The sequence below is a fragment of the Arcobacter sp. L genome (assembly GCF_000284235.1).
GTDB lineage: Bacteria > Campylobacterota > Campylobacteria > Campylobacterales > Arcobacteraceae > Aliarcobacter > Aliarcobacter defluvii.
In genome coordinates this window covers 173,015-288,357 of sequence record NC_017192.1, presented here as the reverse complement: position 1 = coordinate 288,357, position 115,343 = coordinate 173,015, and the positions used below count along the sequence as shown (strand labels likewise).

The following is a 115,343-nucleotide window of genomic DNA, read 5'->3' as shown; positions in this document are numbered from 1 at the left end:
TTATTTCTACAGTTGCTGTTGCACTTCCTTGAGGTGGATAATTTTCATCTAGTTGAATATCAAATGTAACTTTTCCTCCTTCTGTTACTATATCAGTTACATCTGTATCTACTACTTCTTTATATACAATTTTGTTAATTAAATAATCATCATCATAATTTGGAGCAGTAAATTCAACTTTATCAAATGCCACTAAATCTCCATTTGAATCAGGTAATTCAAATGTATAAGATAAGTCAACTCTATCTGTTCCACCTTGTGCTTCTACTGATTTTATCAATTCACCATCTGGAGTATAATAATTTACTTTTGCTTTTGTATTATTTCCTCCACCTGTAACTTCTGCATATCCTACAACTTGATTATCATTTATAAATGTTACTCTAGCTGTTTCTGTATTATTTCTCCAAGCAAATGCAATATCTAAAGAATTAACATCTTTTTCAAAATTAATAACAATTTTTTCACTCTCTCCATTTCCAAGGTTTCCTAATTCAGCACTATTAGCACCTCCAGTAGTTTTTCCATACACACCAAATCCATCATGGTCTGTACCTTTTATAACTGCAATATTTTTATCATTACCATTAGTATCTATTGCAGAGATTGAAATGCCTGTTAAATCATTAAACTCAGTATCTACATCAATAATTTTAGGTGCAATTGCTGTTGCAGTAATTGTTATATTAATTGGGTCAACATCATCATTGATTATAATTTCTGTTTTTTTATCAGTTATATCTATTTCTGTATTTGATATTTCTGATATTGATACTTCAAATGTTGTTGTATCTTGTTTATAATAGTCATCTACTCTATCTGTTTCAACATAAATTGTTTCTCTAGGTGTATATTCTCCAGCATAAATAGTAACTTCTTGTCCATTACTTAAAGTTATTTTTAAATCTTCTTGCAATAAATTATCAATACTAATACTAACTGTACCGATTACTTTATCCCCTGTTGCTATGCCACTTTCTTCTTCTGATACTGTACTTCCAACTATTGTAATTACAGGAATAGTATCATTATCTGTAATACTTGTTACTACTGCTGTTTTATCTACTGTTACATTCTCAAATTGTTCTTGATTTGAAACTGTATTTATTGCAATTGTAAACTCTTCTGTCCCTTCTGCGTATACATCATCGATTGTTGCTACATTTACTGGTGCTTCACTTGAACCTGCTTTTATTATTACACTTGATGTTTCAGTAATATCATCACCTGAAGCTGTTGTATATGTATATGTAAATGTTACTTCCATATCTTCTGTTGCAACTACTGGGTTCCCTGCATCATCTGTTAATGTTACTTTATATGTTGCATTTTCCCCTTCTGTTACTGCTGTATCTACTCCAACTAATTTTACATTTACATTATCTTTTTCATTTGGTTGATCTGGATCTGTTGGTGTATATGGGTCTGTCTCATCTGTAATACTTGTTACTACTGCTGTTTTATCTACTGTTACATTCTCAAATTGTTCTTGATTTGAAACTGTATTTATTGCAATTGTAAACTCTTCTGTCCCTTCTGCGTATACATCATCGATTGTTGCTACATTTACTGGTGCTTCACTTGAACCTGCTTTTATTATTACACTTGATGTTTCAGTAATATCATCACCTGAAGCTGTTGTATATGTATATGTAAATGTTACTTCCATATCTTCTGTTGCAACTACTGGGTTCCCTGCATCATCTGTTAATGTTACTTTATATGTTGCATTTTCCCCTTCTGTTACTGCTGTATCTACTCCAACTAATTTTACATTTACATTATCTTTTTCATTTGGTTGATCTGGATCTGTTGGTGTATATGGGTCTGTCTCATCTGTAATACTTGTTACTACTGCTGTTTTATCTACTGTTACATTCTCAAATTGTTCTTGATTTGAAACTGTATTTATTGCAATTGTAAACTCTTCTGTCCCTTCTGCGTATACATCATCGATTGTTGCTACATTTACTGGTGCTTCACTTGAACCTGCTTTTATTATTACACTTGATGTTTCAGTAATATCATCACCTGAAGCTGTTGTATATGTATATGTAAATGTTACTTCCATATCTTCTGTTGCAACTACTGGGTTCCCTGCATCATCTGTTAATGTTACTTTATATGTTGCATTTTCCCCTTCTGTTACTGCTGTATCTACTCCAACTAATTTTACATTTACATTATCTTTTTCATTTGGTTGATCTGGATCTGTTGGTGTATATGGGTCTGTCTCATCTGTAATACTTGTTACTACTGCTGTTTTATCTACTGTTACATTCTCAAATTGTTCTTGATTTGAAACTGTATTTATTGCAATTGTAAACTCTTCTGTCCCTTCTGCGTATACATCATCGATTGTTGCTACATTTACTGGTGCTTCACTTGAACCTGCTTTTATTATTACACTTGATGTTTCAGTAATATCATCACCTGAAGCTGTTGTATATGTATATGTAAATGTTACTTCCATATCTTCTGTTGCAACTACTGGGTTCCCTGCATCATCTGTTAATGTTACTTTATATGTTGCATTTTCCCCTTCTGTTACTGCTGTATCTACTCCAACTAATTTTACATTTACATTAGTTAAATCTGTAGTTGGAGTAATGGCTACCGTATTACCTGTTTCTACAGGAATATTAGAAATAGATTCAGTTAAATTTTCCCATATAGCACTATCTGCTATACCATTTAAAGAATCATCTATTGAAGAAAAGATTGAATTAAATGTAGAACCATTAGATGTTGCTCCTCCTTGTTCTCCACCAGCTGCAGCGGCATCAAGTGTTTCAACTAATGATTGAAAATCAGAAATTATTGCTAATTTATCATTCCCATTTCCTGATCCTAATTCAACTGGTTTAGATAATAAAGCTTCTAATCTATCTATTATTTCACTGCCATTAAATGCATCATTATCAACTATATTATCAACATCTTTTTCATTAACTGTTTTATTAATTATTACTAAAGTAGGATTTTCCATACCTTCAACATTTTCTTGAAGAAGAGGAACTATTCCTTTTAAGTCAACTTTAATAGTTTTACCATCAATTTTAAACGTTAATTCTACTGATTGCTGATTATCTTTAAAATTTAAAACATAACTACTAAAACCATTAGAAAATATATATTGTTCACCTTTATTAACATTAAACTGTAAATCTTTATTTAAATCTACAACTTTATCTTGACCTTCAGACTTTATAGTTAACTTCATTTGATTACTCCATTTATATTTTAAATAATTTTTTATGCACTACTCTATTGAATAATCTTACAAAAATAAAGTCTCTAAAAAGTTTTTTAATTTATTATTTAATGAAGAAAAAGATAATTGTACTCAATTATCTTTCATGTAAGGATTCTTGTTTAACTTTAAGTATAGGTTTCAAAATAAAATCTAAAATTGTCTTTTTCCCTGTAACAATATCTACTGTAGCTATCATTCCTGGAATAATTGGTAGTTTTTTACCTTTTCTTTCTAAATAATTTTTATCAGTTTTTACTAATACACGATAATAACTTTTTCCTTCTTTTGAATCTTTATCAACAATTGTATCAGCTGAAATTTCTACAATTTTCCCTTCTAATCCACCATAAATTGAAAAATCGTATGCTGTAATTTTAATAATTGCTTTTTGACTTGGATTAATAAAAGCTATATCTTTAGGATCAATTTTTGCTTCAACAACTAAAGCATCACTCAAGGGAACTATTTCTATTAAATCCATTCCTGATTGAACAACTCCACCTATTGTATTGAAATTCAATTGTTTTATAATTCCATCAACTGGAGATGTAATTGTAGTTTTAGCTACTTTATCCCTATCACCTATCAATTTGGCTTCAAATCTATTTATTTGACTTACCGTTTTTTGTAACTCAGTTGAAGCTTCCGATTTAAAAGTATTTATTTTTTCTTGTATTCTATTTTGTGCCTCTGAAATTGCATAATTTGATCTAGAAATTGAAAGCTTAGCAGTTTGTAGATCACCCTTTGTCTGATTGTACTCTTTTTCTATATCAAGTAAATCATAATTAGATTTAATTCCTCTTTCAACCAATTTTCTAATAGTTTTTCTTTGCTGTTCTATAAAACCTAAACTATCCGTTAATTTTTTTATTGTACTTTCTATTTCTTTTAACTCTTGTATTTTTTGACTTTCTTGATTTTGAAGTACATTTATAGAAGATTTTAATTCTCTAAATCTATTTTCTAATAACAATTTTTCATTAATATCATATCGAGAGGAATCACCTAAAACTTTTTCATCAAATTTTAATTCTGGTAAATCCTTTTCTATATTTATTGTTGATTCTATTTCTAATCTTGCTTTTAGAGCTAATAAAGATAAATATTCTTGTCTACTTTCTTCTAAAGTTGCTTGAAATCTTGTTGTATCTATTTTCATCAAAGGATCATCAAACTTTACAATATCTCCTTCTTTAACAAAAATTTCAGAAATAATTCCACCATCTAAAGATTGTACAGTCTGAATTTTATCCGTTGGAATTACTTTACCATTTCCTCTTGCTAATTCATCTATTTCAGCTAAACTTGCCCAAAGTAAGAAAATCAAAAATATTCCAGTAATAAGCATAAAAATTACTCTACTTACTGAGCTTGGTTTTTCATTTGAGTTTGAATAAGAAGTATAAATAAACTCTAAGTCTTCTTCTTTTTTGTCTCCTAAACCATATAAATTTTTAAAATCATTTAATATTTTTGAAAAAAAACCTTTTTGTTTTTTGATCTTTTTTTCTACTTTTTTATTATCTTCATTAACTTTTAACGTTTCTCCTGACATCTGTAAATGTTCAGCATTTTTCATTGGAATATCTTTTTTGTCAATAGTATTCATAATTTAACCTACTTTTGTAGTAAATACTTCATCTTTTGGTCCATCAACAATGATTTTACCATTTTCAACTATTATAATTCTATCAACTAATTGAAGTAAAGATGTTTTGTGAGTTACAACTATCAAAGTTTTTTCACTTACAATATTTTGTAATCTATTAATAAAAGATTTTTCAGATTGTCTATCCATTGAGTTTGTTGGTTCATCTAACATTATAATATTTGGGTCAGAAATTAAAGCACGAGCTAATGTTACAGATTGTCGTTCTCCTCCTGAAAGCCCATCACCTCGTTCTCCCACTAATAAATCATATCCAGCTTCATGTTTACCTAAAAATTCATCTAAACCTGCAACTTTTGAAACCCTTAATAACTCTTCATCCGAAACATACTGTTCACCAATAGTTAAATTGTCTTTTATTGTACCCATAAATAAAAATGGCTCTTGAGGAACACTTCCAATAGAATGCCTTAAATCTGTAGGATCTATTTGTCTTGTGTCTAATCCATCAATTAAAACTGAACCTTTTGTTGGTTCATACAAATTCATAATAAGTTTTAATAATGTTGATTTACCTGAACCAATTTTTCCAAGAATTGCAACTTTTTCACCTTGTTTTATTTTTAAATTAATATCTTTTAATGTTTGGTGATTTTGATCTTTATATGAAAATTGAACATCTTTTAACTCAATATCTCCTCTTAAATTAGGACGACTTATATATGACTTATTCTCTTTCTCAACAGGCATTCTCATTACTTCATCAAGATTATTTAAAGAAAGCATTGTTCTATCAAATTTTATAATCATACCAACAAGTTGGGAAATTGGTGCAATTACTCTACCATTTAATATCATTGCAGCAATTATTGCTCCCATCGTGATTTCACCATCTTGCGCTAAATAAACTCCTGCAGCTACTATTGCAATATTTGAAAATTGTGAAATAAAGGCTGTAAAATAACTAATTGTTTGAGATAAAAAGTGACCTTTATCAGCAAAATATACTGTTTTATTTATTGAGTTATCCCAATGTGTTTTCATTCTATTTTGAGCTTTTACACTTTTTATAATTTCTAATCCAGAAACAGTTTCAATAAGTGTAGTTTGTTTTATTTGTTCTTCTTTTACAGATTTTTCAATTATTGTTTTTAATGGTCTTTGTAAATACCAAGATAACAATAAAGATATAATAACAGTCGTAATTGTAATATATGCTAAGGGTCCCGCAATAAAAAATATAACTAAAATAAAAATTAAAACAAAAGGTAAATCAACAATTGCTGCAATTGTTGCACTTGTAAAAAATTCTCTTACACTTTCAAAAGATTGTAACCTACTCACAAATTGACCTGTTGATGCAGGTTTTGACTCAAGTTTAATATTTAATAAATGATTAAATATTTTATTTGCCATAATTGTATCTGCTCGCTTACTTGCAAGTCCTAAAAAATAAGAACGTAATACCTTTAATAATAAATCAAAAATCATAACAAGAGAAATTCCTATAAATAAAGCCCACAATGTTTCTATTGCATTATTTGGAAGAACTCTATCATATACATTCATCGTAAATAAAGGAGTTGCTAATATAAAAATATTAATAAATAATGATACAGCAACTACTTGTTGATATATTCCTTTATTTCTCTTTAAAGTACCCCAAAACCAATTTTTAGGATTATCTACAACAACTTCTTTTTCAATTCTATTATTAAAATTATATTCAGGTTTAATAATTATTACTTCACCAGTATATTCACTTTCAATTTTTTGAATAGTCATTTGAGTTTCACCTGCGATTAATCCAGGTAAAATAACTTGAGCTACACCTTCTTTCAAATTATAATCAACTAAAACACAAGCTCTATTTTTATCTAAGATTAAAACAGAAGGCAATGCAAGTTTAGTAATATCTTTTACTTTTTCTCTTTTTACTGTTTTAGTAACTAAGCCTATTCGAGAAGCTGCTTGATGGAACATAGAAATGTTCATTGATTTTTTATGTATTGGTAAACCGAAAGTTAGAGATTCAGCAGATGTTTCTCTGTTGTGATATTTAGATAAAAAAAGTAGACAACCTAACAAGTCATCTACTTTTCTTCTATCTTTTAAATTTCCTAATGTTTCATTTTCTATTAAATTAGAGTCATTATTTTCCAATATTTACCTTTTTATTAGAAATCCTAATTATTATATTTTGAATATAATTTTTGATGTTTTGAGATATTATCAATATATGGTTTATTTACTCTTATAGAAGTAGGTAAATTTTCCATTGCAATATTAGCATCTTTTACTGATTTAAATATACCATAAATAACCTTAGCACTCTTCATTTCTGGACCAAAAGGATAAGTATACGAACTATTTTTATCTAAGCCATTTGCACTAACATACTCTTTTGCATTTTCTAATCCTTCAGTCGTTGTAATATTTATCGTATAGTACTCTGCTGGAGCTTCTAAAAAAGTTGCATATTCAGATTTATTTTCAATTGGCATTTTTGTAGGAGCAACTAATGGTTCAGCTTTTTTTATTTCTGTAGGTTCATCACCTAATAGTGCTTTTAAATCACTTGATTCATTATTATTTTGTGCAGCTAGCTTTTGTTCTGAAACGATATTATTTAAAGCTTTTTCATCAGAACAAACATCATTTTTTGGATCTAGAACAGTATCAGTTACCATAGATAAAGAGAACAAAATATCATAATAATTTTTATATAATTCGTATTCTCTATTTACTAAACTTTTTTTAGCTTCATAAAGAACTGTTTGAGCATCTAAAATATCAACAAATGTTCTAGTTCCTGATTCAAATTCACTTTTATATACTTCAACTATATTTTCATTTGCAACAACATAATCTTTAAGCACAGATATTCTATCTTTATTTTTTAAAAATCTTTGATAATTAACTTTTAACGATTCAACTACTTTATTTGTAACTGCATCAAGTCTCTCTTTCTGTTCCGCTAAAAATAGTTCTTCTTGTTTAGATACGGCATGATCTCCACCACCATTGTATAAATTCCAAGCCAAATTTATTCGACCATATACTTGGTTTTCAATTCCTTCTTCATTTAATGATAAATCATTATCTGTTAATGCTTTTAATTCTAAACTAAAATTTGGTAAAAATTTTGCATCTGCTTGTGCAATTTTTTCTCTTTGAGCTTTTACTCTTTCTATTTGTTCTAGAATTTCATTATTCCTTAAAACAGCTAGTTCAACTATTTGTTGTAAACTATTTGGAATCTTTGATAAATCCATTTTAGGTCTACATTCATTTCCTGTTGGGTCAATTCCTACATATCTTTTAAATGTACTAATTCTTGAACTTTTTAAATCATTCTCTTCTAAATATTTTTCTTTCACAAAACTTAGTTTTGAATCAACTTCGTATGTTTCTAAAATTTCACCACTAATTGCTTCTTTTTCTTTTGCAATTTGAAGATTCTCTTCATTTGTTGTGATCATATCTTTAGTTAATCCTAACATTTCGTCATATTGAACTAAACCTGTGTAAGCTGTAATTGTTTCATAAACAACATTTTCTATATTATTATCACTTCTGTATTTATTTGCTAAATCATTATGTTTTGCTTCTCTTACTTGGCTAGGAGTTAAATCACCATCATAAAGCATTTGATTTAATGCTATTCCAACATTATATCCATCTTCTTGATCTGAACCATTTACATAATTATTTGAATTTGGTTGATCATATCTTTTGTCAGAATTACTTTTTTCTAATCTTCCATCTATATCGATTCTTGGTAAATAATTAGCTTTTCTTTCATCAATATATTTTTTAAAAGCTTCTTGATTATTTCTTTCAGCTATTACCTCAGGATTTGTTGAAAGAACTCTTTCTACACTCTCTTTTAAACTTGCAGCGTGTAAAAAAGAACTTGCAAAAAATGAAATACAAGCAAATTTTAATATTTTTGTTTTAAACATTTTAACTCCAATTATGTATTTTTAAGAGATTTCTTAAATAATTTTTTATGTTACTTTACTAGGTTAAAACTTAATTTAATATTAATCAAATATTAACAAATGTAATTCTAAAATTATTAATTACTTCTAAGTTTTAATATTATAACATAAACAATTATAAACAGAGAGCTTAAAAATGACTATCAGTAATCACTACAATAAAATTCTAAAAACCTTAAATATTCTCTATATTGAGGATGAAGAGACTATTAAAGAAAATGTAAAAAAAACTTTACAATTATTTTGTGAAAATGTACTTGATGCACAGAACATAAAAGAAGCAAAAGAATTATTACAAAATAGTAGAATTGATATTATTATTTCTGATATAAATTTACCTGATATTTCAGGTATAGATTTTATAAAAGAACTAAGAAAAATTGATAAAACTATTCCAATTATTATATTAAGTGCATATACAGATAAAAAATATTTATTAGAAGCTACAAAATTAAAACTTATTGACTATCTTACAAAACCTGTAGATTTCAAAAGTTTAAATACTGCTTTATATAATTGTGTAGATGAGATTTTAGATAATTCAAGATACATTATCTCATTTAAGAATAACATAACATATAATGTTTTGCATAAAAAATTAATTAATAATATAAATAATGAAGAAATCTCACTTACATCTAAAGAACTAAATTTATTAGATTTATTAATACAAAATAGTAATAGAGTTATTTCAACAGATGAATTAAAAGCTCATATATGGGAAGATGAATATGAAGCTACAGATTCGGCTTTAAAAAATCTATTAAATAAACTTCGGAAAAAAGTAGGTAAAGAATCTATAATAAACTTATCAGGTGTTGGATACAGATTGAATTACTGATGAAATTTTATATTTTTAACAATAGTTTGTTATAATCTTCTTCAATATATTATTAAATATATCTATACTTCATTTATTCTAGGTAAAAATGAAAATACTAGTAATAATTTTTTTATTATTTTTAAATATTTATTCAAAAGATGTAGATTTTAAAATTTCTTATGACCCAAACTATGCTCCATTTTCATATAATCAAGATGGTAAAGAAGCTGGTTTATATATAGATATTTGGAAATTATGGGCAAAATATAATAATTATACAATAGAATTTGTTGATGGGAATTTATGGGAAAATGCAATAAATTTAGTAAAAGAAGGAAAAGTTGATTTTTTTATAGGTACAAATTCATTTGAAGATTGGATGGTTTCTTCAGATTTTTTCTATGAAACAAAAAGTACATTTTTTACTTTAACAAAAAATAATTTTCTTATAGAAATGAAAGAACATTTAAAAATAGGATTAATTGGAAATGATTATAAAGATATTATTTTAAATAAATTTCCAGATTCAAATATTATAATTTATAATGACTATGTAGAATCAATCAATGCTTTAAGAAATAACCAAATTGATTTAATTTATGATGATAAATTAGCAATAGAATATTTCTCTGTTCAAAATAATTTATTCCATTTGATAAAACCTTTAGATAATTTAATAACAAAAGTTAAAACTCAAGCAATAACAACAAATAAAGAAAAAGCAGAAATTTTCAATAAAGGTTTTATAAAAATTCCAACTATAGAACTATTAAATTTAGAAAAAAAATGGATTCTAAATGAAAATGAGCAATATTATCAAAACTTTAAACAACCACTTAAACTAACAGATGAAGAGTTAAACTTTATAAAAAATAATATTATAAAAGTTTCTATTTCTAATTCTTGGGAACCTTTCACTTTCAAATCGAAAAATAGTGACCCAATTGGTATCTCTTCAGAATATTGGAAATTAATTTTAAATAAACTTAATTTAAAAACAAAAAATGAATTTTATGAAACATTTTCTCAACAATTAAATAGCATAAAAGATAAAAAGAGTGATTTGATTTTCAGTGTGGGAGAAACTCCTCAAAGAAAAGAATATGCAACTTTTTCAAAAGAATATGCAAGTTTTCCAATATCCATTGTTACAAAAAAAGATGAAAACTTTATTGAAAATATTTCTATAATAAAAAACAAAAAAATTGCAATTGGAAATAATTTCACGGCACATAATATATTAAAAAATAAATTTCCAAATATGAACTTTATACTTGTAAATAGTATAAAAGAAGGATTGACTTTAGTTTCTAAGGGTAAAGCTTATGCTTTTATAGATATTCAACCTGTACTTTTTTATAATATTGCAAAATACAATTTTGACAATTTAAAGATTTCTGGTAATACAGGCTTAAATTTTAGTTTAAAATTTATGATTAGAGATGATTATCCCATTCTAGAATCCATTTTAAATAAAGCCATATCTTCAATTTCTATAAATGAATTAAATTCAATTATAAATAAATGGCACAATGTACAGTTTCAAACAAGTTTTAACTATGATATTTTTTGGAAGATGGTACTAGTTATTTTATTGATTTCATTGGCTTTTATTTACAGAAATTTAACTCTTAAAAATATAAATAGAACTTTAAAAACAAAAGTTGAAGAAAAAACAAAACAATTAAATGAAATAAATAAAAATCTAGAATTGCTTGTAGAGAAAAAAAGTAGAGAATTAATACAAAAAGAGAATATTTTAAATCATCAATCAAAAATGGCTGCTATGGGAGAAATGATAGAAAATATTGCTCATCAGTGGAGACAACCTCTTTCAGTAATTTCTACTGTCGCAACTGCTGCTAAATTGAAAAAAGATTTAAAAATGCTTGATGATAAAGAATTTTATGAAACAATGGATATTATAAATAACTCTTCACAGCACCTTTCAAATACTATTGATGATTTTAGAAACTTTTTTAGTAATGATAAAGAGGTTTCTTCTTTTAATATTAACACTCCAATAGATAAAGTTATTTATCTTATTAATAGTAAATTAAAAAATAGAAATATTCAAGTTATAAAAAGTAGCTTAGAAATTAATATTTTAGGACTTGAAAATGAATTTATACAAGTAATTCTAAATATTATAAATAATTCAATTGATGCTTTTGAAGATAAAAATGATATAGAAAAATATATTTTTATTAATATCTATAAAGAAAATTCAAATGTTATTTTAACAATCAAAGACAATGCAGGTGGAATAAAAGAAGAAATTATTGATAGAATATTTGAACCATACTTTACGACAAAACATCGAAGTCAGGGAACAGGAATTGGACTTTATATGTCTATTGAAATTATAAAAAAACATATGAATGGTGAAATTTTTGTTTCTAATAAAGAATATATATATAACAATATAAAATGCAAAGGAGCAGAATTTAAAATAAAACTTCCAATTAATGAATAGTTTTATTTATGATGATGATCTTCTTTTTTCCATTTTCTTTTTAGATTATGTATATATACTATCAATATAAAAAATGCACAAGATGTAAATCCTAAAGCAATTAATAAATCAGTTTCACTAGGAATTGTTTCTAATAAAATTAACTTTCTAATAATTACAACGAAAGCAATTTCTAAAAAGGTTAAAGCGTAATCAAAACCATTTTTTATAAATAATGTTTTTACAATTGCAATAACAATTAAAGTAAATAAACCATCTGTCAAAATATTTTTACTTGATGCAAAATCTAAAGCACCTTGAGCAAGAGTAAAAGAGACAATTTTATGAGATAAACTCATAATACAAATTGCTAAATACAAAATCATCGCTAAAATAAAAAAATATTTAAGCATATTTATCATTTTCAATAAAATAACATCAACTCTATTTTCTAGAACTTTATCAATTTTATTTACTTTTATAAAAACTTTTTCAATAAGACTCTTTTTCTCTTCTTCTTTCATTATTTTACAACTTATGATTTATTTTTCGCAATGGTATCAAAGTTTCATAAAAAGAAGATAAATTATTAACCTATTTTTGTAAACTCTTCTAATAGCTTATTTGAAAGTGGAATTTCAAGTTTTAATTCTAAATTTATTGGTTTATTATCCCAATATTTTATGCTATTTGCAATTCCAAGATATATAAAATCTTGTGTTTTTTTATCAACTTGCGCAAATTTTCGCACAAATATATGAAGCTTTACACTAAACTTTTTATTTTCACACAATCTTTCACCATCACCTTTATCAGAAGAATGACTTGGTTTACTTTGATAAGTAAAAATATTTTTTGATAAAAAAGTATTATGATAATTTGCAGATTTTGAGAATTTCTCTTTTTCTAGATTTATAAATAAAAAGAAATCATTTTCATATTTCAAAAATCCACTTCCTCTAAATGAACTATGAATTTTTGGGAAATTACAAAGTTTTGCAATATTTAACATATTGTATTTAGAATAAAGTTTTAGAAATGGTTTTCCAAAATCAGTTGAGCTAAACTCCTCTTCATAATTATAAATTCCAAAATTCAAACTATCTTCAAAGATTTTTTTATAATTCTCATTTTTCAAAAGTTCTTCAAACTCTTTTGTTTTTTTTGCAACTTTTCCATCAAATTTCAAAAGTTTTAGATATCTACCAACTTGAGCTGAATCTAAAAAGTCTTGATTTAAATATAAGAAACTATGAATTATCGTTTGATCATCAACTCTATCTAAATACTTATTCAAAATTTTAAAAGCAATGTTAATATCACAATAATCATTGTTTAAAAGATATTTTAAAATCACAAATTCATAAATTCTTTTTATAGGAAATTCATTTTCTATAAATCTTATAGCTTTTGTAAAGTTTTCATTTAAAACTAACGCTTTTAACTTTTTATCATCTTCAACTTTTGCTAAAAATTCAATGTAAGATTTACTTTCATTTATAAATTTTAAAGGATTTATCACATCTTCAAATTGTAAAAAATCTACCAATGATGGAATTTTCCCTAAGATATTTTTAAACTCAAAATATTGCTCTTTTAGATATTTTAATTGATTGAAATTTTCTTTGTTTATTTGTTCAAGGATTCTATTTTTTGAAATTTCATCCATACTTATAAAAGCATTTTTAAAATCTGCAAAATTATTTTGAAGTGAGAGCTTAATACTCTCTTTATCAATCATTTTATTTCCAACCAAAGCAAATGCGATTAAATAAGCTTTTTTATGATTTCCAATAAAGTCAAGAACCGTTAAAAACTCTTTATTTTCATATTTTCTAAGACCTCTTCCTAATTGTTGAATAAAAACTATCGGTGAATTAGTTGGACGTAAAAACAAAACCATATTTATTGATGGAATATCAATACCTTCATTGAAAATATCAACTGTGAAAATTACTTCTAAACTGTCATTTTCATTTTCAAGTCTTTTGATACTCTCTTCTCTTTTAGAAATGGAATCTTCACTTGTTAAAGTTATAGAATTTATACCTTTTTTATTAAATTCATTTGCCATAAAATTACAATGTTCTTTTGAAACACAAAAACCTAGAATTTTTCTTTTATTTCCGCTATTTGAGTAAAAATTTATTTTTTCAACAATAAAATCGACCCTTTTATTCACACTTAAAAGTTTTGCTAAAACATCAATCTTTGTTAAATCCACATTTTCATAATCTATACTTTTTATATCTGTAATTCCATAATAATGAAAAGGAACTATTAAATCATGCTCTAGTGCGTCATTTAGCCTTAAATCAAGTGCTATATTTTCGTCAAAAACTTCATAAATTGAATTTCCATCCATTCGATTTGATGTAGCAGTAAGTCCTAATAAGAACTTTGGTTTAAAATAATCTAAGATTTTTTTATAACTAGAACTTGTTACATGATGAGCTTCATCAATAATTATATATTCAAAAAAATCTTGTGAAAACTCTAAAAAATTTAAACTCATAGTTTGAATAGTTGAAAATAGATAGTTTTTATTTTGCTCTTTTTTATTTCCTGTATATAACCCAAATGAATTGATTTCTGGCAAAATATTTTCAAAATTCTCTTTTGCTTTTATTAAAATATTTTCCCTATGAACTAAAAAAAGCATTGTTTTTGCTTTGAATTTTTTCACATCAAAGGCGCTTAGATAAGTTTTGCCTGATCCAGTTGCAGCAATAATTAAAGCTTTATTTTCACCTTTAGTTCGTAAATTTTGTAATTTTTGTAAAGCTTTTTCTTGCATAAAATTTGTTTTTATTTGATTTAAACTAAAAGATTGAAACTCTTTATTTTGAGAATTTAGAAAGTTAGAATATGAAGTTAAAAATTTGTCATTTACTTCAATTGAACTTTTCCAAAGAGATTCAAACTCATTTAAAACATCTCTTAAAAAAACATCATCTTTTTTTGTTATTGTTTTTACATTCCACTCAATATTTGATTTAAAAGCGCTTGCAGTTATATTTGAAGAACCAATTAAAATTTTATATTCATCTTTAAATTCAAATATATAAGATTTACTATGAAAACCTATATTTGAACTATTACAATCATAGATTTTTAACTCTATATTTTCAAACTCTTTAATTTTTTCTAATGCTTTTATTTGCGTAAAATTTAGATATGTCGAAGTTAATATTTTACCTTTTATATTTTTTTCTTCTAACTCTTTAAAACTATCTAAAAGTAGTTGTATTCCTGAAAAATTTATAAATGCTACATTAAAATAAAAACTATCACACTCTTGTAGTAATTCTGTGATATTATTATAAAAATTTGTTATTTGATTATTGGTTATTAAACTATTCAAAAAAAACCTTAAAATTAAAAATTGATTATAATCAAAGCAAACGTAAAAGATTATAAATCACAATTCATTCACACTTGTACTTTATAATTTTAAAAATAACCAAAAGGATAAATTATGAAAAAATTGATTTTAATTTCACTTTTAAGTATATCACCCGCACTTTTTTCAGCTGATATAGGTGTGAGAATCCAAACTCCAATAGGTAATAATGCCATATTAGATATTGGTTTTAGATCAGATGATCATAGATATGATAACAGATATAGAAGTTTTGATTATAACAGATATGGTTACTACGATAATTTTGGTTACTATTTTGGATACTTTGATAGAACTGGTTATTTTTATAACAATATTTTCTTCCTTTATGATAGTAGATATAGTTATTATGATAGATTACATAGAAGAGGTAATTTCAGACCTTCTCATCCGCATTATAGAAAATATGTTTACCATAAAAATAATGATTGGAATAGAACTCATCAGTTTAGAGATAATAGACAGCCAATATATGGACCTTACTATGACAAAGAGTATAGTAAACAAAATCACAATATGAAAAAGCATTATAATAATGATAAGCCATATTATAAAGAACATAAACAATATAACAATAATAAACAATATAAAGAACAAAGACAATTTAAAGATGATAGAGGACCTCATAGATAAATTGTAAAGTTTTATATTGAATAAAAAAAATATAATTTATTTAATTTCTCAAGAAGAATTAAATAATAAAGATATCTTATTTAATTTTATATATTCGAATGAAAAGTCTAATTACTATTTAAGTGAAGACTTTTCAAAGGATTTTTATATAGAATTAGCTTCATTTGGTTTTATAACTACTTCTATAACATTAAATGATAAATTTTATCTTCTTCCTGAAATACAATTTGATTATGCAATACTTGATTTTGAAAATTTACATATTAGTAAAAAAGTAAAATCTCTTTTAAATAAAGATAGCTATGAATTTCATATCAACAAAAATATCAATTTAGTTTTAGAAAAATTGGAAATTTATCATAAAACAAATTGGTTACGAGATAAATATAAAAACTTAATTTTATCTTTAATCAATTATAAACATTCAAATATAAATTTTGAAATAATGAGCATAGAACTCTATGATAAAAACTCGCAAGAGTTAATCGCAGGAGAAATTGGTTATAAAATAAATTCAATTTATACTTCACTTACAGGATTTTCTTCAAGTGATAAAAAATACAATAATTGGGGAAAACTTCAATTAGTTTTATTAGCAAATTATTTAAAAGAAGAAAAGTTTTCTTTTTGGAATTTAGGTCATCCTTATATGCAATATAAATTTGATTTAGGAGCGGTAAGCTACTCAAGAAAAGAATTTCTAAAAAGATGGTTACCGCTAATTTCTAATTAATCTTTTTTATTTATCTCACTTTTTTGTTTTATTGTTTCATATTTTTCTTTATAAATATCATTACCTTTAAAAATATAAAATAATGCAATTAATCCTAATATAAACCAAAAAATAAAATCATACTTTTTCAAAATAATTCCTACTTATAACCCACTTGCTAAATTAATCCCTAAGTATGTATTATAGGCTATATAACAAGCAACTAAAATTAACCCTTCAACTCTAGTAATCACACCTTCTTTATTTTTGAAACTATATGCCATAACTAAAAGAATGATTGTTAATAAAAACATTATTATCCAATCTCTTTGTAATACTTCAATTGGAATATTATTCATAGGAGATATAACCGTTGCTATACCAATTACAGCCAATAAATTAAACATATTTGATCCAACAACATTACCAATTGCAATATCATGTTCACCTTTTCTTGCAGCAACTACAGATGCTGCAAGTTCTGGAAGTGAAGTTCCAAGTGCAACTATTGTTAATCCAATAATTAAATCACTAACACCAAATTCTTGAGCAACACCAACAGCTCCCCAAACTAATAGTCTTGAGCTTGCAATTAGTAAAACTATTCCTACAATAAGCCAAATAATTCCAGCTTTTAAACTTAATTCATTTTCTATTAATTCCGCATCCATTTCTGCTCCAAAAGTATCGCCTCTACTTTTTAAAGCTGTATAAATAGACCAAATAATTAAACTAAAAAATCCAGCTAAAAGGATTACTCCTTCAAAAAATGTTAATGAATTATCTAATAATAAATATCCAGTTATTAAAACAATAACTAACAATAGAGGTATTTCTTTTTTGATAATTTTTGAGTTTACAACTATTGGAGTAACTAAAGCTGTAATTCCTAAAATAAGTGCTACATTCACTATATTTGAACCAATTGCATTTCCAAGAGCAAGACCAGGATTACCTTCCATTGCAGCGATTGCTGATACAACCATTTCAGGTGCACTTGTACCAAATCCAACTATTAAAATACCAATTAATAAACTTGGCATTCCAAGATGTTTTGCTGTACTTGCAGCCCCTTCAACAAACTTGTCTGCACTCCAAACTAAAATTACAAAGCCAACAACAATTGAGAGTAAATAGAAAATCATTTTTTACCTTTTTTTATAAAAAAATTTGCGCAATTATAGTTAAATATTATTAATCAAAAGTTTATCGATACATAAAAGCTTAATTCAAACTCATCATGTTCATCAAAAAAATCTAATTTATTATAAACAGCATAAGAAGGCTTTGTAGTCGTTTCATATTCACTTTTTGGTAACCACTCATGATATACCCAGTGAATAAATGGAAGTACATCTCCTGTTTTTCCTTTTAAATCAAATTTCGCATATACACCTTCTGCTATTTTAAATTTTGGCAATCTATCACTTTTTACATCATCTTTGTCATTAACTACTATACAACCAATATATTGGCACTCATTTAAAGGAGTAATGGTTGGATTATCATGAAAAAGAGCAATTCTTTTATAGGAATTAATATTATTTGTTAATACCCAAGTTTGAAGCTTCTGCCATGTCTCTTTAATATTTACATTATATCCCTTATTTCTAATATAAAAACTCTCAATTGCTGGCATTTTTACAATAGAAGGAACTATATTTCTAAAATCTGCTGTAGATTGCATAGCTTTTTGAGATTGCTGAAGTATCTTTTTTGAATACTCTTTATATCCTCCATTTTTCCACTCTTTTGGACTCATTTCAAATCTATCTTTAAAGATTTTTATAAATGATGATTGGGAAGAGTATCCACACTGATTTACTATATTAGAAATTGTCGAATATTTATTTGTTAAAAGTAGATTTGATGCTTTTTGAAGTCTAATTGATTTGATGCTTTCATAAATATTTTTTCCAAATGCCTCTTTGAAAATTCTATGCATATGAAATTTACTCACGCCTAAATCAATACTTAATTCTTCTATGTCTATATTTGTTTCTATATGAGTATAAATATAGTACATTATGTCATTTGCTATTTTTGTTCTTTTTTGTAACGTTTCTTTTTTCATAGTATCATTATAACACATAATAACTATAAAATAAGCACTAAAAAACAATTTATTTAGCACTTAAAAAGAAGAACATTTTGTTAAATTTCCCTAAAATTACACCCGTTTAAATCATTTATTGATTAATCAGAACTAAAGGATTTCCTTATGGAAGAAGTAAACTTAATCGCAGAATCAGTAAAGTTTATGTTTTTAGGGATGGGAGTAGTATTTGCATTCCTAATAATCATGATATTAGTACTAAAAGCACAAGGGATAATATTAACAAGATTTTTTCCACAAGAAGAGAAGAAAGTTGTAAATACAACACCAATAAAAAATAGTACAAATACAGAGACTGCAAAAATAGCTGCAATAGTAGCAGCTGTACAACATCATAAAAATCTAAAGGGTTAAAATATATGTCTAAAAAATATATAGATATCATGGATACAACTTTTAGAGATGGATTTCAATCTGTCTTTGGAGGAAGAGTCCTAATGAATGATTTCTTTCCAGCTGTAGAAGCTGCAAAAGAAGCAGGTATAACTCACTTTGAGTTTGGTGGAGGAGCAAGATTCCAATCATTATTCTTCTATCTACAAGAAAACGCATTTGAAATGATGGATAAATTTAGAGAAATCGTTGGACCAGATGCAAACTTACAAACTTTAGCAAGAGGTATCAACACAGTAATGCTAGATACTGGTTCTAGAGAATTAATCGACTTACATGCAAAAATGTTCGCAAAACATGGAACAACAACAATCAGAAACTTTGATGCATTAAATGATGTTCAAAACCTTGAATATAGTGCTGAATGTATTAAAAAATATGGATTAAATCATGAAGTAGTTGTTACACTTATGGATTTACCTCCAGGTTGTACTGGTGCTCATGATGTAGCTTTTTATGAAAAAACTTTAAGACAAATTCTAGATAGTGGCTTGCCATTTGATTCTTTATGCTTTAAAGATGCATCAGGGACAAGCTCACCTCAAAAAATTTATGAAACAATCCAAATGGCAAGAAGATTAGTGGGTAATGATACTCATATTAGACTTCATACTCATGAAACAGCTGGTGTTTCAGTTGCCTGTTATCTTGCTGCACTTGAAGCTGGGGCTGATGGTATTGATTTAGCTGCAAGTCCAGTAAGTGGGGGAACAAGTCAACCTGATATTCTTACAATGCTTCATGCAGTAAAAGGCAAGAATTATGATTTAGGTGGTTTAGAAATTGATAAAATTCTAAAATACCAAGATGTATTGGCTAATTGCTTAAAAGACTACTTTATTCCTCCTGAAGCTACTCAAGTTTCTCCTTTAATCCCATTTTCTCCAATGCCAGGTGGTGCATTAACTGCAAATACTCAAATGATGAGAGATAATGGTACTTTAGATAAATTCCCAGAAGTTATTAAAGCTATGAGAGAAGTTGTTGAAAAAGGTGGATATGGTACATCTGTAACTCCTGTTTCTCAGTTTTATTGGCAACAAGCATACGCAAATGTAATGTTTGGTCCATGGAAACAAATTGCTCCTGGATATGGAAAAATGGTTTTAGGTTACTTTGGTAAAACACCAGTTGAGCCAGATGCAGAAGTTGTAAAACTTGCAGCTGAAAAACTAAAACTTGAACCAACAAAAGAAAATCCTTTAGATATAGCAGATAGAGATGAAAAGAAAAAAATCTCTGTTTGGAAACAAAGATTAGAAATTGAAGGAATTGAAGCAACTGAAGAAAATATCTTTATTGCTGCTGCTTGTGATGAAAAAGGAATTGCATTCTTAAAAGGTGAATCGCCTTTAAATGTAAGAAAAATTGATACAGTTTGTGAAGATAATAAAGATTGTAAATTAGGAGAGAATAAAATGGCAAATGCAAATGGAAACTATACAGTTGTAGTTGATGGTCAAAAGTTTAATGTAACAATTGCTGAAGGTAATGCAGATATTCAAGTAACTCCTGTTTCAAATGCAGTAAGTTCAGCACCTGCTGCTTCTGCACCTGTTTCTTCAAATGGCGGAACAGAAGTACCAGCCGCAGTAAATGGAGCAGTATGGAAAATTTTAGTAAAAGAAGGTGATAGAGTTGAAAAAGATCAACAAATCATGATTCTTGAAGCTATGAAAATGGAAATAGATATAACTGCACCAGTTTCTGGAGTTATTACTAAAATTTTAGTTGAAAATACGCAAGCTGTTGATGAAGGTCAAACATTAGCCATTATTGGTTAATGAGGAATAATTTGATGAGAAAAAATATACTTATAGCTTTTTTTCTTCTGTTTAGTGCATTTGCACTAAATAGTTTTGCTTCAACACCTAGTGTTGAAACACCAACTGAAGAGAAACAACCTTATCATTCAAAAACGATGAGTGAATTAGTTGATTCATTTTATGCAACAACTGGTATTAAAGCTTTGTTTGAACCGCAAGCTGGTGTACTAGATTCACATGGAAAAGAGATGACATTCTTTGCTCAAGGGTATGGAAGAATCATCATGATTTTCATCTGTTTCTTATTGTTCTATTTAGCAATTAAAAAAGGGTTTGAACCATTACTATTAATTCCAATTGGATTTGGTGGATTATTAGCAAATATACCAATTGCAAATATGGCAGGACATGATGGAATGCTAGGAATTATTTATAGTATGGGTATTACAAATCAATTTTTCCCATTATTAATCTTTATGGGTGTTGGAGCTATGACAGACTTTGGTCCATTATTAGCTAATCCAAAAACTGCCCTTCTAGGTGGTGCTGCACAATTTGGAATCTTTGGATCACTTGTTGGTGCAGTTTTATTATCTCAATTTGTTCCAGGGATTAACTTTTCATTAGAACAAGCTGCTGCTATTTCAATCATTGGTGGAGCTGATGGACCAACATCTATTTTCGTTGCTTCAAAACTAGCACCTGAATTACTTGGAGCTATCGCAGTTGCAGCATATTCATATATGGCATTAGTACCACTAATTCAGCCACCAATTATGAGAGCATTAACTACAGAAAAAGAGAGAAAAATAAAAATGTCTACACTTAGAAAAGTTTCTAAGTTAGAGAAAATTGTTTTTCCATTAGTAGTATTATCTTTAACATTATTAATTCTTCCAGATGCTGCACCATTAATTGGAGCATTATGCTTTGGTAACTTTGCAAGAGAATCAGGAGTTGTTGATAGACTTTCTGATACAATGCAAAACGCATTAATTAATATTGTAACAATATTTTTAGGATTAGGTGTTGGTTCAAAACTAGCATCAGAGCAATTCTTAGTAGCAGAGACTTTAGGAATTATGGCAATAGGTCTTTTAGCATTTTCTGCAGGGACTGCGATGGGTGTAATAATGGCTAAAATAATGAATTTAGTAAGTTCAAAAGAGAGTCAGATAAATCCTTTAATTGGAGCAGCTGGAGTATCTGCTGTGCCAATGGCAGCAAGGGTTGTTAGTAAAGAAGGTCAACTTTATGACAAATCGAACATTTTATTAATGCATGCGATGGGTCCTAATGTAGCTGGTGTTATTGGTTCAGCAGTTGCTGCTGGTGTCCTTTTATCGATATTTAAATAGTTTATTCTAAATATCTTATATTAAGCCCTTGTAGGATTACTACAAGGGCTTTTTTTATATCCAAAATTAACTATAGATTTATAAAAAACCTAAGTTCAAATCATAAATGCATAATTTCTGAAGAAAAGGTGTAAGTGGGGTTAACAAATATTTTGTTATCCTTATTTCGCCAAAAACAGGAAAAATATTTATGCGAAAATTCACACAGTTAACCCTAAAAGTAAGATATCAAATATCTGCTTACACTAAAGTTGGATACACTCAAATTCAAATAGCAAATACTTTAGGTATTTCACAATCCACTGTTAGTAGAGAGATAAAGAGAAATAGTTCTGAAGGTATTTATAAACCAGAACTTGCTGAACAGTTTAGTTTCTATAGACACAAATATAAATCAAAGCATTTAAAGCTTACTAGAAAAGTAATGAATTACATCAAAGATAAATTAAAATTAGATTGGTCTCCTGAACAAATATCAGGAGTAATGAAATTACAAAAGCTTTCTTATGTATCACATGAAACTATTTATCAATATATCTACAAAAATAAATGCCATGGTGGAAAGTTATATTTAATGCTACGTCATAAAAACAAAAAGTATCACAAGAGAGGAAATGACTATAACTCTAGAGGAATTATTAAAAATAGAGTATCAATTGAGAAAAGACCAAAAGTTGTTGAATACAAAAAAAGAGTTGGTGATTTTGAAATTGATACAGTCATTGGTAAAAACCATATTGGAGCATTAGTTACAATAGTTGATAGAGCAACAAAGTTTACTCTCATCAAAAAAGTTGATTCTAAGAAAGCTGATGTGGTTACACAAGCTTTAATTGATATGCTTTATCCAATAAAAGCAATTACTCATACAATTACTTCTGATAATGGTAAAGAGTTTGCTTATCATGAAGAAGTATCAAAAGCTTTAGATACAAAGTTTTACTTTGCAAATCCATATCATTCATGGGAAAGAGGATTAAATGAACATACAAATGGTTTAATACGTCAGTATTTACCAAAACAAACAGATTTCACTAAAGTCAAAAGAAGAGAAATTAGAGAAATACAAAACAGGTTAAATAACAGACCTAGAAAATCTCTTGGTTACAAAACTCCATCTGAGGTTTTTTATGCTAAAGTTGCAAAAGTTTTAACAGCTTAGTTTGGTGAATTTATGCATTTATCTCTTGAATTGGCGAAAGTAAAAGAATTATTAGGTATATATAAATAAAAAAAGGCTTTATATAAAAAGTATAACTTCTTATATAAAGCCTCTTAAATGGAGCGGGAGACGAGACTCGAACTCGCGACAGTCTGCTTGGAAGGCAGAAGCTCTAGCCAACTGAGCTACTCCCGCTTAAAAGTGGTACTCCCAGTACGATTCGAACGTACGGCCTACGCCTTAGAAGGGCGTTGCTCTATCCAGCTGAGCTATGGAAGCATTAAAAAATAAGGTTAAAAAAAGCCTTACACAAAAAGTTAATTTACTTCTTATATAAGGCTTTTAAATGGAGCGGGAGACGAGACTCGAACTCGCGACAGTCTGCTTGGAAGGCAGAAGCTCTAGCCAACTGAGCTACTCCCGCTTCATATAGTGGTGCGGATGAGAAGACTCGAACTTCCACACCGTGAGGCACCAGATCCTAAGTCTGGCGTGTCTACCAATTTCACCACATCCGCATAATTTTTCAAAAAAAGATTTAGATGGTAAACCTAAACCAAAAAGTGGTACTCCCAGTACGATTCGAACGTACGGCCTACGCCTTAGAAGGGCGTTGCTCTATCCAGCTGAGCTATGGAAGCAATAAAAAATAAATGGGGTAGGTAATGGGGCTCGAACCCACGACCCTCGGAACCACAACCCGATGCTCTAACCGACTGAGCTATACCTACCACAAGATTTAAATTAATTAAATGGTCGGGGCGAGAGGATTCGAACCTCCGGCCCCCTGGTCCCAAACCAGGTGCGCTAACCAGACTGCGCTACGCCCCGACAAAATATTTTTGAAGTTTCACAAAAAGTGGACGGAATTATATTAAGTTTTTTAATATTTGTCAAGGCTTTTTTATAAAAATCGCAAAAGTTTTCGAAATTCTTTATTTTAGCAATCTCGTACAATATTTAAAATAGGATAATTGATATAATATTACCTATGAGTAACACATCAAATTTAATACATAATGTAAAATTTACAAAACCTAATAAGGAAAAAGAAATTTTTCTTTATGAGGGTGATTATAATAACTTCTCTTTTGAAAAACACATTCATGAAGAATATACTATTACTTTGATAGAAAGAGGTAATATGGGTGCATTTTTAAGAGGCTTTAATCATAAATTTGACAAATCATCTATTATTACTATAAATCCAGATGAAATACACTCTTGTGGTATATTATCAAATGAAGGTTTTAAACACCATTCCTTGTACATTTCCACTGATATAATGAATAATATATTAAAAGAAAATTTTAATAGTAATCTACTCTCATTTAAAAATTTTCAATTTTCAAATGAAATTATTTATCAAAAACTATACCCATTAATGAAATGTGACTCTTCTATGTTCTCAAAATTATCTTGGGAATGTGAACTAATTGATGCAATAAGTTCTCTTTTAAAAATAAACACAAAAGTTTCAAATGAAATTGTATTGCCCTCACACTATAAATTAATAAATTATGCAAAAGAATTTATTAATGACAACTACAATCAAAACTTTACTTTAGATGACTTTGCAAAAGAATTTGACATATCAAAATACCATTTTCTCAGACTATTTAAAAAACATACCTTTGTCTCTCCTCATACATATTTGATGATTAGAAGAGTTGAAAAGGCAAAACAGTTTTTAAGAAAAAATATTAACATAAGTGAAATTGCATATTTATGTGGCTTTACAGATCAAAGTCATTTAAATAAAAAATTTAAACTTTTAACTGGAACAACTCCAGGAGAATATAAAAACTTTTTTCTCTAGCAACCTCGTACTATACACAACTTTTATTTTTTTATAAAATTCAAAAATGAAAAATAATATGAAAAACGGATTTTTAGCAAATTTACCAATTAGTTTAAGTGTATTTGCATATGGTGTTGTATTAGGAAGTATTTGTAATACAAAAAATATAGATTACTTACAATTAATGTTAATGAATATTTTTATATTTGCAGGCTCTTCTCAGTTTGTAATTGTAAATATGCTTTCAAACAATTTAAGTTTAACCGCAATTATAGGTAGTGCAATTCTTATAAATATGAGATATTTTTTTAAAGGAACAACTTTAGATAAACTCTTTTTAAATAGTTCTATAAAACAAAAACTTTTAATCATGCATTTTGTTACGGATGAGTCATGGGCAATAACTATGAAAAATATGAAAGAAAAAGATATTACTATTTATTTTTTATTAGGTGGTAGTTTATGTATTTTTTTATCATGGATTTTAGGAACATCTATTGGATATTTTTTTGCACAACTAATAATTGAGCCCAAAAATTATGGTTTAGATTTTACCTTTTATGCAATGTTTATTGCTATTTTAACAACAATGTATAAATCAAAAAATGATTTTTTAACTTTTTTTGTCACAGCACTTATTGCGATAATTCTTGAAAAATTATTAGGCAATAGTATATATATTTTAATATCGGCAATGTTCGGTTCTTCTTTCTCTTTAATTATTAATAAAGGCAAAAAAAATGAGTAATTCAGATATATTGATAATTATCTTTTCCGTAGCTCTTGGAACTTATTTACTAAGGGTTTCTGGGCTTTTGTTATCAACAAAACTAAAGAAGTTTAAATATGTAGATTCTTTTTTAGAATCAATTCCTGCAACACTATTTATTGCTCTTATTATTCCACCGATTATTAAAGAAGGAACCGTAGGGATAATTGCTAGTTTATTTGTAATTATAGTAATGCTAAAAACAAAAAATATCTTTTTATCTATGAGTATTGGAGTTTTTATAATCTATTTAAGTAGAAGTAACCTCCTTTTTTAGGAGGTCACATTTTAAAATTGAATTAATCCATCAACTGGAGAACTAGCAGTTGCATAAGGCTTTTTAGGGATTCTTCCTGCTTTATAACCAAGTCTTCCTGCAATTACTGCATATTTCATTGCTTCTGCCATAGCAATTGGATTTTGGGCACAAGCTATCGCTGTGTTAGTTAAAACAGCTTCCGCACCTAATTCCATTGCGATTGTAGCATCTGAAGCACACCCAACACCAGCATCAACAATAACAGGAACTTTTACAGCTTCTCTAATAAAGGCAATATTATATCTATTTTGGATTCCAAGTCCTGAACCAATTGGTGCAGCTAATGGCATAATAGCATCTGCACCTGCATCTTCTAATCTTTTTGCAATAATTGGATCATCACTTGTATAAGCCATAATTGTAAAGCCATCTTTTTTTAAGATTTCACAAGCTTTGATTGTTTCAATTACATCTGGATACAAAGTTTTTTGAGCATCACCAATAACTTCAAGTTTAATAATATCTATTCCTGTTGCTTCTCTCATCAGCCTAAAAGTTGTAATTGCTTCTTCAGCAGTAAAACACCCTGCACTATTTGGTAATAATTTTACATTTGTATCTTTAAAATAATCTAGTAAATTCTCTTCATTTGGATTAGTTATATTTACTCTTCTAATTGCAACTGTTATTAATTCAGAACCTGAAGCTAATGTTGCATCTTTAGTTGTTTGAAAATCTTTATATTTACCACTTCCAACGATTAATCTACTATTAAATTCATATTTACCTATTTTTAAAATATCACTCATATTGTATTTTCTCCTATAAATTTTAAATATTCTTCACTTGCATTTGCAATATCGAGTTGAATAATTTCAGGCAAATCATAACTATGTAATTCTAATATTTTGCTTTTAATTTTGTCAAAATTATCTTTTCTTGTTTTTATATTTAAAAGTGTTTCATTATCACTACAGAATTTTTCTTGCCAATTATAAAACGATTCTATTTGGCTTAGTTGCACACAAGCTGCAAGTTTTTCTTCTATCAATACTTTTGCTATCTTTGTTGCTTCATCTTTTGTTGAGCAAGTTGTTTGAACTATTATTGCTTTCATAATTTTTTAATCTCTTCAATTAAATCAGAAGGTATTAAAGAGTAATTGTTTTTTTTATAATTTCTAGCACCCAAAGCATGTGCTAAACTTGCACTTATTGCTGCTTCAAGTGGTTTATAACCTTGAGCTAATAAAGAGCCTATAAGACCACTTAAAACATCACCACTTCCACCTTTACTTAAAACTGCACTTCCAAAACTATTTACATAAAGTTTTTCACTTTGAGCAATAATTACATTTGCACCTTTTAATAGTAAAACCACATTTGGATATTTTTTACAAAACTTTTCAACATATAAAAATCTATTATTTTGTAACTCTTGTACAGATATATCAGCTATTTCACAAAGTTTTAATAAAGATATAAACTCTTTGGGATGAGGAGTTAAAACTATTTCTTGGTCTAAAACTTCACAAATTAATTTATCATAAAATAGATCAGCATCAATTATTTTTGATACATCTTTATTTAAAATTTTTCTTATTTCATCTGTTTCATATTTTCCTAAACCCATTCCAATGGCAATTGCTGTACAATTTTCACTAATAAAATGAGTTTGCATAATATGATAAGGTAAATCAAGATTTTCATGACAAACAATACTTACAAGTCCTGCTCCAAATCCAAAAGCTGCTTTTGCTGCAATTATTCCAGCACCTTTTTTACAACCTGCAACTACATTTAAATGTCCATATGAACCTTTATGAGAATTTTTTTTATTTCTAAAAGGCAAGTTCATATCACTTTCATCTAATAAAAATTTATTAGTTTGTGTTTCGTAAATCTCTCTTTGAACACCAAGATTTGACACGATTATTTCACCAATGTAATCTTTTGCAAAATCACTAAAAAGCGAAGTTTTTAGTGCTCCCATAGTAATAGTAACATCTGCTTCAAAAGTTGAATTGTTTATTTGTCCAAAATGATTTATTCCACTTGGAATATCACAAGCTATTTTAAAAGAGTTATAAGAATTTAAAGTATCAATTAGATTTAAATATTTCTCACTAAGTGGTTTGTTTAAACCTGTTCCAAACAAACAATCTACTACAATATCAGCTTCAAATAGTTCATTTACTTCTTTTATATTTAAAGTTTTAACTCTTTTGTATTGAAGTTTTGCCATAGAAGATTTTGGTTCACTTGCAAGATATAAACTTACATCAAATTTTTTATGTAAAAGTCTAGCAAGAGCTAAACCATCAGCTCCATTATTTCCACTTCCACAAGCAATCAATACTGATTTATTTTCTTCAAAGATATCTTCTATGTAAGAGTACATACTAAAAGCTGCATGCTCCATTAAAATATCTTCATTCAAGAAAAACCCTTCGTAGCATCTTTTATCTAAAGAATTTACCTCATCAAATATTTTTTGCATAACAGCTCCTTAAATGATTTAGTTTTTAAATTTCCAGTTCTCTTTTATTAATATCTCTTTGATTTTATCTTTAAAATCACCCTGAATTTCAAGCCATTCATTATTTATCGCTCCACCACAAGCAAGCTTTTTCTTTAGAAGTTTTAAAACCTCTTTTTTCTCACTCTCTTCAATATAAAATCTTCCAATTAAAGTTACAGGTTTTCCATTTCTTTTTTCAAAAGTAAAAACTAATTGATGCTGATTTTTAGGAATAATTTCATTTGAAGATTTTTTGGGATTTTTTTTATCCTCTTTTACTGTATCGTGACTGTTTCCTTCAAGTTTTGAACCTAATCCTTTTGATAACATATCTGCTAAACTCATCAAAACTCCTTTATTCTTGTTTGTATATCAATTTCTTCTATACTTATAAAATCTTTTACTTTGTACTGTTCAACTGCAACTCGTCCAATCATTGCTGCATTATCACTACAATATTTAAGTTCACTAAGATATAGATTCATATTATACTTTTTGCAAAGTTCATCTATTTGTGCTCTTAAATAAATATTTGCACTAGCGCCTCCAACAATTGCAAAGTTTTTTGGAACTTTTTGTTTAAATTGTTTTTTTAGTTTTTGCATAATATGGTCAACTGCTGTTTTTTGAAAACTTGCGCAGATATCATGTTTATCTTGTTCGATAATTCCAAATTCTCTATTTTCAAGTTTTTCAATATGAAGTCTAACTGCATTTTTAAGTCCACTATAACTAAACTCTATTTTTGGACTTTGACTAAGTGGAATTGGTAACTCAAATCTATTTGCATCACCTTTTAAAGAATACTCTTGAACAACGGGACCACCAGGATAACCAAGTCCTAACATCTTAGCAACTTTATCAAAACTCTCACCAAAACTATCATCAATCGTAGTTGCAATAACTTTCATATCAGTTAAACTATTTGCTTCAATAATTTGTGTATGTCCCCCTGAAACTAATAAAACAGTAATAGGAAGAACAGCTTCTTTTTCTATAAAAAGTGAATAAATATGACCTTTTAAATGATTTACAGCAATTAAAGGAAGATTTAAAGAAATACTTAAAGCTTTTGCCATTGTTACACCTTCCATAAGTGTAACAGAAAGACCAGGAGCATTTGTAACAGCTATTGCTTTAAGTTTAGGAAAATACTCTTTACACTCTTCTAGTATTTTAGGAAGTGCTTCAATATGAAGCCTAGCTGCAAGCTCTGGAACTACTCCTCCATAAACGCTATGCTGTAATTCTTGAGATATTTTTTTATGATAGATTAATTCATTTGTTTCTATTTTTGTAATTGAAATAGAACTATCATCACAACTACTTTCTATACTTAAAATCATTTTTGCTCTTTATTAATTTCACATTCATCAACTCGTTTTATCCAATCAAGTGCACAATCAAGTTTACCAAATCCAGAAGCAGCATTTATATGTCCTGCATTTTCCATAATCTTCATACCGATATTTAGTTTTGATTGAAGTTCAATTGCTTCTTCTAAACTCATATAAGGATCATTTGTTGATGATGCCATTATAATTTCACAAGCTTTTAAATCTTTTACTATTGGATATGGAAAAAATGTTTTTGCATCTTCTAAAACTTCATTTCGAACAGGTGCAACAAGCATCAATTTATCAAGTTTTATATCAAACTCATCACATGTATGAAACCATAATATATTTGCCAAAGAGTGACAAACTACAATATCAGGTTTAAAATGTTTTATTTCATTTTTTAAGAACTCTTTCCATTCTTCTAACTTTGGGTTATTTCTACTTGGAAATATAGGAAATGAAACTACATAATTTTCTTTAATTAAATCCATTGCAAGTTGTGATTGCCAATGAGGATAATCACTTCCTCCAAGTCCATGAAGTATTAATACTCTTTTACTCAAATTCTATCCTTTAATAATCTCTTACACATCTAACATATTTTTTCTTAATACGATTATCATAATACGGTGTCCCACTTATAAAATGCATATAATCAGCATAATACCAAAGTGTTCTCCAATGAGCTTTTGCTGCCCAATAACCGTCAGGAACATTATATTTAAATGCTCTATTTATATATGTCTTTGTATTAGTTTTATCAACTATTAACTCATACTCTTCAACTTTTGGCAATCGCCAATTATTAAATCCTAAATGTGTTATTTCTTTACAATATTTTGCTGCATTTTCATGATTTTTTAAAGTTTTAATAACTGAAATATTATCAAGCCACATAAGTTTTGCAACATCATCAATAACCACTTCTTTTTGACTATCTCTATTAATTTTTGCATCTAAAAATGAAAAAATTATCAAAATTACAAATAGATATTTCATTATCTATCCTTTATATTTAGTTATCTCAAATTTTCCTCTATTTAATTGTGACTCCACATTTTCATCTAAAAACTCAATTGTTATTTTATAGTCTTTTTTGAAAACAAAACCAACTAATTCTTTTTGTGAAGTTTTATTATCTTCTATTGTACTATGTTTTTTCCACTCTTCAAATTTTTTCTCATATAAATTTGTAATATTCTTTTCAAAATTATTTCTTGTATAAATCAAATAAATAACTAAAATAAGCAAAATACCAAAAGGTATAATCAAATCATAATTCACAATATTTTCTCACTTCTTTATCTATTTGAAAAATTTCATCTATTGAAGTTGGATTAACATTATTAAATTTTTTTATTGCATTCATTGTAATTTTTGAGATATCTAAAAATCCTATTTGAGAATTTAAAAATTTTGATACTGCAACTTCGTTAGCAGCATTTAAAACTACACCCAAATCAAGATTATTTAATATTTCATCTTTTATTTCCCAAATTGGATATCTTGAAACTTCTATTTTTTTAAACTCAAGATTTCCAATATCAATTAAATTTACAGGTTTTAATATCTGTTCATCACAACGACCAAGTATTGCATAAGCTATTGGAAGTTGCATTGATGTATTAGCAATATGTGCAGTTGTACTTCCATCAACAAAATTTATAAAAGCATGAATGAGTGATTTTGTTTCTATTATTGCATCTAGTTTTCTAATGTCAAAAAGCCAAGCAGCTTCCATTAATTCAAACATTTTATTTGTCATAGTTGCACTATCAATTGTAATTTTATTTCCCATTGACCAATTAGGATGGGCAAGAGCTTCTTTAATTGAAACATTTGAAAGCTTATCAAGTGGATAATCCCTAAAAGATCCACCACTTGCAGTTATCATCATCGAATCAATTTTTTTATCTTGAAGTAAATACCAAAGCCCAAAATGTTCACTATCTATTGGACTTAAATTTTTTTGGTCTATAAATTTTCCAGCAACAACAAGTGATTCTTTATTTGCTAAAGCAATTTTTTTACCACATTCTATAGCTTTTAATGTTGGTTTTAATCCTAAAAATCCAACCAGTGCATTTACAACTGTTTTAGAACTACTATTTTCAATTGCTTCTAAAATAGCAGTTTCTCCAAAAGAAACATTATCATGACAAACTAAAGATATATCTTCTTTTCTATCAATAACAACTTTTTTAGGTTTAAACTCTCTTATTTGTTCATTTAGCAGTTTTATATTTCTTCCTGCAACTAAAACTTCAACATTCAAATCAAATTTTCGTGCAATATTTAAAGTATTTACGCCTATTGAACCTGTACTTCCAAGAAGTATCAAATGATTATCCTTAAAATTACAAGCATCGCAATTGCACCAAATAAATAGCCATCTGTTCTATCTAAAATTCCACCATGACCTGGTAAAATAGAACCACTATCTTTTAATCCTGCTTCTCTTTTTAAGTAACTTTCAAATAAATCACCAAATACTGAAGCAAAAGATACAATAGCTGAAACAATTATTGCGCCAATGATACTTATTTCATTAATAGAAGATAATGTTCCTAAAACAACAGCAAATGCAATTCCACCAATTACACCTTCAACTGTTTTATTTGGACTTGTTTCACAAAATTTTGTTTTTCCAAATGTTCTACCAACAAAATAAGCTCCAATATCAGTACTTGCAACAATTACCAATAACCATAAAAGAGTCATTACTCCATACTCACTATAAAGCGTCAATAAAAATAAAAATGATGCTGTTGGATACAAAAGAGGCAAAAATAGTTTTTGATTCAATGTTCTTTTATAAGCTAATTGTGAAGCATAACCAATTGCTACAATAAAAATCAAATCAATAGGCATTGGATAAAAAAATGCTGCAAACCACAATAAAGCAGTGTAAACGTAAATACTATCACTTTTTAAACTATATAATTTTTTTGATTCAGAAATTGAAATCATTAACATAATTCCAAATACTAACCAAAATAAAAAATATGAATCAATATAGCCAAGTATTAACATAGCTAAAATTAAAACAATTCCTGTTTTTATACGAGTTGAACTCTCGTTTATTATCTCAGACATTTATCAAACCTTAAAGTTAAAAGTTTTTAATTATACTAAATTTTGGCTTTTGGTTACTTTGTTTTGTTTGTTTTAATTAATGTTAGTTTAAATAAGAAACATCCTATTAAAAAATAGGATGTTAAATTAAAAAGATATTAGAATAATCCAGCAATTTGATTTGCTATTTGTTTTTCTAAAATTGGTGTAGCTTCTTGTAATGTTAAATTCATTTTTGTAGCTTCTGCAAATAACATAGTTTTATGTTCTATATAATTTGTCTCATATTGTTGAGCTGTAGCATTAGCCATATTTGAATTTAATTTACCAGATGCATCTGTATTTTTAATATTTCCTGAGAAAGTATTCATAAATCCAGCTTTACCAGAATCACTTACACTTGATTGTCCATTTGCTGTTGCACTTGAAGTATAAACTTTCCCATTTGCTTTTTCTCTAATTAAAATATCAACTTGCATTTGATAAATTGTGTCTTCTGTTGCTTTTGCTAATAAACCTCCAACTAATGCAGCTCCTAAACCAACACCAATTGCTTGTCCTGCTCCACCATTATTATAAGCAGAAATTCCAGCACCAGCTGCACCAGCTGCAACTGCTCCACCTGCTGCGTTATTTTCTTGTTTTTTATCACAATATAAAACATTCATCATTAAAACATAAGTTGCTTGTTCTGGATCTTCTACAATAGTGTATCCTTTTGCTTGAAGCTCAGTTAAAATACTATTTTCAAGATTTATTTTTTGCCCACTTGTGTTTTTACTTGAAACAAAAATTAATCTTTTACTTTTTGCTACAGGATTTATAAATACACTTTGTGTCATTTTTGAACTTGTTTGTAGTTCCGTTGTAGCACAACCTGAAAAAAATAATGCAGATACAGCAATACTCAATCCCAATGTTTTAATTTTATTCATTCCTTCTCCTTATAATTAATAACAAAATTATATTATCAAAATGTCTCTTATATGACTCTTTTTTTTAAACTTAAAATATTTTGTAAAATTTCATTCTTTTAATGTTATATTTAATTCTCTTTAAATTCTTACAACTGTTGTTGTATAAGGATTGTATAAAACATTTGCTCCTACTTGAATTTTAACATTTCTTCTTTGTGTAAAATCTACTTCATAAGTTCCTGAATAATCAACTGAAAATTTTACGCATAAAGTTGCTGCTTGGTTTATCACACTTTGAGGAATTTCTTTTTTTGTATTTTGTACAATTACATGACAAGATGGTCTATCTTTTAAATGAAACCAAAAATCACTTGCTTTTGAATTTTCTAGTAAATAAATATTTTCCCTTTCACTAGAACCCAACATTATTTTATAACCTTCAAAAAAGAAACTTTCAAAAGATTGTGCTTTTTTTGTTTTAGTTTGATTTCTTTCTTTTTTAGGCAATAAAAATTCACACTCTTCAATTGAAGTTGCATTTTTAAGATTATTTATCAATCTTAATAAATAATCTAACTTTTCAGTTAAATTATCTTTTTCTAAAGAGATATTTGATGCTTTTTGTTTCGCTCTTTTTGCTTTTTTAAATAAATCATTTGAATATTTTGAAGCACTTGCTTTTCCTTCTAAATCAATTTCAATTTCAACGCCTTCATAATTATAAACTTTAAAACTTTTTTGATAAGGTTTAATATTATGTAAATTTGACAAAATTAAGTTTGCTTTTTCATATAAACTATTTGATTCAAATTCTAGTTCTTCTTTTTTTGGTAAAGATTCAATAGTCTTTTTTAGTTTTGTCACTTTTTTTTCAATTTGTGAAATTTTTTGTTTTTTGATATTTTCTAAGTTTTCAAGTTCACTTTTTTCATAAATTTCATACAAATAATCTTCAATATTAGTAACCTCTTCCATCTTTGGAATAAAATTTTGTTTTGGAACTTCATCTAACTTATGTCCCACTTTAACAACTCTACTTGAAGAAAATTCATCAATATGTCTTAAGGCTTCAATTACTACTCTATTTTCATCTAAAATGATTATATTTGTGTGTTTTCCTGTAAACTCTAATTGTAATATTGTTGTTAATTTTTTATAAGAAGATGAAGAATTTACTTTAATATTTATAATTTTATCTTCGTTATAAAGCTCAAAATTCTCTATTTTCGAGTTGTTAAATCTTTTTTGTAAACTTACATCAAATGGCGCATTAAAATCTTTTTTAGAAGATAAAATCTTTTTATGCTTAAATATTCTTGCATTTCCTTTAGAAACATCAAAATAGACTATATTTCTATTATTAAATTCAATTATAATTAAATTATTGTCTATTCTCCTTATTGACTTGATATTTTGGGCATTTAAAGATAAATATTGTACTATTTCCTTTAATAAAAAATATTTCATTTTAGTTCACTTTTTATTTAATTTTCTAAGAGCATTTTTATATACATTAGATATAATTGTACCTAATTTTTCATTAGGGAGTATAATATGAAATTATTAAATATAATTATTGCGGGTACATTAGCACTTGGTGTTGCATCAACATCTTTATCAGCTGATGCAGTTAAAGGACAAAAACTTTTTAGTAAATTACTAAAAGAACCTTGTGGGATGACAGGAGCAAAATTTGCTGCAAAACATACACAAGAAGAGTGGAAACAAATCAAAGAATCTGGAAACTTTGAAAAAGAAGTTATTACTATTTGTCCAAATGTAAAAGCAGGAGATGTTAAAGAATCTGCAATGGAACATATTTTTGACTTTACAGTTGAATTTGCAAGTGATTCAGGAAATGTTCCTTCTTGTTAATAATATGTTTTTTCAAGAAATTATTTTAAAGGGTGAGTGAACTTACCCTTTTTTAATGCATTGTCGTAAAATTCAGAAGTCAAATATAAAAGGAATCATATGAAAAAAAATTTAATTGCAATGTCTGTGGTTGCTGCTTTAACTACAACATCATTTGCAAATGACTTAAATAAAGAAATGTACAATCAAATACAAGCATTGAAAGCTCAACTTGATGCATTAGAGAAAAAAATGGCTGAACAAGAAGCTAAACAAAAAACTCAAACACCAGCAGTTACAATAGTTGATGAAAAAAGAATTGAGAAAATTGAAAAAAAACTTGATACAGTTTCAAAAACTGCAACAGCTGCAAAAATTCAAAGTGGAAATGATAATTTAAAATGGGATGTTGATTTTAGAACACAAGTTGATAATATCCAATATAAACATGTTGATGGTTCAAAATCTAAAAATAACGCACTTCTAACAAATAGATTATGGTTAGGTATGGGATACAAAGCAGATGATAATTCATCATTCCATGGTAAATTATCTTATAACAAAGCTTTTGGAGATACAGCTGATCATGGCCAATCAAATACAAATCCAGGTTATGCAAACTTTGACTGGGTTACAAATGAAAATGCAACAGATAATAGTATAAAATTAAAAGAAGCTTATTGGTTATATCAAAAAGAAAAATTATTTGGAGCTGATATTCCATGGGCAGCATCAGTTGGAAGACGACCTTCAACAGATGGTTTACCAATCAATATTAGAAATGATCAACAACCAAACTCTCCGCTATCACATACAGTTGATGTTGAATTTGATGGTTTCTCACTTAAATTTGATACACAAAGTTTAACTGGACTTACAGGTTCTTGGTTTAAAATCTGTGGAGGAAGAGGTTTAACAAATGCAACTCCAAGATTTGATATGTTCAGCCCAGCTTATTCAACTGATGATGATAAAAATGTTGATGTTGATATGTTAGGATTTATTGCTGTACCATATGATGATGGTCAATATTCTGTTCATATGCAATATTCACATGCTTGGAATTTAATTGGATTTGATGGACAATCTTTATCAAACTTTAATAACGCTTATGGGTCATATGTAATGAATCCATCTGCGAATACTGCATATAATTTACAAATGGCTACTCCTTCTTTTAAAGATGTTGGTGATATTGATTTAGCAACGGTTTTATTTAAAACTGAAGGAATTGGAAATGGTATTTCTGATTATTTAGATAATACTATTGCTTTTGCTTCATTTGCAATGAGTAAAACAAATCCAAATGATATTCCAGGTGGAATGTTAGGTTCAACTGATTCTGAAAATGGATATTCTGTTTGGTTAGGAGTAAATGCACCTTGTCCAATCGATCCAGACAATGCAAAAATAGGATTTGAATGGAATAAAGGAAGTAAATACTGGAGATCTATGACTTATGGCGAAGACACATATGCTGGAAGTAAAATTGCAACAAGAGGTCAAGCTTGGGAAGTTTATAGAACTCAAAAATTAACTAAAGCTTTAAGTTTTGGTGTTAGTTATGTATTTATGGATTATGACTACACAGGTTCAAACTCATTCTTTGGAGCTGATGGAACACCTGTAGCTATTTCTGAAGCGGCAGGAAGTGCAGTATCTGAAGCACAAGATGTTAGAGCTTATATGAGATATAAATTCTAATTTTATAAAATAAAAGAGGTTTCCTCTTTTATTTTAAATCATATTTATCAAATTTATAAATAATTTTTTCAGCTAATTCAATCATTTTTATATTTAAATTTTTAAACTCTTTATTTTTCATTTTAACTAATAAATCATCGTAAATATGTGAATAAGGATATAAAATAAAATATATATATTCTTTAGAACGAGATTCTTTATTTAATTCTTTAAACCAAAGAGCAAGAAGTGAAAAATAAAGCATTGAAGGATTAAAAGATTCATTTTCTTTCAAGTTTTTTGATATTTCTTTATTTATAAAATTGTATCCATCTAAAATAGCTTTAATTCTATAATGTTTTCTATTTTGTATATAATAATTTTCAGGAAATGTTACGTTCAAAATTTGTTTTAACATATCATTTCCAATATCATTAAAATTGTCAATAATCTCTTTATCAATACCATAATTATTAGTATCAATCTTATCTTTATATGACAAAATTAAATCTTTACAAAATAACAATAAACTTTCTGTTTTTATTTTTGATACATTTAAAATCATAGCCAATTGTAACAAAATTTCACTAAATTAAATCATATCTCATTAAGTTTAAGTCATTTTGAGGTAAAATAAACATAATTTAATAAATAATTAAGAAAAAAAGGAAATTATTGGAACCTATTGGAATATTAAAAGATGGTCAAATTTATGACCTTCAAACTGCAGAAGCGCTAAATATCCAAGGAGAAGAGATAAAAGCTGATGATTCAAAAGAATCTTTAGATATTTTAAGACACTCATGTGCACACTTAATGGCTCAGGCTATCAAAGAACTTTATCCTGAGGCAAAATTCTTCGTTGGACCAGTTGTAAAAGAAGGCTTTTACTATGATTTCAAAGTAGAAAGTAAAATTTCAGATGACGATTTACCTACTATTGAAAAGAAAATGAAAGAAATTGCGGATAGAAAACTTCCTATCACAAGACATGAAACCTCAAAAGAAAAATTCTTTGAAAAGTTTAAAAATGATGAATTAAAACAAGCCGTTCTAAAAAATATCAAAGATGAAACTTTAACAATCTATAAGCAAGGTGATTTTGAAGATTTATGTAGAGGTCCTCACTTACCAAATACAAGAATGATTAGAAGTTTCAAATTAACAAGAGTAGCTGGAGCTTATCTTGGCGGTGATGAAAAGAATGAAATGATTACGAGAATCTATGGAATTGCGTTCTTTGATAAACAAGCACTTTTTGATTATACAAGAATGCTTGAAGAAGCTAAAAAAAGAGACCATAGAAAATTAGGAACAGAATTAGAACTATTTACATTTAATGATGATGTTGGTGCTGGTCTGCCTATGTGGTTACCAAAAGGTGCAAGATTAAGAAGTAAATTAGAACACCTACTTTATAAAGCGCACAGAATTAGAGGTTATGAACCTGTTCGAGGACCTGAAATTTTAAAAGCAGAAATGTGGAAAATATCTGGTCACTATGCAAACTATAAAGAAAATATGTATTTTACTACTATTGATGATCAAGAGTATGGAATAAAACCAATGAATTGTGTTGGACATATTCAAATATTTAAAAATAATCTTGTTTCATATAAAGAACTACCAAAAAAACTTTTTGAATATGGTGTTGTTCATAGACATGAAATGAGTGGAGCTATGCATGGATTATTTAGAGTAAGAGAATTTACTCAAGATGATTCACATATATTTTGTACACAAGATCAAATAAAACAAGTTATTTTTGAAGTATTAGAGTTTGTTGATACTTTATTAAAAGTTTTTGATTTTAAATATGAAATTGAAGTTTCTACAAAACCTGAAAAAGCTATTGGTGATGATATTTTTTGGGAAAAAACTACAAAAGGTATTATGGATGCTTTAGATGAAAATAATATCTCTTATGGAATTGATGAAGGTGGTGGAGCTTTCTATGGTCCAAAAATTGATATTAAAATTCTTGATGCTATTGGAAGAAAATGGCAATGTGGTACAGTTCAAGTTGATATGAATTTACCTTCAAGATTTGAAGTTGAATATATAAATGAAAAAGGTGAAAAAGAACAACCTGTTATGATTCATAGAGCTATACTTGGTTCTTTTGAAAGATTTATTGGTATTTTAACTGAACACTGTGCGGGAGAATTTCCATTTATAATTGCTCCAACACAAGTTATTTTTGTGCCAATTGCTGATTCTCATATTGAATATGCAAAAGAATTACAAAAATGTTTATTAGAAGATGATATGGATTCTGAAATTTACAACATGAATGAAAGTTTAAATAAAAGAATTAGAATGGCAGAAAAGCAAAGAGTTCCAATGATAGTTGTTATTGGAGATGAAGAAGTTGCTAATAAATCTGTTGCATTAAGAAATAGAAGAACTAGAGAACAATCAAACATGAGCAAAGAAGAATTTATTTCAATGCTAAATGAAATCAAAAACGGGAGCAAAATTTGAGTAAAGACAAAAGAAAAGATGATGTAATCATGAATGAAATGATTACATCAAAAGAAGTTAGGTGTACAAGTGATGAGGGGACGAATTATGGAATTATTTCTACTTCTGATGCATTAAATCTTGCAGATGAAATGGGCTTAGATTTAGTTTTAGTTGCACCTGATGCAAAACCACCTGTTGCGAAAATTATGGATTATGGTAAATTTAGATACCAACAAGAAAAAAAGAAAAAAGAAGCTAAAAAGAATCAAAAAGTTATTGTAATAAAAGAGATTAAACTTTCAGTAAAAATTGCTGAAAATGATATCAATTACAAAGTTAAACATGCAAGAGAATTTTTGGATGAAGGAAATCATGTTAAATTTAGAGTTTTCTTAAAAGGTAGAGAAATGGCTAATCCTCAATCAGGAATTGATGTACTAAACAGAATTTGGCCTATGCTAGAAGACATTGCTATTATGGATAAAGAACCTAAACTTGAAGGAAGATACGTAAATCTTATGGTTCTTCCTAAAAAAGACTAAACTCACAATAAAAGAAGAAGTAAAACTCTTCTTTTCTCCCCTTAAATTTTTACATTTAAACTTAAACTAAACAAAATTTCAGTAAAATCCAAAACTTTTTCATTAATATTATGAAAATGCAAATTTATAAGGAGGATTCTTCAATGCCAAAAATGAAAACTGTTAGTGGCGCTTTAAAAAGATTTAAAGTGAAGAAAAATGGGTCAATTAAAAGAGGTTCAGCTTTTAGAAGCCATATCTTAACTAAAATGACTCAAAAAAGAAAAAGAAACCTACGAGGACCAAAAACTGTACATAGTACAGATGCTGGAAGAATACTTGTAGCATTATGTAAAGCGTAATTACTTAAAATTTAAGTAATTTTTGTCCCTCCATCAAAGATGGAAAAGTTCAGCTTATTGCTGACACCTTATTAGAAATAATGGTTAAGAAAGGAAATATATATGCCTAGAGTTAAAACTGGTGTTGTTAGAAGAAGAAGACATAAGAAAGTATTAAAAGCTGCTAGAGGATTCTTCAGTGGAAGAAGAAAACACTTTAGAAAAGCTAAGGAACAATTAGAAAGATCTTTAGTTTATGCTTTTAGAGATAGAAGACAGAAAAAAAGAGATATTAGAAAATTATGGATTATAAGAATCAATGCAGCTTGTAGATTAAATGATATTAACTACTCAAGATTCATGAACGGATTAAAATTATCTGGTTTAGAATTAGATAGAAAAATTTTAGCTGATATGGCTATGAATGATTCTGCTGCATTTGCATCATTAGTAGTTACTGCTAAAGCTGCACTAAAATAAATTTGCAAAAACATAAAAAAGGGTAGAAAGTTTCTTTCTACCCTTTTTTTTTATTTAAAATATTTTTTTACTTTTTTCTCAAAATTAATCTAAAAACAAACCTCGGTATTAATAACAATATATAAATAATAATTGAAAAAAATAAAGGATGTAAAAATCCAAATCCATATACAGATGAATTGGGCAATGCAGAAAAATGTTCAAGAGGATAATTTAAAAACTCTTTGTAATGCATTCCTATACTTAAGAGTATAAGAACACATAAAAAAATTGTTAATTCATTTTTCAAGAATTAACCTTATGCTTTGCCACTTAACATACCATACTGTGTCATAGGTTTTAATAAATAAACTTTTAATAACCACCAAATATATCTTTCTTGTGTTGGATCAAGAGGGAAAGATGGAGTTGGTTTTGCTGTCCAATCAAACTCAGCTAACATTACTTTTCCTATATCAGTTATTAAAGGACAAACTGTATAACCAGCATATTTTGCTGTTGGCTCTTTTCCTTCCATTACGGCAATTAAATTATCAACCAATACTTTATATTGTTTTCTTACACTTCCTCCTGTTTTGCCCATAGGAACAGCGGCAATATCACCTAATGAAAAAATATTTTTATATTTTACATGTTGCAATGTTTCTTTATTAACAGGTACCCACCCTTTAGCTGAACCAATTGCAGATTTTCCTATTTCATCTGGAGCTTTTTGTGGAGGTGTAATATGTAAGAAATCAAATGGTACTTCAATGTTTTGATGTTTAGTTACCATTTCATACTCTTCTAGATCTTTATCATATGCACCTTTTTCTTGCCAGTGTTTGTCAAAAGTTGCAATTTTTTTATTTATATCAACTGCAATTAAATTGTGATTAAAATTCCATTTCATATCTCTTGCTATAAATTGTTTTTCAATTGCATCTGCATACTCTTTTACACCAAATAATTTTCCGCTATCTGCATAAAATGTTAATTCGGCATTCGCTCTTGCTTTTGCTTCATTTAATCTAGCATTTGTTAAATACATAACTTTCTTTGGTGCTCCACCGCATTTTATTGCAGTATTTGGGTCAGTGAACACACCTTTTACTTTTTGTCCATCTTTTGCTTTTTGTACAAATTTTTGCATTTGTTCCCACATAGCAACAGCAGAATCAACATTATAAACAGATGTAACACCAGAATCGCCAAATACTTTTAGTATTTTAGAAGCATCTCCTGCTGTATAAGCATCTCCTATCTCTTCTAGTCCTTTAATCGCACCATAGTCTAATGCTATTCCAGCAGTTACAATTAAAAAGTCATAAGTTAATGTTTCCCCTGATTCTAATGCAACTTTATTTGCTTCTGGATTAAAATCAATTGCTTTATCTTTTAAAAGAGTTACACCTTTTGGTAAAAAATCTTTTGTATTGTAATCAATATCTTCTTTTTTGTAAATTCCTGAGGCAACTAATGTAGTCCCAGGTTGATATGTTACTGATTTTGGATTTGGTTCAACAATTGTAATATCAGGATTTGATAAATGATTAACTAATCTTGCTGCAGTTGAAATACCAGCCAATCCCCCTCCAATAATCACAATTTTCCCTGTTGCTTCACTCGCTTTTGCCTCTGTATTTGCTTCTGCATTAGTTCCTGAAAATAAATAAGCTGCTGAACCTAATCCTGCTAACTTAAAAGCTTCTCTTCTTGAAATTCCAGCTTTTTTTATCTCTGAATCAACTAGTTCTAGTGCTTCTTCTAGTTCATTTTTTGCCATTTTAATTTCCTTTTTTTTATAAAAACTATGTCTATAGAATAACAAAAAAGATATAATAAGCCACTTATATATTAGTTGTTAAAATTTATAAGAATTATTATTTTTATTTATATAAGATAATGATTTTTCATATTCATTTTTATTATTTATGTTCATAAATTCATCATCATTAGAAAATTTTATAATTTTATGTAAATTATTTTTTATCAAATAAAAAATTTTATGTATATCTTTTTTTAGCATTGTTTTAATAGTTAAACTTATATTTGAAGAGAATACACCACATAAATTATGTATTTTTTCAGTTTCAGCTACACATATATCTACATCAATTGATTCATCAATAATTCTTTTTATTGAATCTATAGTTACAAATGGAGTATCAACAGTTATTATAAAAATTTTTTGATTATTTAATTTCTCAAAAATTGTATCTAATGCAAGTATTGGAGAATATATATCTTTATTTTCATCTAAAATAAGTGTTGTTTCATCAATAAAATCAAATTTATTCGTTTTTGAAGAGATATAAATATCTTTAAAATAAGGTTTTAATCTTTGGTATTGATATTCAATTATAGAATTATTATGAAGAAAAGTGAGAAGAGATTTATCTTCTCCCATTCGTGAGCTTTTACCTCCACTTAAAATTACACAAGGTATTTCAAATGGAAGTATATCCATTATAAGCTTCTTGGATCTGTTATATATCCTGAAATTGCAGATGCTGCAGCAACTGCTGAATTTGCTAAATAAATTTTTGAACTTCTTGAACCCATTCTTCCAACAAAGTTTCTGTTAGTTGTAGAGATACAAACTTCTCCATCTCCTAAAATCCCCATATATCCACCTAAACATGCTCCACATGTAGGATTTGAAACAACTGCTCCAGCATCAACTAAAGTGTCAATGTAACCAAGTTTTGTTGCTTCTCTAAGAATTTTTTGAGTTCCAGGAGTTAAGATAAGTCTTACATGACGTGCTACTTTTTTACCTGCTAAAATTTCTGCAGCCATTTTAAAGTCACTTAATCTTCCATTTGTACATGATCCTATAAATACTTGATCAACTCTAATATTATCACTAACTGCTTGAGAAACTGAGTGACCATTTGATGGTAAGAAAGGATATGCAATAACTGGTTCTAATTTTGCTACATCTATTTCAATAACTTGACAATAGTTTGCATCATCATCAGAATAGTGAATTTTTGGTTCAGCTCTTAATCCACCATTTGCAGCACTTACTTTATCTAAGAATTCTTTTGTAATTTCATCATATGCAACAATACCATTTTTTGCACCTGCTTCAATAGCCATGTTACATAAAGAGAATCTATCATCCATTGATAAATATTGAATTGTATCACCAGTAAATTCTAAAGCTTTATATAAAGCTCCATCAACACCTAAAATTCTAATAATTTCTAAAATTAAATCTTTTCCTGTAACAAATGGTGCTGGTTTACCTTTGAATACTACTTTGATTGATTCTGGAACTTTAAACCAGTTACCACCTGTAATCATTCCAAAAGAGATATCTGTACTTCCCATACCTGTTGAGAAAGCACCTAATGCACCATGAGTACATGTATGTGAATCTGCTCCAATAATAACATCACCTGGGATTACTAAACCTTTTTCTGGTAATAATGCATGCTCAATTCCCATATCTTTTTCATCAAAGAAATTTTTTAAATTGTGTTTCATTGCAAAATCTCTTGAGATTTTTGCTTGGTTAGCTGAAGCTATATCTTTTGCTGGGATAAAGTGGTCTAAAACAATTGCAAAACCATCTGGATTAGCAAGTTTTTCAAAACCACCATCTTCAAAAGCTCTAATTGAAATAGGAGTTGTAATATCATTTCCAATTACCATATCAATTGGACTTCTTACGATTTCACCTGCATATACAACTTTTCCTACATGTTCACTAAAAATTTTTTCTGTTATTGTTTGACCCATAAAATATTCCTGTCATTTTCTAAAATTTGTTGGATTATATCTAAATTTATTTTAAGCTACAAATCTAGTATTAAATCTCGTTTTTCTTCTTTTCTTCTCTTGATTGCTTAATTTGCTTGTAAATTATTATAACTACACCTAAATCTATAATAACATCTGCAAAGTTAAAAATTGCAAATTCAAACCAATGATGCCAATAAAAATAATCAACTACTCCACCATAAGTAAATCTATCAAGTATATTTGATAATCCACCAGCAAAAAGTAATGCTATTGGCACATAATACTCTTTAAAAATATCTTTATTCATAAATAAATAAATCATTGCTATTAAAACTATTGATAATTGAATATATTTCAAATAATGCTCTAAAAAAGAGAACATTGAAAATGCTACTCCATAATTATATGCCAATTTTAAAGACATATAAGGACCATCAACATCCCAACCTAAATTTGCAAAACCATATTTAACAACTTGGTCTATTATAAATACAACTACAAATATAGTTGCTGCAATTTTTAACTCTTTTTTCATAATGCTTTTTTAAAAAATGATATTAAAGTTTGTATTCCATCTTCAACATCTTTTTTATTTTTACCTTCTAAAAGAAGTCTTATTTTATTTTCAGTTCCAGAATATCTAATCAAATCTCTTAAACCTTTATCTCTTAAAGGTTTTAAAAGTTCGTCTAAACCTTTAATTTCATTTAATGGTATTTTTTCACTAACTTTCATATTATGTAAAATTTGAGGATACAATTCAAATGGATTTAAAACTTCACTTGCTTTTTTTCCAGATTTAATAATCAATGCTAAAACTTGTAAAGCAGATGCTAATCCATCTCCTGTTTTTGCTACATCTGAAAAAATAATATGTCCACTTTGTTCACCACCAAAGTTTATGCTTTTTTCTTTCATAACTTCTAAAACATATTTATCTCCAACATTAGATCTAAGTAGTTTTATTTTATGACTAGCTAAATAATCTTCTAAAGCTTTATTTGACATAACAGTTGCAACACAGCCATTGCCTTCTAAAAGATTTTCGTTTTTTAAATAAGCACAAAGTGCACCTATTAATTTATCACCATCGACAATTTCACCATTTTCATCAACAACAACCAATCTATCCGCATCACCATCTAAAGCTAATCCAATATCAGCTCTATACTCTTTTACTAATTTTGCCACAGTTTCTGGATGCATTGCTCCACAATTATCATTTATATTAAATCCATTTGGTTTATTATTAATTGTTATTACATCTGCACCTAACTCTTCTAAAATCGTTGGCCCTACTTTGTATGCTGCTCCGTTTGCACAATCAAGAACAATTCTAAGACCTTTTAGAGTTAAATCTTTAGGAAAAGAACTTTTAATTGAAACAATGTATCTTCCAATAACATCATCAATTCTTTTTGATGAACCAATTTCTTTACCAGTTACTTGCTCATTTGTCATTAATTCAACATCACTAAATATTTTTTCAATCTCTTCTTCAGCAGCAATACTTAACTTATCACCATGATTGTCAAAAAATTTAATACCATTATCTTCAAAAGGATTGTGAGATGCACTTATCATAATTCCTGCGTCACATCTCATACTTTCAGTTAAGTATGCAATTGCAGGTGTTGGCATTGGTCCAATTTGAATTACATCATATCCAACAGCAGTCAATCCACTTACAAGTGCATTTTCTATCATATAACCACTTCTTCTTGTATCTTTTCCTACAAGAATTTTTTTAGTTGTTGAATGCTTTCTAAAATAGATTCCAGCAGCTTTTGCTAATTTCAATACTGTAATTGCATCTAAGAAATCACCTGCCTTACCTCTAACGCCATCTGTTCCGAATAGTTTCATTAAACCTTCCTAAAATTAAACTCTCTTTAAGTTACTTTGGGTAATATTCTACCCTTAAAATTTTTACAAAGAGGTTAAAAAAATGGCAAATCATAAATCTTGCGAAAAAAGAGCTAGACAAACAAAGATTAAGACTGAGAGAAATAGATTTTATAAAACTAGAATCAAAAACGTAACTAAAAATGTATTATCTGCAATTGAAATAGCAGATAAAGAAAAAGCTGTAGAAGCTATGAAAGCAGCAAACAAATACCTACATCATTGTGTATCAAAAGGTATTTTAAAACAAGGTACTGCTGCAAGAAGAGTTAGTAGATTACAAGTAAAAGTTAACGCTATATAATTTATGTTAAAAGATAAACTACAACCATTTATCAACAGATTTGAGGAAATTAATGAATTATTAATGTCTCCAGATATTACTGCTGATATAAAAAGAATGACTGATCTTTCAAAAGAACAGTCAAGTATTCAACCTATTGTTTCTAAAGCTAGAGAATATATTAAATTAATAGATAATATTGAAGAAAATAAACTTATGCTAGATGATCCTGAACTTGGAGACTTAGCAAAAGAAGAGTTAAAAGAATTAGAAATAAAAAAACCAAAGCTTGAAGAAGATATTAAATTTTTAATGATTCCTAAAGATCCTAATGATGATAAAAATATCTATTTAGAATTAAGAGCTGGTACAGGTGGAGATGAAGCTGCAATATTTGTAGGTGACTTATTTAGAGGTTATTTAAGATATGCAGAAAACAATGGTTGGAAAGTTGAAATTATGAGTTCAAGTGAGAGTGAATCTGGAGGATACAAGGAAATAGTTATTCTTGTTAAAGGTGACCACGTTTATTCAAAACTAAAATTTGAGGGTGGTACTCATAGAGTTCAAAGGGTTCCAGCAACTGAATCTCAAGGACGAGTTCACACATCAGCAATTACTGTTGCAGTTATGCCTGAAGTTGATGATGTTGAAGTTGAAATTGATCCTAATGATTTAAAAATTGATGTTATGAGAGCCAGTGGAAATGGTGGTCAATCTGTAAATACTACAGACTCGGCTGTTAGAATCACTCATATTCCATCTGGTATAGTAGTAACAAACCAAGATCAAAAATCTCAACATAAAAATAAAGACAGAGCTATGAAAGTTTTAAAAGCAAAACTTTATGAAATTGAGATGCAAAAGAAAATGGAAACAGAAGGTGCTACTAGAAAAGAGCAAGTAGGTACTGGTGATAGAAGTGGAAGAATTAGAACTTATAACTATCCACAAAATAGAATCAGTGATCATAGAATCAACTTAACTCTTTATAGACTTGACTACATCATGAATGATGGTTTATTTGATGAAGTAATTGATCCTCTTATTGCTGATCATCAATCTAAACTTATCGAAGCTAATGGATTATAATCCATTAGCTTTTTTTATCTATGATAGAACTAAATACAACTTATATTCACTACAAAAATAAAAAATTTTATATTCCTCTAAATTTCTGTAAGATACAAGAAAATGACATTTGGGTAAAAGCAGTTATTTATAAACCTGAAAATAACGAAGAACTTTTCGTAAGAACTTACCAAGAATTTCAAGAAAAATTTATTAAACAACAAAACTAACTATTCCTTATAGTAACCAAAATGTAACCAACTAACATTAAACTTTCACGGTAAAAAAAATTATCGGAGATAAAAATGACTTTCAAAAAAACATCTATGGCTTTAATTGCAAGTGCTTTATTAGCAACTACGTTAAGTGCAAGAGACCAAATTAAAATTGTTGGTTCTTCTACTGTATATCCTTTTTCATCATCAGTAGCTGAAGAATTTGGAGCTACTACAAAATTTCCTACTCCTGTAGTTGAATCAACTGGTACTGGTGGAGGAATGAAACTATTTTGTGCTGGTGTTGATTTAAATACTCCAGATATCACAAATGCTTCAAGAAGAATGAAAGACAAAGAATTTAAAATGTGTGAAGAAAATGGTGTAACAGATATCACTGAAGCATTAATTGGATTTGATGGTATTGCAATTGCTCAATCTGCAAAAGTTAAAGGGTTCAATGTAACAAAAGAACAATTAGCATTAGCAGTAGCTCAAGAAGTTCCATCAAAAGATGGTAAAACATTAATTGCAAATCCATATAAAAAATGGTCAGATATTGATGCATCTTTACCAAATAGAGAAATTATTGTTTACGGACCACCTAAATCATCTGGGACAAGAGACTCTTTTGAAGAATTAGTATTACAACATGTATTTGAAAAAATGCCAGTTTATACTGATTTATATAAAGCTGATGAAAAAGCAAATAAAAAATATAAAGCTTATTCTGTTTTAAGAACAGATGGTGTTTATGTTGAGTCTGGTGAAAATGACAACTTAATCGTTCAAAAATTAACTAAAAATGAAGCTGCAATTGGTATTTTTGGATATTCATTTTTAGAAGAAAACAAAGATAAAGTTGTTGGATTAAGTATCGAAAATACTATGCCAACTGTTGAAACAATTTCATCTGGTAAATACCCAATTGCTAGATCTATGTATTTCTATATTAAAAATCAACACGCAAAAGATGTTCCAGCATTAAAAGATTATACGAACTTATTTATGTCTGAAAAAATGATTGGAAGTGATGGTATCTTAACTGAACTTGGTCTTGTATCATTAACTGATGATGTAAGAGCAGCTGCAAGAACAAAAGTTATGAATAACGAAAAAGTAACTTTAGAATCTTTAAAACATTAATTATAAAAAAAGAAAGAGTTTTTCTCTTTCTTTATCTTAACATGCAAATTACATTATTAAGTTTTTATCTGTTAACGCGAACAAAGAGATAAAAACTTAATAATGTAATTTTTAGGAAAACTATGCCAAATTGGACTGAAATAATAGAAAAACTTGATTATGCTTTTCAGCCTATAATCTATTCTCATAGTGGCAAAATATATGCAGTTGAAGCATTATTACGAAATACTAATTTAATTCCAGAATTAACATCAATTGATGATTTATTTAACCTAGCTTTTAATGATGATTATTTATATGAACTTGATTTACAACTAAGAGAAAAGGCTATAAGTAAATTTTCAAAAATTAAAATAGATAATATAAAACTTTTTTATAATCTTGACAATAGAATAATTTATAATAAAAAATATTCTCAAGGAAATACTGCAAAAATTTTAAAAAAATATGGTTTAAATAAAGATAGAATCTGTTTTGAATTAAGTGAAAAAGGAACAGCAATAGAACAAAATGCCCTTTCTACTATGATTCAAAAATATAAACAAAGTAGCTATACAATTGCAATTGATGATTTTGGGATTGGTGTTTCAGGATTAAAACTTTTATATTTTAGTGAAGCAAACGTTATAAAATTAGATAGATTTTTTATTACAAATATTGACCAAGATTCAAAGAAAAAACTTTTTTGTTCTTCTATTATTGAAATGGCGCATATTATGGGAATGCAAGTTGTGGCAGAAGGAATTGAAACAGCAAAAGAGTTTTATACTTGTAAAGATATTGGTGCAGATTTTATTCAAGGTTATTTAGTTCAAAGACCAACTTTACAAATAAATGATATTACAAGTACATATTTAAATATCATCACATTAATAAATGATGATAAAAGATTAAATGCAACTAATATTATTAATGATGAATTTATAGAAGAAATTACACCTTTAAGCGTAAACACTTCTTTATATGATTTATTTGTTCACTTTAAAGAAAATACTAAAATACATTTTGTTCCAATTATTGATGAATTTGCAAACTTTTTAGGAATTATCTATGAAAGCGATATAAAAAAAATCTCTTATTCTCAATATGGATTATCACTTGCACAAAATCAAACTGTTTCTTCAACATTAATAAAATATATAAAACCTGCTTTATCTGTGGAAATTTCTTGGGGCATAGATAAAATACTTGAAATGTATAATTTAAAAGCAAATGATTCTTTAGGTATATTTATAACTGATTCAGACAAGTATAAAGGTTTTATAAATTTAAATTCTCTTTTAACTTTATCTTATAAAAGAAATATTGAAATAGCAACAAATCAAAATCCTCTTACTAAACTTCCAGGGAATAATCAAATTGAGAAATTTATAGAAAAAAGTTTAAAAAAGAATCAAAAAGTTATAACTCATATAATCTATTTTGATTTTAATGATTTTAAACCTTTCAATGATATTTATGGCTTTAGACAAGGAGACCGTGCAATTTTAATTTTTTCAGAACTATTACAAAAACGTTATCCAAAAGATGCTTTTATTGCACATATTGGTGGAGATGATTTTTTTGTAGGATTGAAAAATTATGAATATAAAGAAGTTTATGATTTAACAGCAGAAATTCAAGAAGAGTTTAAAAATAGTGCTAAAAATATCTATTCAAAAGAAGACAAAAAGAATGGATATATCATTTCAAAAGATAGATTTAATATGGAAAGAAAATTTGATTTATTATCTGTATCTTCTGCAATTATGGAAATAAATGGTGAATCAAATATAAATAATTTTGACAACTCCTTAAATATCTTAAAAAAAGCATCCAAAGGTTCAGACAAACCAATTTCTAGCATCTTGTAATGTAACCATTATGTAATCAACTTTAATTAAAATTTTACAAAATTTAATATAAAGGCAAAAGTATTGAGCACTTTTGAATCGAGAAAAAAACAGAGAGAACTTATTGAAAAATTAATCAAAATTGGGCTTATTTGTGCAGCAGCAATCTCAATTTTAACTACTTTTGGTATTTTATTCTCAATTTTATTCGAAGCCATCGAATTTTTCAAATTAAGAAGTTTTTGGTATTTTATAACTGGTACAGTTTGGAGTCCAGGAGTTGTTGGTAGCCAATTTGGAGCACTTCCAATTTTTGCTGGAACATTTGTAATTACTTTAATTGCATTAGCTGTTTCTATTCCTATTGGGCTTGGTAGTGCTATTTATATGAGTGAATATGCAAGTCCAAAATTAAGAGATTATTTAAAACCTTTACTTGAAGTTTTAGCAGGTATTCCAACAGTTGTTTATGGATTTTTTGCTGCAATTACTGTTGCACCTTTTGTTGTTAAAGTAGCAGAATCAGTAGGATTAGAAGCTACATTTAATAGTGCTTTAGCTTCTGGTATTGTTATGGGAATTATGATTATTCCAGTAATTTCATCTTTATCAGATGATGTTATTCGTGCTGTTCCAGATAGTCAAAGAAAAGCAGCATTTGGATTAGGAATGACTCATGGAGAAACAATAAAAAATATTGTTTTACCTTCTGCAATGCCAGGAATTATTTCTGCATCTCTTTTAGCTTTATCAAAAGCTTTAGGTGAAACAATGATTGTTGTTATGGCAGCAGGACTTAGACCAAATCTTTCTTGGAATCCTCTTGAAGATATGACAACAGTTACTGTAACTATTGTAAATTCACTGGTTGGAGATTTTGAGTTTAATTCACCTGAAACTCTATCAGCATTTGCCTTAGGATTAATACTATTCATAGTAACTTTAATTCTAAACATGATTTCGTTGTCCCTAATTAGAAAATTCAAAGAAAAATATAAAGTGAATACATTATGATAAAAAGAAAAAAGAAAAACAAACAAACTAATCCATTTTATGACCCTACTTTAAAAAGTAGACATGCAAGTGCAGCAAGATTTAAAAAGTTTACATTAACTTCACTAATTTTTTCTGTTGCTTTTTTAGTATTTTTCCTTTTTGATATTGTAGGAAAAGGTGTACCTGCATTTAAAATTGCCTATGTAAAAGTTGATGTTACTTTTAATGCTAAATCAATAGATGATTCAAGATTTGCTGTTGAAAAGAAATTCAGAGATATTGTTTCAAGAGCTTGGCTTAGAGATATTCCTGTTTTGATAAAACAACATCCTGAATACATGGATTCAACTCAACATCTTTGGGTTTTAGCAGATGATCAAGTTGATCAATATCTAAAAGGGCATAACCACAAATTAAAAGACAAAGAGATTGCAATTGTTGATGAATTATATGCACAAGGATTAATAGAAAAAAAATTTAATACTATTTTCTTTACTAATGGTGATTCAAAAATTCCAGAATATGCAGGACTTTATTCAGCAATTATTGGTTCTGTTTTAACATTAATTATTACAATGCTTGTTGCATTCCCAATTGGAGTTATGACTGCAATTTATCTAGAAGAGTTTGCAGGAGATAATAAATTTACAAGATTTATTGAAATAAACATCAATAACCTTGCAGCTATTCCTTCAATACTATTTGGTCTTTTAGGTCTTGCAATATTTATCAATCTTTTTGGAATGCCTAGAAGTTCCCCACTTGTTGGAGGTTTAACTCTTGCGCTTATGACATTGCCAATTATTATTGTAAGTTCAAGGGCCGCACTAAGAGCTGTTCCTGATAGTATAAGACAAGCTGGTTATGGATTAGGATTAAATAAAATTCAAGTTACAAAAGACCATGTTTTACCTTTAGCATTTCCAGGAGTTTTAACTGGTTCTATTATTGGGTTAGCACAAGCTATGGGAGAGACTGCACCATTGATTATTATAGGAATGATTGCATTTATTCCTGATGCTCCTTCAATGGTTACACAAGCATCAACTGTTATGCCAGCGCAATTGTTTACTTGGGCTGGAATGCCAGAAGGTATGTATGTTGAAAAAACTGCTGCTGGAATTATGGTGTTATTAACAATCTTAATTTCATTAAATGCTATTGCAATTTATTTGAGAAAAAAATTAGAAGTTAAATGGTAAGAAGGAAAATAAAAAATGATTACAAATGATAATAAAAGTAAAATTGATGTTAGGAACTTGAACTTATTTTATGGTTCAAATCAAGCATTATTTGATATTACAGCAGATTTATATGAAAATAAAATAACAGCACTAATTGGACCTTCTGGTTGTGGAAAATCAACATTTTTAAGATGTATAAACAGAATGAATGATTTGATTCCAATAGTAAGAATAGATGGTTCAATTATAATTGATAACAAAAATATTTATGATAAAGATGTTGATGAAGTAAGTGTTAGAAAAAAAATTGGAATGGTATTTCAACAACCAAATCCTTTTCCAAAATCAATTTATGACAATGTAGCTTACGCTCCACTAAAACATGGGATTATTAAAAAAGGTAAAGAGTGTGATGAGTTAGTTGAAACTTCTTTAATAAAATCTGGTTTATGGAATGAAGTAAAAGATAAATTAACTCAACCTGGAACTTCACTTAGTGGAGGTCAACAACAAAGACTTTGTATTGCAAGAACAATTGCCGTTAGACCAGAAGTTATTTTAATGGATGAACCAACATCTGCACTTGATCCAATAAGTACAGAAAAAATTGAAGCTTTAATGCTTGAATTAAAACAAGATTACACAATTATCACTGTTACTCACAATATGCAACAAGCAGCAAGAGTTGCAGATTATACAGCATTTTTCCATTTAGGAAAATTGATTGAATATGATGAAACAGAAACTATTTTTGTTAATCCACATAATAAAAAAACAGAAGATTATATTACAGGGAGATTTGGATAATGTTAAAGCCTTATGAATCAAAATTACAAAATATTAAAGACGAAATTCTAAAAATTGGTGTTGATGTTGTTGAAGCATTAGAAATATGTTTGAATGCATTAGAAGAGAGAAAAATAGAAGATTTAGCAAATGTAAGTGTTACAGAAAAGAAACTTCTAATTAAATCAAATGAAATTGATAATATCATTGTTACAACTCTAGCTTTGTATTCACCTGAAGCAAAAGATTTAAGACAATTAGTTTCATTTCTAAAAATTACAAATGAATTAGTAAGAACAGGAGCAAATGCAAAAGATTTTGCAAAAATGTTCAAAAAATCATATTCTGAAGATTTAAATACAAGTATGATTTTAGAATATGCCGTTCCATTATTAAAATCAGCTCTTTTATCACTTAAAACATCAATTTCAATTATTGATGAAACAAATGCTGCTCATATTGAAGAAAAATATCATAGAGTTATTGTTGAAGAGAGTAAAACAGATGATTTATATTTAATGATTGAAAAAAATATTTTAAAACTAATCACAAAAAAACTTGATTTATCTAAAGAGTATTTTGATACTTTAAGTGCATTAAGAAGATTAGAGAAAATTGCAGATAGAGCTGTTTCTATAGCAAATCTATTACAATTTGCACAGATAGGAGGAGATATAGTACAATCATAATCTTTATGGTATACTTTCTCTCATGAAAAAAGCTATTAATAAAATTAAAGCATACTTTAGTACAAATTTTGAAGTTCTTGCAGCTTCTATTATATTTATTGGAATAATTGCTTCAGGTAAAGAATTTTACAAAGCAATTATTTTAATGTTAGAATTTATTGTAATCATGGAAGTTGTAAAAATGGTCTCTGATTTTATCAAAAAAGAGACTTTACGACTTCGATATATTATTGATATTTTCATCATATTTTTAATCCGAGATGTTATTATATTAACAACAAATAAAGGTAGAGATTACTTTGATATTAGTTTTCTATTATTTGTAATCTTTGTTTTTTTTATGTTTAGAATACTTGCTATTAAATTTTCACCAGGTGTTATAAAAATTTCAAGAGATACCGTTATTGAATATGATGATGAAAGACCAAATAAAAAAGTTGTCCCTAAAAAAGAGTTAAATCCTGATGAATAATAAACTTATTTTAATTGTTGAAGATGAAGAAGATATTTTAGAACTTCTTGAATATACCTTACAAAAAGAAGGTTATGAAACTATTGGTTTTTTAACAATTGATAAAAATGTTAGAAAGATTTTAGATGAAGAACAAATTGATTTGATTTTAATGGATAGAAATCTTCCAGGAATTGAAGGAACAAGCTTTATCAATGAAATAAAACAACAAGGTTATTCTAATCCTGTTATTTATGTAAGTGCAAAAGATAATGATGAAGATATTATTGAAGGTTTTGATTCTCATGCAGATGATTACATAACAAAACCTTTTAATATTAAAGAACTATGCGCAAGAATAAAAGCTGTTATCAAAAGAAGTTCAAAAGAAGTAGATATTTTAAAAGTAAAAGATATTGTTTACAAATCTTCAAATAAAAAATTTTTTATAAATGATAAAGAAGTCGAATTAACACATCTTGAGCATGATTTATTATTAGAATTTATTAAAAACAAAGATATTTTGATGACAAGAGAACATTTATTAAATAAAGTTTGGGAAGACTCTTTTGATAAAAAAGAAAAAACAGTAAATGTTGCAATAAAAAGATTAAAAGCTAAAATTGACCCTAAAGGAACAAAAGATTATATCAGATCAATTAGGGGTGAAGGTTATATTTTTTGTTAAAAATACATCAACTTTTTTTAAGAACTTATATAACAATTTTTGCTGCTATTTTAATTACTCTCACTTTAGTTACTTACTTTTGGGCAAAAAACTTATATTTAAATCAGATAGAAAAAAATCTTATACAAAATATTGATACCTTATCTATTGTTCTAAAAAATTCAAATAATATGAATAATATTAGAAGCATAGTAAGAGATTTACATACAAAATTAAATTTAAGAATTACAATAATTGATGAAAGTGGTAATGTTATAGCAGAAAGTGATAAAGATTTAGCTCATATAAATAATCATGCAAATAGAGTTGAAATAATTCAAGCAAAAAATGTAGGAATTGGAAAAGATACAAGAAATTCTGAAACTGTACAAAAACAGTTATTGTATATTGCAAAAAAAATCAATATAGATACTTCTATATATTATATAAGAATGGCAGATTATACAAATAAAATCACTGATAATTTTATGAAATTGACTCTTGAAATTTTTATGTATATAACATTTTTTCTAATCATTGCTTTTTTAGCTACTTACTTTATTAGTTTACGAATAAAAAAAGAGACTGATAATGTTTTATATTTTTTAACTCAATTAACAAATAAAAAAACTTCTTTTCCACTAAAATCAACATATACTTATGAATTTTATAAAATTACAAAACTTTTAAATAAAGTTGCAATGAAATTATCAAAAAAAGAGAAACAAAAAGCAAAACAAACAGCAAAACTAAAACTTTCAAATAGACAAAAAGATGAAATAATATCTGCAATTTCCCATGAATTTAAAAATCCAATCGCAATAATCTCAGGTTATAGTGAAACCATATTAAATGATGAACAAATACCTCAAATTATGAAAAATAAATTTTTAACAAAAATTCATACAAATGCAAATAAAATGTCTCAAATTATTGATAAATTAAGACTAACATTAAAACTTGAAGAAGGAAAACAAGAACTACTTTTAATTCCTTGCTCTATGAAAAAATTGATTGAAAATTGTATTAGTGATTTAAAAGATAAATATAAAAATAGAGATATCTTAATTGTAGGAGACGATATAAGTTTAAAAGTTGATGAAACACTTATTTCTATGGCTATTTCTAATCTAATAGAGAATGCTTTGAAATATTCTGAAAATGAAGTTATTGTAAATATTTCTGAAACTTCAATTTGTATTGTCGATAAAGGAATAGGTATAGAAGAAAAAGAGTTGGAAAATATCAATCAAAAATTCTACCGAATTTCAAATAATGGATGGAATAACTCTTTAGGTTTAGGTCTTTTTATTGTTCAATCTATTTTAAATTTACATAATTTTAGGCTTGAAATCAAGTCTGAAATAAAAAAAGGTTCTCAATTTTATATAAATTATTAAAATATACTTAATTTAAGTATATTTTAAGTATTAGTACACTATTATTGCACCTCATTAAAAAAGCGGAGAAAATAAATGAAATTTACTCAAATGGCACATGCTAACGAAATCGAAAGAGATTGGATAGTAGTTGATGCAACTGATAAAGTATTCGGAAGAATCATTACAGAAGTAGCTACTATCTTAAGAGGTAAAAATAAACCTTGCTTCACACCAAATGTAGACTGCGGAGATTTTGTTGTAATTATAAATGCATCAAAAGCAAAATTTTCTGGTAAAAAATTAGAAAGTAAAAATTACTTTACTCACTCAGGTTATTTTGGTAGTACAAAAACTCACAAAATGTCTGAAATGTTTGAAAAAAATCCAGAAAAATTATATAAACTAGCTACTAGAGGTATGCTTCCAAAAACAACTCTTGGTAAAGCTATGTTAAAAAAATTAAAAGTATATGCAGGAAGTGAACACCCTCATACTGCGCAAATTAAAGGATAATTGTAATGGCAAAAGTTTATGCAACTGGAAGAAGAAAAACATCTGTAGCAAAAGTATGGTTAGAGTCTGGTAATGGACAATTAACAATCAACGGTCAAACTTTAGATGCGTGGTTAGGTGGTCATGAATCAATTAAAAAAAGAGTTATGCAACCATTAAACGTTTCTAAACAAGAAACTTCTGTTAATATCGTTGTAAAAACTCTTGGTGGTGGTTATTCAGCTCAAGCTGATGCTGCTAGACACGGTATTTCAAGAGCATTAGTTGCTTTTGATGAGCAATTCAGAACAGTTTTAAAACCTTATGGATTGTTAACAAGAGATGCTAGATCTGTTGAAAGAAAAAAATACGGAAAGAAAAAAGCAAGAAAATCTTCTCAATTCTCAAAAAGATAATTGGTATTTTCAAAGAGTATATTTCTTTACTATTTTCAAGAAGGAGCGACAAAAGTTGCTCCTTTTTTTATGCCTTTTTTTATAAAAAAACAATACAATAGCACCATGAAAATTTTTATTTATAATCTATTATTTTTTACTTATTTAACTGCGAGTACATTAAATTTGTCAATGACATCAAGTCCAAGTAGATTAAATCCAATATTATCCAATGATACTGCAAGTAGTGAAATATCTGATTGGCTATTTAATGGATTATTTAAATATGATAAAAATGGGAATCCAACAGTTGATTTAGCATCATCATACTATTTTGAAACACCTACAAAACTAATTGTAAAACTTCGAAATAATGTTCTTTGGCATGATAATGTTAGGTTTACTGCAAAAGATGTAATTTTTACTTATGAACAAATTATTAATCCCAAAGTTTTTAATTCTATAAAATCAAATTTCACTGAAGTTCAAAGTGTAAAAGCTTTAGATGATTTCACACTTGAAATAATTTATAAAGAACCTTATTTTAAAGCTATTGAAACTTGGTTTGTTGGGATTTTACCTTATCATCTTTTAAAAGATGAAAAAGATTTAATGACAAGTTCATTTAATAAAAATCCTATAGGAACAGGTTCATATAAGTTAAAAGAGTTTAAAACGGGAGAAGATATAGAACTTATTGCAAATGAGAATTATTTCGAAGGTAAACCAAAAATTGAAAAAATTTTATATAAATTTTTACCAGACCCAAATACTTCATTTTTATATTTGAAACAAAAAAAACTTGATATTGGTGAACTTGATCCAATTCAAGCAGATAGACAAATAGATTCTGATTTTAAAAATACATATACAATTTTGCAAAAACAAAGTTTTACATTTGCTTATTTAGGATTTAATCTAAATAATGAGAAATTTAAAAATAAAAAAGTAAGAGAAGCTTTATCATTAGCTATAAATAGACAAGAATTAGTAGATATTCTTTTCTTTGGTTATGGAAAAGTTTGTAATGGTCCTTTCTTACCTGGTTCTTTTGCATATAATGATGATATAAAACCAATATCTCAAGATATAAATAAAGCAAAAAAATTATTAAAAGAAGCAGGTTATGATGAAAATAATCCCTTAATATTTGAAGTAGTAACTAATACAGGAAATGATACAAGAATAAATGCAGCTCAAATTATGCAGTATCAATTACAAAAAGCTGGTGTTATAATGAAAATTCGAGTTATGGAATGGCAAGCATTCTTAAATACAGTTGTTCATCCAAGAAATTTCGAAGCAATACTTTTAGGTTGGGCACTTGCTCTTATGCCTGATGCTTATCCTCTTTGGCATAGCTCAAGTGCAAAACTAGGTGGGTTTAATTTAGTTTCTTATAAAAATGAAGAAGTAGACAGATTAATTGAAAAAGGTATGGGAACGATAAACAGAGATGAACTCTCTATTATTTATAAAAAAATCTTTAAACTTATCAGTGATGATTTACCATATTTATTTTTATATATTCCAGATGGAATAACTGTAATAAATAAAAATATAAAAAATATTGAACCTGCGTTTATAGGTATCATGCACAATCAAAAAGATTGGGAAATTGAAGAATAATATAAAAGGAATAAAATTTGATTAATAAGAATAAAATAATACTTTTTGATTTAGATGGAACATTAATAGACTCAACTGATGCTATAGTTTCAACTTTTAAACACTCATTTAATGAATTAAATTTTAATTTTAATGGAACAGATAAAGATATAAAAAATTTGATTGGTTATCCTCTTGATATAATGTATAAAAATTTAGGTGTTGATGAGTCAAAAGTTTGGGATTTTGTTGATTCATATAAAAACAGATATAGAATTATTTCAAAAGAACAAACAACTCTTTTAGAAAATGCTTATGAAGCAGTTGAACTTGCATCTAAAATTGCAAGAGTTAGTGTAGTTACTACAAAAACTAGAATGTATACTATTCCTTTATTAGATCATTTTAATATTTCACAATTTTTTGAAATAGTAACAGGAAGAGAAAATGTACAAAATCCTAAACCACATCCAGAACCAATCTTAGTTACATTAACTCAAATGAATTATGATAGAAAAAAAGATTCAGTATGGATGATAGGTGATACAAAACTTGATTTAATTGCTGCAAATGAAGCAAATATAAATTCAATTGGTGTTTTATGTGGATATGGAGAAGAAAATGAACTTAAAAAATACACTAATCACATAAAAAAAGATTCTTTTGAAGCAATTAAATTTCTCTCTAGCAATATTTAATATTAAATATTGCTTAAATTTAAATATTACTTTTATTTAAATATATAAAAACAAGTTTTTAATTCTATAATAAATAGGATATTTTATTTTTTATTAAATTATTTGATTAATGCACTATATTAAGGGCTCTTTAGCCTCATAAACAATTCATATTTTTTTTGTTTTTTTTAGATTTATGTTCTTTTTACTACTCTAAAGTGTGAATTTTTATCTCACTTTTCTTACAAATTTATAAAATAAAAGTTGATTTAAGTTAAAATTTTCTATAATACAACAGACTAATTAAATTTTTTAAGTCAAATTTAATATTTTAAATAAGGAGCCACTATGTTAGAAATTAGATGGCATAGCCGTGCAGGTCAAGGTGCTGTTACTGGGGCAAAAGGTCTTGGTTCAATTGTTGCTGAATCTGGAAAACAAGTTCAAGCATTTGCATTTTATGGATCTGCAAAAAGAGGTGCGTCTATGACTGCTTACAATAGAATTGATGATAATACAATTTTAAACCACGAAAAATATATGAGTCCTGATTTTGTATTTATATTAGATCCAGGTCTTGCTATAACTGACGATTTTACTGCTAATGGCAAAGATACAACTAAATATATTATTACAACTCACCTTAGTAAAGATGAGTTAATTTCATTAGTTCCTGAACTTCAAGAAATTAAAGATAGAGTATTTATACTTGACTGTTTCCAAATTGCAAGAGATACAATTGGAAAAGCTATTCCTAATACTCCAATGCTTGGTGCATTTATGAAAGTTAGTGGAATGTATGACTTAGAATACTTTAAAGATAAAATGAAAAGTGTACTAAAAAAATTGCCACCAAATCTAGTTGAAGCAAATATGGTAGCAATCCAAAGAGCTTATGACGAAGTTCATTAGAAGGATATAAAATGAGTAAACCAATTAGAGAAATGGGATGGGATGAGTTAGTACCAGGTGCTGCTCTTTATACATTCGATGGAAGTGTAGATTATAATATTGCTGAAATTCAACCAGAAGATAGACTTTATTCTGAAACAAGTTCAAAAAGTATGTCTGTTGGAGACTGGAGAGTTATTAAACCTGTTTGGAATTCTGAAACATGTATTGACTGTCAGAACTGTTGGATTTTTTGCCCAGATTCATCAATTATTGCAAGAAATAAAGAGATGAAAGGTGTGGATTATGAACACTGTAAAGGTTGTGGATTATGTGTAAGTGTTTGTCCTACAAATCCAAAATCACTATTAATGTTTAATGAATATGTTACAGCTGAAGAAGCTTTATCTCAATGGCCAGCGAAACAAAAAAAGGGTGAATAATGAATAAAAGAGTAATGGAATTAAAAAAAGTTGAAGTTTGGGATGGAAATATGGCAAATGCCCAAGCTTTAAGACAAGCTGATGTTGATGTTGTCGCAGCTTACCCAATTACACCTTCAACTGCAACAGTTGAAAACTATGCAATGTTTCATGCAAATGGTTACATCGATGGTGAAGTAATTATGGTTGAATCTGAACATGCTGCTATGTCTGCTTGTGTTGGAGCAGGAGCTGCTGGAGGAAGAGTTGCAACTGCAACATCATCTCAAGGTTTAGCACTTATGATAGAAGTTTTATATCAAGCATCTGGAATGAGAATACCTGTTGTTTTATGTTTAGTAAATAGAGCATTAGCAGCACCTTTAAATGTAAATGGAGACCACTCAGATTTATATCTTACAAGAGATTCAGGTTGGATATCACTTGATGCATTTAACCCTCAACAAGCTTATGATATGACTTTAATGTCATTTAAAATATCAGAACATCCAGATGTTAGATTGCCAGTAATTTCTAACCAAGATGGATTTATGACATCTCACACTGCACAAAATGTTACACCCTTAGAAGATAAAATTGCATGTGATTTTATAGGTAATTATTTACAAGTAAATGCTTTATTAAATTTTGATAAACCTGTAACTCATGGTGTTCAAACTGAACAAGATTGGCATTTTGAACACAAAGCAAAACAACATGCAGCTTTAATGGGTTCTAAAAAAGTTATTTTAGATGTATTTAAAGAGTTCAAAGAATTAACAGGTAGAGAATATAAACTTGTTGAAACTTATAATATGGAAAATGCTGATATTGCAATAGTTTGTTTAGGTACAACTTATGAAACTGCTATTCTTGCAGTTGAACAACTAAAAGAAGAAGGTATAAATGCAGGTATTGTAGCACCAAGAGTATTTAGACCATTCCCTCTTGAAGAAATGGCTGAAGCTTTACAAGGTGTAAAAGCAGTGGCTTGTATGGATAGAAGTGCACCAGGAGGAACTGTTGGAGCATTATTCAACGAAGTTTCTGGAGCATTAATAAATACTCAAAACAGACCATTAATGTCTAACTTAATCTATGGATTAGGTGGAAGAGATATGACTGTTGCAGCATTAAAAGATATTTATAGAACTTTAGACAAAGAAGCAAAAGAAGGTAAATTATCTGGAAAAATCCAAAGATTTGTTGGAGTAAGAGGTCCAGAATTAAGCTTCTATAATGCGCAAGGAGCACAAAAATGAGTACATTAGTAAATACTCAAAAAGAGATTAAAAACTTAAAAACTTTCTCAACAGCAGCTGAGAGATTTGAGGGTTCACACCTTTTATGTCCAGGTTGTGCTCACTCAATTATTGTTAGAGAAGTTTTAAATGCAACAAATGACAATTTAGTAGTATCTGCTTCAACTGGTTGTTTAGAAGTTTGTACGGCTATTTATCCTCACACTTCTTGGGATTGTTCTTGGATTCATATTGGATTTGAAAACTCTTCAACTGCAATGGCAGGTGTTGAGACAATGAACAAAGCTTTAAGAAATAAAGGAAGAATAAGTGCTGATACTCCTCAACCAAAATTTGTAACATTTGGTGGAGATGGTTCAACTTATGATATTGGATTTCAATGGATTTCTGGATGTTTTGAAAGAGGACACGACTTTATGTATGTTTGTTTAGACAATGAAGTTTATGCAAATACAGGAGGTCAAAGATCATCTTCAACTCCAATTGGTTCAAGTACAACAACAGCACCAGCAGGAAGCCATTCTTATGGTGAAAAAAGACAGAAAAAAGATATTGTATCTATCATGGCAGCTCATGGTGCACCTTATGTTGCTCAAGTTGCTCCAAATAAATGGAAAGATATGGTTAAAAAAATCCAAAGAGGTTTTGATACTCACGGTCCTGTATTTATAAATGCAATGAGTGCATGTACAACTGAGTGGAAATTTGCTCCAAATCAAACTATTGAAGTTTCTGATTTAGCAGTTGATTCACTTGTTTTCCCATTATATGAAATCATTGATGGAAGAGAATTAAACATCACTTATAGACCAAAAAATATAATTCCTGTAAGAGATTATTTAGGTGCTCAACCTAGATTTAAACACTTATTCAAACCTGAATATGAATATTTGATTGATGAGTGGCAAAAAAGAATTGATGAAAGATGGGCTTTCTTACAAAAAAGAGAAGAAATCAGAATGTAAAAAGAGTTGTCCTAGATACTTTCTAGGACAATTGTCTTTTAAAAATTTCAATTTCCCTCATAAAAGTTGAAACTTTAAACCAATCATAATATACTACAAACAAAAAATCTTAGGCTTTTAATGATAAATATGCAAATCATCTTGAAAATGTTGCTTGCACTTTTTATAGGTGTTTGTGGTTCAATTTTATTTATATATTTACATTTACCACTTCCTTGGCTTCTAGGAGCTATTTTTGCATCATCTATTGCCATGAGATTTGAAAAACTTCCTATTCAAAGTCCAAAAACATTTTCACCACCTGCACGAATTTTGATTGGTCTTACTATTGGAAGTGCCTTTACACCAGAAATATTAGATTATATTGATGTTTATTTCTTTTCTTTATTACTAGTAATTCCTTTTACTATTTTAACTATCATTTGTGGGACATATTATTATCATAAGTTTCTAAACTATGATATAAAAACTTCATATCTTGGTTCTATGCCAGGTGGTGTAATTGAAATGGTAATTATTGGAGAAGAGATAAAAGCAAATATTTCAAAGATAACTTTGATGCAAAGCTCTAGACTTTTTTTTGTTGTTGTTACCTTGCCTTTTATAATTCAATATATTTTTCACATAGATATTAGTGGAAATAAACTTATTACAATTCCAATAAAAAATATTGATTTATTTGAGTTAACTATCTTAATTATTTTAGGATATATTGGAGCAATTATTGCTAAAAAAGTGAAAATAACTGCTGCATATTTAATGGGACCAATGCTTATAAGTATCGCTGTTCACTCAACAGGTTTTATTCACACGCCAGTTCCTGATGAATTTTTAAAATTTATTCAAGTTGTATTTGGAACAATTATTGGTTTTACATTTAAAGGAGTAAGTCTTCAAACTATTGCAAAAACTTTTATCTCAACCTTAGGACATTTTTTAATTTTAGTAATTCTTTGTGCAGTATTTATCTCAATAACATATAATCTTTTTCATTTTCCTATTCTTTCAATTCTTCTTGCTTATGGGCCAGGTGGACAATCTGAGATAAATCTAATAGCTATTTTAGTAGGAGCAAATCTTCCTTTTATAACCTTACATCATATAGTAAGGCTTTTAATAGTTATGAATATTGCACCATTAATAGCCAAAAGATTAGATAGAAGAGAAACTACTTAGTAAATTATTTACAACTTCATCTAAACCTTTATTTAATGCTTCTACAAAACCATATGCGTTATTTGTTTTACATAGAATTTTTTTATCATAAGTAATAGATTTTAAAATCTTTTTATCTTTTACTAGATCAAATTTTATATTTAAAATAGCATAAGAGTTATCATTTTCAAAACTATGATAAAGTTTTATAATATCTGTTTTTAAAGTATATTCATGTTCAATTTTAGAATCTTTAGATATAACATTTTTGAAAATTTTACTTGTATTAAAAGAGTCTATTAATTGATTATATATCATATCACTTGGAAGATTTATCCATCTATTTTTTGCATATTCTTCAAATAAATATGGTTTTGTATTATAAAAAATTGAAGTAAGATTAAAACTCTTATTTACATTTGGTTCTTCAATATAAATTGAATCTAATTTATTATTTTTTACTATCTGTATAGATTTAAAACCTATAGAATAATGATTTATATCTATACTATTTTGTTTTAGATTACATCCTGCAAACAATAAAAAAATTGTTAATATTAAAACACTATTTTTCATCTTTTTCCCCTGGTCCGTATTTTATATTTTTTTGTTTTAGTATTAAATCGCTTGGGCTTTCACTAATTGTATTTATTAAATTTTGTATTTGAACTAAACTATTTTCTAAACTATATAAAACACTATTAAGATTATCAAAACTCTCTTGTGTTATATCTTTTATATTGTATGCACCACTATTTATTTGTGTTTGTAACTCTTTTGATAAATTTGTAAAATTATTTGCTGTTGTTTTCATTGAATCAAAAGATTTTCCACCTTTTGATGTCATTTCATTTATACTTCTCATTACCTCATCAATCTTTTTCTCATTTTTAACCAAATAAGAACTAAATTGTTGTAAATTTTCCATACTTTTTTCACTCTTTGATAAAAGTGATGAAAGATTTGAAACATTTTCATCATTTAAAACTTTTTTCATTTGAGTTAAAAGTATCATCACCTCTTTTGTTATATCTTCAGTTGAGTCAACAAAACTTGTCAAAGCTGATGTTTTTGATTTTATAACTTTTATGCCATCTTCATTTGCACTTAAAAGTTTTGAACTATTACTTCCACCTTTTAACTCAATATATTTAAGTCCTGTAATTCCAAGATTTCCTAAGATTGCATAATTATCTTCTTTTATAGGAGTACCTTTTTGGATTTGTATATCTATTTGTATCTCTTCTGAATTTGTTGGGTTTATTTTTATTTCACTTACATTTCCAACTTCAAATCCCATATATTTTATAGCTGAACCTATACTAAGACCAGAAACAGATTCCATAAAGAATATTGAATATTCATCATATTTTTTATCTTGTATTCCATACTTTCCTAACCAAAAAATAGCAATAACAAGTAAAATAAATAATGAGCTTACAAACACCCCTATTTTAAAAAAATTAATTTTAGTATCCATTAAGTAGCCTTTTTATTTGTTAAAAAATCTTTGATAAATTCATCATCTGATTTCATTGCTTCAGATATATTTCCATCAAAGATTATATCTTTTTTGATGATGATAAATCTATCTAGTACAGTTTTTATAGTCTCTAAATCATGGGTTATTATAACTATGGTGATATTTAAACTATTTTTTAAATAGAGCAATAATTCATTTATTTTTTGTGTACTTGCTGGGTCTAATCCACTTGTAGGTTCATCTAAAAATAAAATCTTTGGTTGCATTGCTAAACTTCTTGCAAGTGCTACTCTTTTTTTCATTCCGCCACTAAGTTCACTGGGATAAAGTTTTGCTGTACTTTTTGGAAGCCCTACAATATCCAAGTTTGTATATGCAATTTTTTCTATCAAATTTTCTGGTAAATTCGTATACTCTTTTAGCATCACTGAAATATTTTCTATCACATTTAAAAAAGAGTACAAGGCTCCAAACTGAAATAGATATGAAAATTTTAATTTCATATCTTTAATTTCGTTAATATCCAATTTTGAGATATCTTTATCAAAGATTTTTATAGTTCCTTTTTGGATTTGATTTAGCATAACGATTTGTTTTACAAGAACACTTTTCCCTGAACCACTTCCACCTAAAACCCCAAATATCTCACCTTCATTTACATGAAATGAAATATTATTATGAACTAGATTATCACCAAAAGCTGTTGTTAGATTTTCTACTTTTATAATTTTCATTTAAATTCCCATTTGTGTGAAAATTACAGAGAAAACTGCATCAATTAAAATCACAACAAAGATAGCATTTACAACACTAATTGTTGTATATTTTCCTATACTTGTTGTATTGTTTTGTACTTGAAAACCTCTATAACATCCAATAATAGCTATCGCAAATCCAAAAAATATTGCTTTAAAAATTCCCATAATAAAGTGTTTTACTGGAACTTCATTTTGTAATCTATTTATAAATTCTACAAAAGAAACATCTAAACTTGTATAAGCTATCACCATTCCACCAAAAACACCTATAACATCAGCAAAAAAAACCAACAAAGGCAACGATATACATAAAGCAAAAATTCTAGGAAGTGTTAAAAATAAAGTTGGTTCAAAATTCATAGTTCTCATAGCATCTATTTCTTCAGTTATTTTCATAGCTCCAATTTCTGCTGTATATGAACTTGCACTTCGTCCAGCTATTACAATAGCAGTTACAAGTGGGGCAATTTCTCTAAACATTGTTATACTTATCATCTCAACTACAAAAATATTTGCTCCAAATTTTTCAAGTTGAACTGCTCCTTGATAAGCAATAACTACACCAACCAAAAAAGAAGTAACCGCTACAATCAAAAGTGCATTTACAGCTGAAGTATCTATATACTTTAACATTGCTCTAAATCTAATCATTTTAGGATTAAAAAGAGAATAGATAAAATAATAAAAAACTTTTCCAACAAAAGTTAAGAAATGAATTGAAGATATATATAACTCATAAGTTTTTTTTCCTAAATTATCAAAAAATGGATTTTTTTTTCCTTCTTCATATACTTTATCTTGATAATGTTTTTCATAAAAAGTATAAATCTTTTCGTGAGAATTTAGATTTTTTAAAGTGATATTTTCTTTTGGAAATTTATTTAAAAAAGATATTAGATAAATAATTGCTGAACTATCACACTCTTGTAGATTTTCAAAATTTATGATTATTTTTGTATTTTTATTTAGATTTATTTTTTCTAAATCTTGAATTATTTTTGGAAGATTATCTTTATTCCAAGACTCCATCAATAAAAGTTGAAAAATGTTGTTATCTAAATTTTCTATTTTAAAATAACTATTTAACATAGCAACAACTTATCCTTTCATCAACTATTTAAGGTTAGATTTTAGCTAAAAATTTATACTAAGTCAAATAAAAATAATCAAATATAGTATTTAAGAATAAAGGTATATTTTTTGCATATAAAAAACCTATGGAAGAAAAAGAGAAACTAAAGAATTATGAACGATTTCTTGGTGAATTTAAAGAACAAGGTAATCACTGGGATAAAATAGAAAAACGAACAGCAACTTTATTTCAAGTTTTAATTGATGGAGATTTAAAAGAGTTAGTTTTTGTTTTAAAACATTATCCAAAATATATAGAGATTGTTTGTGACCATTTTAGATACTCATATAACTATGGAGGGAATGAAGCTGATATGTATGCTGCTTCAAAACTTTTGACTATGAGTGAAGGTTACCATCAAAAACAGTTTGTTAGAAATCTCATAAGAAAATTACCAAAAATTTCTGATTTTGATATTTCTAAACTAAACTCTTTTTTAAATGAATTACTAGATAAACAAGAACAAATTCACTCGATAATTCTTAGTTTTTATAAAAATGAAATAGAAAGAAATATAAACACAAATAACTATCACAAACTTCAAGTAAAAGTTTTAGAAAAAAATCTTCAAAAACTTCCAATAAATAGTGACTTTGATTTTACTGCAAGTGATAGAGATGCAAACTTAGATATACCATATATGGACTAAAGGAGAAAAAATGGATTATTTTAAAAAAGCTTATGAGTGGGCAACAACTTTTGATTTTCAACCAATACAAATAGAATATGCTTCAAAACTAGCTCTTAAAATGTTAGATGATAGTTGTCAAATGAGTTCACATGATAGGGAAGTTTTTTTTAATGTTTATGATGCTATTTGTGATAGAAGTGATATACCTTTAGATGATGATGTAAATCAACTAATAATCCTAGCAAGAGATAGAAACACTATCTACTCAAAACCAGAATTTGCAAATATCGTTCATGCTTGTAAAGAAGAGATTATTCCAACAATGATACGAGATGATATGAAAGCATATAAAGCAATGGTTAGAAAAAATCTTGGTATGAACTAAGTTCATATCAAAGCTAACTTTTTATTTATCTTTGTAAAATTCCATAATGTTAAATAAAAGGTAAAAAATGTATCTTCAAAAAAAGCTTCAAATATTATTGGTTTTATTTTCACTTCTATTTTTTGTAGGATGTATAAAAAAATTTGACGGTGATGGACTAACTTTAAAAGTTCAAGAGAGTGAACTAAACAACTTTTCACAAGAGTTTCCAATAAGACAAAATTTTGTAGTTGCAAATATGGAACTTCAAAAACCTCATCTATTTATAAAAGATGGAACAAATAGAATTAGTGCAAATATAAATCTAAATATCTCTGCTATATTTATGCCAAACTCAAATGGAACTCTAACTTTTAGTGGAATACCTTATTTTGATAAAGAAAAATCAGCAATTTACCTAAAAGATATAGAACTAGATGAGTTAAAAATGACAAATCTAAATATCGATAAAACTATTTTAGATACTGTTGTAGCAAATACAAAACCTATCGTTGATAATATTTTCAACACAATTCCCGTTTATAAAATAGATAAATCATCTTTCAAAGGCTCTTTTGTAAAAGATGTAAAAATCGAAGATTCAGAACTTTTGGTAACTTTTGGTCTTTAGAAATTGGATAGCTTAGATTTGATTTTATATCAAATCTAACTCTTCGCTTATATCTTTAATTAGTTTTGAAAGTGGGCGTTTATTTATATCTTTGTCTTCTAGAAATCCACCAGTTATATGTCGCAAAACATCTTCACGATTTTTAAATAAAATTCCCTCATATTTTTGATAAAGTTCATCTATATAACTTTCATTATAAATTTGTGCTTTTTGAATAAGTTCTAAAACTATGTCTTTGTGTTCTTCATAAAGATTGTCTATATTAAAAGTTTTAATATGTGAATTTACTTTATCTTCATTTTTTAAAATCTTTTTCTCTATTTCTAAAGAATCTTTATCATAATAAAATTTGCTATCTTTTAATTTTAGCTTAAATTTCACGTCATCATTAAAGGCTTCTATAAAAGGATGATAAATATCATTTTGTATTTTTGATTTTCTTTGATTACAAGTTTGACAACTAGGAACTAAATTAAAAATTGAAATAGAAAAATAAGGATATGTACTTTTATCAAAAAAATGGTCAAGTTGTGCAGTTGCGTTTAAAGAGTTTGATTTTTTAAAATTAAAAATATAATTTCTATTACAATAAGGACAAACTGTAATATCCAAATCTTTAATATATTCTGATTTTTTCAATCTTTGATATAATGTATAAAAATAATCTTTTTGAGTTTTGTTTAATTCTGTAAAAGATTTATTTTTATCAATAAAATCTTTTAAATCACAAAGCTCTTTATAATCTAAAGTAATTAATTTTTCTAAATCAATATTTTTTGTATAGTTTTTTAATTTTCTTTTTATAAGTCGATTAATTGCACCTATGTCTATAGACCATTTTACTTTATTATCTTCTTCTTTTTTTAAAACTATTTTTTGTTTTTCATTATTATAAAAATTTGATAAAACTTGTATTTTAAAGTTTTCGATTGTTTTTGAAGATATATTTATTTTAATCATATTTTATTTTCTTTAACTCTTTTTGAAGTTCTTCAATCTGTTTTTCAATTTCATCAATCTTATCAATTTTGCTTAATCTTTTACTATCAATCATTCGTTGAAGTTCTCTTTTGATTATTGGTTCTCCAATAATTGAAATAATATTTTCACAATAATCCAACTCTTCTTTTGTCAATGATTTTTGATTTAAATATTCTATAGCTTTATCAATTTTACTCTTTGCAAACTCTCCCATTAGCCCATCTTCCATAAAAAACCCATGTGTTAAAAGAGTATGAATATTTGCACCAAATGTATTTATATCAATATCAACTTGAGCACCATCTTTTAAAAAAACAACATTCTCTTTTGGTAAATCGGAAAGAATAAATGGAGAATGTGTACAAACAATTATATTAATACATTTGTAATTAGATGATATCTTTGATTCTGTTAAGAAATTAATGATAAAAACCAAAAACATCCTTTGCCAATTCGGATGCAAAGATGTTTCAATTTCATCAATAAGAATATTAAAAACTCTTTTATTTAAATGTTTTGTTTTCAAATGTAATCTTACAATGATACCTAGGTAGCTTATTAATAGTTGTTGACCTGTACTTAAATTTCGGAAAAATAAATTATCATTTGATTCTAATTCTAGTTTTGAATATATCAAGAGACGATCAAAGTGTAATAAATCATTCTCTGTTAATTTTTGAATTGACATTGATGAATTAACATATCTTTCAATGTATTGATTAATTTCATCCCAATTATTTAAAGTATTAAAATTAATGCCAAATGCATTTATATTATCCGCTTGTAATTCTTTAAAAGTTATATCTCTAATCTTTGGACGCATTGATGATTTGCCAAAATGGTGAAGTAATTGAAAGCTTGGTAAATTAAATATTTTTAAAAATTCTTCTAAATTATTATCATAAATATACTTATAAAAATAGACAGCATTACTCTTCATAGTACTATCAAATGATACTGGATCAATTTTTGTAACTAAGTTACCTCCCCCCGTACCTAAATATATTCTAGAGGGTTCTAACGCAAAATTTATTTTATAATTTGATGAATCATTCCAGATTTCTTGCTGTCCAATTGAAAAATCAAAAAGTAGATAATAATATTGATGTAAATATGAATTTGGTTTACAACATTTATAATCTTCATATAAATTTAAAGTTTTTTGGTTTAATATATGAAATAATTCAAATTCTTGTGTCTCTTGATTTTTTATACCTGAAAATGTAAATATTTTTCTATCTTCAGAATCATTAAAAACTAAAATTAACTTTTTAAATTCACGCCAATTAGCATTCTTTTGCTCATATCCATTCTGAAATATTGCTCCAATAATAGAAATTAATAATGTACTTTTTCCAGCTCCATTTTTACCAACAATAGCAGTAACATTTATATTATCACCAAAAAAGTTTTTAGGATAAAATTCACCCGTTTTATCTTTATCAATAATCTCTAATTCATTCTTCTCTTCATCATACTTACACCTAAACCTAGGAGAAAAATTAAACCCTTGTTTCTCTATATTTTTATACTCTTCAACCCACAAATAAATCAATTCCATAAAAAACTCTTTTATTATTATTTTTATTACTAATCTTAGTTAAAATATTATTTATTTTCTCTTTTTCTTATCTCTAACTTTTTTATACAATAGATTATTTTATATACAAATAACATTTTATTCATTTCACTTTTTTTGTTATACTCAAAATAAAAAAGGTTATTTATGGGTATGTTTGATGTAGAGTTTCAAGAAGAGATAAATCTAAAAGAAGGAAACAAATCTTTATTTGAGTTCGTAAAAAAGCAGTTTCTAAAAGACAAAGAGTATGATACAAAGATAGAAAAAGAGAGTTTATCTATAGCAAAATGCAATATAAATACATATCTAAGATACAATCTAAAAATCACAACTTCAACAAACAAAAAAGATAAATCCTCACAAGTTTTAGTAAATGCAGAACTTCACGATACACTTATTTTAGCCATTTTAGTAATACTTGCTATTCCTTTTACCTATGGAATTGGAATTATTTTTATTATCATATTTACTTATTACCAAAAAGTTCAAGCAACAAAATATCTAAAAAATATGCTTACAAACTACAAATCTACGATTTAATACCCCTTTACATTTCTTTGGATATAATCCTTCAATATTTTTATAGATTTTAAATTTGAAGGATTTTTTATGCCATTATTAGATAGTTTTAGAGTTGACCATACGATTATGCCTGCACCTGCTGTTAGAGTTGCAAAAACAATGAAAACTCCAAAAGGTGACAATATTACAGTTTTTGATTTAAGATTTTGTGTACCAAATCAATCAATGATGAGTGAAAAAGGTATTCACACATTAGAGCATCTTTTTGCTGGATTTATTAGAAATCATCTAAACTCTCCAACAGTTGAAATTATCGACGTTTCTCCTATGGGTTGTAGAACTGGATTTTATATGAGTTTAATTGGAACTCCAAGTGAAAAAGAAGTTGCCGTTGCTTGGAAAAAAGCCATGGAAGATGTTTTAAAAGTTGAAAAACAAAGTGATATTCCAGAATTAAATATTTTCCAATGTGGAACATGTGCAATGCACTCACTTGATGAAGCAAAAGATATAGCAAGAGATATTTTAAAAACAGATATTGGTGTTATGTCAAATGAAAAATTATATTTATCAGATGATAAATTAAAATCTTTAGGAAACTAAAAAGTGCAAGAAAAACTAAATCTTTTTAAAGAGTTATTTAGTGATTATACAAATATTGCTATTTTACATATAGATAACTCTTTAGGTTTGGTTGATTCTACATTAGAAGAAATCAAAGAAAAAAATCAAGGTCAGATAAAATATATTCCTTTTTTAGATGATTCAAGTGCCAAACTAAAAGCAACAGCAAGAGAGTTTGAATACGTAATCTTAGGTGATATTCTTTCATATTGTAAAAATCAAGAAGAGATTTTAAAACTTATGTATAAAGCTTTGGAAAACTCAGGAAATATAATCATCTTAGAAAAAATATCAAATGATAATAGATATGAGATTTTAGATTTATTAGAAAGTATAGGTTTTCAAGCACCAAATTGTATTGACCTTTTTGATGATGTTTATATTTTTACTGCTAAAAAGATGCACCATTGGGACAATGGCTTATAAATTGGAAAATTAATCTTGCAAGATAATATAAACTCAATAGTTTCTACAAAAGATGGCTCAAATACACTTTTCTCACAATTTTATAACCAACACTATCACAATCCTGATGATGGTGCTATAAATGAAGCTTTAACAAAACACATAATCCCTACTTTTACATTTCATCAAGACAAAAAAGAGCTAACTATTTTAGATATTTGTTTTGGGATTGGATATAACACTTTTTCTACTATTTATTATTGTTTGAAAAATAATCTTGATATAAAACTAAATTTTTATTCACCTGAGCTTGATGGGAATTTGATTAAATCTTTAAAAGATTTTCCATTTCCAAAAGAGTTTGAAAATATTAAACATATCATAGATTCTATTTCACAAACTTCTAAATATGAAGATGAAAAAATCAAAATAGAAGTTTTTATAGGAAATGCAAGAGAGTATATAAAAAATTTAGAAAAAAACTCTTTTGACATTGTTTACCAAGATGCCTTTTCAAGTGATGTAAACTTTGAACTTTGGACAAAAGAGTATTTTGATGATATTTACAATCTTTGTAAAGATAATTTTATTATGAGTTCTTATGCGATAGCAACACCTATAAGACTTTCTATGTATGAAGCAAATTTTTTCATATATGAACATCGTCCAGTTAAAAGAAAAATAACATTAGCCACAAAACAAGAGCAAAATTTGATTGGAAAATTTATTGATATGGAACTCAAAAAACAAAGAAATACAGAAGCTTTTGCTTTGTATGATAAATAAACCAATTTTTTTACTAAAAAAAAAGCAAATTTGTATATAATTTCACTAAAGATTTGTCTCTGTCTTAAATCAAATTTCCAAATAGGTGTTTAAATGAAGTTTTTTTTCTCTATTCTTTTTCTAGTTTTAGTTCCAACAATGGCATTTTCATATAATGATACAAAAGTTTTTCAGAAGATTCAAAAAGATTTAGATTCTATTATTGTTAAGGATTTAAATACAAAAAAAACTATCTTTTCAAAAGATGCAAATCAATTGGTAAGTCCAGCTAGTCTTACAAAAATAATGACTGCGATGCTTGCAATTGAAAGTAAAAAGATGAATAATATAGTTACAATCACTGCTGAAATGAAAAAAGTAGAACCAACTATTTTAAATTTTAAAGTTGGTGAAAAATTTTATCTAAAAGATTTAGTTCACGCAGCACTTATAAAATCAGCAAATGACGCTGCAACTGCAATTGCAATTTATTTAGGAAATGGAAATAAACAAAAATTTGTAAATATGATGAATGCAAAAGCAAAAAAACTTGGAATGAAAAATACAAACTTTGTAAATCCATGTGGATTTGATGCAAAAGCTCATAAAACAACTGCAAATGATTTATTAAAATTAACAGAATATGCAATCAGAAATAAAACATTTAACTCTATTGTAAAATTAAACTCTTATGCGTTCAAAGCAACAAATACAAAAAGACTTTATAAAGTTCATACAAGTAATAAAATGTTAGATAGAGATAAATATGTAATTGGTGTAAAAACTGGATATACAAATCAAGCTGGACCTTGTTTGATTGCAAGAGCGAAAAAAGATAAAAAAGATATTTTACTTGTTATGTTAAATGCTCAAAATAGATGGGAAAATACAAAACTAGCTTTAAATACAATTTTAGAAAAAAAATAAACTAGCTACTAAAGAGTAGTTAGTTTATCTAATATATATTTTTCTAAATCTCTTTTTGAAACTTCATCTTTTATAGAATTATCAAAAATTTCATCAATTTTCATAGAATACTCTTCATAAGAAAAAAATGGGAAGTGTAATTTCCAAGACTTTTGTATCAGTTCTTTTGTCATTATATCTCTCATTTTATCTCTAAAAAAATTAAAACCCATAAATATTGCTGCAGTTATTACCATAGCTCCTAAAATAGAAATATGTGGATCAATTTTTGCCAAAGCTTTATGAGTTAAAAAAGAAATAGGTACTAAGATAGCTAAAACTATTCCTATATATACTACATATGCTCTCATTAGAATCAATCTAAATCCTAATTTTATTGGGTCTACATGCATTCCTTCATTGTACTGTCTATTGGCAACTAATAAATCTTTTAATAAAATTGGTTGCTTAGAAACCACATAGATATACTCTAAGATTTTATTTTTTATTGTTTTTTCTTTAGACATTTATTTTCCTAATTTTAATAATTCGTTATTTTATCTTAGTTTGTTATAATATTGTGTTAAAAATTGTAAAAAAGGTTTTCCAATAAAAAAACTAATTTATATCTTTATATTACTTTTTATCTCTTTTTCATTTTTGAAAGCTTCAACATTGAAAAAAACTTCTGTTCAATTAATGTGGCTTGACCAATTCCAATTTGCAGGTTTTTATGTAGCAAAAGAGAAAGGTTTTTATAAAGATGTTGGTCTTGATGTTGAACTGAAAAAGTATAACTCTTCTATAAGTGTATTAGATGAAGTTATAAATAAAAAAGCTGATTTTGGTACAAATTCTAGTTCTTTGATTGTTGACAAATCTAATGGAAAAAATATTGTATTATTAGGTTCAATTTTCCAATCATCTCCTTTAATTTTATTAGCTTTAAAAGACTCAAAATTAAAATATTTAAATGATATAAAAAATAAAACCTTAATGATTACAAATGAACAAGAAAGATTTGCTACTTTTTCATCTATGCTTACAAGTAAAGGTGTAAATCTATCTGATTTAAACTTGATAAATCACTCTTTTAATGTTGATGATTTGATAAATAAAAAAACTGATTTAATGCTTGCATATACAACAAATGAACCTTTTATTCTTAGAGAAAAAGGTTATGAAAGTACTATTTTTAACCCAAAAGATTATGGTTTTGATTTTTATGAAGAGCTTATATTTACAACTAATGAGTTTGCACAAAATAATCCAGAAATAGTAAAAGATTTTTATAAAGCAACTATCAAAGGTTGGGAATATGCTTTTGAAAATATAGATGAAACAGTAAATCTTATTTTAAATAAATATAATAGTCAAAATAAAAGTTTAGCTAGTTTACTTTTCGAAGCAAATGAAATGAAAAAATTAGTTTATGACAAAAATGGAAAAATAGGAACAATAACAACTGAAAAAATAAATCTTATTATAAATACATATAGAGTTATGGGATTATTAAATAATAAAATAGATGTTGATGATTTAATTTATGCAAAACACCTAGAGAATAACATTTTTCTAACAAATGAAGAAAAAAGATATTTAAAAAAGAAAGCTAAAATTACAATGTGTGTTGATCCAAATTGGATGCCTTTTGAGAAAATTGAAAATAATAAACATATTGGAATTGCTGCTGATTATATAAAAATTATTGAAAATAAAATTCAAACTCCAATTGTTTTAGTTCCTACAAAAACTTGGAATGAATCTATGAAAAAAGGAAAAGAAAAGAAGTGTGATATTTTTTCACTTGTTATGTCAACTCCTGAACGAGAAAAATATCTAAATTTTACTATTCCTTATTTGACAACTCCTTTAGTAATTGCTGCAAATATCAATGCTCCATTTATTGATAATTTAGAACAAATAAAAGACCAGAAACTTGCAATTGTTAGTAATTATGCTTATGCTGAAATATTGAAAATAAAACATCCAAATATTCATTTTATTGATGTTCCAAATATCAATGAAGGATTAAAACTTGTAGAAAAAGGTGAAATATTTGGATTTATTGGAAGTTTAGCAACAGTTGGATACCAAATACAAAATAATTATATAGGTCAATTAAAAATCACTGGAAAATTTGATGATACTTGGAATTTGGGAATTGGCTCAAGAAATGATGAACCTATTTTAAATTCTATTTTAAATAAAGCAATTGAAGATATTTCATCTGCTCAAAAACAAGAAATTTTAAATAAATGGATTTCAATCAATTATCAAAAAGATATAAATTATAAACTTTTAATCTCTACAATTATTTTTATTTTAGCTTTAGTGGTGATTTATAGACAATATTTATTGAAAAAATTAAATAAAAAATTATCAAAAAAAATAAGTTTAGAAATCAAAAAAAATGAAGAAAAAAATAGAATTTTAATCCAACAATCAAGAATGGCTTCAATGGGAGAAATGCTTGAAAATATTGCCCACCAATGGAGACAACCACTTTCTACAATAAGTGTTTGTGCATCAGGAATTGAACTAAAAAAAAGATTTAATTCTTTAGATGATGAAGAATTTTTTCAATCAATAAATCATATAAAACAAGCCACTACTTACCTTTCAAATACTATTGATGATTTTAGAAATTTTTTTAGTAATGAAAAAATTATTTCAGAAATAAGTATAACCCAAGTTATAAATAAAGCTCTTGATTTAATGTCTCCAACTCTAAATACACACAAAGTTGTAGTAATAAAAAATACTCAAGAAACAAAATTTTTATCATTAGAAAATGAACTTATTCAAGTACTTATGAATATTTTAGTAAATGCAAAAGATGCATTAAAAGAAAAAATTGATATAAAAGAAAAAAGATATATTTTTATCTATATTTATACAGAAGAAAATAATCTAATCATCAAAATCAAAGATAATGCAAAAGGTATTGATGAAAAAATTATTGATAAAGTATTCGAACCATATTTTACTACAAAACATAAATTTAATGGTACAGGAATTGGACTTTATATGAGTAAATTATTAATTGATAAACATTTAAAAGGCAAAATTGAAGTATCAAATAATACATTTTTTTACAATGATAAAGAGTATTTAGGAGCAGAATTTACAATAACTTTACCACTAGAAATTAATAATGATTAAAATCTGGATTTTTCTCTATTTTTCTTTTTTCATTTGGTCACTTATAAATCCAAAAGATTTATTTACTTGGTTTTTAGAAGTATTTCCCGCAATCATTGGTTTTATTGTTCTTTTTATTACATATAAAAAATTTCAATTTACAAATTTAATCTATTTTCTGATTTTAACACATTGTATTATTTTGATGATTGGTGGTCACTATACTTATGCAGAAGTTCCTTTTTTTGATTATGTGAAAGAATTTTTAAATCAAGATAGAAATAACTATGATAAAATCGGACATCTAGCACAAGGATTTGTTCCTGCAATGATTGCAAGAGAACTAATTATTAGAAAAAATATCATAAATACAAATGTTTGGAGAAATTTTTTTATAATCTGCTTTTGTTTAGCACTTTCAGCTTTATATGAAATTGTTGAATGGTTAGTTGCAATTACTACAAATGATGCTGCAAATGATTTTTTAGGAACACAAGGTTATATTTGGGATACTCAAAGTGATATGGCTTGGGCTTTAGTTGGTTCAATTATAGCTTTATTATCACTTAGTAAATATCACGATAAAGTATTACAAAAAACATTAAAGTAGCCATTTAGCTACTTCAACTTATTTAATAGAATTTTCTAAAATAACTGCAACTTTATCTAAAGTTAAATTTCCTTTTTCACCTATTGCATTCATCCCATGTTTTCTTAGTGCTCCTGTTATGTTTTCAATAACTTTATTATCAATATCATAATCTTTTAGTTTTGTAGAAACTCCTATACTATGATACATATATTCTATTGCTTCAACTACCATTTCATAATTATGTGGCATATCAAAAACTTCTTTTCCCATTTGAGTTAATTTTTCTTTTTTATCTTCAATCATTACTCTTAAAAGATGTGGTTGAACAACTGCTAAACTTCTTGCATGATCAAGGCCATAAAATGCTGTAATTTCATGTCCAATCATATGTGTTGCCCAATCTTGTGGAACTCCTGAACCTATAAATCCATTTAAAGCCTGATTAGCTAATAGCATTAGGTTCTCTTGCCATAATATAGTTCTTCTATTTTGCCAATTTAAAGATAAAGTATATAAACCTCTTAAAATAGTTTGAGCATAGCCATCGTGTAAAAGTGAACTATTTGGATAAGTTAAATATTGTTCACAAGTATGAACAAAAGCATCAACTAAACCATTTGCAAGTTGTCTATCATCTAAACTACTCATTATACTTGGGTCTAAAATTGCAAATTTAGGATAAGTTAAAGATGATGCAAAATATCTTTTTTCATTTGTTGATTTTTTTGAAATAACAGCTGTTCCATTTGATTCACTTCCTGTAGCAGGAATTGTTAAGACGGCACCTAAAGGTAAAGCATTTTTTACATCTTTACCCTCTAAAAAGTCCCATCCATCTCCATCATAAAGTGCACTAGATACTAAATATTTACTTCCATCAATAACTGAACCACCACCAACAGCTAAAACAAAATCTATATTTTTTTCTTTGATTAAAGCAACTGCTTTATTTAAAGTTTCAACAGATGGATTTGGTTCTACTCCACCAAATTCAAACCAAGTATAACCTTCTAAAGCTTTTGAAACTTGCTCAAAAACTCCATTTTTTTTGATACTTCCTCCACCATAAACAACTAATACTTTTAAATCTTTATCAATATATTTTGTTATTGATTTTATTTTTCCCTCACCAAACTCTATAACTGTTGGATTAAAATATGTATATGTCATGCGAAATCCTTTTTAGAAAATTTAAATTTTTTGTTATTTAATCATCATACTAAACAGTTACTTAATATTAAAAAGATATAAATCCAAAAATTAAAAATAAAAGGAATTATTATGATAAGTTGTGAGAATAAATTAGCTTGTTCTTTAAACGAAGATATTGGTAAATTAATCTTAAGATTAAGTATTGCTGGTCTTATGTTATTTCATGGATTTACAAAACTATTTAATGGAATTGATGGAATAAAGTTTTTAGTTACAAATGCTGGTTTACCTGAATTTATTGCATATGGAGTTTATTTTGGAGAGATAGTTTTTCCTATTTTTATAATTTTTGGTTTATTTACGAGAATTTCATCTCTGTTTTTTGCTTTAACTATGGTTTTTGCAATATTTTTAGCTCATAGCGCAGATATTTTCACTTTAGGAAAAACAGGTGGTCCAGTTATTGAACTTCCTTTGATTTATCTTTTAGCTTCTATTTCTATTATGTTTATAGGTGCTGGTAAATATAGTCTTGATGCGAAATGTTCAAAATGTAATAAACTTCCTAATTAGGAAGTTTATTTTCTCTTTTTAAAGTATATAAAGAGTTTATTATAAGTGTAATTACAATTATAGAACCACCTATAAAAGTATAAGAACTTGGAACTTCATCTAAAAATATCCAAACCCAAATTGGTGCCATAATTGTTTCTATTAACATTAAAAGTGATACTTCACTAGCATTTATATATTTTGCTCCATTTCCTAATAATACCCTTGAAATTGGACTTATTAACAATCCCATAATCATTACTATCATCAATGTTTTAAAATCAATTGCCAATTCATCACAGAAAAAATATGCAATGATACTTAAAATAGCTCCACTAAATGCAGTTAAAACTACCCTATTCATATCTTTATATTTTGATAATAAAACAAAAGATACAGAAAATAATAAGGTACACAATAAAGCAAATATATTACCTTTTACACTTCCTATTTCTAACTTATCATTGAATATTATAAATAATCCAACAAACATAAATAAAGAGGCATAAAAGATATTTTTATTTACTTTTTCTTTATAGATTACATATCCAATTAAAGCAGAAAAAAGTGCTGATGTACTAAATATAATCACCACATTTGCAACTGTTGTTGTTTTTACTGCTGTTATAAAGAATATATTTGAAACAGCCATAAAAGTTGAACAAATTAATAAAAATGGAAAAGATGTTTTCAAAGCCTTTTTTAAATAATCAAAATCTTTAAATAAAAATGTTGAAGCCATTGACGCGAACATAAATATTCCAATATAAAATGAAAAAAGAAAAGATGATATGTTCGTAAATTTTATAAATAATGATTCTAAACTCATTATAAATACACCTAAAGATGTAAGGAGTAATCCTTTTGCACTATTTGACAATTTTAATTCCTAATTGATTGATATAATAAAAATAATCTAAGAGAAAAACTCTTAGATATTATAGTAGTTAGCTTCTGGGTTTGTTACAACTATTGCACAAGTTGTTTGTTCTGGATGCATTTGGAATGTTTCAGATAATTCTATTCCAAACTCTTCTGGATTTAATAAATCAAAAATATCTCTATTCATAGCTAAATCTGGGCAAGCTGCATATCCAGGAGAATATCTACAACCTACATATTGTTTCATTTGAACGTCATTTAAAGTATGTCCCTCTTTTGGCACAATATCCAAATCAAGTCTTATTTGCTTGTGTAAAACCTCAGCTAAAGCTTCAGCAAGTTCAACTCCAAGACCATGAACTTGATAATATTTACTAAATTCACCTTTATCGTATAAACTTCTTTCATAATCAGAGATTTTAAGTCCAGCACTAGCAAGTGTAAAGGCAACAACATCAAGTCTATCATTTGCAAAGAAATCTGCAATACATCTAAATGGTTTTCTTTTTTGTCTTGGAAACTCTAAAACTTTTATTGCTTCATCTAGTGGCGGTACATTTTTAGACTCTTCTAAAGAGTTAAATAGATATTTTCTATCAAAAATATAAAGTTTATTATCATGTGATATACAAGGATAATAAGCATAAATAGCAATTGGGTCAAAAATATCTTTATCAACTAATTCAGCTTTTAAAGCTTCATAAGTTGGCTCAACAACTTCTCTTTCATATTTTAAGAAAGTTTCAGAATCTTGTTTACCTCTTTTATATCCCCATCTTTGTCTAAATAAAACCCTGTGATTTATCCATTTAAAAATCAACTCTTTATCTAGTTTATTTCCAGTTTTTGTGATTCTCTCCCAAATTGGAGGAAATACAAATTTTCCACGTTGGGGCATTGGAATCTCTTCATAAGGTGGAATTTCTACAACTTCTTCTTCAACTCTATTGCTTGTATCATGAATTTGGATTAAATCAGCTGCAAGTGCAGTATTATTTTCATCACCTTTTTCAATTCTTTGCATAGAAACAACACCATCAAAAGCATCTCTACAATAAAAAATTGGTCCATCATAATAAGGTCTACAATACTCATCAATAAAGTTTTTAGTAAGTGCTGCCCCACCAAGTAAAACAGGAACTTTAATTCCCATTTTTTGTAACTCTTCAAGGTTTTCTTTCATTACTGCTGTTGATTTTACAAGTAATCCACTCATTCCAATTGCATGAGCATTATGCTCTTGAAGTTTTTCAACAAAAGTATCTAAACCAGCTTTTATACCAATATTTACAACTTTAAATCCGTTATTACTTAAAATTATATCAACTAAATTTTTTCCAACATCATGAACATCACCTTTTACAGTTCCTAAAATAAGTGTTGTTTCACTTGCTTTCTCTTGTTTTGGTAAATAAGGATTAAGTGCATCTACTGTTGCTTTCATAGTTTCTGCACTTTGAAGAACAAATGGTAACTGCATTTGCCCACTACCAAATAACTCTCCAATAATTTTCATACCATCAATCAACCACTCATTTACGATAATTTCAGGTTGAACTGTATGTCTTAACTCTTCAACAAGTGGTAATAATCTATCTTTATCTCCATCAAGTAATAGTTTTTTAACTTTCTCAATTGGTTCTAGTTTTTGATACTCTTCATCACTTTGTTCTTCTTGTGCTCCAACATTTGAAAAATGTTCGATAAATTTAAACAGTGGGTCACCATTCTCTTGATTATTAAAAATTAAATCATCACAAGCTTTTCTATCTTCATCACTAATTTTATTTAGAGGTAAAATATGTTTTACATTTACAATGGCACTTGTTAATCCAGCTTTTACACAATGGTCAAGATAGATAGAATTTAGATAAATTCTGGCATTTGCTGCTAAACCAAAAGAAATATTTGATAATCCTAAAGTAGTTCCAACTTCTGGATGTCTGATTTGGAACTCTCGTATTGCTTCAAGAGTATCAATACCTGCATTTCTATATTCATCATCACCTGAACCAATTGTAAATGTAAGCATATCAAATACTAAATCAGCAGAGTCAAATCCATGTCTATTTACACATAAATCATAGATTCTTTCTGCAACTTCAAGCTTTCTTTCTACTGATTTCGCCATTCCAATTTCATCAATTACTAGACAAACAAGTGCTGCTCCAAATTTTTTAGCTAATTTACAAACAGCATCAAACTTCTCTTCACCATCTTCAAGATTTACTGAGTTGATGATACATCTTCCACCAATTTGTTTTAAAGCAGCTTCAAGTGCCAAGATTTGAGTTGAATCAGGCATTAGTGGTAATGAAATTTTTTGTGAATAAAGTGATACAACCTCATCCATATCAAATCTCTCATCACGTCCAGCAAACCCAACAGAAACGTCAATTACATGAGCACCAGCTCTTACTTGCTGTTGACCAACACTTAATGTTCCTTCATAATCATTCTCTTTTAGAAGTTCTCTAAATGCTTTACTTCCAGTTGCATTACTTCTCTCCCCTATTAGTAAAGGAGCTGGTTCTTGTTTTAAAGGAACTGTATTAAATAAACTTGCCAATGAAGCTTTTAAAAATCCACAAGGTTTAAGTGGTACCATTCCATCAACTGCAATTGCCAAAGCTTCAATATGTTCAGGAGTAGTACCACAACATCCACCTAAAAATGAAACTCCATTTATTTTTAAAAACTCTTTTTGATGTGCGGTAAACTCTTCTGGTTGCATTGGATAATAAGTTTTTCCACCTCTATTTTGAGGAAGTCCTGCATTTGAGTGTACTGAAATTGGAAACTTACAAACTTGGCTTAATGTTTTGATATGTTTATGAACTTGAACAGGTCCAGTTCCACAGTTAAATCCAAGAGATAAAATATTAAATGGTGCCATAATAGCTGCAATTGTCATCGCATCTGTTCCAATAAGCATAGTACCACTTAACTCAATAGTAACAGAAACCATAATTGGAATTTGTGGTGCTACATCATTTAGTGCATGAAGTGCTGCTTTTATTTGAAGTGGGTCTTGGCAAGTTTCAAGTAAAAAGATATCAGTTCCACCATCAACCAAACCTTTAGCCATGATTTTATAACCTTCATACATCTCATCATATTTTATATGACCAAGTGATGGAAGTTTTGTTCCAGGTCCAATTGATGCTACACAAAATCTAGGTTTTTCAGGTGTACTATATTTTTCACAAGATTTCTTTACTAAACTTGCACCTAGTTTCGATAATTCATAAGACATATGACCGATATTATATTCATCAAGAACCCAAGGCATAGAACCAAAAGTATTTGTACAAATTAAATCAGCACCAGCTTTTGCATAATTATCATGAATAGTTTCCAAAATATGTGGAGCAGTTAAATTTAAAAGTTCATTACATCCTTCTAAATCTAAATCCTCAAAAAGCCATTCTTCCTTTTTTATATCTGCAATTTGAAGCTGTGTTCCCATAGCTCCATCAATAATTAGTACCTTTTTACTAATTAAATTTTCTATTAATTCTTTCATTAATTCTCTTTTGTTAATTATAATTATATTTGATAATATTTATTAGATAGTATATATAAAGAGTGGTTAAAAGTTGTTAAATCAAATTTTTTGAATAACAACTCTTATAACGCAAGCCTCGCCTTGATGACCTTTTCCTTCATCTAAAACAATAAGTTCTTCAACAACCTCTTTTTTACAAGAATCAAAATGATTTAAAAAATCTTCAACGGTATACAATAAATCTAAATCTTTAGGTCCACCACTATTATATGTAAGCTGTTTTGTAGAAAAAAACTCTCCTACAAAGTAACCATTTTTATTTAAAGAATCTTCAATTTTTTTAAATAAGATCTCTCTTTCATTTTTGTACATATGTAAATACGAAGCCATAATCACATCATATTTTTCAGTTACTTCCCAGTGGTTTAAATCTAAACATACTGTTTTTATATTTAATTTTTCTTCTTCTTCTGCTCTTTTAGCTAACTTAGATAAACCTATATCAGAAGCATCTATCGCAGTAATTTCAAATCCTTTTTTTGCAAAAAAGATTGCATTTCTTCCTTCACCTTCACCTAAACATAACATTTTTTTATGTTCTTTAAAAGTTTCTAAATGTGAAGCTAAAAATTCATTTGGATGTAGTCCATAAAAAAATTCTTCAGTTAAAAATTTACTATTCCAAAACTCTTTTTGACTCATTTTTATTACCTTTATTTTTTAAATAAGAGTTTTTTACTATTTTTTATATTAAATTAAAATTATAGTAAATGTCCCATTTTATTTTTTTTGGTAGATAAATAACCTTCATTATATTTGTTTGATTTAGTAATTGCAGGAATTCTTTCTATTATTTCTACACCTAAACTATCGACATACTGCATTTTTTCAGGATTATTTGTAATTAACTTTAATTTTTTTATATCTAAATCTCTAAAGATATGTCCTACAATAGAGTAATCTCTTTCATCTTCTTTGAAGCCTAATTCTAAATTTGCTTCTATTGTATTTCTTCCTTGGTCTTGAAGCGCATAAGCATTTACTTTATTAACCAAACCTATATTTCTTCCTTCTTGTCTGTGATAAATCACTAATCCACCATTTTGAGCTATAAATTTTAGTGATAAATCAAGTTGATTTTGGCAATCACACTTTAAACTTCCTAAAGTATCTCCGGTTAAACATTCTGAGTGAATCCTTACATAAGGTGATTCAAGTGTCTCAAAATCTTGACTCATAATTGCTAAATGTTCTTGAGTTCCTTGTTTATAAGCTTTTATTTTGAATTTTCCATATCTTGTAGGTAAATTTGCTATATTTGATTGTATTGTATTCATATTTTATTCTCTTTTTTTAGTTTTAATTATAACAGAGAATTCTTATTTGCAACTTAGTTGCATTTATTTACTGCAGTTACTTTTTACTTCATCAATTAGTGTAATATACCAATTATTATCTATCTTTGTTAAATAAAATATTTTATTATAAGTTACTATAAGTTCATAACTTGTTTTTTCTATTAATTCAACTCTTTTTAACTCATCTTCTTTATATTTATTTATGTTTATTTTATTTTCTTCATTCATTATTTTTGATAAATAAGGTTTAATATATGGTGTTAAAAAAGTGCCTTCTTTACTCCAACCATAAAATGCATCATTGTCAGGACTACAATTGAAAGTAACCACCTCTTGTTTTATTTCAAAAGAATCAACTTCATTACTAATTTCATCTATTTGTAAAGAATGTGTAAAAGTTATTTTATTAGTATTATCATCTTTATAGACTTTATACACACCAAATTTGGGATTTATTAATTTACTGTTAATTACTTCTAAATTATTTTGTTTTAATAATACAAGGATAAAACTTATCTCATTTAAAAGTTCAACTGAGACTTTTTCTCTTTCAATTTTTTTTTCTATATTTAAACTTAATTGATTTGTTGAACAAGCAGTAAAAAGAATTAACAAAAGAAATATAGTTAAAATATTTTTAATCATAATTTTTATACCTTATTTATTTTATTTTTTTAATAGTACATTTAATACTCTTAAATTTCTGAGTAAAAAGTCATTTAAGAGTTAATTTTAATTATCTTAGATAAAATATAATCAAAAAATTTAACCATTAGGATTTTAGGAAATGACTGAAGCAAAATATATATGGATGGATGGAGATTTTGTAAATTGGCATGAAGCAAATGTACATGTTTTAAGTCATACACTTCATTATGGTAATGGTGCTATTGAAGGTACAAAAGCATATAAAACTGTGGATGGAAGATGCGCTATTTTTAAACTTAATGAACATACACAAAGATTACTAAATTCTTCAAAAATGACACTTATGCATGTACCTTTTTCTTTAGAAGAATTAAATAAAGCACAAATTGAATTATTACAAAAGAATGAATTATTTGAAGGTGCTTATATTCGACCTTTAGTATATTTAGGTTACGGTGTAATGGGACTTTATCATAAAGAAGCTCCCGTAAAAGTAAGTGTTGCAGCTTGGGAATGGGGAGCTTATTTAGGAGAAGAAGGTTTAAAAAAAGGTGTAAGAGTTAAAATTTCATCTTTTACAAGAACTCCAAATACTTCAGGAATGGGTAAAGCAAAAGCAGTTGCAAATTATTTAAATTCTCAAATGGCAAAATATGAAGCAGTTGAAGCTGGATATGATGAAGCATTATTAAGAGATGACCAAGGTTATATTGCAGAGGCTTCTGGTGCTTGCTTTTTTATCGTTAGAGATGGAAAACTAATTACTCCTCCAAATGATAATTCACTTGAATCAATCACTCAAGCAACAGTTATTGAATTAGCTGCTGATATGGGAATTGAAGTTGTAAGAAGAAGAATCAGTAGAGAAGAAGTTTATATTGCAGATGAAGCTTTCTTTACAGGAACTGCTGCTGAAATTACACCAATTAGAGATGTAGATGCAAGAATTATAGGTTGTGGCTCAAGAGGACCAATTACTGAAAAAATTCAATCTGCTTACTTTGATGTGGTAGCTGGGAAAAATGAAAAATATTTAAAGTATTTAACATACGTTAACTAAACTTAATTAATATAACCCATTAAATACTTAATATAAGGAAAAATATGCCAATAGACAACGACTATTTTAAAAACAGACAACAAAATAATTCTGGAGGTTCAAATGGAGGGGGAAATTATCAACCACCATTTGAAACACCAGAATTTTTCAAAAATTTTGGGAAAAAAGCTGGAATGCTCTATTTAGTAATAATTATTATTGGAGCTTTATTTTTATTTAAACCATTTATGACTATCGAATCAGGTAATGTAGGAATCAAACAAACATTAGGTAAATATGATGATCAACCATTAAATCCAGGTTTTCACTTTATTCTTCCTGGATACCAAAAAGTTACAGTAGTTGATACAAAAGTTAGACTTATGAATTTTGCTACTATTGAAACTAGTACAGGTTTTGACCAAAGTATTAGAAGTAATCCTGCAATTAATATTTTAGATGCAAGAGGTTTACCTGTTTCTATTGAACTTACTGTTCAATATAGATTGACTGCACCTGGAGCTCCTGCAACTATTGCAACTTGGGGATCAGCATGGGAAGATAAAATTGTAAATCCAGTAGTAAGAAATATTGTGAGAAATGTTGTTGGTGGATTTAATGCAGAAGAGTTACCAACAAAAAGAAATGAAATTGCTACTATGATTGAAAATGGTATTAGATCACAAATTGAATCACTTGAAGGGAAACCAGTTTCAATTGAATCAGTTCAATTAAGAGAGATTGTACTTCCAGCAAAAATAAAAGAACAAATCGAAAGAGTTCAAATTGCAAATCAAGAATCTGAAAGAGTTAGATACGAAGTTTTAAGAGCAAAACAAGAAGCTGAAAAAAGAGCAGCTCTTGCAAATGGAGAAGCTGAAGCAAAAAGAATTGAAGCGCAAGGTAGAGCAGATGCTGTAACTATTGAAGCAAAAGCTCAAGCAGCAGCAAACAAAGAAATTGCATTATCTTTAACACAAAATTTATTACAAATGCAACAAATAGAAGTTCAAGGAAAATTTAATGAAGCACTTAGAGAAAACAAAGATGCTAAAATTTTCTTAACACCAGGTGGATCAACTCCAAATATTTGGATTGACTCAAAAGATAAAATAAGAGATACATCAGTAAATCAATAATTAAAGAAGCAGTTATTACTGCTTCTTTAACATCATGGAAAAAAAATATTTAAAACTTATTTTTACTCTCCATTTTCTCTTAATTCCTTCGATTTATGTGAAGGAAATCAAATCTATTTTAAAGATTAAACCCGAAGTAAAATATGATGAAAATTTAAAATATAAAGAGATAAATAAATACAAAGAGAAAAAAAATAATGATATTAAATCTAACTATGATTTTAGAATTAATATTGATATAAATAAAGAATTGATGTTGGCACGAAATTTTAAAGGAAATTAAAATGGAACAATTGGATAAAATAGATTGGGGAAAAATGGACAATCTAATTCCTGTAATTACTCAAGATGCTAATACAAACGAAGTTTTAATGTTAGCTTATATGAATAAAGAAGCTCTTGAATTAACAATAAAAACTAATTATGCACACTACTTTAGTAGAAGCCGTCAACGAATCTGGAAAAAAGGTGAAAGTTCAAATCATCTTCAAGAAATTGTTGAAATTTTAGTTGACTGCGATAATGATACTTTATTACTAAAAGTAAATCAAGAAGGTGTTGCCTGTCATACAGGAAGAAAATCATGTTTTTATACAAATTTAAAAACAAATGAAATAATTAGTAATGTTGAAGTTAATACTACTGCTGCATATGGTGTAATTGATACTTTGTATCATACAATTTGTGAAAGAAAAAATGAAAATTCTACAAAATCATATACTGCAAAACTTTTACAAGGTAAACAAAATTCTATGCTTAAAAAAGTTGTTGAAGAAGCAGGAGAATTTACTTTTGCAATAAAAGATAATAATGAAGAAGAAATCATTTACGAAGCAGCCGATATTGCTTACCATGTATTAGTAGCACTTGCAAGTAAAAATATTAGTCCCGATAGAGTAAAACAAGAGCTAGCAAGAAGATTTGATATGTCTGGAATTGAAGAGAAAAATTCAAGAAAAGAATCATAATTTTTTTGCATAATTAAATGCAACTAAGTTGCGTTTAATTATGCCTTGTTATAATGTAAATTTTAAAAAATATTAAAGGAGTTATTATGACAAATTGTTGTCAATACTGCTCTAAAAAAATACCTATCTCGAAGGTTTTTTGTTCAGCTGAATGTAAAGAGAGCTTTTTCCAAAAAATAGTAATTTCAATACCTAAACCATTTGTAAAAAAACTATATTTTTTCTGTTCTAAAGAACAAAGAGATTTTGAAATAAAACTATTTGCCAAAAGACATAATTGGCATGAAAAGCTTGTAACAGAAAAAGTTGAAGAGCTATTCGAAGAATATTATAAATGTGGATAAAAAAAGAGTTATAACTCTTTTTTTATTTAATTAATGACAACCACATCCTGTACCACAACTACCACTTGATTTTTGAGCTTTTTCATGTTCTTCTTTTATTTTTTGTCCTTCAGGAGAACAAGCACTTACACCAGCAGGCATTATTGGCTGGATTGCTGCATTAGAAACTTCATCTTGTGAATTTAAAAATGAAATTAATTTATCAGCTGCAATCATATATCTTTTTGCTGAGATTGATTCTGGATTAAAATAGACTATTGGCTTACCACTATCTCCACCTTCTCTAATAGCAGGCTCAATTGGAAGATTTCCTAATACTTGTGTATTATATTGTTTTGCTAACTCTTCACAAGTTCCCATTCCAAAAATATCAGACTCAGTTTTACATGAAGGACAAATAAATCCACTCATATTTTCAACAATTCCAGCAACTGGTATATGAAGTTTTTTGAACATATCTAAACTTCTTCTTGAATCATCAAGAGCTACATGTTGTGGTGTTGTTACATTGATTCCTGCACTAACAGGAACACTTTGAGCTAAAGTTAATTGAGCATCACCAGTTCCTGGAGGCATATCAATAAATAAAATATCTAATTCTTCCCATAAAATATCTCTTAAAAGTTGTTGGATAGCTTTCATAATCATAGCACCTCTCCAAATAAGAGCTTGTCCTTCTTCCATTAATATTCCCATTGACATTACGTCAACTCCATATGCATTTAATGGTTTCGCTTTATCTCCAACTATTTCTACTTCTTTTCCATTTAATCCCATCATTCTAGGAATATTTGGTCCATAAATATCAGCATCTAAAATACCAACTCTTTTACCTTGCATTGCTGTTGCAATTGCAAGATTTACTGTTGTAGTTGATTTTCCAACTCCACCTTTTCCAGAACTAACCATAACAACTTTTTTAATTTGAGGAGCAATATTTTTACCACTTACACTATTGCTTTGTTGAACTTGTTCTTTTGGTTTATTAAAATTAAGCGTTACATTTATTCCACTTAATGACTTAAGTGCTGTAATTTCTTTTCTTAATTGAGCTTCAACTTCTGGTGCTGTTGAAGTAATATCTAAATTGATAAAACAATTATTACCATCTAACTGTACTTCTTTCACAAATCCAAACTCTACAATTGATTTTGCAAAGCCTGGATATTTAATATTTTCTAATTCTTTTTTAATAATTTCTACATTAGTCATATAATATTCCTTATAATATTTAAAAGTCTGACATTATATTTTAAATAGGATAATTTTTATCTTAATTATCCTGCAATATCAATCATTGCTTGACCATGTTCTTTTACAATCTTTTGTGTAATTTTATATGAGCAAAATTTTGGTCCACACATTGAGCAAAATTCTGCTTCTTTAAATACATCCTGAGGTAAAGTTTCATCATGATACTCTTTTGCTCGCTCTGGATCTAAGCACAATTCAAACTGTTTATTCCAATCAAATCCATATCTTGCATCTGACATTTCATCATCAATATCTCTTGCACCTTTTCTACCTCTTGCAATATCAGCTGAGTGAGCAGCAATTTTATATGCAATAATTCCGTTTCTAACATCTTCTGCATTTGGTAAACCTAAGTGTTCTTTTGGAGTTACATAACATAACATAGATGCACCATGCCATCCACCAACAGCAGCACCAATAGCAGATGAAATATGATCATATCCAGCAGCAATATCAGTTGTAAGTGGTCCTAATATATAAAACGGTGCTTCATGACAATACTCTTTTTCTAATTTCATATTTCTTTCAATTTGATTTAAAGGAACGTGACCAGGACCTTCAATCATAACTTGAACATCTTTTTCCCAAGCTCTTAAAGTTAATTCACCAAGAACTTTTAACTCTCTTAATTGTGCTTCATCTGAAGCATCAGCTAAACATCCAGGTCTTAATGAATCTCCTAAAGATAAAGAAACATCATATTTTCTACAAATTTCTAAAATATCATCAAATGCTTCATAAAAAGGATTTTCTTTATGATAATGCATCATCCAAGCAGCCATTAAAGAACCACCTCTTGAAACTATTCCCATTTTTCTTTTTGCAACATGAGGCATAAATTCAAGTAAGAATCCAGCGTGAATTGTAAAGTAAGAAACACCTTGTTGAGCTTGTTTTTCTAAAACTTTTAACATTACATCAATAGATAAATCTTCTATTTTATCCTTACAATCGTGTAAAATTTGATAAATTGGTACTGTTCCAATTGGCACTGTTGAGTGCTGAATAACAGCAGTTCTTATCATGTCTAAATCACCACCTGTACTTAGATCCATAATTGTATCTGCACCATATTTTAAACATACGTCAACTTTTTCTATTTCACCTTCAACATTAGATGCTAGTGCAGATGAACCGATATTTGCATTGATTTTGCATGAAGATGCAATACCAATTGACATTGGAACTAAATGTTTATGATTTACATTTGCAGGAATTATTAATCTTCCTCTAGCTATTTCACTTCTTACAAGTTCTGGTTCTAGCTTTTCGATTTTTGCTACATATTCCATATCTGGAGTAATAATTCCTTTTTTTGCATAATACATTTGAGTTCTAATTTTGTCATTTTTATGATTGTCTAACCAATTTCTCATTTTAAAATCCTATAGTATTTATTTATATTTGTAGCTAGATTATAGCCAAATATATTTATATAAGCTTAAGTGCTTTAGATATTTTGAAATTATTATTCATATAAGTTTCTTTTCTATATAATAATTAAGAAATATATATTAGGAGGTTATTTTGTTAGATGATAAACAATTAGATAACTCTCCTAATTTTTCGTTGTATACTCAAAAAGAGTTAGAGCAACAAAAGTATATTAATGAAATTGAATTAGTTATCGAAAAATACAATATTTTAGAAAATGAAAATCAATTAATTGCTTCAACTGAAAAAAGTTATTTATATCTGATAAATTTTATTTTAGAATTACATAAAAATAAAAAAAGTTTACCAAATGATTTGAAAAATATTTTTTTGAATAATATTTTTTTAAAAGAGCAAATAAATATTTTTTTAGAAAAAAAGTTAAAAAATCTTACAAAAGTTGACAATATTCATTTTATTAAAGATATAAATGTACTTGCATACATTTCAACTATTGGTTCAGATGATAATATTCTAAATTCTTATTATAATTATGATTTAGAAGCTATTTCAAAAGTTTTTAGATTTTATGAAGAACATTTAAGAACACTATTTTTAGAAAATAAAGTTTTATTTTCGTTAACTTTTGATTCTTATATAATTTTATTAAAAACATTAATTCAATTATGTACTATTAATTCTATTGATTTAATTAGAAAAAAAAGCGTTAATCAAATCATCGATTTAATGACAGAAACAATAAATATTATAAAATTTACTATTTCTTTAAATGATAGAGAATTAAGTAAAATAAATAATATTCAAGGAAAATATTTATATTATTTTTCTCATTTAGATGAAATACCTGTGGAAGAAGATGATTTAAGTAAAAGTTTTGAAAAATACCTTCTATGTCTTGAAAAACAAGAAGATGGTTTTATGTTATCAAAAAACAACAATTTCGGCTATGAAAATGATATTTCAGAAGATGCAGAGTTTTTGATTTTCAAAAATTATTCCTCAATTTTATTACTTAAATTATTAAAAAAATTAAGAAATATACCTAACTCTCCAAGATTTTTTGATAATCCTTATTTTCAAAAAATCTTGAAAGTTTATTATAAAAAGTTTTCTATAGAAAATGAAATTAAAATTGCAAAAAATATTGAAGAATTTGAAAAAACATTACTTAGTTCTTTGTTGTACAATTATTATTCAAATTTAAATTTTGACAAAAAATTGGATTATCATTGGGTTATTGAAGATTTTATTCTTTCCGATAAAGATTTTGATAATAGAAATTTAGAAACTATTTATAGAATTTTATTTTTCATATCGGATATTGAAGATTTTAAATATAGTCATATCACCCAAATTTTAGTAAATTCAAAAGTAATAAAAAACGATTATCATGAATTTTTTAAATTAGCAATATTTGATTTATTTATAACAAAATTCAAAAATTCTAAATTTGATAATGAACTAAATGAAATATTAGAAAAAATTTCTAAATATATTCTTCAAAATACTTTTGATTTTCATCTTATTTCTATTTGTTCAAAAATTTTTCTTAATATTTCACTTATTTATTCTACACATGAAGAAAAAATAGAAGAAGCAAAAAAATTATATGCTTTATTTATTTTATTAAATGATTTTGATATTTTAGAAATAAATTATGAAAAAATAAATGCAAAAATATTAGAAAACCTTCAATTTACAAAAGATTATGTAAGAGAAAATTTTTTAGACGATTTTTTTATACTAAAAGATTTTGAATTATATCAAGAAATAGAAATTATCAAAAAAAGAATAGAGATTAATTCTTTGAGTATAAATGAAACTATAAATATTTTAGTCGACTTTCTAACAACAAAAATTTTTTATGGTTTATGTAAAATTTTTATTTCAGAAGTAGAACAAATTGATACTTTTGATTATGAATTTGAAAAATATGTTATTAAAATAAATCATAAATACTTGATTAAATTACTTTATTCAAAAATAAATGAAAAGATTTTTAATCTAATTTTAGAACGATATACAAAATTTATAAAAGATGAATTTAGTATTATTTTTAAAAGCTTTGATCAAAAAGATATAAAATTTTATCTTAGTGACGATGATTTTGAATTAACTTATTAAAAAATTTAGGATATTTATGAGAAAGAAATTAATTAAAGAAATTACATCTTTGCCTCCTCTTCCAAACAATATCATAGAACTTGATAATTTTAGAAAATTAGATAGTACAGATACAAATAAATTAGTAGAAATATTAAATAAAGACCCATTAATTGTCGCAAATATTTTAAAAATTGCAAATTCAAGTATGTTTGGTTTTAGAAGTAAAGTTGATACTTTAAGTCGTGCAATAAACCTTTTAGGTATAAAATTTGCTATTTCAATTGCTATTGGTTCTTCAATTAGCAACACTATCAAATCAAATCTACTAGCTTATGCTGTAACTAATGATGATTTTATTTTTTCAAGTTCACTTGCTAGTAATATCGTTAATACTTGGGTTTCTACTATAAATTTTGACCTAAAAAATGAACTATTACTTCCTGCTTTTCTTCAAGAAGTTGGTAAATTCGTAATTTCACAAGTAATTCAAAATGAAAAAAAGACTGAAGAATTTTTAAAAGAGTTAGAAGAAACTAAAGATACAAGTTTGTGCGAAGAAAAATTTACAGGTTTTACCTGTGCAAGAATTACTGCAAATATTTTTAAACATTGGAATTTAAGTCACAACATAATTTTTCCTATAGCATTTACAGAAGATATAGAAAATTGTCCAGAATCTTTTAAGAAAAAAGCTCAAATTTTGCAAATTGTTAAAATCTTGTGTGATGTAAGATACCCATTAAGTGATAAAAATATTGAAAAAGCTTTAGAAAAAGTTGTACTTTACGACTTTGATGTTGAGCATTTTATTAACTCAATTGATGTTATAAAAGAGGTTATTGGTCAAAATTCTTAACTTATGCTAAGTTAGTATATATTATAATTTGTAACTTTTTTACACAAAGGGGTTTTTGTTGTTAGATGTTACACTTATAGTTCTATGTGCAGGCAATTCTTCGAGATTTGAACACAAAACTAAAAAGCAGTGGATTAGAATAGGTAATGAACCTTTATGGTTACATGTGACAAAAAGATTAGCTTCTTTTTCACAATTTAATAAAATTATCATTGCTTCTCATGAAACTGAATTAGATTATATGAAAAACTTCACTAATGAATTTACTTTTGTCAAAGGTGGAGCAACAAGACAACAATCAATACTAAACTGTCTAAAATTTGTAACAACAAAATATGTAATGATAAGTGATGTAGCAAGAGCTTGCATTCCCAAATATGTGATAGAAACTCTTTTAATTGAAAAAGAAAATGCCAATTGTATAGTTCCCATTCTAAATGTTACAGATACTGTAATTTATGAAAATGATACAATTAACAGAGATAATGTAAAATTAATTCAAACTCCTCAACTTTCAAATACACAAATATTAAAATCTGCACTAAATACAAAAATAGAATTTACTGATGAAAGTTCTGCAATTAAAAATATAAATGGAACAATAAAATATGTTCAAGGAAGTATTGATAGTAAAAAATTAACTTTAGGTGATGAATTAGATGATTTACCATGTCTAAAAGAACCATCAAATAATTTTTTTACTGGTACTGGTTTTGATATTCATGCTTTTGAAGAAAATAAAGATATGTATCTTGGTGGAATTAAACTTCCTTATGATTATGGTTTTAAAGCACATAGTGATGGTGATGTTTTAATACATTCAGTTATCGATGCATTATTAGGAGCATGTGGAGCTGGAGACATTGGTGAATTTTTTCCTGATACTGATGAAAAGTATAAAGGAATAGATTCAAAAATTCTATTAGATGAGATTGTAACTTTTGTCAATAATGTTGGTTATGAAATAGTAAATATTGATTTAACCATTATTGCACAAAAACCAAAAATCAATCCTTTTAAAAATGATATAAAAAATTCAATGGTAAAACTTTTAGGACTTCAAAAACAGTTTATCAATATCAAAGCTACAACTGCGGAAAAGCTTGGATTTATTGGTAGAGCTGAAGGAGTTGCTGTACAAAGTATTGCTACATTGAAATATTATAATTGGAAACAAAAATGAATATATTAATTATCGAAAATGAAATCTATCTAGCACAAAAAGTTGTTTCAAGATTACTTGATGATGGACATAGTTGTGATTATATTGAATCACCGAATATTGATAATCTAACAAAAGATTACGATACTATTTTACTTTCAACTTCTCTTCCATCTAGTTTATGTAAAAATATAATCAAACGATATAGTGAAACTTCTATAATTCTTCTTCTTGTATCTTATATTTCTGATGAAACAGTAACAAATCCTATTAAAGATGGTGCTAAAGATTATATTATGAAACCATTTATTATGGATGAATTAGTAAGAAAAATTTATCATTATAAGGAGTGTAGAAGTATTAGAAGAGAGTTACAAACTTTAAGAGATTATTTTAATTTTACAATGTCAGATATTGATACAAGTGAAATTTTACTTCCACCATCATTTCCAACTTTAATAGAAACAAATTCTCAAAAATGTGCGGATAAGCTTGTTTTTGAATTAGCTAGAAAAATGGATTTACCTATTTGTTTTATTTCCTTAACTTCTTCAAATTGGCAAAAACAAATGAATGCTATTCAAGGTAAAACTATCATTTATTTAACAGATTATCATACTTTAAAAAAGAATATGAAAGAACAAATCAATAAATTAATTGAAGATAAAAATTGTATTGTGTCAACACTAGAGCCTGAAGAAGAATTTCCACATAGAAAAATAGAGTTTAATAACGAAAAGATTTTATTAGGTAATTCAAATATTATGACTATTAATGACTATGTTAAAATGATGGTTATTTCATACCAAAATAAATATCCTGACACTGAATTATCAAAAAAATTAGGAATATCAAGAAAATCTCTTTGGGAAAAAAGAAAAAAACTTGATATTGAAAAGAAAAAATAAAGGATAATATATGAATTTAAGAAGATTCTTTTTAACAGTAGGTTTTAGTGGATTAAGCCCTAAAGCTCCAGGAACTGTGGGTTCTTTTGTTTCTTTGATTTTAGGATTATTTTTACTACAAATTTTACATGTTTCTACACTTTTTTTATTATCTTTATTAATAACTGTTATTGCAATAAAACAAATTGATGCATATGAAAAAGAATCAGGAATTCATGATAATAGTGAAATTGTGATTGATGAACTTGCAGGAATGTGGATAGCTTTATCAATCTGTGGAATTAATAATGAAAACTTAATTTATATGGCTCCACTTGCTTTTATATTTTTTAGATTATTCGATATTTGGAAGCCTTCAATTATAGGTAAAATCGACAGAGATGTAAAGGGTGGTCTAGGTGTAATGGGTGATGATATTGTTGCTGGAATTGCTGCTGGAATTGCTACAGCTGGAGTTTATCAGTTGATTGAGGAGTTTGTTTTATGATAAACTTAACTAATAAAAAAGGGGAAGTTTTAAAAACTTCCCCTTTTTTTTATTTCAATTATTTTACAATATCTGCAAATTGTTTGAAGATATATTTTGACTCATGTGGTCCGGGACTTGCTTCTGGGTGATGTTGAACTGAAAAAATCTCTTTATTTTTATATTTAACACCTTCAATTGTATTATCAAATAAATTGATATGTGTAATATCAGCAATCTCAACAATATTATCAGGAACATTATAGTTATGATTTTGGGCAGTAATTTCAACTACACCATTATTTGCAACTGGATGGTTACCACCGTGTTGACCGAATTTTAGTTTATAAGTATCATATCCATGAGCAATAGAAAGCATTTGATGACCTAAACAAATAGCAAACATAGGAATATTTGCATTTATAAGTTTTTGAACTTCTTTTTTCTCATTTACAAGAGTAAGTGGATCTCCTGGTCCATTTGATAAGAATACTCCACCTATCTCTTTTGCTTCAAATCTTGCAATTAAATCTTCACCTTTAAAGTTTGAAGGTACAACTTCAACTTCAAGTCCTGCTTGAACTAATTCATTTAAAATATTTCTTTTAACACCAAAATCGATAACAACAACTTTTTTATCACTCATTACAGCTTTATCATAAGCTTTAATTGCATGATTCCAAGCTCCTGATTTATGAATAAATGATTCTTTTGTAGAAACTAATTCAATATAATTTATATCTTCTATTCTAGGACTTGCTTTTAATTGTTTCGCTAGTTCATCTTTAGAAGAAATTTCTGTTGAAGCTATCATCATCATAGCTCCTTCATCTCTAATCATTTTAGTTAAATATCTTGTGTCAATATCACAAATTCCTAAAACACCATGCTCTTTTAGTAAAGAATCTAAGTTATTTTGAGCTCTATAGTTTGAATAATCATTATGATAATTTCTAACTAACACACCTTTACAGTGACAAACTTTACTTTCCATATCATCATCATTTACTCCTACATTTCCAATTTCTGGCATTGTAAAAGTAATAAATTGACCAGCATAAGAAGGATCAGAAATTATTTCTTGATAACCAGTTAATGAAGTATTAAAAACTATTTCTCCAACAGCTGTACCCGTTGCACCAAAAGATTTTGCTTCTAAAAAAATTCCATTTTCTAAATATATCCATACTTTTTGCATTTATATTAATCCTCTTTTTACTAATTCTTCTTCATATAATCTATGATAAACTAAATCATAATCTTCTGTACCGGGGATTAGTTTTCTTTTATAATTCTTTAATTTATTTATTACTTCACTATCCGCTTTCTCAAAACCTTTTATAAAATCATCTAAAGAAGCAAATATAACGTTTTTTATTTGATTATCTGAACAAGTATAATGAATAAAATCTTCTTCCCATAAATAATCTAATATTTTATGAGCAATATCTGAAAATCTATCTTCATTATTTAAAATAACACCATAATCATTTGCTAATCTTTTTTTTGTCATCCAAAAAAGTTGTCTTCTATCTGCATTCAAATACTCGATTTCTTCTTCTTGTGCATCTAAAATTTCTTGCACTTTTTCATCTAAAGAAAACTCTTTTTCAATATCTTCATCAAGTATTTTTTCAATTTCAGATTCTATACTTTGTTTGTCTTTTCTTATTTCTACAAAGTCACAACTAGCTAAATCTCTTGTTATTCTTCTCGAGACATACGGCGTATGATGTAATTTTAACCTCATATTTTCTACCCCCTTATAATTGTATCAACTCTTTCTGGAGAAGTTGAAACTATTCCAACTTTAACAGAAGTAACCTCTTCGATTTTTTCTATATATTTTTTTGCATTAATTGGAAGTAGATCAAAATCTCTGATTCCAACAACACTTTCCCAACCTTCAATCTCTTCATAAATAGCTTTTACATTTTCTAAACAAGTTGGAACATAATCAATTTTTTCACCATTCAATTCATAACCTACACAAATTTTAATTTTTTCAAATCCATCTAAAACATCAAGTTTCATTAAAGCTAATTGATCACAACCATTTAATCTTGCAGCATATTTAACTGCAACTGCATCAAACCAACCACATCTTCTTTTTCTTCCTGTAGTTGTTCCAAACTCTTTTCCAACCTGAGCCATAGTTTCACCTTCATCACCAAAGTCTTCACTTGGAAAAGGTCCATTTCCAACTCTTGTACAATAAGCTTTTACTATTCCTGTAACTATTCCAACATCTTTTGGATTTACTCCAAGACCTGCACAAGAACCAGCACTAACAGTTGAAGATGATGTAACATAAGGATATGTTCCATGGTCAATGTCTAACATTGTTCCTTGAGCACCTTCTAGTAATATTTTTTTACCTTCATCTAAAGCTTTCCAAACCATATTTGTTGTATTTGTAATAAATGGTGCTATTTTTTCTTTATAAGAAGTCAACTCTTCTATTAATTCTTTTTCTTTAGGAGTTGCAATTTCTAATACATCAAATATTGCTCTATTTTGTTCGAAATATTCTAAAATAGATTTAGCTAATTTAGTAGGATTTAAAAGTTCTCCAACTCTATGCCCTACCCTATTGATTTTATCTGAATACGCTGGACCTATTCCTTTTCCAGTTGTTCCAATAGCTTTTGCACCTCTTAATTTTTCTTTAGCTTGATCAATTAAAGCGTGATATGGTAGATTTAAATGTGCTTTATCTGAGATAAATAATCTTCCTTCTAAATTTTTAAATTGACTCATTTCTTCAATAATATTTTCAGGTGATAAAACTACACCATTTCCAATTACATTTATTGCATTTGGATTTAATACTCCTGAAGGAATTAAATGTAAAGCATACTTAACACCATCAACCCAAATTGTATGACCAGCATTGTGACCACCTTGGCTTCTGCAAACCATGTCATACTTTTGTGCTAACATGTCAACTATTTTACCTTTTCCCTCATCTCCCCATTGAATACCAACTATTACATCTGCGCTCATTCTTAATCCTCTAAAATTTTTAATAAATTATCTGTATATAGTGCAAAACCTAATGAACTCATTCCTTCACTTGAGTACATTCCACCTTTGCATAAAGTTAAATTTTCATGTATCACTCTATAGTAAATCCCATTATAGTATCTTAGAGTTCCATAATAAAGTGGTGCAATGATTATATTAGAATAATCTACTTCTTTCGCTTTTTGAACTAACTTTTCTAACTCTTTTTTTATACTATTTGGAACCATTTCTATAACACTTTCCAAACTTTTTATATCTTTTACTTTAATTAATCTGTTTAACCAATCGCAATTTAATTTAAATAGTGATGCTATTTCACCATTTTTTAATAAATCTATATCAATATTTAATTCACTAGCAATTAATTTTGGAATATTTATATTTGATATTTGTAAAATCGGTTCTATTTGTAGTGCTTTTAAAATATTTGCTGTTAAATTCATAATATCAGAAATATTATCATGATCTATCCACTCACATCCAATTTGGTACTCTTCTTTTGATGGATAAGTAAATATAGGTTGAACATAAAACCATTTTTTGTGAGCTGTTGTTCTTCCTAATCTTTTTGTAATTATTCTTACCACATCTAAAGTAGAATCAGCTCGTAAAGATACTTGTTCATTTTGTTCATCAGAAAATTTTATTAGTTTTCTTTCATTTGCAATTGCTTGATGTTGAGAATAAGAAAAATTTGGTGTTAAAATCTCTTCAAATCCTGCACTATCTAAAATTTCACAAACTTTATTTTCTAATACCCGCTTCTTTTTCGCCGTTGAACCAAAGTATAATCGACTCCCTTTTGGAATTTCGTGTTCAAAAATCATTCTTATTAGTTCCCTTTAAACATATTTGATGCAAAAACTTTATTTGCAGTTCCATCAAATGTTCTAATACCTAAATCATCAAGTGCCAATTCAACAGCATTTACAGCCCATGAAGCTTCATAATCTTCAACTAATCCCATATGATTAATTCTAAAAATCTTACCAGCTAAATGATCTTGTCCACCTGCGATATTTACATTATATTTATTTTTTAATATCTTTCTAATTGCACTTGATTGTTCAGTATAAACTGTTGTCATTGCATCTGCTGGAACTTTTGGATAAATTTCAAAACCAATAGCTTTTAATGCTTCTCTTGTTGCATTTGCTCTTAAAGCTGTTTGTTTATATAAATTATCAAATCCATCTTCTTTTAATTTTTCTAAAATTGCACCTAAACCAATAATAAGTGTAGTTGCTGCTGTCCAAGCTGTTGTATTCGTTCTTTGTTTTTTAATTTCAATTGAAAGATTAAAGTAATAACCTCTTGGTTTTGAATCAATTTTTTTAATTGCTTCATTTGATAAACCAATCATTGCAAGACCTGGAGGTAACATTAAAGCTTTTTGACTCCCTGTTACAACAGCATCAAGATTTGTAGTATCAATTTTTTCAACACCAACAGCAGTGATTCCATCAGCAATAATCATAATATCTTTATTAATTTTTTTAACTTCAGCTGCAATTTGCTCAACAGGATGTCTTAATCCTCCAGCACTTTCACAAATCTGAATAAAAATAGCATCAATAGAAGAATCAGCTTTTACAGCTTCAACTACGGCTTCAACTGATACGGGTGTATTCCATTCATTTTTAATTTCAGTATATTCTATTCCAAAAGCTGAACAAATTTTTCCGAATCTTTCACCAAATTTTCCAGAGTTAATAGTAAGTGCTTTTTTATGTGTAAGATTTGTTACACATGCCTCCATAGCACCTGTTCCACTTGAAGCTAACATTACAACTTCAGGCATTCCATATAATTCTAATAATAATTCTCTAGTATTTTTAAAAATTGCTTCAAACTCTTCAGTTCTATGATGTATTGTTACATCTGACATTGCTTTTCTAACAAATTCTGGTACAGGAGTTGGACCTGGTGTTAATAGCATTTTATTATCCTTATTTTTTCATTCTTTATAGCAAAACGAAGCATTTTATCTAAATATAGTTTATTAATTGGTTAAGCAATATTTTTCAAAAAAATTTAAAAATTTTCATTTTACTATTGACATTTACTACTAATTAGTAATATAATTCTACAAGGAGTATGTGAATGAATAATAAAACTTTAAAATCTTATGGTTATAGAACTGATAAATCTATGAAAACTGTTGTTAGATTAGAAAGAACAAGTTTAAAAATCAACAATTTAACTGTAAATTATTTATCAAAACATAATCTAACGTTTAATCAATTTAAAGTATTAGAAGCTTTATATCATCTAGGTGATTTAAATATTGGCTCAATCACAAAATTAACAATGAGTACACCAGGAAATATCACTGTTGTTGTAAGAAATCTAAAAAGAGATGGATGGATTACTTCAATAAAAGACCCAAATGATAGTAGAGCATCAATTTTATTAATTACTCAAAAAGGTAAAGATATTATTGAAGAAGTTTTCCCAAATCACGCAAAAAATTTAAATAAAGCTTTAGAAGTTTTAAGTGATGAGGAATTAGATACTTTATATGATTTATTAAATAAGGTTTACAAAGCAAATTAAATATTTTTTTGCTTTAAAAGTACTAATTAGTAATATATTATAAAAAAATAAGGAATAAAAAAATGAAATTTTTAAAATTAGGATTAGCCTCTGTTATCGCTTCAAGTGCTCTTTTTGCAGGTACATATAATGTTGACGTGAGTCATTCAAATGTTGGATTTAAAGTAAAACATATGATGATTTCAAATGTTATTGGTAAATTTAATAAATTTAATGGAACATTTGAATATGATGAAAAAACAAAAACATTAAAATCACTTGTTGGTGAAATTGATGTAAATTCAATCAATACTGAAAATGAAAAAAGAGATGCTCATTTAAAAAGTGCTGAATTCTTTTCTGCAAATGAATTTAATAACATCAAATTTGTTTTATCAAAAGTTGATGGTGATAAAGCTTATGGTAAATTAACTATGAGAGGTGTTACAAAAGATGTTACATTAGATTTAGAAAATAATGGAACAGTAAAAGATCCATGGGGGAATACAAGAGTTGGTTTAGGATTAAGTGGTAAAATTAATAGAATGGATTATGGTTTAAAATACAATACTGTATTAGAAGCTGGTGGTGTTGCAGTTGATGAAATTGTAAAACTTGATATTCAATTAGAGGGAATTTTAGCTAAATAATTTAGCTAAAATTATAAAATTATGTATCCAACACTATTTATTTCACACGGAGCACCAAATATAATTTTAAGTGACTCAAAATCAAAAAAGAATTTTCAGAAATTAGGAAAGAATTTAAAAGTACCAAAATATATAATAATCATTTCAGCTCACTATGTTACAAATGATTTAAGAATTATAAGTCCTGAAGCAAATAAAATTATGTATGATTTTTATGGATTTGAAGATGAATTATATAAAGTAGTTTATGAAATAAATAGTGATAAAAATTTAACTAATAATCTCATCAACACTTTAAAAAAAGAGAATATTGATATTTCAATTGATGAGAGTAGAATTAGTTATGACCATGGAGTTTGGAATGTTTTAGCTTTATTATATGAAAAACTAAATATTCCTGTACTTCAATTAAGTATTCCTTATTCTTATTCACCATCACAGTTAATAAATTTAGGTGAAAAACTAAAAGCTTTTAAAGATGAAGCGATGATTATTTGTAGTGGTGGAGTTACACATAATCTAGGAGATATGAGTTATAATTTAACTTCTAAAAACTATGCGAAAGAATTTAGTGATAAAATTAAAAATATTATAGAAAATGGCAATGAAGATGGATTATTAAATATTACTTCTGACATAAATTTTCGTAAAAACCATCCTTCAAGTGAGCATTTTTTACCCCTTTTTATAGCTTTTGGAAATGCAAATAATAAAAAAGGTAAATCAGTAAATAGTGAAATGCAATATTCAAACATTTCAATGGAAAGTTTCATTTTTGATGAAAATAAAGAAAATTTAAAGGATTTAAAATGGTATTAATTTTTGTAGCAAGTTTAAATGAAAATATGAATCTTGCGAATATGATAAAAGATAAATTTGAAAATAAAAATATAAATTCAAAAATAATAAACTTAGTTGATTTAAATCTACCAATGTATGATACTTTTAAAGAACAAAATGATGGTATTCCAAAAGTTGCACTTGATTTAGCAAAACAAATGGAAGAAGCAACTGCTTATGTTTTTGTTTCACCAGAATATAACTATGGAGTACCACCTGTTTTAGTAAATATGATTGCTTGGATTTCAAGAATTGGAGATAATTTTAGGGCGCTATTCAGTATGAAAAAGATTCAACTTGCAACTCATTCTGGAAGTAATGGACAAGATTTATTAAATGATTTAAGAAGTCAATTTACAAGACTTGGTGCTATTGTAATGCCAAGAGAAATAATTACAACTTATGAAAGAAAATGTCAAGAAGATAGTTTAGAAAGAATCTTAGAACAATTTGAAACTCTAATTAAGGAGTAAATTATGTTAAGAAAATTACCAAAAGAAAAGATGGGAACATCAAATCTTGGTTGGTTAGAAAGCCGTTTTCATTTTAGTTTTGCAGAATATAGAAATCCGAACAATATAAACTTTGGAGTTTTAAGAGTTTTAAATGATGATATAGTTCATCCAAAAAGTGGATTTGACACGCATCCTCATTCTAATATGGAAATTATTTCTTATGTTATAAATGGTGAGATAACTCACAAAGATTCTATGGGAAATAGTGAAACTTTAAAAAGAGGTGAAGTTCAATATCTAAGTGCAGGAGATGGTATTTATCATAGTGAACACAATCTTCATGAAAGTAAAGATTTAAGACTTTTACAAATTTGGATTATTCCTCCCAAAGCTGGATTACCTAGACTTTATGGTTCACATAGATTTAAAGAAGATGAAAGAACTAATAAGTTATTAAATATCGTATCATCACAAAAAGGTGATAGTAAAATTAAAATCTATCAAGATATAAATATTTATGTAAGTGAATTTGATAAAGAGTTTGATTTTGATATAAAAAAAGATAGACAAGTCTATTTTGTACAAATTGAAGGAAGTTCAAATATAAATGGTGTTACTTTAGAAAATGGTGATGCAATGGAAATTGTAGATATTGATAAATTAAATATTAAACCTCTTTCAAAAAGCCATATTTTATTTATAGATATGCAAAAGAAATAATTATATAAATAAAATTAAACTATACTACCAATTATAAAATTTGTATAGGTTAAAAAATTATGGCAATAAAAGTACTTTTAAATGGTGCAGGAAGAATTGGTAAAGCTGTTTTAAAACAGTTACTAGATTATAAAGATTTTGAAATAGTTATAATAAATGATATAAATCCATATATTGAAAATATAGTTTATTCAATAAACTACGATTCAACATATGGAAAACTTGATAATAAATTTGAAATAGTTGAAAATAATTATATTCAAAATTCACAATCTAAAATAAAAATCACACACTTTAACTCTTTAGATAAAATTGATTTAACAAATATTGATATTATTATTGATTCAAGTGGTAAAAAAGAAGATATTAATCTTCTAAATCAACTTCCAGTAAGTGCTGTATTTTTAACTCATCCAAATAAACAAGCTGATATAAATGTGATTTTAGGTGCAAATGAAAAAAAACTTAATCCATCAATTCATAAAATCATATCAACAAGTTCATGTAATGCAACAGCCCTACTTCCAGCACTTAAACTTATTGATGAAACAAAAGAAATTATCTGTGGAGATATTGTAACAATTCATCCACTGCTTAATCATCAAAGAGTTCTTGATGGAAGTTTTGTTGGAAGTGCGACAAGAGATGTTGAATGTAATTTTGAGTTTGGTCGTTCTTCTACTCAAAATATTATTCCTAATAAAACAACAACAATAACAGCTTGTTCTTATGTTTTAGAAAAATTCAATCAAGACCTCATCTCATCTAACTCTCTGAGAGTTCCAACAGATACAGTTGGAGCAATAAATGTAACTTTATTTACAAAACAAACCTCAACTAAAGATGAAATAATTGAACTATTTAAAAATTATGAAAAAGCTCAAAAATTTCCAATAGTTTTAAACAATATTGAACCTTTAGTTTCAAGTGATTTTAAAAAAGAAAAATTTACAACTATTGTTGATTTTAGATATTTAGAAGTAAAAAACAATATGATAAAACTTCTACTTTGGTATGACAATGAGTGGGGTTATGCTTCAAAAGTAGTTGAAATTCTGAAATATTATACAAAAATAAAAAAAGGGTGAGTTTTTATACTCACCCTTTTTTATTTATCTAAATTTACTTAATTAGATAAACTCTACACCTTTTGCACCCTCAGCAATATGTCCAATAACATATCCATCAGTGTTAGCTAAGATTGCATCAACATTTGCTGGGTTTACAACTAAAACCATTCCTACACCCATATTAAATGTTCTATACATCTCTTCAAGTTCTACATGTTGTCCCATAAATTCAAAGATTGGTAAAACTTTGATTTTACTTCTATCAACTACAGCTTTAAAATTATCTGGTAAAACTCTTGGTAAGTTTTCAGTAATTCCACCACCAGTAATATGAGCTAAAGCATTGATTTTATCTTTATTAGCTTTGAATTCTTTCACATAAATTCTTGTTGGTTCTAATAAAACATCTTTTAGTAGTTTACCTTGGAAATCATCATTTAAAGACATTCCTAATTTTTCTAAAAGAAGTTTTCTAACAAGTGAGAATCCATTTGAATGAACACCAGAAGATGGTAAAGCAATTAAAGTATTTCCAACTGCGATTTTATCAATTCTATTTAATTCATCTTTTTCAGCAATTCCAACACAAAAACCAGCTAAATCGAAATCACCTTCTTTATACATTCCTGGCATTTCAGCAGTTTCACCACCAACTAATGCACACTCACTTCTAATACAACCTTCTGCAATTCCTTTTACAACTTGTGTTGCTTCTTCAACTTCAAGTTTTGCAGTTGCATAATAATCTAGGAAAAATAATGGTTCTCCAAAGTTACATAATAAATCATTTGTACACATAGCAACTAAGTCAATACCTACTGTATCAAATTTTTTTGAGTCAATTGCAAGTTTTAACTTTGTTCCAACCCCATCAGTTCCTGAAAGTAATACAGGTTTTTTATATCCACTTGGTAATTCAAATGCACCTGCAAAAGAACCTATTCCACCAAGAACTCCTGGAATCATTGTTGATTTTACATAAGGTTTGATATTTTCTACAAACTGATTTCCAGCATCAATATCAACTCCAGCATCTTTGTAACTAACTGTTGCCATTATTCACCTTTTTTCTTATTCTATTTTCTAATCTACGATTACTTTAAAAAATTTTTGGTATTATAGCAAAATGTTTATAAATATTAAGGACTATATATAATGAAAGATAATAATGCATTTAATGAAATGATGGTACATATACCATTATGTACTCATAAAGAAGCTTCAAATGTTCTAATTATTGGAACAACTAATGAAGATATGAAAGCACAAGCTGCTAAACATAGTAAAACTTCAAATATTGAATTTGGCGATGCCTCTTTTTTAACATCAAAAAATGAAAAAAACATTGATGTAATAATTTTAACAGATGTAAAAATTGATGAATTATTGCTAGCAAATATTGAAAGAATTTTAAAAGATGATGGTTTAATTGCTTTTGCTTCAAAAGCATTTTCAAAAGATGAAGAACAACTGTTTGATGATTTGAAATTAGTTGGATCAAAATTCTGGATTGCTATGCCATTTAAATTTGGACACAATACTTCAATAATTGCTTCAAAAAAATATCATCCAACTGCTGATTTAAATCTTCAAAGAGCAGATTTACTTGATGATTTAGATTACTATTCAGCAGAGATTCACAATGCTTCATTTGTATTTCCAGCACATGAGTTTAGAGCTTTAACTGGTATTGCTAAAAGATAAAAATTCTCCTATTTAATATAAATAAATCATTTTTATAGTATAATTAATACTATGAGTAATGATTTATTTAAAAACGCTATCGCTTTAACAGGCGGAATTTCAACTGGTAAAAGTACTGTTTGCAACCTATTTAAGCTTCATGGTTTTCTAACTATTGATGCTGATAAAATAGCTCATAAACTCTTAGATGAGAACTCTGATAAGATTATTGAGATGTTTGGAAAACAGTATGTAGAAAATGGAAAAGTTTTAAGAAAAGAACTTGGAAAAATCATTTTTTCAAATGAAGAAAACAAATTAAAACTTGAAGCGCTACTTCATCCTTTGATTAAAAAAGAGATAATCAAAGAATCAAAAATTTTTGAAGAGCAAAATAAACCATATTTTGTAGATATTCCGCTATTTTTTGAAAAAATGCATTATCCAATCTCTAAATCTTTAGTTATTTACATTCCAAAAGAGTTACAAATCCAAAGACTTATGAAACGAGATAATATAGATGAAAATGAAGCAAAACTAAAAATCTCAAATCAAATGGATATTGAAGAGAAAAAAAATCTTGCTGATATGGTAATTGATAATTCAAAAGATTTAAAACATTTACAAGATGAAGTAGAACGAATCATCGGAGAAATTATATGACATATACAAAATATAGTGCGAGTGGAAATGATTTTATCATTTGTCACTCATTTGTTGAAAAAGATTATTCAACTGATGCGATTAGATTATGTAATCGAACAGAAGGAATTGGTGCAGATGGATTTGTTGTATTAGTTCCAACTAATAAAGCAGATTTTAAATGGCTATTTTATAATAGTGATGGAAGTGATGCAGCTATGTGTGGAAATGCAACAAGAGCTTGTGCACATTATGCTTTTACAAATGGATTAATCAATTCTAATGAAACAAAATTTTTAACAGGAGCTGGTTTAATAAAATCAACTATTGAAAATGAGATAGTTGAAACACAACTTACTGCTCCAAAAGTTATCAATGAGGAATTTATTGAAGAAGGTTTTACTTGGTATTTAGTTGATACGGGAGTTCCTCATTTAGTAACTATTGTTGATGATTTAAATTTATATGAACACAATTTATGCGCAAAAATGAGATATAAACATAATGCAAATGTAAATTTCGCAAAAATTGAAGATGGAATTATAAAAGTTAGAACTTATGAACGTGGTGTTGAAGGAGAAACTTTAGCATGTGGAACAGGTATGGCTGCATGTTTTTTGAGAGCAAACACTCTTAAATTAGTAAATGATACTGCTTTTGTTTATCCAAAAAGCAATGAACAATTAACTCTTTCAATTAAAGATGGTACTATTTATTTTAAAGGTGCTGTAAAAAAAGTTTTCACAACTAATATTTAACAAGAGGCCTATGTATTTATTAAAATTTTTAATCAATAACTCAAAGAAACTTTTACTAACATTTTGTTTAGTTGCTTCTATGCAAAGTCATTGTTTAGCGAAAGGTTTACCAAAAGAGTATTATGAAATTGACGATGTCAATAAAGCAAAAGAGTATTTCTTCGAACATTTATATCAATTGATCAAGAAAGAAAATGAGATTATTTTACAAGATAGAGAATTTATAAAAAACGTTTTAACATCAAATATTTTACACATTGATTTTGATTCTTCAACTTTCTCAAAACTTCTTGAAATTAAACAAAAATATAAAATAAAAAATATTTTCACTCTACAAGAGTATCTAAAAAAAGTAGATGTAATTCCACCCTCACTTGCTTTATCACAAGCTGTAATAGAGAGTGGTTGGGGTAAAAGTAGATTTATAAAAGAAGCAAATAATATTTTTGGACATTGGACTTACGACCCTAGATTTGGAATGATTCCGAAACAAAGAAAATTAGGAGCTTCGCATTTTGTAAGAGTTTTTGAAAGTTTACAAGAGTCTGTAAGTGCTTATATGCTAAATCTAAATAGAAATTTTGCATATAAAGCCTTTCAAGAAAAAAGATTTGAACAAAGAAAAAATAAAAAACGTCCAGATGGGCTATTACTTTCACAAACAATGTTAAATTATTCTGGTATTGCACAAGAGTATTTAAAAATATTAAAGGATATAATCCTCGTTAACAATTTACAAAACTTTGATAAACAATTTTATCAATCATAATCTAAATTAAGGACAAAAATGAAATTTCCAGCACCATTAAAATCTGACTCTATAAAAATTATGCTTCTTGGAAGTGGAGAACTTGGAAAAGAAGTTGTTATTGAAGCTCAAAGATTAGGAATAGAAACAATTGCTGTTGATAGTTACAACAATGCTCCAGCTCAACTTGTGGCAAATAAATCATATACAATCAATATGAAAGATAAAAATCAACTTCTTGATATTATAAGAAGAGAAAAACCAACTTATATCTTGCCAGAGGTTGAAGCTATAAATATTCAAGCTTTATTTGATGCTGAAAAAGAGGGATTTCATGTAATTCCAAATGCTGATGCAGTTAATAAAACTATGAATAGAAAAAACATCAGAGAATTTGCAGCAGAACAACTAAAACTTCCAACAAGTAAATATAAATTTGTAACAACTTTTGAAGCTTTAAAAGAAGCTGCAAATGTTATTGGATTTCCTTGTGTTATTAAACCTGTTATGAGTTCTTCAGGTCATGGTCAAAGTGTTGCAAGAAGTGAAAATGATTTAGCAAAATCATGGGAAATGGCAAAAGAAGCAAGAGGTGATGCTAGTGAACTTATAGTTGAAGAATTTATCACTTTTGATTATGAAATTACAATGCTAACTGTTAGAAATGGGAAAGATACAGTATTTTGTGAACCAATTGGACATATTCAAAAAGATGGAGATTATATCTTCTCATGGCAACCAATGAATATGAGTGAAATTGCAGTTAAAAAATCACAAGAAATTGCAAAAACAATTACTGATGGATTAAGTGGTCGAGGAATTTTTGGAGTTGAACTGTTTGTAAAAGGTGATGATGTTTATTTTTCTGAAGTAAGTCCAAGACCACATGATACTGGAATGGTTACTATGATTACTCAAAGTGCTAGTGAATTTGCACTTCATGTAAGAGCAGTTTTAGGTTTACCAGTTGATTTTATAACTTATGGAGCAGGTGCAAGTGCTGCTTATAAAGCAAGTGGTGATAGCTTCAATCCTCAAATTGACATTTTTGATTCTTCATTTACAAAAGATTCTATTATTAGAGTATTTGGAAAACCACAAAGTCATGTAGGAAGAAGAATGGCTGTTGCTTTAACTTTTGATAAAGATAGTAGTGACAAAGCTTTACAAAAAGCAAAAGAGATTATTGAAAATTTCAAAGATAACTAAAAGGGATAATCCTTTTGTTATCGTACTGTATTTTTTAAAACTTGAGTTACAGTATATTGCATACCTTCATTGTCAATTACTGTAATATCAAATTTTGCATTTATTAGATTTGAAAGATTTTTAGCTTCTAAAATATATTTATTATCAACATCTGATAGAAACAAATTATAAATATTTCTTACTTCAAAACCATTATTTTTTACTACTATTTGGAAAGTATTTTTATTTAAAGTTATATTTACATCTATTTGTTTTTGTATCTTTCCTTTTTTTAACTCTTTTTTTACAACATCCATAGAAGATTGTTCAATTAAAGCTGATAATATATTTTCCAAATAAGCTTTATTAAGATAAATTGATTTATTTAAATTTGTTTCACAACTATACTCAACAAAAATCTTATATTTTATTCCTGCATAAACATAATTATCAACTCGTCTTTTATGTAGTTCAAGTAAATTATTAAAACTATTTAGATTTATTACTTTTTCATTCAACATCCCTAACGTAGTTATTTGTTCTGCAAATTTTTTTACTTCTTCAAATTGTAAAGCATAAGAATCAATAATTTCAAAAATAATAGTACTATTAATTAAATCTTCAACACCTAATCTATTGATATATTTATCAAATATATTTGTATCAAACATATCAATAAAATATTTTAGATTGAATATTTTATTTTTTAAATTTATCAGCTCTTTTATCTCATTTAGACATTTTTTCTTATTTTCACCTTTTATTCCAAAAGTTTCTAAATCCAAAGCTAATATTTCTAAAAAATTTTTATCATCAAAAATAAAATTTACTAACTCAACTTTATC

The 115,343-nt window shown here is 27.2% G+C and carries 119 protein-coding genes and 7 tRNA genes (2 of these 126 running past the window's edge); 70 read left to right on the top strand and 56 right to left on the bottom strand.

Going from position 1 to position 115,343, the window contains the following annotated elements:
- From ABLL_RS14590 to ABLL_RS01545, 4 genes are all read right to left on the bottom strand, one after another.
- On the bottom strand, positions 1-3,223 hold the 5' portion of the coding sequence (locus ABLL_RS14590; RefSeq protein WP_014473018.1) for a vWA domain-containing protein. 2,672 nt of this gene lie to the left of the window's left edge; the window shows 3,223 of its 5,895 coding nt (coding positions 1-3,223); the start codon lies at positions 3,221-3,223; its stop codon lies beyond the left edge, outside the window.
- Positions 3,224-3,350: 127 nt separating this feature from the next.
- Positions 3,351-4,868, bottom strand: a complete 1,518-nt coding sequence (locus tag ABLL_RS01555) for an HlyD family type I secretion periplasmic adaptor subunit (RefSeq protein WP_014473017.1) — start codon at positions 4,866-4,868, stop codon at positions 3,351-3,353.
- A gap of 3 nt (positions 4,869-4,871) precedes the next feature.
- On the bottom strand, positions 4,872-7,031 hold the full coding sequence (locus ABLL_RS01550) for a type I secretion system permease/ATPase (protein ID WP_014473016.1): 2,160 nt from the start codon (positions 7,029-7,031) through the stop codon (positions 4,872-4,874).
- Between the two features lie 23 nt (positions 7,032-7,054).
- Complete coding sequence (locus ABLL_RS01545) at positions 7,055-8,833, bottom strand: TolC family protein (protein ID WP_014473015.1); 1,779 nt, start codon at positions 8,831-8,833, stop codon at positions 7,055-7,057.
- A gap of 175 nt (positions 8,834-9,008) precedes the next feature.
- Here ABLL_RS01545 and ABLL_RS01540 point away from each other — a divergent pair, with 175 nt between their 5' ends.
- Both ABLL_RS01540 and ABLL_RS14585 read left to right on the top strand, forming a co-directional pair.
- The gene (locus ABLL_RS01540) at positions 9,009-9,713 is read left to right on the top strand and encodes a response regulator transcription factor (protein WP_014473014.1); all 705 of its coding nucleotides are present in this window, start codon (positions 9,009-9,011) and stop codon (positions 9,711-9,713) included.
- Between the two features lie 88 nt (positions 9,714-9,801).
- Positions 9,802-12,171: a transporter substrate-binding domain-containing protein gene (locus ABLL_RS14585; RefSeq protein ID WP_014473013.1), complete on the top strand. Its 2,370-nt coding sequence runs from the start codon at positions 9,802-9,804 to the stop codon at positions 12,169-12,171.
- 2 nt (positions 12,172-12,173) lie between these two features.
- On the opposite strand, the gene ABLL_RS01530 is transcribed toward ABLL_RS14585, so the two are convergent.
- Both ABLL_RS01530 and ABLL_RS01525 read right to left on the bottom strand, forming a co-directional pair.
- Complete coding sequence (locus ABLL_RS01530; RefSeq protein WP_014473012.1) at positions 12,174-12,674, bottom strand: hypothetical protein; 501 nt, start codon at positions 12,672-12,674, stop codon at positions 12,174-12,176.
- Positions 12,675-12,739: 65 nt separating this feature from the next.
- A complete protein-coding gene (locus ABLL_RS01525) occupies positions 12,740-15,514 on the bottom strand; it encodes a DEAD/DEAH box helicase (RefSeq protein ID WP_014473011.1) in 2,775 nt (924 codons plus the stop codon).
- Between the two features lie 114 nt (positions 15,515-15,628).
- Here ABLL_RS01525 and ABLL_RS01520 point away from each other — a divergent pair, with 114 nt between their 5' ends.
- Complete coding sequence (locus tag ABLL_RS01520; RefSeq protein ID WP_014473010.1) at positions 15,629-16,186, top strand: hypothetical protein; 558 nt, start codon at positions 15,629-15,631, stop codon at positions 16,184-16,186.
- 16 nt (positions 16,187-16,202) lie between these two features.
- Positions 16,203-16,919: a hypothetical protein gene (locus tag ABLL_RS01515; protein ID WP_014473009.1), complete on the top strand. Its 717-nt coding sequence runs from the start codon at positions 16,203-16,205 to the stop codon at positions 16,917-16,919.
- On the opposite strand, the gene ABLL_RS15145 is transcribed toward ABLL_RS01515, so the two are convergent.
- Genes ABLL_RS15145 through ABLL_RS01505 form a run of 3 tightly spaced genes read right to left on the bottom strand, consistent with a single transcriptional unit; the run spans position 16,916 to position 18,972 of the window.
- Complete coding sequence (locus tag ABLL_RS15145; RefSeq protein ID WP_258239361.1) at positions 16,916-17,050, bottom strand: hypothetical protein; 135 nt, start codon at positions 17,048-17,050, stop codon at positions 16,916-16,918. The two genes, ABLL_RS01515 and ABLL_RS15145, sit on opposite strands and share 4 nt — an antisense overlap.
- Before the next feature lie 12 nt (positions 17,051-17,062).
- Entirely contained in the window at positions 17,063-18,043 is a 981-nt protein-coding gene (locus ABLL_RS01510; RefSeq protein ID WP_014473008.1) for a calcium/sodium antiporter, read from the bottom strand.
- A 53-nt stretch (positions 18,044-18,096) separates the two neighbouring features.
- On the bottom strand, positions 18,097-18,972 hold the full coding sequence (locus ABLL_RS01505) for a GyrI-like domain-containing protein (RefSeq protein WP_014473007.1): 876 nt from the start codon (positions 18,970-18,972) through the stop codon (positions 18,097-18,099).
- A gap of 147 nt (positions 18,973-19,119) precedes the next feature.
- On the opposite strand from ABLL_RS01505, the gene ABLL_RS01500 reads away from it, so the two are divergent.
- The 4 genes from ABLL_RS01500 to ABLL_RS01485 all read left to right on the top strand — a co-directional run bounded on the left by ABLL_RS01500 (position 19,120) and on the right by ABLL_RS01485 (position 23,693).
- Positions 19,120-19,368: an OadG family protein gene (locus tag ABLL_RS01500; protein WP_014473006.1), complete on the top strand. Its 249-nt coding sequence runs from the start codon at positions 19,120-19,122 to the stop codon at positions 19,366-19,368.
- Between the two features lie 5 nt (positions 19,369-19,373).
- On the top strand, positions 19,374-21,191 hold the full coding sequence (locus ABLL_RS01495) for a biotin/lipoyl-containing protein (RefSeq protein ID WP_014473005.1): 1,818 nt from the start codon (positions 19,374-19,376) through the stop codon (positions 21,189-21,191).
- Positions 21,192-21,205: 14 nt separating this feature from the next.
- The gene (locus tag ABLL_RS01490; protein ID WP_014473004.1) at positions 21,206-22,531 is read left to right on the top strand and encodes a sodium ion-translocating decarboxylase subunit beta; all 1,326 of its coding nucleotides are present in this window, start codon (positions 21,206-21,208) and stop codon (positions 22,529-22,531) included.
- A 190-nt stretch (positions 22,532-22,721) separates the two neighbouring features.
- Complete coding sequence (locus ABLL_RS01485) at positions 22,722-23,693, top strand: IS30 family transposase (RefSeq protein WP_014473003.1); 972 nt, start codon at positions 22,722-22,724, stop codon at positions 23,691-23,693.
- A gap of 118 nt (positions 23,694-23,811) precedes the next feature.
- On the opposite strand, the gene ABLL_RS01480 is transcribed toward ABLL_RS01485, so the two are convergent.
- From ABLL_RS01480 to ABLL_RS01450, 7 genes are all read right to left on the bottom strand, one after another.
- Positions 23,812-23,888: transfer RNA gene (locus ABLL_RS01480), tRNA-Gly, on the bottom strand.
- A 7-nt stretch (positions 23,889-23,895) separates the two neighbouring features.
- Positions 23,896-23,972, bottom strand: a tRNA-Arg gene (locus tag ABLL_RS01475).
- A gap of 68 nt (positions 23,973-24,040) precedes the next feature.
- Positions 24,041-24,117, bottom strand: a tRNA-Gly gene (locus ABLL_RS01470).
- 9 nt (positions 24,118-24,126) lie between these two features.
- Positions 24,127-24,211 (bottom strand) — tRNA-Leu (locus ABLL_RS01465).
- Positions 24,212-24,257: 46 nt separating this feature from the next.
- Positions 24,258-24,334, bottom strand: a tRNA-Arg gene (locus ABLL_RS01460).
- 13 nt (positions 24,335-24,347) lie between these two features.
- Positions 24,348-24,424: transfer RNA gene (locus ABLL_RS01455), tRNA-His, on the bottom strand.
- 22 nt (positions 24,425-24,446) lie between these two features.
- Positions 24,447-24,524, bottom strand: a tRNA-Pro gene (locus ABLL_RS01450).
- Positions 24,525-24,684: 160 nt separating this feature from the next.
- Between ABLL_RS01450 and ABLL_RS01445 the strand changes: the two genes are divergently transcribed.
- The 3 genes from ABLL_RS01445 to ABLL_RS01435 are packed head-to-tail and all read left to right on the top strand — an operon-like array spanning position 24,685 to position 26,540.
- Positions 24,685-25,512: a helix-turn-helix domain-containing protein gene (locus tag ABLL_RS01445; protein WP_014473002.1), complete on the top strand. Its 828-nt coding sequence runs from the start codon at positions 24,685-24,687 to the stop codon at positions 25,510-25,512.
- A 46-nt stretch (positions 25,513-25,558) separates the two neighbouring features.
- Positions 25,559-26,242, top strand: a complete 684-nt coding sequence (locus tag ABLL_RS01440) for an AzlC family ABC transporter permease (protein ID WP_102043391.1) — start codon at positions 25,559-25,561, stop codon at positions 26,240-26,242.
- Positions 26,235-26,540 carry an AzlD domain-containing protein gene (locus ABLL_RS01435; protein ID WP_014473000.1) on the top strand — a complete coding sequence of 102 codons (306 nt, stop codon included), beginning with the start codon at positions 26,235-26,237 and terminating at the stop codon, positions 26,538-26,540. The genes ABLL_RS01440 and ABLL_RS01435 overlap by 8 nt, the downstream gene beginning before the upstream one ends.
- Before the next feature lie 11 nt (positions 26,541-26,551).
- Here ABLL_RS01435 and ABLL_RS01430 read toward each other — a convergent pair whose 3' ends face one another.
- The 12 genes from ABLL_RS01430 to ABLL_RS01375 form a co-directional block, all read right to left on the bottom strand.
- A complete protein-coding gene (locus ABLL_RS01430) occupies positions 26,552-27,331 on the bottom strand; it encodes a thiazole synthase (RefSeq protein WP_014472999.1) in 780 nt (259 codons plus the stop codon).
- Positions 27,328-27,639 carry a divalent-cation tolerance protein CutA gene (cutA, locus tag ABLL_RS01425; protein WP_014472998.1) on the bottom strand — a complete coding sequence of 104 codons (312 nt, stop codon included), beginning with the start codon at positions 27,637-27,639 and terminating at the stop codon, positions 27,328-27,330. Before cutA ends, ABLL_RS01430 begins: the two co-directional genes overlap by 4 nt.
- Positions 27,636-29,021 (bottom strand): bifunctional ADP-dependent NAD(P)H-hydrate dehydratase/NAD(P)H-hydrate epimerase, encoded by a 1,386-nt coding sequence (locus tag ABLL_RS01420; RefSeq protein ID WP_014472997.1) that lies wholly within the window; start codon positions 29,019-29,021, stop codon positions 27,636-27,638. The genes cutA and ABLL_RS01420 overlap by 4 nt, the downstream gene beginning before the upstream one ends.
- 18 nt (positions 29,022-29,039) lie before the next feature.
- Positions 29,040-29,387: a translation initiation factor SUI1 gene (locus ABLL_RS01415; RefSeq protein ID WP_014472996.1), complete on the bottom strand. Its 348-nt coding sequence runs from the start codon at positions 29,385-29,387 to the stop codon at positions 29,040-29,042.
- Positions 29,387-30,388: a tRNA (adenosine(37)-N6)-threonylcarbamoyltransferase complex transferase subunit TsaD gene (gene tsaD, locus ABLL_RS01410; protein ID WP_014472995.1), complete on the bottom strand. Its 1,002-nt coding sequence runs from the start codon at positions 30,386-30,388 to the stop codon at positions 29,387-29,389. Before tsaD ends, ABLL_RS01415 begins: the two co-directional genes overlap by 1 nt.
- Complete coding sequence (locus ABLL_RS01405) at positions 30,385-30,945, bottom strand: alpha/beta hydrolase (RefSeq protein WP_014472994.1); 561 nt, start codon at positions 30,943-30,945, stop codon at positions 30,385-30,387. Before ABLL_RS01405 ends, tsaD begins: the two co-directional genes overlap by 4 nt.
- A gap of 10 nt (positions 30,946-30,955) precedes the next feature.
- Positions 30,956-31,381: a DUF1566 domain-containing protein gene (locus ABLL_RS01400; RefSeq protein ID WP_014472993.1), complete on the bottom strand. Its 426-nt coding sequence runs from the start codon at positions 31,379-31,381 to the stop codon at positions 30,956-30,958.
- Between the two features lie 3 nt (positions 31,382-31,384).
- The gene (locus ABLL_RS01395; protein ID WP_014472992.1) at positions 31,385-31,666 is read right to left on the bottom strand and encodes a hypothetical protein; all 282 of its coding nucleotides are present in this window, start codon (positions 31,664-31,666) and stop codon (positions 31,385-31,387) included.
- Positions 31,656-32,723, bottom strand: a complete 1,068-nt coding sequence (gene dxr, locus ABLL_RS01390; protein ID WP_014472991.1) for a 1-deoxy-D-xylulose-5-phosphate reductoisomerase — start codon at positions 32,721-32,723, stop codon at positions 31,656-31,658. The genes ABLL_RS01395 and dxr overlap by 11 nt, the downstream gene beginning before the upstream one ends.
- Entirely contained in the window at positions 32,720-33,478 is a 759-nt protein-coding gene (locus ABLL_RS01385) for a phosphatidate cytidylyltransferase (protein ID WP_014472990.1), read from the bottom strand. The genes dxr and ABLL_RS01385 overlap by 4 nt, the downstream gene beginning before the upstream one ends.
- A 137-nt stretch (positions 33,479-33,615) precedes the next feature.
- On the bottom strand, positions 33,616-34,392 hold the full coding sequence (locus ABLL_RS01380; RefSeq protein WP_014472989.1) for a complement resistance protein TraT: 777 nt from the start codon (positions 34,390-34,392) through the stop codon (positions 33,616-33,618).
- Positions 34,393-34,512: 120 nt separating this feature from the next.
- Positions 34,513-35,841, bottom strand: a complete 1,329-nt coding sequence (locus ABLL_RS01375; RefSeq protein ID WP_014472988.1) for an NFACT RNA binding domain-containing protein — start codon at positions 35,839-35,841, stop codon at positions 34,513-34,515.
- A gap of 87 nt (positions 35,842-35,928) precedes the next feature.
- Between ABLL_RS01375 and ABLL_RS01370 the strand changes: the two genes are divergently transcribed.
- Both ABLL_RS01370 and ABLL_RS01365 read left to right on the top strand, forming a co-directional pair.
- Positions 35,929-36,249, top strand: coding sequence for a hypothetical protein (locus ABLL_RS01370; protein ID WP_014472987.1), 321 nt, complete (start codon positions 35,929-35,931; stop codon positions 36,247-36,249).
- Positions 36,250-36,348: 99 nt separating this feature from the next.
- Complete coding sequence (locus ABLL_RS01365; RefSeq protein WP_014472986.1) at positions 36,349-37,932, top strand: DUF3373 family protein; 1,584 nt, start codon at positions 36,349-36,351, stop codon at positions 37,930-37,932.
- A 28-nt stretch (positions 37,933-37,960) separates the two neighbouring features.
- Here the strand turns inward: ABLL_RS01365 and ABLL_RS01360 are convergent, their stop codons facing one another.
- The gene (locus tag ABLL_RS01360) at positions 37,961-38,476 is read right to left on the bottom strand and encodes a hypothetical protein (protein ID WP_041654992.1); all 516 of its coding nucleotides are present in this window, start codon (positions 38,474-38,476) and stop codon (positions 37,961-37,963) included.
- Positions 38,477-38,586: 110 nt separating this feature from the next.
- Between ABLL_RS01360 and thrS the strand changes: the two genes are divergently transcribed.
- The 4 genes from thrS to rplT all read left to right on the top strand — a co-directional run bounded on the left by thrS (position 38,587) and on the right by rplT (position 41,719).
- Positions 38,587-40,395 carry a threonine--tRNA ligase gene (gene thrS, locus ABLL_RS01355; protein WP_014472984.1) on the top strand — a complete coding sequence of 603 codons (1,809 nt, stop codon included), beginning with the start codon at positions 38,587-38,589 and terminating at the stop codon, positions 40,393-40,395.
- Complete coding sequence (infC, locus tag ABLL_RS01350) at positions 40,392-40,919, top strand: translation initiation factor IF-3 (protein ID WP_014472983.1); 528 nt, start codon at positions 40,392-40,394, stop codon at positions 40,917-40,919. The genes thrS and infC overlap by 4 nt, the downstream gene beginning before the upstream one ends.
- A 143-nt stretch (positions 40,920-41,062) precedes the next feature.
- Complete coding sequence (gene rpmI / locus ABLL_RS01345; RefSeq protein WP_014472982.1) at positions 41,063-41,260, top strand: 50S ribosomal protein L35; 198 nt, start codon at positions 41,063-41,065, stop codon at positions 41,258-41,260.
- A gap of 102 nt (positions 41,261-41,362) precedes the next feature.
- On the top strand, positions 41,363-41,719 hold the full coding sequence (gene rplT / locus ABLL_RS01340) for a 50S ribosomal protein L20 (protein ID WP_014472981.1): 357 nt from the start codon (positions 41,363-41,365) through the stop codon (positions 41,717-41,719).
- Between the two features lie 298 nt (positions 41,720-42,017).
- Here rplT and ABLL_RS01330 read toward each other — a convergent pair whose 3' ends face one another.
- The 5 genes from ABLL_RS01330 to glmM all read right to left on the bottom strand — a co-directional run bounded on the left by ABLL_RS01330 (position 42,018) and on the right by glmM (position 47,317).
- Positions 42,018-43,484: an NAD(P)/FAD-dependent oxidoreductase gene (locus ABLL_RS01330; protein ID WP_014472980.1), complete on the bottom strand. Its 1,467-nt coding sequence runs from the start codon at positions 43,482-43,484 to the stop codon at positions 42,018-42,020.
- A gap of 78 nt (positions 43,485-43,562) precedes the next feature.
- Entirely contained in the window at positions 43,563-44,168 is a 606-nt protein-coding gene (mobA, locus tag ABLL_RS01325) for a molybdenum cofactor guanylyltransferase MobA (RefSeq protein WP_014472979.1), read from the bottom strand.
- On the bottom strand, positions 44,168-45,448 hold the full coding sequence (locus ABLL_RS01320) for a 3-isopropylmalate dehydratase large subunit (RefSeq protein WP_014472978.1): 1,281 nt from the start codon (positions 45,446-45,448) through the stop codon (positions 44,168-44,170). The genes mobA and ABLL_RS01320 overlap by 1 nt, the downstream gene beginning before the upstream one ends.
- A gap of 70 nt (positions 45,449-45,518) precedes the next feature.
- Positions 45,519-45,986, bottom strand: a complete 468-nt coding sequence (lspA, locus tag ABLL_RS01315; protein ID WP_014472977.1) for a signal peptidase II — start codon at positions 45,984-45,986, stop codon at positions 45,519-45,521.
- Complete coding sequence (gene glmM / locus ABLL_RS01310; RefSeq protein WP_014472976.1) at positions 45,983-47,317, bottom strand: phosphoglucosamine mutase; 1,335 nt, start codon at positions 47,315-47,317, stop codon at positions 45,983-45,985. The genes lspA and glmM overlap by 4 nt, the downstream gene beginning before the upstream one ends.
- An 82-nt stretch (positions 47,318-47,399) precedes the next feature.
- On the opposite strand from glmM, the gene rpsT reads away from it, so the two are divergent.
- The 21 genes from rpsT (at position 47,400) to ABLL_RS01205 (ending at position 65,946) form a co-directional block, all read left to right on the top strand.
- Positions 47,400-47,660, top strand: coding sequence for a 30S ribosomal protein S20 (gene rpsT, locus ABLL_RS01305; protein ID WP_014472975.1), 261 nt, complete (start codon positions 47,400-47,402; stop codon positions 47,658-47,660).
- 3 nt (positions 47,661-47,663) lie between these two features.
- A complete protein-coding gene (prfA, locus tag ABLL_RS01300; RefSeq protein WP_014472974.1) occupies positions 47,664-48,731 on the top strand; it encodes a peptide chain release factor 1 in 1,068 nt (355 codons plus the stop codon).
- Positions 48,732-48,751: 20 nt separating this feature from the next.
- The gene (locus tag ABLL_RS01295) at positions 48,752-48,940 is read left to right on the top strand and encodes a DUF1653 domain-containing protein (protein ID WP_014472973.1); all 189 of its coding nucleotides are present in this window, start codon (positions 48,752-48,754) and stop codon (positions 48,938-48,940) included.
- Between the two features lie 75 nt (positions 48,941-49,015).
- Positions 49,016-50,071 carry a substrate-binding domain-containing protein gene (locus ABLL_RS01290; RefSeq protein WP_014472972.1) on the top strand — a complete coding sequence of 352 codons (1,056 nt, stop codon included), beginning with the start codon at positions 49,016-49,018 and terminating at the stop codon, positions 50,069-50,071.
- A gap of 122 nt (positions 50,072-50,193) precedes the next feature.
- Positions 50,194-51,924, top strand: coding sequence for a GGDEF domain-containing protein (locus ABLL_RS01285; protein WP_014472971.1), 1,731 nt, complete (start codon positions 50,194-50,196; stop codon positions 51,922-51,924).
- Between the two features lie 63 nt (positions 51,925-51,987).
- Positions 51,988-52,917 (top strand): phosphate ABC transporter permease subunit PstC, encoded by a 930-nt coding sequence (gene pstC / locus ABLL_RS01280; RefSeq protein ID WP_014472970.1) that lies wholly within the window; start codon positions 51,988-51,990, stop codon positions 52,915-52,917.
- Positions 52,917-54,101, top strand: a complete 1,185-nt coding sequence (pstA, locus tag ABLL_RS01275) for a phosphate ABC transporter permease PstA (RefSeq protein ID WP_041654990.1) — start codon at positions 52,917-52,919, stop codon at positions 54,099-54,101. Before pstC ends, pstA begins: the two co-directional genes overlap by 1 nt.
- A gap of 15 nt (positions 54,102-54,116) precedes the next feature.
- The gene (pstB, locus tag ABLL_RS01270; protein WP_014472968.1) at positions 54,117-54,890 is read left to right on the top strand and encodes a phosphate ABC transporter ATP-binding protein PstB; all 774 of its coding nucleotides are present in this window, start codon (positions 54,117-54,119) and stop codon (positions 54,888-54,890) included.
- Positions 54,890-55,558, top strand: a complete 669-nt coding sequence (locus tag ABLL_RS01265; protein ID WP_014472967.1) for a PhoU domain-containing protein — start codon at positions 54,890-54,892, stop codon at positions 55,556-55,558. Before pstB ends, ABLL_RS01265 begins: the two co-directional genes overlap by 1 nt.
- A gap of 22 nt (positions 55,559-55,580) precedes the next feature.
- Positions 55,581-56,030, top strand: coding sequence for a phosphate-starvation-inducible PsiE family protein (locus ABLL_RS01260; RefSeq protein ID WP_014472966.1), 450 nt, complete (start codon positions 55,581-55,583; stop codon positions 56,028-56,030).
- The gene (locus ABLL_RS01255) at positions 56,023-56,697 is read left to right on the top strand and encodes a response regulator transcription factor (protein WP_014472965.1); all 675 of its coding nucleotides are present in this window, start codon (positions 56,023-56,025) and stop codon (positions 56,695-56,697) included. The genes ABLL_RS01260 and ABLL_RS01255 overlap by 8 nt, the downstream gene beginning before the upstream one ends.
- Positions 56,691-58,076: an ATP-binding protein gene (locus ABLL_RS01250; RefSeq protein ID WP_014472964.1), complete on the top strand. Its 1,386-nt coding sequence runs from the start codon at positions 56,691-56,693 to the stop codon at positions 58,074-58,076. The genes ABLL_RS01255 and ABLL_RS01250 overlap by 7 nt, the downstream gene beginning before the upstream one ends.
- A gap of 75 nt (positions 58,077-58,151) precedes the next feature.
- Positions 58,152-58,571: a 50S ribosomal protein L13 gene (rplM, locus tag ABLL_RS01245; RefSeq protein WP_014472963.1), complete on the top strand. Its 420-nt coding sequence runs from the start codon at positions 58,152-58,154 to the stop codon at positions 58,569-58,571.
- A gap of 5 nt (positions 58,572-58,576) precedes the next feature.
- Positions 58,577-58,966, top strand: a complete 390-nt coding sequence (gene rpsI / locus ABLL_RS01240; protein ID WP_014472962.1) for a 30S ribosomal protein S9 — start codon at positions 58,577-58,579, stop codon at positions 58,964-58,966.
- A 105-nt stretch (positions 58,967-59,071) separates the two neighbouring features.
- Positions 59,072-60,574 (top strand): peptide-binding protein, encoded by a 1,503-nt coding sequence (locus ABLL_RS01235; protein ID WP_041654985.1) that lies wholly within the window; start codon positions 59,072-59,074, stop codon positions 60,572-60,574.
- 17 nt (positions 60,575-60,591) lie between these two features.
- The gene (locus ABLL_RS01230; RefSeq protein ID WP_014472960.1) at positions 60,592-61,251 is read left to right on the top strand and encodes an HAD family hydrolase; all 660 of its coding nucleotides are present in this window, start codon (positions 60,592-60,594) and stop codon (positions 61,249-61,251) included.
- A 327-nt stretch (positions 61,252-61,578) separates the two neighbouring features.
- Entirely contained in the window at positions 61,579-62,142 is a 564-nt protein-coding gene (locus tag ABLL_RS01225) for a pyruvate flavodoxin oxidoreductase subunit gamma (RefSeq protein ID WP_014472959.1), read from the top strand.
- An 11-nt stretch (positions 62,143-62,153) separates the two neighbouring features.
- Positions 62,154-62,564, top strand: coding sequence for a 4Fe-4S dicluster-binding protein (locus ABLL_RS01220; RefSeq protein WP_014472958.1), 411 nt, complete (start codon positions 62,154-62,156; stop codon positions 62,562-62,564).
- Complete coding sequence (locus ABLL_RS01215) at positions 62,564-63,805, top strand: 2-oxoacid:ferredoxin oxidoreductase subunit alpha (protein ID WP_014472957.1); 1,242 nt, start codon at positions 62,564-62,566, stop codon at positions 63,803-63,805. The genes ABLL_RS01220 and ABLL_RS01215 overlap by 1 nt, the downstream gene beginning before the upstream one ends.
- The gene (locus ABLL_RS01210) at positions 63,802-64,770 is read left to right on the top strand and encodes a thiamine pyrophosphate-dependent enzyme (protein ID WP_014472956.1); all 969 of its coding nucleotides are present in this window, start codon (positions 63,802-63,804) and stop codon (positions 64,768-64,770) included. Before ABLL_RS01215 ends, ABLL_RS01210 begins: the two co-directional genes overlap by 4 nt.
- A gap of 120 nt (positions 64,771-64,890) precedes the next feature.
- The gene (locus tag ABLL_RS01205; RefSeq protein WP_014472955.1) at positions 64,891-65,946 is read left to right on the top strand and encodes an AbrB family transcriptional regulator; all 1,056 of its coding nucleotides are present in this window, start codon (positions 64,891-64,893) and stop codon (positions 65,944-65,946) included.
- Here the strand turns inward: ABLL_RS01205 and ABLL_RS01200 are convergent.
- The 4 genes from ABLL_RS01200 to ABLL_RS01185 are packed head-to-tail and all read right to left on the bottom strand — an operon-like array spanning position 65,923 to position 69,255.
- A complete protein-coding gene (locus ABLL_RS01200; RefSeq protein WP_014472954.1) occupies positions 65,923-66,501 on the bottom strand; it encodes an ABC-type transport auxiliary lipoprotein family protein in 579 nt (192 codons plus the stop codon). The genes ABLL_RS01205 and ABLL_RS01200 overlap by 24 nt on opposite strands.
- The gene (locus tag ABLL_RS01195; protein WP_014472953.1) at positions 66,491-67,405 is read right to left on the bottom strand and encodes an MlaD family protein; all 915 of its coding nucleotides are present in this window, start codon (positions 67,403-67,405) and stop codon (positions 66,491-66,493) included. The genes ABLL_RS01200 and ABLL_RS01195 overlap by 11 nt, the downstream gene beginning before the upstream one ends.
- Entirely contained in the window at positions 67,405-68,142 is a 738-nt protein-coding gene (locus ABLL_RS01190; RefSeq protein WP_014472952.1) for an ABC transporter ATP-binding protein, read from the bottom strand. The genes ABLL_RS01195 and ABLL_RS01190 overlap by 1 nt, the downstream gene beginning before the upstream one ends.
- On the bottom strand, positions 68,143-69,255 hold the full coding sequence (locus tag ABLL_RS01185; protein WP_014472951.1) for an ABC transporter permease: 1,113 nt from the start codon (positions 69,253-69,255) through the stop codon (positions 68,143-68,145).
- 128 nt (positions 69,256-69,383) lie between these two features.
- On the opposite strand from ABLL_RS01185, the gene ABLL_RS01180 reads away from it, so the two are divergent.
- The 3 genes from ABLL_RS01180 to ABLL_RS01170 all read left to right on the top strand — a co-directional run bounded on the left by ABLL_RS01180 (position 69,384) and on the right by ABLL_RS01170 (position 70,924).
- The gene (locus ABLL_RS01180) at positions 69,384-69,947 is read left to right on the top strand and encodes a hypothetical protein (protein WP_014472950.1); all 564 of its coding nucleotides are present in this window, start codon (positions 69,384-69,386) and stop codon (positions 69,945-69,947) included.
- A gap of 10 nt (positions 69,948-69,957) precedes the next feature.
- Positions 69,958-70,314, top strand: coding sequence for a hypothetical protein (locus tag ABLL_RS01175; protein ID WP_014472949.1), 357 nt, complete (start codon positions 69,958-69,960; stop codon positions 70,312-70,314).
- A 67-nt stretch (positions 70,315-70,381) separates the two neighbouring features.
- On the top strand, positions 70,382-70,924 hold the full coding sequence (locus ABLL_RS01170) for a DUF1439 domain-containing protein (protein ID WP_014472948.1): 543 nt from the start codon (positions 70,382-70,384) through the stop codon (positions 70,922-70,924).
- A 24-nt stretch (positions 70,925-70,948) separates the two neighbouring features.
- Here the strand turns inward: ABLL_RS01170 and ABLL_RS01165 are convergent, their stop codons facing one another.
- Both ABLL_RS01165 and ABLL_RS01160 read right to left on the bottom strand, forming a co-directional pair.
- Positions 70,949-71,884 (bottom strand): hypothetical protein, encoded by a 936-nt coding sequence (locus ABLL_RS01165; RefSeq protein WP_014472947.1) that lies wholly within the window; start codon positions 71,882-71,884, stop codon positions 70,949-70,951.
- Positions 71,877-73,466: an AAA family ATPase gene (locus ABLL_RS01160; protein WP_014472946.1), complete on the bottom strand. Its 1,590-nt coding sequence runs from the start codon at positions 73,464-73,466 to the stop codon at positions 71,877-71,879. The genes ABLL_RS01165 and ABLL_RS01160 overlap by 8 nt, the downstream gene beginning before the upstream one ends.
- Before the next feature lie 165 nt (positions 73,467-73,631).
- Between ABLL_RS01160 and ABLL_RS01155 the strand changes: the two genes are divergently transcribed.
- The 5 genes from ABLL_RS01155 to ABLL_RS01135 all read left to right on the top strand — a co-directional run bounded on the left by ABLL_RS01155 (position 73,632) and on the right by ABLL_RS01135 (position 76,730).
- Positions 73,632-74,027 (top strand): hypothetical protein, encoded by a 396-nt coding sequence (locus ABLL_RS01155; RefSeq protein ID WP_014472945.1) that lies wholly within the window; start codon positions 73,632-73,634, stop codon positions 74,025-74,027.
- 69 nt (positions 74,028-74,096) lie between these two features.
- The gene (gene luxS, locus ABLL_RS01150; protein WP_014472944.1) at positions 74,097-74,612 is read left to right on the top strand and encodes an S-ribosylhomocysteine lyase; all 516 of its coding nucleotides are present in this window, start codon (positions 74,097-74,099) and stop codon (positions 74,610-74,612) included.
- Between the two features lie 3 nt (positions 74,613-74,615).
- Positions 74,616-75,059, top strand: coding sequence for a hypothetical protein (locus ABLL_RS01145; protein ID WP_014472943.1), 444 nt, complete (start codon positions 74,616-74,618; stop codon positions 75,057-75,059).
- Between the two features lie 15 nt (positions 75,060-75,074).
- Positions 75,075-75,824: a tRNA (5-methylaminomethyl-2-thiouridine)(34)-methyltransferase MnmD gene (locus ABLL_RS01140; protein ID WP_014472942.1), complete on the top strand. Its 750-nt coding sequence runs from the start codon at positions 75,075-75,077 to the stop codon at positions 75,822-75,824.
- 93 nt (positions 75,825-75,917) lie between these two features.
- Entirely contained in the window at positions 75,918-76,730 is an 813-nt protein-coding gene (locus tag ABLL_RS01135) for a D-alanyl-D-alanine carboxypeptidase family protein (protein ID WP_014472941.1), read from the top strand.
- Positions 76,731-76,738: 8 nt separating this feature from the next.
- Here ABLL_RS01135 and ABLL_RS01130 read toward each other — a convergent pair whose 3' ends face one another.
- A complete protein-coding gene (locus ABLL_RS01130) occupies positions 76,739-77,236 on the bottom strand; it encodes a hypothetical protein (protein ID WP_014472940.1) in 498 nt (165 codons plus the stop codon).
- Positions 77,237-77,384: 148 nt separating this feature from the next.
- On the opposite strand from ABLL_RS01130, the gene ABLL_RS01125 reads away from it, so the two are divergent.
- Together ABLL_RS01125 and ABLL_RS01120 are read left to right on the top strand one after the other, a co-directional pair.
- A complete protein-coding gene (locus ABLL_RS01125; RefSeq protein WP_050989839.1) occupies positions 77,385-79,874 on the top strand; it encodes an ABC transporter substrate-binding protein in 2,490 nt (829 codons plus the stop codon).
- Positions 79,867-80,463 (top strand): DUF2238 domain-containing protein, encoded by a 597-nt coding sequence (locus ABLL_RS01120; protein ID WP_014472938.1) that lies wholly within the window; start codon positions 79,867-79,869, stop codon positions 80,461-80,463. Before ABLL_RS01125 ends, ABLL_RS01120 begins: the two co-directional genes overlap by 8 nt.
- Positions 80,464-80,481: 18 nt before the next feature.
- On the opposite strand, the gene ABLL_RS01115 is transcribed toward ABLL_RS01120, so the two are convergent.
- Positions 80,482-81,615 carry an iron-containing alcohol dehydrogenase gene (locus ABLL_RS01115; RefSeq protein WP_014472937.1) on the bottom strand — a complete coding sequence of 378 codons (1,134 nt, stop codon included), beginning with the start codon at positions 81,613-81,615 and terminating at the stop codon, positions 80,482-80,484.
- Positions 81,616-81,726: 111 nt separating this feature from the next.
- Between ABLL_RS01115 and ABLL_RS01110 the strand changes: the two genes are divergently transcribed.
- The gene (locus tag ABLL_RS01110; protein WP_014472936.1) at positions 81,727-82,170 is read left to right on the top strand and encodes a DoxX family protein; all 444 of its coding nucleotides are present in this window, start codon (positions 81,727-81,729) and stop codon (positions 82,168-82,170) included.
- Here ABLL_RS01110 and ABLL_RS01105 read toward each other — a convergent pair.
- From ABLL_RS01105 to ABLL_RS01085, 5 genes are all read right to left on the bottom strand, one after another.
- Complete coding sequence (locus ABLL_RS01105) at positions 82,163-83,029, bottom strand: DMT family transporter (protein WP_014472935.1); 867 nt, start codon at positions 83,027-83,029, stop codon at positions 82,163-82,165. The two genes, ABLL_RS01110 and ABLL_RS01105, sit on opposite strands and share 8 nt — an antisense overlap.
- A 51-nt stretch (positions 83,030-83,080) precedes the next feature.
- The gene (gene metH, locus ABLL_RS01100; protein WP_014472934.1) at positions 83,081-86,557 is read right to left on the bottom strand and encodes a methionine synthase; all 3,477 of its coding nucleotides are present in this window, start codon (positions 86,555-86,557) and stop codon (positions 83,081-83,083) included.
- 81 nt (positions 86,558-86,638) lie between these two features.
- A complete protein-coding gene (locus ABLL_RS01095) occupies positions 86,639-87,241 on the bottom strand; it encodes a bifunctional 2-polyprenyl-6-hydroxyphenol methylase/3-demethylubiquinol 3-O-methyltransferase UbiG (RefSeq protein WP_014472933.1) in 603 nt (200 codons plus the stop codon).
- A 59-nt stretch (positions 87,242-87,300) separates the two neighbouring features.
- Complete coding sequence (gene ribA, locus ABLL_RS01090; protein WP_014472932.1) at positions 87,301-87,876, bottom strand: GTP cyclohydrolase II; 576 nt, start codon at positions 87,874-87,876, stop codon at positions 87,301-87,303.
- A 63-nt stretch (positions 87,877-87,939) separates the two neighbouring features.
- Positions 87,940-88,542 carry a hypothetical protein gene (locus ABLL_RS01085; protein WP_014472931.1) on the bottom strand — a complete coding sequence of 201 codons (603 nt, stop codon included), beginning with the start codon at positions 88,540-88,542 and terminating at the stop codon, positions 87,940-87,942.
- Positions 88,543-88,684: 142 nt separating this feature from the next.
- Here ABLL_RS01085 and ABLL_RS01080 point away from each other — a divergent pair, with 142 nt between their 5' ends.
- The 5 genes from ABLL_RS01080 (at position 88,685) to ABLL_RS01060 (ending at position 92,035) form a co-directional block, all read left to right on the top strand.
- Positions 88,685-89,605 carry a branched-chain amino acid transaminase gene (locus tag ABLL_RS01080; RefSeq protein ID WP_014472930.1) on the top strand — a complete coding sequence of 307 codons (921 nt, stop codon included), beginning with the start codon at positions 88,685-88,687 and terminating at the stop codon, positions 89,603-89,605.
- A gap of 44 nt (positions 89,606-89,649) precedes the next feature.
- Positions 89,650-90,723: an SPFH domain-containing protein gene (locus tag ABLL_RS01075; protein ID WP_014472929.1), complete on the top strand. Its 1,074-nt coding sequence runs from the start codon at positions 89,650-89,652 to the stop codon at positions 90,721-90,723.
- A 97-nt stretch (positions 90,724-90,820) separates the two neighbouring features.
- Entirely contained in the window at positions 90,821-91,006 is a 186-nt protein-coding gene (locus tag ABLL_RS01070) for a hypothetical protein (protein WP_014472928.1), read from the top strand.
- Position 91,007: 1 nt separating this feature from the next.
- Complete coding sequence (hisIE, locus tag ABLL_RS01065; RefSeq protein WP_014472927.1) at positions 91,008-91,691, top strand: bifunctional phosphoribosyl-AMP cyclohydrolase/phosphoribosyl-ATP diphosphatase HisIE; 684 nt, start codon at positions 91,008-91,010, stop codon at positions 91,689-91,691.
- Between the two features lie 86 nt (positions 91,692-91,777).
- Positions 91,778-92,035: a hypothetical protein gene (locus ABLL_RS01060; protein WP_041654612.1), complete on the top strand. Its 258-nt coding sequence runs from the start codon at positions 91,778-91,780 to the stop codon at positions 92,033-92,035.
- 30 nt (positions 92,036-92,065) lie between these two features.
- Here ABLL_RS01060 and ABLL_RS01055 read toward each other — a convergent pair whose 3' ends face one another.
- Positions 92,066-93,247 (bottom strand): Mrp/NBP35 family ATP-binding protein, encoded by a 1,182-nt coding sequence (locus ABLL_RS01055; protein WP_014472925.1) that lies wholly within the window; start codon positions 93,245-93,247, stop codon positions 92,066-92,068.
- Between the two features lie 65 nt (positions 93,248-93,312).
- Entirely contained in the window at positions 93,313-94,665 is a 1,353-nt protein-coding gene (gene thiC / locus ABLL_RS01050) for a phosphomethylpyrimidine synthase ThiC (RefSeq protein WP_014472924.1), read from the bottom strand.
- Positions 94,666-94,816: 151 nt separating this feature from the next.
- Between thiC and ABLL_RS01045 the strand changes: the two genes are divergently transcribed.
- The 5 genes from ABLL_RS01045 to ABLL_RS01025 are packed head-to-tail and all read left to right on the top strand — an operon-like array spanning position 94,817 to position 100,203.
- Complete coding sequence (locus ABLL_RS01045; RefSeq protein ID WP_014472923.1) at positions 94,817-96,808, top strand: hypothetical protein; 1,992 nt, start codon at positions 94,817-94,819, stop codon at positions 96,806-96,808.
- 16 nt (positions 96,809-96,824) lie between these two features.
- A complete protein-coding gene (locus ABLL_RS01040) occupies positions 96,825-97,646 on the top strand; it encodes an HDOD domain-containing protein (protein WP_014472922.1) in 822 nt (273 codons plus the stop codon).
- A 58-nt stretch (positions 97,647-97,704) separates the two neighbouring features.
- Positions 97,705-98,829, top strand: coding sequence for a bifunctional 2-C-methyl-D-erythritol 4-phosphate cytidylyltransferase/2-C-methyl-D-erythritol 2,4-cyclodiphosphate synthase (locus tag ABLL_RS01035; RefSeq protein ID WP_014472921.1), 1,125 nt, complete (start codon positions 97,705-97,707; stop codon positions 98,827-98,829).
- Positions 98,826-99,716, top strand: a complete 891-nt coding sequence (locus tag ABLL_RS01030) for a response regulator (RefSeq protein ID WP_014472920.1) — start codon at positions 98,826-98,828, stop codon at positions 99,714-99,716. The genes ABLL_RS01035 and ABLL_RS01030 overlap by 4 nt, the downstream gene beginning before the upstream one ends.
- A 10-nt stretch (positions 99,717-99,726) precedes the next feature.
- On the top strand, positions 99,727-100,203 hold the full coding sequence (locus ABLL_RS01025) for a phosphatidylglycerophosphatase A (protein ID WP_014472919.1): 477 nt from the start codon (positions 99,727-99,729) through the stop codon (positions 100,201-100,203).
- A gap of 58 nt (positions 100,204-100,261) precedes the next feature.
- Here ABLL_RS01025 and carA read toward each other — a convergent pair whose 3' ends face one another.
- Genes carA through ABLL_RS01000 form a run of 5 tightly spaced genes read right to left on the bottom strand, consistent with a single transcriptional unit; the run spans position 100,262 to position 105,148 of the window.
- The gene (gene carA, locus ABLL_RS01020; RefSeq protein WP_014472918.1) at positions 100,262-101,380 is read right to left on the bottom strand and encodes a glutamine-hydrolyzing carbamoyl-phosphate synthase small subunit; all 1,119 of its coding nucleotides are present in this window, start codon (positions 101,378-101,380) and stop codon (positions 100,262-100,264) included.
- Positions 101,381-101,932 (bottom strand): DUF507 family protein, encoded by a 552-nt coding sequence (locus tag ABLL_RS01015; RefSeq protein WP_014472917.1) that lies wholly within the window; start codon positions 101,930-101,932, stop codon positions 101,381-101,383. It abuts the gene before it with no gap.
- Between the two features lie 5 nt (positions 101,933-101,937).
- Positions 101,938-103,188, bottom strand: coding sequence for an adenylosuccinate synthase (locus ABLL_RS01010; protein ID WP_014472916.1), 1,251 nt, complete (start codon positions 103,186-103,188; stop codon positions 101,938-101,940).
- Positions 103,189-103,190: 2 nt separating this feature from the next.
- Positions 103,191-104,036, bottom strand: coding sequence for an ATP phosphoribosyltransferase regulatory subunit (locus tag ABLL_RS01005; RefSeq protein ID WP_014472915.1), 846 nt, complete (start codon positions 104,034-104,036; stop codon positions 103,191-103,193).
- Between the two features lie 5 nt (positions 104,037-104,041).
- Entirely contained in the window at positions 104,042-105,148 is a 1,107-nt protein-coding gene (locus ABLL_RS01000) for an alanine--glyoxylate aminotransferase family protein (protein WP_014472914.1), read from the bottom strand.
- A 164-nt stretch (positions 105,149-105,312) separates the two neighbouring features.
- On the opposite strand from ABLL_RS01000, the gene ABLL_RS00995 reads away from it, so the two are divergent.
- From ABLL_RS00995 to ABLL_RS00970, 6 genes are all read left to right on the top strand, one after another.
- The gene (locus ABLL_RS00995; RefSeq protein ID WP_014472913.1) at positions 105,313-105,765 is read left to right on the top strand and encodes a MarR family winged helix-turn-helix transcriptional regulator; all 453 of its coding nucleotides are present in this window, start codon (positions 105,313-105,315) and stop codon (positions 105,763-105,765) included.
- Between the two features lie 62 nt (positions 105,766-105,827).
- On the top strand, positions 105,828-106,394 hold the full coding sequence (locus tag ABLL_RS00990) for a YceI family protein (RefSeq protein WP_014472912.1): 567 nt from the start codon (positions 105,828-105,830) through the stop codon (positions 106,392-106,394).
- Positions 106,395-106,415: 21 nt separating this feature from the next.
- Positions 106,416-107,213, top strand: coding sequence for a class III extradiol ring-cleavage dioxygenase (locus ABLL_RS00985; protein WP_014472911.1), 798 nt, complete (start codon positions 106,416-106,418; stop codon positions 107,211-107,213).
- Complete coding sequence (locus ABLL_RS00980) at positions 107,204-107,707, top strand: NADPH-dependent FMN reductase (RefSeq protein WP_014472910.1); 504 nt, start codon at positions 107,204-107,206, stop codon at positions 107,705-107,707. Before ABLL_RS00985 ends, ABLL_RS00980 begins: the two co-directional genes overlap by 10 nt.
- A gap of 3 nt (positions 107,708-107,710) precedes the next feature.
- On the top strand, positions 107,711-108,409 hold the full coding sequence (locus ABLL_RS00975) for a pirin family protein (protein ID WP_014472909.1): 699 nt from the start codon (positions 107,711-107,713) through the stop codon (positions 108,407-108,409).
- A 59-nt stretch (positions 108,410-108,468) separates the two neighbouring features.
- Entirely contained in the window at positions 108,469-109,497 is a 1,029-nt protein-coding gene (locus tag ABLL_RS00970; RefSeq protein ID WP_014472908.1) for a glyceraldehyde 3-phosphate dehydrogenase NAD-binding domain-containing protein, read from the top strand.
- Between the two features lie 42 nt (positions 109,498-109,539).
- On the opposite strand, the gene purM is transcribed toward ABLL_RS00970, so the two are convergent.
- Positions 109,540-110,535 carry a phosphoribosylformylglycinamidine cyclo-ligase gene (gene purM, locus ABLL_RS00965; RefSeq protein ID WP_014472907.1) on the bottom strand — a complete coding sequence of 332 codons (996 nt, stop codon included), beginning with the start codon at positions 110,533-110,535 and terminating at the stop codon, positions 109,540-109,542.
- Between the two features lie 99 nt (positions 110,536-110,634).
- Between purM and ABLL_RS00960 the strand changes: the two genes are divergently transcribed.
- From ABLL_RS00960 to purT, 5 genes are read left to right on the top strand one after another with little or no spacing between them, the layout of a single operon-like run.
- Positions 110,635-111,183 (top strand): spermidine synthase, encoded by a 549-nt coding sequence (locus tag ABLL_RS00960; protein WP_014472906.1) that lies wholly within the window; start codon positions 110,635-110,637, stop codon positions 111,181-111,183.
- Between the two features lie 51 nt (positions 111,184-111,234).
- Positions 111,235-111,825: a dephospho-CoA kinase gene (coaE, locus tag ABLL_RS00955; protein ID WP_014472905.1), complete on the top strand. Its 591-nt coding sequence runs from the start codon at positions 111,235-111,237 to the stop codon at positions 111,823-111,825.
- Positions 111,822-112,562, top strand: a complete 741-nt coding sequence (gene dapF / locus ABLL_RS00950) for a diaminopimelate epimerase (protein WP_014472904.1) — start codon at positions 111,822-111,824, stop codon at positions 112,560-112,562. Before coaE ends, dapF begins: the two co-directional genes overlap by 4 nt.
- Before the next feature lie 10 nt (positions 112,563-112,572).
- On the top strand, positions 112,573-113,331 hold the full coding sequence (locus ABLL_RS00945) for a glucosaminidase domain-containing protein (protein WP_014472903.1): 759 nt from the start codon (positions 112,573-112,575) through the stop codon (positions 113,329-113,331).
- An 18-nt stretch (positions 113,332-113,349) separates the two neighbouring features.
- Complete coding sequence (gene purT / locus ABLL_RS00940) at positions 113,350-114,519, top strand: formate-dependent phosphoribosylglycinamide formyltransferase (protein WP_014472902.1); 1,170 nt, start codon at positions 113,350-113,352, stop codon at positions 114,517-114,519.
- Positions 114,520-114,536: 17 nt separating this feature from the next.
- On the opposite strand, the gene ABLL_RS00935 is transcribed toward purT, so the two are convergent.
- Positions 114,537-115,343: the 3' portion of a hypothetical protein gene (locus ABLL_RS00935; protein ID WP_014472901.1), read on the bottom strand. It continues 279 nt past the right edge of the window; only the last 807 of its 1,086 coding nucleotides appear in the window; the start codon falls outside the window, past its right edge — the gene reads right to left on this strand; the stop codon is at positions 114,537-114,539.

Bases quoted from the DNA above. Each gene is read 5' to 3' on its own strand.
- ABLL_RS01555 (WP_014473017.1), bottom strand. From the start codon at position 4,868: ATGAATACTATTGACAAAAAAGATATTCCAATGAAAAATGCTGAACAT.
- ABLL_RS01545 (WP_014473015.1), bottom strand. From the start codon at position 8,833: ATGTTTAAAACAAAAATATTAAAATTTGCTTGTATTTCATTTTTTGCA.
- ABLL_RS01540 (WP_014473014.1), top strand. From the start codon at position 9,009: ATGACTATCAGTAATCACTACAATAAAATTCTAAAAACCTTAAATATT.
- ABLL_RS14585 (WP_014473013.1), top strand. From the start codon at position 9,802: ATGAAAATACTAGTAATAATTTTTTTATTATTTTTAAATATTTATTCA.
- ABLL_RS01530 (WP_014473012.1), bottom strand. From the start codon at position 12,674: ATGAAAGAAGAAGAGAAAAAGAGTCTTATTGAAAAAGTTTTTATAAAA.
- ABLL_RS01520 (WP_014473010.1), top strand. From the start codon at position 15,629: ATGAAAAAATTGATTTTAATTTCACTTTTAAGTATATCACCCGCACTT.
- ABLL_RS01510 (WP_014473008.1), bottom strand. From the start codon at position 18,043: ATGATTTTCTATTTACTCTCAATTGTTGTTGGCTTTGTAATTTTAGTT.
- ABLL_RS01505 (WP_014473007.1), bottom strand. From the start codon at position 18,972: ATGAAAAAAGAAACGTTACAAAAAAGAACAAAAATAGCAAATGACATA.
- ABLL_RS01500 (WP_014473006.1), top strand. From the start codon at position 19,120: ATGGAAGAAGTAAACTTAATCGCAGAATCAGTAAAGTTTATGTTTTTA.
- ABLL_RS01495 (WP_014473005.1), top strand. From the start codon at position 19,374: ATGTCTAAAAAATATATAGATATCATGGATACAACTTTTAGAGATGGA.
- ABLL_RS01490 (WP_014473004.1), top strand. From the start codon at position 21,206: ATGAGAAAAAATATACTTATAGCTTTTTTTCTTCTGTTTAGTGCATTT.
- ABLL_RS01485 (WP_014473003.1), top strand. From the start codon at position 22,722: ATGCGAAAATTCACACAGTTAACCCTAAAAGTAAGATATCAAATATCT.
- ABLL_RS01445 (WP_014473002.1), top strand. From the start codon at position 24,685: ATGAGTAACACATCAAATTTAATACATAATGTAAAATTTACAAAACCT.
- ABLL_RS01440 (WP_102043391.1), top strand. From the start codon at position 25,559: ATGAAAAATAATATGAAAAACGGATTTTTAGCAAATTTACCAATTAGT.
- ABLL_RS01435 (WP_014473000.1), top strand. From the start codon at position 26,235: ATGAGTAATTCAGATATATTGATAATTATCTTTTCCGTAGCTCTTGGA.
- ABLL_RS01430 (WP_014472999.1), bottom strand. From the start codon at position 27,331: ATGAGTGATATTTTAAAAATAGGTAAATATGAATTTAATAGTAGATTA.
- cutA (WP_014472998.1), bottom strand. From the start codon at position 27,639: ATGAAAGCAATAATAGTTCAAACAACTTGCTCAACAAAAGATGAAGCA.
- ABLL_RS01420 (WP_014472997.1), bottom strand. From the start codon at position 29,021: ATGCAAAAAATATTTGATGAGGTAAATTCTTTAGATAAAAGATGCTAC.
- ABLL_RS01415 (WP_014472996.1), bottom strand. From the start codon at position 29,387: ATGAGTTTAGCAGATATGTTATCAAAAGGATTAGGTTCAAAACTTGAA.
- tsaD (WP_014472995.1), bottom strand. From the start codon at position 30,388: ATGATTTTAAGTATAGAAAGTAGTTGTGATGATAGTTCTATTTCAATT.
- ABLL_RS01400 (WP_014472993.1), bottom strand. From the start codon at position 31,381: ATGAAATATCTATTTGTAATTTTGATAATTTTTTCATTTTTAGATGCA.
- ABLL_RS01385 (WP_014472990.1), bottom strand. From the start codon at position 33,478: ATGTCTGAGATAATAAACGAGAGTTCAACTCGTATAAAAACAGGAATT.
- ABLL_RS01380 (WP_014472989.1), bottom strand. From the start codon at position 34,392: ATGAATAAAATTAAAACATTGGGATTGAGTATTGCTGTATCTGCATTA.
- ABLL_RS01375 (WP_014472988.1), bottom strand. From the start codon at position 35,841: ATGAAATATTTTTTATTAAAGGAAATAGTACAATATTTATCTTTAAAT.
- ABLL_RS01370 (WP_014472987.1), top strand. From the start codon at position 35,929: ATGAAATTATTAAATATAATTATTGCGGGTACATTAGCACTTGGTGTT.
- ABLL_RS01365 (WP_014472986.1), top strand. From the start codon at position 36,349: ATGAAAAAAAATTTAATTGCAATGTCTGTGGTTGCTGCTTTAACTACA.
- ABLL_RS01360 (WP_041654992.1), bottom strand. From the start codon at position 38,476: ATGATTTTAAATGTATCAAAAATAAAAACAGAAAGTTTATTGTTATTT.
- rpmI (WP_014472982.1), top strand. From the start codon at position 41,063: ATGCCAAAAATGAAAACTGTTAGTGGCGCTTTAAAAAGATTTAAAGTG.
- rplT (WP_014472981.1), top strand. From the start codon at position 41,363: ATGCCTAGAGTTAAAACTGGTGTTGTTAGAAGAAGAAGACATAAGAAA.
- ABLL_RS01330 (WP_014472980.1), bottom strand. From the start codon at position 43,484: ATGGCAAAAAATGAACTAGAAGAAGCACTAGAACTAGTTGATTCAGAG.
- mobA (WP_014472979.1), bottom strand. From the start codon at position 44,168: ATGGATATACTTCCATTTGAAATACCTTGTGTAATTTTAAGTGGAGGT.
- ABLL_RS01320 (WP_014472978.1), bottom strand. From the start codon at position 45,448: ATGGGTCAAACAATAACAGAAAAAATTTTTAGTGAACATGTAGGAAAA.
- lspA (WP_014472977.1), bottom strand. From the start codon at position 45,986: ATGAAAAAAGAGTTAAAAATTGCAGCAACTATATTTGTAGTTGTATTT.
- glmM (WP_014472976.1), bottom strand. From the start codon at position 47,317: ATGAAACTATTCGGAACAGATGGCGTTAGAGGTAAGGCAGGTGATTTC.
- rpsT (WP_014472975.1), top strand. From the start codon at position 47,400: ATGGCAAATCATAAATCTTGCGAAAAAAGAGCTAGACAAACAAAGATT.
- prfA (WP_014472974.1), top strand. From the start codon at position 47,664: ATGTTAAAAGATAAACTACAACCATTTATCAACAGATTTGAGGAAATT.
- ABLL_RS01295 (WP_014472973.1), top strand. From the start codon at position 48,752: ATGATAGAACTAAATACAACTTATATTCACTACAAAAATAAAAAATTT.
- ABLL_RS01290 (WP_014472972.1), top strand. From the start codon at position 49,016: ATGACTTTCAAAAAAACATCTATGGCTTTAATTGCAAGTGCTTTATTA.
- ABLL_RS01285 (WP_014472971.1), top strand. From the start codon at position 50,194: ATGCCAAATTGGACTGAAATAATAGAAAAACTTGATTATGCTTTTCAG.
- pstB (WP_014472968.1), top strand. From the start codon at position 54,117: ATGATTACAAATGATAATAAAAGTAAAATTGATGTTAGGAACTTGAAC.
- ABLL_RS01265 (WP_014472967.1), top strand. From the start codon at position 54,890: ATGTTAAAGCCTTATGAATCAAAATTACAAAATATTAAAGACGAAATT.
- ABLL_RS01260 (WP_014472966.1), top strand. From the start codon at position 55,581: ATGAAAAAAGCTATTAATAAAATTAAAGCATACTTTAGTACAAATTTT.
- ABLL_RS01255 (WP_014472965.1), top strand. From the start codon at position 56,023: ATGAATAATAAACTTATTTTAATTGTTGAAGATGAAGAAGATATTTTA.
- rplM (WP_014472963.1), top strand. From the start codon at position 58,152: ATGAAATTTACTCAAATGGCACATGCTAACGAAATCGAAAGAGATTGG.
- rpsI (WP_014472962.1), top strand. From the start codon at position 58,577: ATGGCAAAAGTTTATGCAACTGGAAGAAGAAAAACATCTGTAGCAAAA.
- ABLL_RS01235 (WP_041654985.1), top strand. From the start codon at position 59,072: ATGAAAATTTTTATTTATAATCTATTATTTTTTACTTATTTAACTGCG.
- ABLL_RS01225 (WP_014472959.1), top strand. From the start codon at position 61,579: ATGTTAGAAATTAGATGGCATAGCCGTGCAGGTCAAGGTGCTGTTACT.
- ABLL_RS01220 (WP_014472958.1), top strand. From the start codon at position 62,154: ATGAGTAAACCAATTAGAGAAATGGGATGGGATGAGTTAGTACCAGGT.
- ABLL_RS01215 (WP_014472957.1), top strand. From the start codon at position 62,564: ATGAATAAAAGAGTAATGGAATTAAAAAAAGTTGAAGTTTGGGATGGA.
- ABLL_RS01210 (WP_014472956.1), top strand. From the start codon at position 63,802: ATGAGTACATTAGTAAATACTCAAAAAGAGATTAAAAACTTAAAAACT.
- ABLL_RS01205 (WP_014472955.1), top strand. From the start codon at position 64,891: ATGATAAATATGCAAATCATCTTGAAAATGTTGCTTGCACTTTTTATA.
- ABLL_RS01200 (WP_014472954.1), bottom strand. From the start codon at position 66,501: ATGAAAAATAGTGTTTTAATATTAACAATTTTTTTATTGTTTGCAGGA.
- ABLL_RS01195 (WP_014472953.1), bottom strand. From the start codon at position 67,405: ATGGATACTAAAATTAATTTTTTTAAAATAGGGGTGTTTGTAAGCTCA.
- ABLL_RS01190 (WP_014472952.1), bottom strand. From the start codon at position 68,142: ATGAAAATTATAAAAGTAGAAAATCTAACAACAGCTTTTGGTGATAAT.
- ABLL_RS01185 (WP_014472951.1), bottom strand. From the start codon at position 69,255: ATGTTAAATAGTTATTTTAAAATAGAAAATTTAGATAACAACATTTTT.
- ABLL_RS01180 (WP_014472950.1), top strand. From the start codon at position 69,384: ATGGAAGAAAAAGAGAAACTAAAGAATTATGAACGATTTCTTGGTGAA.
- ABLL_RS01175 (WP_014472949.1), top strand. From the start codon at position 69,958: ATGGATTATTTTAAAAAAGCTTATGAGTGGGCAACAACTTTTGATTTT.
- ABLL_RS01170 (WP_014472948.1), top strand. From the start codon at position 70,382: ATGTATCTTCAAAAAAAGCTTCAAATATTATTGGTTTTATTTTCACTT.
- ABLL_RS01165 (WP_014472947.1), bottom strand. From the start codon at position 71,884: ATGATTAAAATAAATATATCTTCAAAAACAATCGAAAACTTTAAAATA.
- ABLL_RS01160 (WP_014472946.1), bottom strand. From the start codon at position 73,466: ATGGAATTGATTTATTTGTGGGTTGAAGAGTATAAAAATATAGAGAAA.
- ABLL_RS01155 (WP_014472945.1), top strand. From the start codon at position 73,632: ATGGGTATGTTTGATGTAGAGTTTCAAGAAGAGATAAATCTAAAAGAA.
- luxS (WP_014472944.1), top strand. From the start codon at position 74,097: ATGCCATTATTAGATAGTTTTAGAGTTGACCATACGATTATGCCTGCA.
- ABLL_RS01135 (WP_014472941.1), top strand. From the start codon at position 75,918: ATGAAGTTTTTTTTCTCTATTCTTTTTCTAGTTTTAGTTCCAACAATG.
- ABLL_RS01130 (WP_014472940.1), bottom strand. From the start codon at position 77,236: ATGTCTAAAGAAAAAACAATAAAAAATAAAATCTTAGAGTATATCTAT.
- ABLL_RS01120 (WP_014472938.1), top strand. From the start codon at position 79,867: ATGATTAAAATCTGGATTTTTCTCTATTTTTCTTTTTTCATTTGGTCA.
- ABLL_RS01115 (WP_014472937.1), bottom strand. From the start codon at position 81,615: ATGACATATACATATTTTAATCCAACAGTTATAGAGTTTGGTGAGGGA.
- ABLL_RS01110 (WP_014472936.1), top strand. From the start codon at position 81,727: ATGATAAGTTGTGAGAATAAATTAGCTTGTTCTTTAAACGAAGATATT.
- metH (WP_014472934.1), bottom strand. From the start codon at position 86,557: ATGAAAGAATTAATAGAAAATTTAATTAGTAAAAAGGTACTAATTATT.
- ABLL_RS01095 (WP_014472933.1), bottom strand. From the start codon at position 87,241: ATGAGTCAAAAAGAGTTTTGGAATAGTAAATTTTTAACTGAAGAATTT.
- ribA (WP_014472932.1), bottom strand. From the start codon at position 87,876: ATGAATACAATACAATCAAATATAGCAAATTTACCTACAAGATATGGA.
- ABLL_RS01085 (WP_014472931.1), bottom strand. From the start codon at position 88,542: ATGATTAAAAATATTTTAACTATATTTCTTTTGTTAATTCTTTTTACT.
- ABLL_RS01080 (WP_014472930.1), top strand. From the start codon at position 88,685: ATGACTGAAGCAAAATATATATGGATGGATGGAGATTTTGTAAATTGG.
- ABLL_RS01075 (WP_014472929.1), top strand. From the start codon at position 89,650: ATGCCAATAGACAACGACTATTTTAAAAACAGACAACAAAATAATTCT.
- hisIE (WP_014472927.1), top strand. From the start codon at position 91,008: ATGGAACAATTGGATAAAATAGATTGGGGAAAAATGGACAATCTAATT.
- ABLL_RS01060 (WP_041654612.1), top strand. From the start codon at position 91,778: ATGACAAATTGTTGTCAATACTGCTCTAAAAAAATACCTATCTCGAAG.
- ABLL_RS01055 (WP_014472925.1), bottom strand. From the start codon at position 93,247: ATGACTAATGTAGAAATTATTAAAAAAGAATTAGAAAATATTAAATAT.
- thiC (WP_014472924.1), bottom strand. From the start codon at position 94,665: ATGAGAAATTGGTTAGACAATCATAAAAATGACAAAATTAGAACTCAA.
- ABLL_RS01040 (WP_014472922.1), top strand. From the start codon at position 96,825: ATGAGAAAGAAATTAATTAAAGAAATTACATCTTTGCCTCCTCTTCCA.
- ABLL_RS01030 (WP_014472920.1), top strand. From the start codon at position 98,826: ATGAATATATTAATTATCGAAAATGAAATCTATCTAGCACAAAAAGTT.
- ABLL_RS01025 (WP_014472919.1), top strand. From the start codon at position 99,727: ATGAATTTAAGAAGATTCTTTTTAACAGTAGGTTTTAGTGGATTAAGC.
- carA (WP_014472918.1), bottom strand. From the start codon at position 101,380: ATGCAAAAAGTATGGATATATTTAGAAAATGGAATTTTTTTAGAAGCA.
- ABLL_RS01015 (WP_014472917.1), bottom strand. From the start codon at position 101,932: ATGAGGTTAAAATTACATCATACGCCGTATGTCTCGAGAAGAATAACA.
- ABLL_RS01010 (WP_014472916.1), bottom strand. From the start codon at position 103,188: ATGAGCGCAGATGTAATAGTTGGTATTCAATGGGGAGATGAGGGAAAA.
- ABLL_RS01005 (WP_014472915.1), bottom strand. From the start codon at position 104,036: ATGATTTTTGAACACGAAATTCCAAAAGGGAGTCGATTATACTTTGGT.
- ABLL_RS01000 (WP_014472914.1), bottom strand. From the start codon at position 105,148: ATGCTATTAACACCAGGTCCAACTCCTGTACCAGAATTTGTTAGAAAA.
- ABLL_RS00995 (WP_014472913.1), top strand. From the start codon at position 105,313: ATGAATAATAAAACTTTAAAATCTTATGGTTATAGAACTGATAAATCT.
- ABLL_RS00990 (WP_014472912.1), top strand. From the start codon at position 105,828: ATGAAATTTTTAAAATTAGGATTAGCCTCTGTTATCGCTTCAAGTGCT.
- ABLL_RS00985 (WP_014472911.1), top strand. From the start codon at position 106,416: ATGTATCCAACACTATTTATTTCACACGGAGCACCAAATATAATTTTA.
- ABLL_RS00980 (WP_014472910.1), top strand. From the start codon at position 107,204: ATGGTATTAATTTTTGTAGCAAGTTTAAATGAAAATATGAATCTTGCG.
- ABLL_RS00975 (WP_014472909.1), top strand. From the start codon at position 107,711: ATGTTAAGAAAATTACCAAAAGAAAAGATGGGAACATCAAATCTTGGT.
- ABLL_RS00970 (WP_014472908.1), top strand. From the start codon at position 108,469: ATGGCAATAAAAGTACTTTTAAATGGTGCAGGAAGAATTGGTAAAGCT.
- purM (WP_014472907.1), bottom strand. From the start codon at position 110,535: ATGGCAACAGTTAGTTACAAAGATGCTGGAGTTGATATTGATGCTGGA.
- ABLL_RS00960 (WP_014472906.1), top strand. From the start codon at position 110,635: ATGAAAGATAATAATGCATTTAATGAAATGATGGTACATATACCATTA.
- coaE (WP_014472905.1), top strand. From the start codon at position 111,235: ATGAGTAATGATTTATTTAAAAACGCTATCGCTTTAACAGGCGGAATT.
- dapF (WP_014472904.1), top strand. From the start codon at position 111,822: ATGACATATACAAAATATAGTGCGAGTGGAAATGATTTTATCATTTGT.
- ABLL_RS00945 (WP_014472903.1), top strand. From the start codon at position 112,573: ATGTATTTATTAAAATTTTTAATCAATAACTCAAAGAAACTTTTACTA.
- purT (WP_014472902.1), top strand. From the start codon at position 113,350: ATGAAATTTCCAGCACCATTAAAATCTGACTCTATAAAAATTATGCTT.